Origin of the sequence: Arthrobacter sp. ok362 (assembly GCF_900102785.1) — a bacterium.
Lineage (GTDB): Bacteria > Actinomycetota > Actinomycetes > Actinomycetales > Micrococcaceae > Arthrobacter.
The window spans coordinates 19,985-133,505 of sequence record NZ_FNGC01000012.1 but is presented as its reverse complement, the minus strand read 5'-3'; the positions used below and the strand labels follow the sequence as shown (position 1 = coordinate 133,505).

The 113,521-nt window shown below is 66.0% G+C and carries 104 protein-coding genes, 3 pseudogenes and 1 riboswitch; of the genes and pseudogenes, 63 read left to right on the top strand and 44 right to left on the bottom strand.

Annotation, left to right across the window (positions count from 1 at the left end; all coding sequences use genetic code 11):
- Positions 1-122: 122 nt before the first annotated feature.
- Entirely contained in the window at positions 123-3,623 is a 3,501-nt protein-coding gene (locus tag BLQ10_RS16405; RefSeq protein WP_091563870.1) for a DNA polymerase III subunit alpha, read from the bottom strand.
- The gene (locus BLQ10_RS16400) at positions 3,620-3,955 is read right to left on the bottom strand and encodes a DUF6504 family protein (RefSeq protein ID WP_091563868.1); all 336 of its coding nucleotides are present in this window, start codon (positions 3,953-3,955) and stop codon (positions 3,620-3,622) included. The genes BLQ10_RS16405 and BLQ10_RS16400 overlap by 4 nt, the downstream gene beginning before the upstream one ends.
- Positions 3,956-4,158: 203 nt before the next feature.
- Between BLQ10_RS16400 and BLQ10_RS16395 the strand changes: the two genes are divergently transcribed.
- A complete protein-coding gene (locus BLQ10_RS16395; RefSeq protein WP_091563867.1) occupies positions 4,159-4,545 on the top strand; it encodes a hypothetical protein in 387 nt (128 codons plus the stop codon).
- 21 nt (positions 4,546-4,566) lie between these two features.
- On the opposite strand, the gene BLQ10_RS16390 is transcribed toward BLQ10_RS16395, so the two are convergent.
- Positions 4,567-4,893 (bottom strand): chorismate mutase, encoded by a 327-nt coding sequence (locus tag BLQ10_RS16390; protein WP_091563865.1) that lies wholly within the window; start codon positions 4,891-4,893, stop codon positions 4,567-4,569.
- Positions 4,894-4,907: 14 nt separating this feature from the next.
- Here BLQ10_RS16390 and BLQ10_RS16385 point away from each other — a divergent pair, with 14 nt between their 5' ends.
- Positions 4,908-5,330: a VOC family protein gene (locus tag BLQ10_RS16385; RefSeq protein ID WP_091563863.1), complete on the top strand. Its 423-nt coding sequence runs from the start codon at positions 4,908-4,910 to the stop codon at positions 5,328-5,330.
- A gap of 33 nt (positions 5,331-5,363) precedes the next feature.
- Here BLQ10_RS16385 and BLQ10_RS16380 read toward each other — a convergent pair whose 3' ends face one another.
- Positions 5,364-6,092 carry an SOS response-associated peptidase gene (locus BLQ10_RS16380; protein ID WP_254785621.1) on the bottom strand — a complete coding sequence of 243 codons (729 nt, stop codon included), beginning with the start codon at positions 6,090-6,092 and terminating at the stop codon, positions 5,364-5,366.
- Between the two features lie 184 nt (positions 6,093-6,276).
- Here BLQ10_RS16380 and BLQ10_RS16375 point away from each other — a divergent pair, with 184 nt between their 5' ends.
- The 4 genes from BLQ10_RS16375 to BLQ10_RS16360 all read left to right on the top strand — a co-directional run bounded on the left by BLQ10_RS16375 (position 6,277) and on the right by BLQ10_RS16360 (position 8,988).
- Complete coding sequence (locus tag BLQ10_RS16375; RefSeq protein WP_091563937.1) at positions 6,277-6,534, top strand: mycoredoxin; 258 nt, start codon at positions 6,277-6,279, stop codon at positions 6,532-6,534.
- 124 nt (positions 6,535-6,658) lie between these two features.
- Positions 6,659-7,744 (top strand): S-(hydroxymethyl)mycothiol dehydrogenase, encoded by a 1,086-nt coding sequence (locus BLQ10_RS16370; RefSeq protein ID WP_091563859.1) that lies wholly within the window; start codon positions 6,659-6,661, stop codon positions 7,742-7,744.
- The gene (locus BLQ10_RS16365; protein WP_091563857.1) at positions 7,741-8,385 is read left to right on the top strand and encodes an MBL fold metallo-hydrolase; all 645 of its coding nucleotides are present in this window, start codon (positions 7,741-7,743) and stop codon (positions 8,383-8,385) included. Before BLQ10_RS16370 ends, BLQ10_RS16365 begins: the two co-directional genes overlap by 4 nt.
- Positions 8,386-8,487: 102 nt before the next feature.
- The gene (locus tag BLQ10_RS16360; RefSeq protein ID WP_091563855.1) at positions 8,488-8,988 is read left to right on the top strand and encodes a DinB family protein; all 501 of its coding nucleotides are present in this window, start codon (positions 8,488-8,490) and stop codon (positions 8,986-8,988) included.
- Positions 8,989-9,012: 24 nt separating this feature from the next.
- Here BLQ10_RS16360 and BLQ10_RS16355 read toward each other — a convergent pair whose 3' ends face one another.
- Entirely contained in the window at positions 9,013-9,756 is a 744-nt protein-coding gene (locus BLQ10_RS16355; protein WP_091563853.1) for a GAF and ANTAR domain-containing protein, read from the bottom strand.
- A gap of 968 nt (positions 9,757-10,724) precedes the next feature.
- Between BLQ10_RS16355 and BLQ10_RS16345 the strand changes: the two genes are divergently transcribed.
- The 3 genes from BLQ10_RS16345 to BLQ10_RS16335 all read left to right on the top strand — a co-directional run bounded on the left by BLQ10_RS16345 (position 10,725) and on the right by BLQ10_RS16335 (position 13,983).
- Entirely contained in the window at positions 10,725-11,606 is an 882-nt protein-coding gene (locus BLQ10_RS16345; protein ID WP_091563850.1) for a hypothetical protein, read from the top strand.
- Positions 11,607-11,725: 119 nt separating this feature from the next.
- Entirely contained in the window at positions 11,726-12,484 is a 759-nt protein-coding gene (locus tag BLQ10_RS16340; protein ID WP_091563848.1) for a VOC family protein, read from the top strand.
- A 56-nt stretch (positions 12,485-12,540) separates the two neighbouring features.
- Entirely contained in the window at positions 12,541-13,983 is a 1,443-nt protein-coding gene (locus tag BLQ10_RS16335; RefSeq protein ID WP_091563847.1) for an AAA family ATPase, read from the top strand.
- A gap of 52 nt (positions 13,984-14,035) precedes the next feature.
- Here BLQ10_RS16335 and BLQ10_RS16330 read toward each other — a convergent pair whose 3' ends face one another.
- On the bottom strand, positions 14,036-14,398 hold the full coding sequence (locus BLQ10_RS16330) for a ClpX C4-type zinc finger protein (protein ID WP_091563845.1): 363 nt from the start codon (positions 14,396-14,398) through the stop codon (positions 14,036-14,038).
- A gap of 78 nt (positions 14,399-14,476) precedes the next feature.
- On the opposite strand from BLQ10_RS16330, the pseudogene BLQ10_RS23130 reads away from it, so the two are divergent.
- Together BLQ10_RS23130 and BLQ10_RS22810 are read left to right on the top strand one after the other, a co-directional pair.
- Positions 14,477-15,019 (top strand): annotated as a pseudogene (locus BLQ10_RS23130) (MFS transporter); the annotation flags it as partial.
- 193 nt (positions 15,020-15,212) lie between these two features.
- Positions 15,213-15,803, top strand: coding sequence for an MFS transporter (locus BLQ10_RS22810; protein ID WP_254785616.1), 591 nt, complete (start codon positions 15,213-15,215; stop codon positions 15,801-15,803).
- Here the strand turns inward: BLQ10_RS22810 and BLQ10_RS16320 are convergent.
- The gene (locus BLQ10_RS16320) at positions 15,771-16,559 is read right to left on the bottom strand and encodes a GNAT family N-acetyltransferase (RefSeq protein ID WP_091563841.1); all 789 of its coding nucleotides are present in this window, start codon (positions 16,557-16,559) and stop codon (positions 15,771-15,773) included. The two genes, BLQ10_RS22810 and BLQ10_RS16320, sit on opposite strands and share 33 nt — an antisense overlap.
- 100 nt (positions 16,560-16,659) lie before the next feature.
- Positions 16,660-19,269 carry a bifunctional lysylphosphatidylglycerol flippase/synthetase MprF gene (locus tag BLQ10_RS16315; protein WP_254785615.1) on the bottom strand — a complete coding sequence of 870 codons (2,610 nt, stop codon included), beginning with the start codon at positions 19,267-19,269 and terminating at the stop codon, positions 16,660-16,662.
- Positions 19,270-19,551: 282 nt separating this feature from the next.
- Here BLQ10_RS16315 and BLQ10_RS16310 point away from each other — a divergent pair, with 282 nt between their 5' ends.
- A complete protein-coding gene (locus tag BLQ10_RS16310) occupies positions 19,552-20,928 on the top strand; it encodes an alpha/beta hydrolase-fold protein (protein WP_091563839.1) in 1,377 nt (458 codons plus the stop codon).
- Positions 20,929-21,151: 223 nt separating this feature from the next.
- Here BLQ10_RS16310 and BLQ10_RS16305 read toward each other — a convergent pair whose 3' ends face one another.
- On the bottom strand, positions 21,152-21,640 hold the full coding sequence (locus tag BLQ10_RS16305) for a hypothetical protein (protein ID WP_254785614.1): 489 nt from the start codon (positions 21,638-21,640) through the stop codon (positions 21,152-21,154).
- Between the two features lie 148 nt (positions 21,641-21,788).
- On the opposite strand from BLQ10_RS16305, the gene BLQ10_RS16300 reads away from it, so the two are divergent.
- Positions 21,789-22,637 (top strand): alpha/beta hydrolase, encoded by an 849-nt coding sequence (locus BLQ10_RS16300; RefSeq protein WP_091563836.1) that lies wholly within the window; start codon positions 21,789-21,791, stop codon positions 22,635-22,637.
- Here the strand turns inward: BLQ10_RS16300 and BLQ10_RS16295 are convergent.
- A complete protein-coding gene (locus tag BLQ10_RS16295) occupies positions 22,580-25,156 on the bottom strand; it encodes an AMP-binding protein (protein WP_091563936.1) in 2,577 nt (858 codons plus the stop codon). The two genes, BLQ10_RS16300 and BLQ10_RS16295, sit on opposite strands and share 58 nt — an antisense overlap.
- 277 nt (positions 25,157-25,433) lie before the next feature.
- On the opposite strand from BLQ10_RS16295, the gene efeO reads away from it, so the two are divergent.
- Together efeO and efeB are read left to right on the top strand one after the other, a co-directional pair.
- Entirely contained in the window at positions 25,434-26,321 is an 888-nt protein-coding gene (gene efeO, locus BLQ10_RS16290) for an iron uptake system protein EfeO (protein WP_368086526.1), read from the top strand.
- Positions 26,318-27,709 (top strand): iron uptake transporter deferrochelatase/peroxidase subunit, encoded by a 1,392-nt coding sequence (gene efeB, locus BLQ10_RS16285; protein WP_091563832.1) that lies wholly within the window; start codon positions 26,318-26,320, stop codon positions 27,707-27,709. The genes efeO and efeB overlap by 4 nt, the downstream gene beginning before the upstream one ends.
- A gap of 71 nt (positions 27,710-27,780) precedes the next feature.
- Here efeB and BLQ10_RS16280 read toward each other — a convergent pair whose 3' ends face one another.
- The 4 genes from BLQ10_RS16280 to BLQ10_RS22450 form a co-directional block, all read right to left on the bottom strand.
- Positions 27,781-28,332, bottom strand: a complete 552-nt coding sequence (locus BLQ10_RS16280) for a GNAT family N-acetyltransferase (protein ID WP_091563831.1) — start codon at positions 28,330-28,332, stop codon at positions 27,781-27,783.
- A gap of 23 nt (positions 28,333-28,355) precedes the next feature.
- Positions 28,356-28,616 (bottom strand): hypothetical protein, encoded by a 261-nt coding sequence (locus BLQ10_RS16275; RefSeq protein ID WP_139164264.1) that lies wholly within the window; start codon positions 28,614-28,616, stop codon positions 28,356-28,358.
- Between the two features lie 130 nt (positions 28,617-28,746).
- Positions 28,747-29,655 (bottom strand): GNAT family N-acetyltransferase, encoded by a 909-nt coding sequence (locus tag BLQ10_RS16270; RefSeq protein WP_302847330.1) that lies wholly within the window; start codon positions 29,653-29,655, stop codon positions 28,747-28,749.
- A gap of 94 nt (positions 29,656-29,749) precedes the next feature.
- Complete coding sequence (locus BLQ10_RS22450; protein WP_175558660.1) at positions 29,750-30,310, bottom strand: hypothetical protein; 561 nt, start codon at positions 30,308-30,310, stop codon at positions 29,750-29,752.
- A gap of 15 nt (positions 30,311-30,325) precedes the next feature.
- Between BLQ10_RS22450 and BLQ10_RS16260 the strand changes: the two genes are divergently transcribed.
- Positions 30,326-30,817 carry a GNAT family N-acetyltransferase gene (locus BLQ10_RS16260; protein WP_175558659.1) on the top strand — a complete coding sequence of 164 codons (492 nt, stop codon included), beginning with the start codon at positions 30,326-30,328 and terminating at the stop codon, positions 30,815-30,817.
- Between the two features lie 152 nt (positions 30,818-30,969).
- The gene (locus BLQ10_RS16255; protein ID WP_091563823.1) at positions 30,970-31,518 is read left to right on the top strand and encodes a hypothetical protein; all 549 of its coding nucleotides are present in this window, start codon (positions 30,970-30,972) and stop codon (positions 31,516-31,518) included.
- Here the strand turns inward: BLQ10_RS16255 and BLQ10_RS16250 are convergent.
- A complete protein-coding gene (locus BLQ10_RS16250; RefSeq protein ID WP_091563822.1) occupies positions 31,515-32,840 on the bottom strand; it encodes a carboxylesterase family protein in 1,326 nt (441 codons plus the stop codon). The genes BLQ10_RS16255 and BLQ10_RS16250 overlap by 4 nt on opposite strands.
- A 6-nt stretch (positions 32,841-32,846) precedes the next feature.
- Positions 32,847-33,554: a FadR/GntR family transcriptional regulator gene (locus BLQ10_RS16245; protein ID WP_091563820.1), complete on the bottom strand. Its 708-nt coding sequence runs from the start codon at positions 33,552-33,554 to the stop codon at positions 32,847-32,849.
- 123 nt (positions 33,555-33,677) lie between these two features.
- Between BLQ10_RS16245 and BLQ10_RS16240 the strand changes: the two genes are divergently transcribed.
- From BLQ10_RS16240 to BLQ10_RS16230, 3 genes are all read left to right on the top strand, one after another.
- The gene (locus tag BLQ10_RS16240; RefSeq protein ID WP_091563818.1) at positions 33,678-35,090 is read left to right on the top strand and encodes an SLC13 family permease; all 1,413 of its coding nucleotides are present in this window, start codon (positions 33,678-33,680) and stop codon (positions 35,088-35,090) included.
- A gap of 84 nt (positions 35,091-35,174) precedes the next feature.
- Positions 35,175-36,428 carry a CaiB/BaiF CoA transferase family protein gene (locus BLQ10_RS16235; protein ID WP_091563816.1) on the top strand — a complete coding sequence of 418 codons (1,254 nt, stop codon included), beginning with the start codon at positions 35,175-35,177 and terminating at the stop codon, positions 36,426-36,428.
- Positions 36,422-37,963, top strand: a complete 1,542-nt coding sequence (locus tag BLQ10_RS16230) for a carboxyl transferase domain-containing protein (protein WP_091563814.1) — start codon at positions 36,422-36,424, stop codon at positions 37,961-37,963. The genes BLQ10_RS16235 and BLQ10_RS16230 overlap by 7 nt, the downstream gene beginning before the upstream one ends.
- Positions 37,964-37,983: 20 nt before the next feature.
- On the opposite strand, the gene BLQ10_RS16225 is transcribed toward BLQ10_RS16230, so the two are convergent.
- Positions 37,984-38,730, bottom strand: a complete 747-nt coding sequence (locus tag BLQ10_RS16225) for a lipoate--protein ligase family protein (protein ID WP_091563812.1) — start codon at positions 38,728-38,730, stop codon at positions 37,984-37,986.
- 16 nt (positions 38,731-38,746) lie between these two features.
- Between BLQ10_RS16225 and BLQ10_RS16220 the strand changes: the two genes are divergently transcribed.
- Positions 38,747-39,136: a DUF2177 family protein gene (locus BLQ10_RS16220; RefSeq protein ID WP_091563811.1), complete on the top strand. Its 390-nt coding sequence runs from the start codon at positions 38,747-38,749 to the stop codon at positions 39,134-39,136.
- Positions 39,137-39,149: 13 nt separating this feature from the next.
- On the opposite strand, the gene BLQ10_RS16215 is transcribed toward BLQ10_RS16220, so the two are convergent.
- On the bottom strand, positions 39,150-39,953 hold the full coding sequence (locus BLQ10_RS16215; RefSeq protein ID WP_091563809.1) for a thioesterase family protein: 804 nt from the start codon (positions 39,951-39,953) through the stop codon (positions 39,150-39,152).
- A gap of 137 nt (positions 39,954-40,090) precedes the next feature.
- On the opposite strand from BLQ10_RS16215, the gene BLQ10_RS16210 reads away from it, so the two are divergent.
- Positions 40,091-40,801, top strand: a complete 711-nt coding sequence (locus BLQ10_RS16210) for an endonuclease/exonuclease/phosphatase family protein (RefSeq protein WP_091563808.1) — start codon at positions 40,091-40,093, stop codon at positions 40,799-40,801.
- Positions 40,802-40,842: 41 nt separating this feature from the next.
- On the opposite strand, the gene BLQ10_RS16205 is transcribed toward BLQ10_RS16210, so the two are convergent.
- Positions 40,843-41,958 carry an alkaline phosphatase family protein gene (locus tag BLQ10_RS16205; RefSeq protein ID WP_254785613.1) on the bottom strand — a complete coding sequence of 372 codons (1,116 nt, stop codon included), beginning with the start codon at positions 41,956-41,958 and terminating at the stop codon, positions 40,843-40,845.
- 216 nt (positions 41,959-42,174) lie between these two features.
- Between BLQ10_RS16205 and BLQ10_RS16200 the strand changes: the two genes are divergently transcribed.
- Entirely contained in the window at positions 42,175-43,215 is a 1,041-nt protein-coding gene (locus BLQ10_RS16200) for an isopenicillin N synthase family dioxygenase (RefSeq protein WP_091563805.1), read from the top strand.
- Positions 43,216-43,280: 65 nt separating this feature from the next.
- Here the strand turns inward: BLQ10_RS16200 and BLQ10_RS16195 are convergent, their stop codons facing one another.
- The gene (locus tag BLQ10_RS16195) at positions 43,281-43,748 is read right to left on the bottom strand and encodes an SRPBCC family protein (RefSeq protein ID WP_091563803.1); all 468 of its coding nucleotides are present in this window, start codon (positions 43,746-43,748) and stop codon (positions 43,281-43,283) included.
- A 51-nt stretch (positions 43,749-43,799) separates the two neighbouring features.
- A complete protein-coding gene (locus BLQ10_RS22445; protein ID WP_175558658.1) occupies positions 43,800-43,946 on the bottom strand; it encodes a YegP family protein in 147 nt (48 codons plus the stop codon).
- Here BLQ10_RS22445 and BLQ10_RS16190 point away from each other — a divergent pair.
- Positions 43,936-45,390: a DUF5129 domain-containing protein gene (locus BLQ10_RS16190; protein WP_091563934.1), complete on the top strand. Its 1,455-nt coding sequence runs from the start codon at positions 43,936-43,938 to the stop codon at positions 45,388-45,390. The two genes, BLQ10_RS22445 and BLQ10_RS16190, sit on opposite strands and share 11 nt — an antisense overlap.
- Positions 45,391-45,413: 23 nt before the next feature.
- Here the strand turns inward: BLQ10_RS16190 and BLQ10_RS16185 are convergent, their stop codons facing one another.
- Positions 45,414-45,608 (bottom strand): DUF1918 domain-containing protein, encoded by a 195-nt coding sequence (locus tag BLQ10_RS16185; protein WP_091563932.1) that lies wholly within the window; start codon positions 45,606-45,608, stop codon positions 45,414-45,416.
- A 298-nt stretch (positions 45,609-45,906) separates the two neighbouring features.
- Here BLQ10_RS16185 and BLQ10_RS16180 point away from each other — a divergent pair, with 298 nt between their 5' ends.
- The 3 genes from BLQ10_RS16180 to BLQ10_RS16170 are packed head-to-tail and all read left to right on the top strand — an operon-like array spanning position 45,907 to position 52,704.
- Positions 45,907-49,101 (top strand): efflux RND transporter permease subunit, encoded by a 3,195-nt coding sequence (locus BLQ10_RS16180; protein WP_254785612.1) that lies wholly within the window; start codon positions 45,907-45,909, stop codon positions 49,099-49,101.
- Complete coding sequence (locus BLQ10_RS16175) at positions 49,098-49,565, top strand: efflux RND transporter periplasmic adaptor subunit (RefSeq protein ID WP_091563801.1); 468 nt, start codon at positions 49,098-49,100, stop codon at positions 49,563-49,565. The genes BLQ10_RS16180 and BLQ10_RS16175 overlap by 4 nt, the downstream gene beginning before the upstream one ends.
- 1 nt (position 49,566) lies before the next feature.
- Positions 49,567-52,704, top strand: a complete 3,138-nt coding sequence (locus BLQ10_RS16170) for an efflux RND transporter permease subunit (protein WP_091563800.1) — start codon at positions 49,567-49,569, stop codon at positions 52,702-52,704.
- Positions 52,705-52,725: 21 nt separating this feature from the next.
- On the opposite strand, the gene BLQ10_RS16165 is transcribed toward BLQ10_RS16170, so the two are convergent.
- The gene (locus tag BLQ10_RS16165; protein WP_254785611.1) at positions 52,726-53,436 is read right to left on the bottom strand and encodes a serine hydrolase; all 711 of its coding nucleotides are present in this window, start codon (positions 53,434-53,436) and stop codon (positions 52,726-52,728) included.
- A 523-nt stretch (positions 53,437-53,959) separates the two neighbouring features.
- Between BLQ10_RS16165 and BLQ10_RS16160 the strand changes: the two genes are divergently transcribed.
- From BLQ10_RS16160 to BLQ10_RS16140, 5 genes are all read left to right on the top strand, one after another.
- Complete coding sequence (locus tag BLQ10_RS16160; protein ID WP_091563796.1) at positions 53,960-54,517, top strand: dihydrofolate reductase family protein; 558 nt, start codon at positions 53,960-53,962, stop codon at positions 54,515-54,517.
- Positions 54,518-54,628: 111 nt separating this feature from the next.
- Entirely contained in the window at positions 54,629-55,420 is a 792-nt protein-coding gene (locus tag BLQ10_RS16155) for a phosphatase PAP2 family protein (RefSeq protein WP_254785610.1), read from the top strand.
- A gap of 2 nt (positions 55,421-55,422) precedes the next feature.
- Complete coding sequence (locus tag BLQ10_RS16150; protein ID WP_091563793.1) at positions 55,423-56,166, top strand: DedA family protein; 744 nt, start codon at positions 55,423-55,425, stop codon at positions 56,164-56,166.
- A 5-nt stretch (positions 56,167-56,171) separates the two neighbouring features.
- The gene (locus BLQ10_RS16145; protein ID WP_091563791.1) at positions 56,172-56,849 is read left to right on the top strand and encodes a response regulator transcription factor; all 678 of its coding nucleotides are present in this window, start codon (positions 56,172-56,174) and stop codon (positions 56,847-56,849) included.
- Entirely contained in the window at positions 56,842-57,846 is a 1,005-nt protein-coding gene (locus BLQ10_RS16140) for a sensor histidine kinase (RefSeq protein WP_091563790.1), read from the top strand. Before BLQ10_RS16145 ends, BLQ10_RS16140 begins: the two co-directional genes overlap by 8 nt.
- A 91-nt stretch (positions 57,847-57,937) precedes the next feature.
- Here the strand turns inward: BLQ10_RS16140 and BLQ10_RS16135 are convergent, their stop codons facing one another.
- The gene (locus BLQ10_RS16135) at positions 57,938-58,639 is read right to left on the bottom strand and encodes a hypothetical protein (RefSeq protein WP_091563788.1); all 702 of its coding nucleotides are present in this window, start codon (positions 58,637-58,639) and stop codon (positions 57,938-57,940) included.
- Positions 58,640-58,643: 4 nt separating this feature from the next.
- Positions 58,644-58,847: riboswitch (cyclic di-AMP (ydaO/yuaA leader) on the bottom strand.
- Positions 58,848-59,018: 171 nt separating this feature from the next.
- Between BLQ10_RS16135 and BLQ10_RS16130 the strand changes: the two genes are divergently transcribed.
- Both BLQ10_RS16130 and BLQ10_RS16125 read left to right on the top strand, forming a co-directional pair.
- Positions 59,019-59,297 carry a hypothetical protein gene (locus tag BLQ10_RS16130; protein ID WP_091563787.1) on the top strand — a complete coding sequence of 93 codons (279 nt, stop codon included), beginning with the start codon at positions 59,019-59,021 and terminating at the stop codon, positions 59,295-59,297.
- Positions 59,294-60,508 carry a cation:proton antiporter gene (locus BLQ10_RS16125; protein ID WP_091563785.1) on the top strand — a complete coding sequence of 405 codons (1,215 nt, stop codon included), beginning with the start codon at positions 59,294-59,296 and terminating at the stop codon, positions 60,506-60,508. The genes BLQ10_RS16130 and BLQ10_RS16125 overlap by 4 nt, the downstream gene beginning before the upstream one ends.
- Before the next feature lie 76 nt (positions 60,509-60,584).
- On the opposite strand, the gene BLQ10_RS16120 is transcribed toward BLQ10_RS16125, so the two are convergent.
- Positions 60,585-61,301, bottom strand: coding sequence for a DNA alkylation repair protein (locus BLQ10_RS16120; protein ID WP_091563783.1), 717 nt, complete (start codon positions 61,299-61,301; stop codon positions 60,585-60,587).
- A gap of 362 nt (positions 61,302-61,663) precedes the next feature.
- Between BLQ10_RS16120 and BLQ10_RS16115 the strand changes: the two genes are divergently transcribed.
- Positions 61,664-62,710 (top strand): glycoside hydrolase family 16 protein, encoded by a 1,047-nt coding sequence (locus BLQ10_RS16115; protein WP_175558657.1) that lies wholly within the window; start codon positions 61,664-61,666, stop codon positions 62,708-62,710.
- A gap of 90 nt (positions 62,711-62,800) precedes the next feature.
- Here BLQ10_RS16115 and BLQ10_RS16110 read toward each other — a convergent pair whose 3' ends face one another.
- The 4 genes from BLQ10_RS16110 to BLQ10_RS16095 form a co-directional block, all read right to left on the bottom strand.
- A complete protein-coding gene (locus BLQ10_RS16110; RefSeq protein ID WP_091563781.1) occupies positions 62,801-63,454 on the bottom strand; it encodes an aspartate/glutamate racemase family protein in 654 nt (217 codons plus the stop codon).
- A 347-nt stretch (positions 63,455-63,801) separates the two neighbouring features.
- Positions 63,802-64,131: a hypothetical protein gene (locus BLQ10_RS22115; RefSeq protein ID WP_139164263.1), complete on the bottom strand. Its 330-nt coding sequence runs from the start codon at positions 64,129-64,131 to the stop codon at positions 63,802-63,804.
- Positions 64,128-64,793 carry a glycoside hydrolase family 16 protein gene (locus BLQ10_RS16100; RefSeq protein ID WP_254785609.1) on the bottom strand — a complete coding sequence of 222 codons (666 nt, stop codon included), beginning with the start codon at positions 64,791-64,793 and terminating at the stop codon, positions 64,128-64,130. The genes BLQ10_RS22115 and BLQ10_RS16100 overlap by 4 nt, the downstream gene beginning before the upstream one ends.
- A gap of 197 nt (positions 64,794-64,990) precedes the next feature.
- A complete protein-coding gene (locus tag BLQ10_RS16095; RefSeq protein WP_091563775.1) occupies positions 64,991-65,962 on the bottom strand; it encodes a dienelactone hydrolase family protein in 972 nt (323 codons plus the stop codon).
- Positions 65,963-66,235: 273 nt separating this feature from the next.
- On the opposite strand from BLQ10_RS16095, the pseudogene BLQ10_RS16090 reads away from it, so the two are divergent.
- Positions 66,236-67,769, top strand: a pseudogene (locus tag BLQ10_RS16090) (DUF222 domain-containing protein).
- Between the two features lie 11 nt (positions 67,770-67,780).
- On the opposite strand, the gene BLQ10_RS16085 reads toward BLQ10_RS16090, so the two are convergent.
- The 4 genes from BLQ10_RS16085 to BLQ10_RS16070 all read right to left on the bottom strand — a co-directional run bounded on the left by BLQ10_RS16085 (position 67,781) and on the right by BLQ10_RS16070 (position 74,184).
- Positions 67,781-68,209, bottom strand: coding sequence for a nuclear transport factor 2 family protein (locus BLQ10_RS16085; RefSeq protein WP_175558656.1), 429 nt, complete (start codon positions 68,207-68,209; stop codon positions 67,781-67,783).
- Positions 68,210-68,392: 183 nt separating this feature from the next.
- Positions 68,393-72,025: an Ig-like domain-containing protein gene (locus tag BLQ10_RS16080; protein WP_175558655.1), complete on the bottom strand. Its 3,633-nt coding sequence runs from the start codon at positions 72,023-72,025 to the stop codon at positions 68,393-68,395.
- A 558-nt stretch (positions 72,026-72,583) separates the two neighbouring features.
- Complete coding sequence (locus tag BLQ10_RS16075) at positions 72,584-73,405, bottom strand: nuclease-related domain-containing protein (RefSeq protein WP_091563769.1); 822 nt, start codon at positions 73,403-73,405, stop codon at positions 72,584-72,586.
- Positions 73,406-73,512: 107 nt separating this feature from the next.
- Positions 73,513-74,184, bottom strand: a complete 672-nt coding sequence (locus BLQ10_RS16070; protein WP_091563767.1) for a DedA family protein — start codon at positions 74,182-74,184, stop codon at positions 73,513-73,515.
- Positions 74,185-74,400: 216 nt separating this feature from the next.
- Here BLQ10_RS16070 and BLQ10_RS16065 point away from each other — a divergent pair, with 216 nt between their 5' ends.
- Positions 74,401-75,096: a maleylpyruvate isomerase family mycothiol-dependent enzyme gene (locus BLQ10_RS16065; RefSeq protein ID WP_091563766.1), complete on the top strand. Its 696-nt coding sequence runs from the start codon at positions 74,401-74,403 to the stop codon at positions 75,094-75,096.
- Positions 75,097-75,202: 106 nt separating this feature from the next.
- Complete coding sequence (locus tag BLQ10_RS16060; protein WP_091563764.1) at positions 75,203-76,243, top strand: Gfo/Idh/MocA family protein; 1,041 nt, start codon at positions 75,203-75,205, stop codon at positions 76,241-76,243.
- A gap of 33 nt (positions 76,244-76,276) precedes the next feature.
- Here BLQ10_RS16060 and BLQ10_RS16055 read toward each other — a convergent pair whose 3' ends face one another.
- Together BLQ10_RS16055 and BLQ10_RS16050 are read right to left on the bottom strand one after the other, a co-directional pair.
- Positions 76,277-77,395 (bottom strand): aminotransferase class V-fold PLP-dependent enzyme, encoded by a 1,119-nt coding sequence (locus BLQ10_RS16055; RefSeq protein WP_091563762.1) that lies wholly within the window; start codon positions 77,393-77,395, stop codon positions 76,277-76,279.
- A 13-nt stretch (positions 77,396-77,408) separates the two neighbouring features.
- Positions 77,409-77,924: a mycothiol transferase gene (locus BLQ10_RS16050; protein ID WP_091563761.1), complete on the bottom strand. Its 516-nt coding sequence runs from the start codon at positions 77,922-77,924 to the stop codon at positions 77,409-77,411.
- 216 nt (positions 77,925-78,140) lie between these two features.
- Between BLQ10_RS16050 and BLQ10_RS16040 the strand changes: the two genes are divergently transcribed.
- From BLQ10_RS16040 to BLQ10_RS16005, 8 genes are all read left to right on the top strand, one after another.
- Entirely contained in the window at positions 78,141-79,250 is a 1,110-nt protein-coding gene (locus BLQ10_RS16040) for a Nickel transporter NicT (protein ID WP_091563757.1), read from the top strand.
- 296 nt (positions 79,251-79,546) lie between these two features.
- Positions 79,547-80,527: a methionine ABC transporter ATP-binding protein gene (locus BLQ10_RS16035; RefSeq protein WP_091563756.1), complete on the top strand. Its 981-nt coding sequence runs from the start codon at positions 79,547-79,549 to the stop codon at positions 80,525-80,527.
- Complete coding sequence (locus BLQ10_RS16030) at positions 80,524-81,225, top strand: methionine ABC transporter permease (RefSeq protein WP_091563754.1); 702 nt, start codon at positions 80,524-80,526, stop codon at positions 81,223-81,225. Before BLQ10_RS16035 ends, BLQ10_RS16030 begins: the two co-directional genes overlap by 4 nt.
- An 87-nt stretch (positions 81,226-81,312) precedes the next feature.
- Entirely contained in the window at positions 81,313-82,122 is an 810-nt protein-coding gene (locus BLQ10_RS16025; RefSeq protein WP_091563752.1) for a MetQ/NlpA family ABC transporter substrate-binding protein, read from the top strand.
- A gap of 89 nt (positions 82,123-82,211) precedes the next feature.
- Positions 82,212-82,718, top strand: a complete 507-nt coding sequence (locus BLQ10_RS16020) for an LURP-one-related/scramblase family protein (protein WP_091563751.1) — start codon at positions 82,212-82,214, stop codon at positions 82,716-82,718.
- Positions 82,719-82,732: 14 nt separating this feature from the next.
- The gene (locus tag BLQ10_RS16015; protein WP_091563749.1) at positions 82,733-84,934 is read left to right on the top strand and encodes a transglycosylase domain-containing protein; all 2,202 of its coding nucleotides are present in this window, start codon (positions 82,733-82,735) and stop codon (positions 84,932-84,934) included.
- Positions 84,935-85,064: 130 nt separating this feature from the next.
- Positions 85,065-85,622, top strand: coding sequence for a hypothetical protein (locus BLQ10_RS16010; RefSeq protein ID WP_091563748.1), 558 nt, complete (start codon positions 85,065-85,067; stop codon positions 85,620-85,622).
- Between the two features lie 173 nt (positions 85,623-85,795).
- On the top strand, positions 85,796-86,167 hold the full coding sequence (locus BLQ10_RS16005; protein ID WP_139164262.1) for a hypothetical protein: 372 nt from the start codon (positions 85,796-85,798) through the stop codon (positions 86,165-86,167).
- On the opposite strand, the gene BLQ10_RS16000 is transcribed toward BLQ10_RS16005, so the two are convergent.
- Entirely contained in the window at positions 86,164-87,045 is an 882-nt protein-coding gene (locus BLQ10_RS16000) for a LysR family transcriptional regulator (protein WP_091563745.1), read from the bottom strand. The two genes, BLQ10_RS16005 and BLQ10_RS16000, sit on opposite strands and share 4 nt — an antisense overlap.
- Positions 87,046-87,194: 149 nt before the next feature.
- On the opposite strand from BLQ10_RS16000, the gene BLQ10_RS15995 reads away from it, so the two are divergent.
- The 13 genes from BLQ10_RS15995 to BLQ10_RS15935 all read left to right on the top strand — a co-directional run bounded on the left by BLQ10_RS15995 (position 87,195) and on the right by BLQ10_RS15935 (position 101,703).
- Complete coding sequence (locus BLQ10_RS15995; RefSeq protein WP_091563927.1) at positions 87,195-88,208, top strand: tripartite tricarboxylate transporter substrate binding protein; 1,014 nt, start codon at positions 87,195-87,197, stop codon at positions 88,206-88,208.
- Positions 88,205-88,792, top strand: a complete 588-nt coding sequence (locus BLQ10_RS15990; RefSeq protein ID WP_254785608.1) for a tripartite tricarboxylate transporter TctB family protein — start codon at positions 88,205-88,207, stop codon at positions 88,790-88,792. Before BLQ10_RS15995 ends, BLQ10_RS15990 begins: the two co-directional genes overlap by 4 nt.
- Positions 88,793-88,800: 8 nt before the next feature.
- On the top strand, positions 88,801-90,339 hold the full coding sequence (locus BLQ10_RS15985; protein WP_091563743.1) for a tripartite tricarboxylate transporter permease: 1,539 nt from the start codon (positions 88,801-88,803) through the stop codon (positions 90,337-90,339).
- Positions 90,336-90,737 (top strand): universal stress protein, encoded by a 402-nt coding sequence (locus BLQ10_RS15980; protein ID WP_091563742.1) that lies wholly within the window; start codon positions 90,336-90,338, stop codon positions 90,735-90,737. Before BLQ10_RS15985 ends, BLQ10_RS15980 begins: the two co-directional genes overlap by 4 nt.
- Before the next feature lie 70 nt (positions 90,738-90,807).
- Positions 90,808-92,100, top strand: a complete 1,293-nt coding sequence (locus BLQ10_RS15975) for a glucarate dehydratase family protein (protein WP_091563740.1) — start codon at positions 90,808-90,810, stop codon at positions 92,098-92,100.
- Positions 92,094-93,251, top strand: a complete 1,158-nt coding sequence (locus BLQ10_RS15970; protein WP_091563739.1) for an L-talarate/galactarate dehydratase — start codon at positions 92,094-92,096, stop codon at positions 93,249-93,251. Before BLQ10_RS15975 ends, BLQ10_RS15970 begins: the two co-directional genes overlap by 7 nt.
- A gap of 111 nt (positions 93,252-93,362) precedes the next feature.
- A complete protein-coding gene (gene kdgD, locus BLQ10_RS15965; RefSeq protein ID WP_091563737.1) occupies positions 93,363-94,277 on the top strand; it encodes a 5-dehydro-4-deoxyglucarate dehydratase in 915 nt (304 codons plus the stop codon).
- An 11-nt stretch (positions 94,278-94,288) separates the two neighbouring features.
- Positions 94,289-95,920: an aldehyde dehydrogenase (NADP(+)) gene (locus BLQ10_RS15960; RefSeq protein WP_091563736.1), complete on the top strand. Its 1,632-nt coding sequence runs from the start codon at positions 94,289-94,291 to the stop codon at positions 95,918-95,920.
- Positions 95,917-97,245: an enolase C-terminal domain-like protein gene (locus tag BLQ10_RS15955; protein WP_091563733.1), complete on the top strand. Its 1,329-nt coding sequence runs from the start codon at positions 95,917-95,919 to the stop codon at positions 97,243-97,245. The genes BLQ10_RS15960 and BLQ10_RS15955 overlap by 4 nt, the downstream gene beginning before the upstream one ends.
- Before the next feature lie 67 nt (positions 97,246-97,312).
- The gene (locus BLQ10_RS15950) at positions 97,313-98,233 is read left to right on the top strand and encodes an AEC family transporter (RefSeq protein ID WP_091563731.1); all 921 of its coding nucleotides are present in this window, start codon (positions 97,313-97,315) and stop codon (positions 98,231-98,233) included.
- Between the two features lie 101 nt (positions 98,234-98,334).
- Complete coding sequence (locus BLQ10_RS15945; protein ID WP_091563729.1) at positions 98,335-99,462, top strand: L-talarate/galactarate dehydratase; 1,128 nt, start codon at positions 98,335-98,337, stop codon at positions 99,460-99,462.
- 10 nt (positions 99,463-99,472) lie between these two features.
- Positions 99,473-100,177 carry a FadR/GntR family transcriptional regulator gene (locus BLQ10_RS15940; protein ID WP_091563727.1) on the top strand — a complete coding sequence of 235 codons (705 nt, stop codon included), beginning with the start codon at positions 99,473-99,475 and terminating at the stop codon, positions 100,175-100,177.
- Between the two features lie 173 nt (positions 100,178-100,350).
- Positions 100,351-101,703, top strand: coding sequence for an MFS transporter (locus BLQ10_RS15935; RefSeq protein WP_254785607.1), 1,353 nt, complete (start codon positions 100,351-100,353; stop codon positions 101,701-101,703).
- 66 nt (positions 101,704-101,769) lie between these two features.
- On the opposite strand, the gene BLQ10_RS22805 is transcribed toward BLQ10_RS15935, so the two are convergent.
- Positions 101,770-102,081, bottom strand: a complete 312-nt coding sequence (locus tag BLQ10_RS22805; protein WP_254785606.1) for a hypothetical protein — start codon at positions 102,079-102,081, stop codon at positions 101,770-101,772.
- 290 nt (positions 102,082-102,371) lie between these two features.
- The gene (locus BLQ10_RS15925; RefSeq protein ID WP_091563725.1) at positions 102,372-102,842 is read right to left on the bottom strand and encodes a MarR family winged helix-turn-helix transcriptional regulator; all 471 of its coding nucleotides are present in this window, start codon (positions 102,840-102,842) and stop codon (positions 102,372-102,374) included.
- An 81-nt stretch (positions 102,843-102,923) separates the two neighbouring features.
- On the opposite strand from BLQ10_RS15925, the gene BLQ10_RS15920 reads away from it, so the two are divergent.
- Complete coding sequence (locus BLQ10_RS15920; protein ID WP_091563723.1) at positions 102,924-103,634, top strand: hypothetical protein; 711 nt, start codon at positions 102,924-102,926, stop codon at positions 103,632-103,634.
- A gap of 36 nt (positions 103,635-103,670) precedes the next feature.
- Here the strand turns inward: BLQ10_RS15920 and BLQ10_RS15915 are convergent, their stop codons facing one another.
- Entirely contained in the window at positions 103,671-104,438 is a 768-nt protein-coding gene (locus tag BLQ10_RS15915) for an SDR family NAD(P)-dependent oxidoreductase (protein WP_091563923.1), read from the bottom strand.
- Positions 104,439-105,285: 847 nt separating this feature from the next.
- Here BLQ10_RS15915 and BLQ10_RS15905 point away from each other — a divergent pair.
- A complete protein-coding gene (locus tag BLQ10_RS15905; protein ID WP_091563718.1) occupies positions 105,286-105,588 on the top strand; it encodes a DUF4193 domain-containing protein in 303 nt (100 codons plus the stop codon).
- Positions 105,589-105,619: 31 nt separating this feature from the next.
- Here the strand turns inward: BLQ10_RS15905 and BLQ10_RS15900 are convergent, their stop codons facing one another.
- Genes BLQ10_RS15900 through BLQ10_RS15890 form a run of 3 tightly spaced genes read right to left on the bottom strand, consistent with a single transcriptional unit; the run spans position 105,620 to position 109,079 of the window.
- A complete protein-coding gene (locus BLQ10_RS15900) occupies positions 105,620-107,845 on the bottom strand; it encodes an FtsX-like permease family protein (protein ID WP_091563716.1) in 2,226 nt (741 codons plus the stop codon).
- Positions 107,842-108,555 carry an ABC transporter ATP-binding protein gene (locus BLQ10_RS15895; protein WP_091563714.1) on the bottom strand — a complete coding sequence of 238 codons (714 nt, stop codon included), beginning with the start codon at positions 108,553-108,555 and terminating at the stop codon, positions 107,842-107,844. The genes BLQ10_RS15900 and BLQ10_RS15895 overlap by 4 nt, the downstream gene beginning before the upstream one ends.
- Positions 108,552-109,079, bottom strand: a complete 528-nt coding sequence (locus BLQ10_RS15890; protein WP_091563712.1) for a PadR family transcriptional regulator — start codon at positions 109,077-109,079, stop codon at positions 108,552-108,554. The genes BLQ10_RS15895 and BLQ10_RS15890 overlap by 4 nt, the downstream gene beginning before the upstream one ends.
- 597 nt (positions 109,080-109,676) lie before the next feature.
- Between BLQ10_RS15890 and BLQ10_RS15880 the strand changes: the two genes are divergently transcribed.
- Positions 109,677-111,200, top strand: a complete 1,524-nt coding sequence (locus BLQ10_RS15880; RefSeq protein WP_091563921.1) for a M1 family metallopeptidase — start codon at positions 109,677-109,679, stop codon at positions 111,198-111,200.
- Between the two features lie 130 nt (positions 111,201-111,330).
- On the opposite strand, the pseudogene BLQ10_RS15875 reads toward BLQ10_RS15880, so the two are convergent.
- A pseudogene (locus BLQ10_RS15875) lies at positions 111,331-111,810 on the bottom strand (LLM class flavin-dependent oxidoreductase); the annotation flags it as partial.
- Positions 111,811-111,977: 167 nt separating this feature from the next.
- Here BLQ10_RS15875 and BLQ10_RS15870 point away from each other — a divergent pair.
- A complete protein-coding gene (locus BLQ10_RS15870; RefSeq protein ID WP_175558654.1) occupies positions 111,978-112,640 on the top strand; it encodes a DUF3841 domain-containing protein in 663 nt (220 codons plus the stop codon).
- A gap of 146 nt (positions 112,641-112,786) precedes the next feature.
- Here BLQ10_RS15870 and BLQ10_RS15865 read toward each other — a convergent pair whose 3' ends face one another.
- Positions 112,787-113,458, bottom strand: a complete 672-nt coding sequence (locus tag BLQ10_RS15865) for a glycoside hydrolase family 16 protein (RefSeq protein WP_254785620.1) — start codon at positions 113,456-113,458, stop codon at positions 112,787-112,789.
- Positions 113,459-113,521: the final 63 nt, after the last annotated feature.

Sequence of the window (113,521 nt, the reverse complement as noted above, 5' to 3'; positions counted from 1 at the left end):
GGACCACAGCCAGCCTCGTCCATGCTATCGGTTTCTCCAGAGGCCAACCAACGCGCCACAAAGCAGCCCCAGCCCAGCCGCCGCCCAGCGGCGGCTCCCGCGGCGGCCGCTCCGACGGGAGCTCAGCCGCCCAGCCCGGTGATGGCGAGGTTTCTGCTGATCCCGTCTAGGGGGCCGGGCAGGTCCGGCTCGTGCTGGCCGGTGGCGCCGGCAACGGATTCCGGGAACGGCAGGGTCTCCGGGCGGCTGAGGTCCCAGGCCATGCTGGCGCTGATGCTGATCCCCCGCGGCCCGGTCCGGCGTGTGGTGCCGCGGATCAGCAGCAGGCGGGTCCCGAACAGCAAGGATCCGGACTGCTCCTGCGCTTCGTGGAAGAAGACCGAATCCACGCAACCTGTGCCGTCGTCGATGCTGATGAACACCACCCTCCGGCCCCCGCGCATGGGCGGTGTCTGGGTGGCCACCCGGACCCCGGCAACCAGCACCTCCGCGCCGTTGCGCAGTCCCAGCAGCTTGTCCGCGGTGGTGACGCCGAGCCGTTCCAGCAGCGGGCGGTGGCTGGTCATGAGGTGCTCGCTGACGTCCACGGCCATCAGGTCAAGTTCCGCCCGGACGTTGTCCACCATGCTGGGCGCGGGTAGCATCGCCTTCAGGTTCTTCAGTTCCACGTCCCCCAGCGGCAACGCCAGCTGGCCCTCAATGACCTCTGCGCCCTTCCGCAAGGGCCGGGCCTGCAGTTTCTGCAGGTGCTGGACCAGGTCCGCCCGGTTGGCGGCTCCCCCGGAGGCCCGGTGCAGCGAGTCGAAGGCGCCCAGCTGGGCCAGGCGCTGGATGCTGGGCCTGCTTAGCCGCGACCGGGCGCGCAGGTCCGCCAGGGAGTCGTAGGGCTGGCCAGCCACTATCCGTTTCAGCTCGGCGCCGGAGAGCCCGAAGATGCCGTTCAGGCTTAGCCGGATGCCCAGCCTGCCCCGGTCCGGCCCGGATTCCACCCACTCCACCCGGTACTCGGCCTGGCTTCGGTTGATGTCGAGGGGAAGGATGGGGATCCCCAGCCGGCGGGCCTCGGCCACGAGCAGGCGTTTGGGGTACATGCCGGGGTCGTGTTCCCAGAGTCCGGCGAGGAAGGCCTCCGGGTGGTGCGCCTTGAGCCAGGCCGACTGGTAGGTGGGCACGGCGAAGGCGGCTCCGTGGGCCTTGCAGAACCCGAAGCTGCCAAAGGCCTTCAGCGTGCCCCAAACCTTGTCCACCACCTCGGGACTGTAGTTCCGGGCCCGGGCCTCCTTCCGGAAGAACTCCTCCACCTTGGCTTCGAGCACCTCGTTGCCCAGCGCCCGGCGGAACTCGTCGGCGCGCGCCAGCCCGCACCCGGTCATGACATCGAAGGTCTTGAGGATTTGTTCGTGGAAAACCGTGACCCCGTGGGTTTCCTGGAGGACCGGTTTGAGGTCGGGATGTGGATAGACCTCGGGGGCGAACCCGTGCCGGTGCTCCAGGAAGGGCCGGACCATGTCGGATTTCATCGGGCCTGGCCGGAACAGCGAGATGTCAATGATGAGATCGTTGAACTCCCGGGGCGCCATCTTGCCGATCAGTTCGCGCTGGCCCGGGGATTCGATCTGGAAACAGCCCAGGGTGTGGGTGCTGCGGATCAGCTCAAAGGTTGGCTCATCATCAAGCGGGACCGCGTTGAGGTCGATGTGCCCGTCCTCGGCTATGTAATCCGGACCGGTCCCATCCGGGCCGGCCGGATGCGCGCCGGCGGCCACCACCTCGGCCTTGGAGGGGTGGAGCCGGATCACTTCCCGGACGGCGAACGCCATGGCGCTCTGCATCCGGACACCCAGGACATCGAGTTTGAGCATGCCCATGGGGTCCATGTCGTGCTTGTCGAACTGGCTCATGGGCAGGCCCAGGCCGCTGGGCTGCACGGGGGTGCGGTCCAGCAAGGTGGCATCGCCGAGGATGACCCCGCACGGATGCATGGAGATGTGCCGGGGCAGCCGGTCCAGCCGCTCCGTGAGGTCCACCAACAGGTCCAGCTGCTGGTTTTCGGTGAAGCCGCGTTGCTCCACCCGGTCCGCGAATTCCTTCAGCTCGGGTTTCTCCACGAGGGCTTCGCGGAAGTGCCGGGCCGAGAACCGCCACAGCTGCTTGGCGATCTCCCCGACCTCACCGTCGTCCATGCCCAGGGCCAGTCCGGCGTCGCGCACGGCACCGCGAGCGCGGTAGCCGTTCTGCATGCTCATCAGCGTGACGCGTTCGGCTCCGAAGCGCTCAAAGATCTTCCGGTAGACGTTGTGCCGTTCGGCGCTTTCAACGTCGATGTCGATGTCGGGCAGCGTGGCGCGGTCGCGGGAGAGGAAGCGTTCAAAAATGAGGTCATGCTGGAGCGGGTTCACCTGGCTGATGTCGATCAGGTAGTTGACCAGGCTGGAGGCGCCCGAACCGCGCGCGGCCGCCCGCACGCCCAGGGCCAGGATCATCCGGGAGACCTCCGCGACGGTCAGGAAGTAGGAGGCGAAGCCCAGCGAGTCGATGATCCGGAGCTCGTGCTGCAGCCGGTTTCGCATCTGCTGTTCTCGCTGACCGGAGATTCCCGGGAAGCGGCGGCCGATGCCGGCCTCGCAGCGCAGGGTCAGTTCGGCGAGCGCGTCGCCGTCGATCCCGATCACGGATGCTTCCGGAACCACTGGCTGTTTCCAGCCCATGTCGGCCACAGGATCCATCCGGCAGCGGTCCGCGAGCGCCTCGGTCTGGGCCAGGAGCCGTTTAAGGTCCGCCGTGCCGTAGCCGGCGGCGTGGATGATCTCCTTGCCCAGCTGCAGCATCTGGGCCGCGGATTTGAGCCAGCCCTGACCATTGGGCTGCAGCAGCGGGGCGGCGGAGAGCTCGGGGAGGGATTTAAGCGTCCGGGCCGAGTCCAGCACATCGGCGGTGGCCGCGCCGTCCTCGGCCACATACCGCACGGCGTTGCTCAGCACGGCGGGCACCCCGTGCTCTGCTGCGAGCTTGAGCATGCGCACCGCGTGGGCGGTGCTCAGCGGTTCCCCGGGCGGGCTGAGCTGGGACACCACCTCGGCCGCCAGGGTCCCGGGGGGCATGGCGTCCAGCCAGCGTTTGAACAGGGTGCGGGGGCGCAGGTAGCGCCGGCCGCCCATGGCCCGGCCGACGTCGGAGTCCGGGCCGATCAGCACTGTCAGGACCGGCTGCAGGGTTTCGGGGTGCAAGGTGCGGGAGGCCAGCTCCGCCCGGGTGACGGCCACTGGCACCGCTCCCCCGGCCTTGCCCGTGGTGCGGGCATGGGCGTCGGAAATCAGCCGGCACAACGCCCGGTAGCCGGCGCCGTTGTTGTGTCCGTGCGCCAGCACGACGACGCGTCCCCCTAGCTGGGTGCGGAGGTCGCCGTCGTCGTCAAAGACCGCAAGGTCCACCCCGACGATCGCATCCAGCCCGGCGGCCATGCACGCCTTCAGGTGCTTGACGGTGCCGTACAGCCCATCCCGGTCCGTGCAGGCCAGCGCAGTGGCGCCGTCTGCGGCGGCCGAGGCGGCCAGTTCATCCGGCCAGGAGACGCCATAGTGGGCGCTGAAGGCGGTGGAGACGTGCAGATGGGTGAAGTTCATGCTGTTTTGGGCTTCCGGAGGGGCTGCAGTGCGTCGTGGATCCTCAGGAGCCGCCACCGGCCGCTGCCGACATGCCGGGTCAGGTCAAGGGTGAGGGGGGAGTCCGCGGCGTTGTTCCCGGCGGCACGCACCTGGACCCGCCAGATCTCGTGATCCACCAGCCCCGGACCGCTCCCGAGCGGCGCCCGGCTTTCCTCCGCCCACCACTGCCGGCGCTCATACCAACGGACGGGTTCCGCGCAGACCGTGTAGCGCCGGCCGGCCCAGTCGAGGCGCAGGGGCTGGCCTGCGGGCGTGCAGACGACATCCACAGACTCGCTGAACATGCCCACGTTGCCTCCCGACCCAATCCGGGCTGGAGCCGGCCCAGTCCCCGCTTCTGCTAGCGCTTCTGCTCGCCGTACTTCTAGCCGTATTGCTAGCACTACGAATTCATACTCGAACATATCTTCGAATAAAACCAGTCTACGTCGGAGAGGCCACAAAACCCAGATCGGGGGTGGACGGACGCAGATGCAGGTAGCAGGATTGAGCCATGAGCTCCCATATCGCACTCCTGAAGCACGTAAAGATCGCCGCCAAGAATTCAACCTTGGTGGCGACCTTTGATATAGACGGAAATATCCCGGGGCAAGGCGCCTACGTGGTGGGTCTACTCGCAGCCGGGCCGGACTACTCCCATCAGCGGAGACTGGGCATTGAGTTCATGAACGGCGAGGCCGTTTCCTTCTACTACTTCAACCATGACGGCACGGAAGAGAACTTCGACCTCAAGGGCGTGGAACACTCAGGAAACACGATCACCGGAAACTTTCCCATCGCGACTGTGCTGGGCCTGCCCAAGGGCCACCTCATGACGGCGTTCAGCGATTGTGACGGCCGGGACTACCAGGCCAACGTGCCGGTCGAAGAGTCTCTCTAGGCACCTTCCGACAGGCCCCTGCTAGGAGGTGGACTTGTACACTTCCAGCTCGAGGGTGATGAAGGCGTCGATCATGGCCCGGTACGTCTTCTCGACGAGTTCGACGTCGATGTCCTTGTGTTCCGCCGTGGCGCGGACGTGTTCGATGACCCGCTCCACCCGCCCGGGCGCACGGACCTCGGCGCTGTCCGCCTTGAGGGTTCCGGCGATCCGGATCAGCCGTTCACGGCGCCCGATCAAGGACACGATCTGCTCGTCCACCTCGTCAACAGCCACCCGCACGGCGGCGAGCTGTTCCCGGTCGGCCTGGGCGGCCTTGTCGTCTGCGTGATTTGTGGGCATGTGCATGACAGTATCGAAAGATGCAGCCACGAGTCGACTTAATTTCGCTGGGTGTCCGCAGTGTTGACGCCTCACGCCGCTTTTACGTTGATGGCCTCGGATGGCCGGTCCACCGGGAAGTCCCCGGCGAGGTGCTCTTCATCCAGGCCAACTACGGCCTCATCCTCTCGCTCTGGGACGCGGGACAAATGCAGTCCGAAGCGGCCACCGATCCCCCTGCCGGCATTGCGTGCATCACGCTCAGCCACAACCTGGCCAGCACGGCGGAAGTCGACTGGGTGATGGCCGAAGCCGAGACCGCAGGAGCCCTCATCGTCGCGGCGCCGAAGACCCAGCCCTGGGGCGGCTACACCGGCTACTTTGCCGATCCCGACGGCTACCGCTGGGAGGTCGCCTTCAACCCCGGCTGGGCGGTCGACGGCGGCGGCAAAGTGACGCTCTGACCAGAGAGTTCAGGCGTCACGGGAAGCGACTCCCTAGAACAGGCTCCCTACCGGCTGGATGAGTTCCGGCGAGTCATTCTTGACGTTCCCGACGGCGGTGCCGACGGCGTCAATCTTCCAACCTTCCGCGACGTCGTGCGCCCCGGCCCGGACCAGGTCCACGAGTCCGGCCGCGTCATCGGCCTGCGGGTCCAGCCACGTCTGCATGGTCTCGCGGTTCATGGGCAGCGGAACCCTGTCATGCAGCGCGGTCAGCTCGGCCAGCATTCCCCCGGCGTAGCCCTCCGGCGGTGAGTCGGTGGTCATGATCGAGGTCGAGAGCATCCAGCGCTCCGGGTCGCCCTCCGCCTTGGACGGATCCCTCCACCATTCATAGAGTCCCGCGAAGACAATGGGGTGCCCGTCCGTGGGATGGACGTAGTAGGGCTGCTTGCTGCGGCCCTCGCCCTTCCACTCGTAGTAGCCGTCCGCCGGGACGGCACAGCGACGGGAGCGGGTGGCTTTCCGGAAGGCGGGCTTCTCCAGCACCGTCTCGCTGCGGGCATTGATCATCTTTGACCCTATTCCCGGGTCCTTGGCCCAGGAGGGCACCAGACCCCAGCGCGCAATGTGCAGTTGGCGCACCGGCTCTCCGTCCACCAGCCGTTCGAGCAGGATCGGCACATCCGCCGTCGGGGCCACGTTCCACGACGGCGGAATCGCGATCTCATCTTCCAGCCCGGCGTCGAATTCGGCCAGCAGGTCTCCGACGGCCCGGGCCATCACGTAGCGTCCACACATGGCACCAGCATGCCACCGCACCCATTCCATGTCATCCGCCCCCTGGCTCCGCCACGCGCCTGCGGGAATAGCAGGCTCCGGGGTACGGTTGTTTGCAGTGACGTACGACTTCAGTGGGCGCCCGGCCCTACACGCCGGCCCCAACCACAAGCTTGAGGAGAACTTCGTGGACTTCACCCCCGAATCCGGCACCATCACCATGTTTTCGACCACGTGGTGCGGCTACTGCAACCGGTTGAAGAAGCAGCTGGACGCGCAGGGCATCGGGTACACCGAGATCAACATCGAGGAAGTCGAAGGCACGACCGATCTCGTCGAGCAGCTCAACGGAGGCAACCGCACCGTCCCCACGGTGCTGTTCCCGGACGGCACCGCCGCCACCAATCCCTCCGCAGCAGAGGTCAAGAGCCGGCTCGCCGCCTAGTCCCTTCCGGTATCCAAGGACAACACCAAACCACGACGGCGCGGCCTCCCAAGGGCCGCGCCGCCGCCCGTTGTGCCAGTAAGTTGTGCGAGAAATCCGCGTTCAGAGCAGAGGAGCTTGTTTCATGGTCCATAAAGTCAAGGCCGCAGTAGTCCGTACCAAGAATGCCGACGTCACCCTGGAGACGATCCTGGTGCCGGACCCCGGCCCCGGCGAGGCCCTCGTGGACATCCTCACCTGCGGCGTCTGCCACACCGATCTGCACTACAAGCAGGGCGCCATCAACGACGACTTCCCCTTCCTGCTCGGCCACGAGGCCACCGGTGTTGTCAGCGCCGTGGGGCCGGACGTCACCGAGGTTGCCCCCGGTGACCGCGTGGTGCTGAACTGGCGGGCCGTCTGCGGCGAGTGCCGTGCCTGCCGCCGCGGCCAGCCGCAGTACTGCTTCAACACGCACAACGCCACCCAGAAGATGACCCTGGAGGACGGCACGGAGCTGACGGCCGCGTTGGGCATCGGAGCCTTCGCCGAAAAGACCCTCGTGGCCGCCGGCCAGTGCACCAAGGTGGACCCCGACGCCGATCCCGCCGCCGTCGGCCTGCTCGGCTGCGGCGTCATGGCAGGCATCGGCGCGGCGATCAACACCGGAAACGTCCAGCGCGGCGATTCGGTGGCAGTGATCGGCTGCGGCGGAGTGGGAGTGGCGGCCGTCGCCGGCGCGGCGCTCGCCGGCGCCACCACCGTGATCGCCGTCGACATCGACGCCAAGAAGCTCCAGCGCGCCAAGGAGCTCGGCGCCACCCACACGGTGGACTCCTCCGCCGTCGACCCCGTGGAGGCAATCCGCGAACTAACCGGCGGTTTCGGCGCCGATGTGGTGATCGACGCCGTCGGCCGCCCGGAAACGTACAAGCAGGCCTTCTACGCCCGGGACCTCGCCGGCACGGTGGTCCTGGTGGGCGTGCCGAGCCCCGAGATGACGCTGGAACTGCCGCTGCTGGACGTGTTCGGCCGCGGCGGGTCGCTGAAGTCCTCCTGGTACGGCGACTGCCTGCCCTCGCGCGACTTCCCCACACTCATCAGCCTCTACCGGCAGGGCAAGCTGGACCTGGACGCCTTCGTGACCGAGCGGATCACGATCGAGCAGATCGAGGAAGCCTTCTCGAAGATGCACGCGGGCGCGGTGCTGCGCTCGGTGGTGGAGCTGTGAGCGTCCGGATCGACCGGCTGGTCACCTCCGGGACGTTTTCGCTCGACGGCGGGACGTGGGACGTTGACAACAACGTCTGGATCCTCGGGGACGACGCCGAATGCGTCATCATCGACCCGGCCCACGATCCCGCTGCCGTCGCCGCCGCTGTCGCCGGCAGGAAGGTCACGGCGATCCTGCTCACGCACGGCCACGATGACCACATCCGCGCCGTGGGCCAGGTCCGCACGCTCGTGAACGCGCCCGTGTACCTGAACCGGGATGACTGGATGCTGTGGGAGCGGGTGTTCCCCGGCACCGAGCCGGACCACGCCATTGCCGACGGCGACACGTTCGACGTCGCAGGGGCGAGTCTGGTGGCACTGCACACCCCCGGGCACTCGCCGGGGTCCGTGTGCTTCCTTCTCGAGGGCGAAGGCACAGAATTGGAAAACACTGTGTTTAGCGGGGACACGCTGTTCAAGGGCGGCCCGGGAGCGACCGGACGTTCCTTCAGTGACTTCCCTACCATCATCGAGTCCATCCGGACCCGGCTCCTGCCACTCCCCGCGCACACGGCGGTCCGGACCGGGCACGGGGATCCGACGACGATCGGCGCCGAGGCCCCGCACCTTGAGGAATGGATCGCGCGGGGGCACTGACCGCGATCCCGTTCCGCCCAAGTCGGATTCGTGGGGACCTGGACCGCACGGGCGGGTCCGGGTCCCCCGAATCGCGGCCGCCGGGTACTAGGCTGTGAGGCCATGAGACCAAACCCCAGCATGGACCCGGACACCTTCACTGCGGACACGCGGACCCAGTTCGATGCCTTCCTCGATGAGCATCGTGCGGATCTGCGCGCCTGCCTCGACGGGCTGACCGAGCAGGAGGCCCGGGCATCCCTGGTCCCGTCAAGGACCACTCTCCTGGGGCTTCTCAAGCACGCCACCGTCGTGGAAAAGGTCTGGTTTGACGAGGCCATCACGTGCAGGACGCGGCAGGAAATCGGCATTCCGGCCACGCCCGATGAATCGTTCGTCCTCGAGGCGGACGACACCATCGCGGGCCTCCAGGCCGCCTACCTCCAGGCCTGCCAGGATTCACGCCGTCGGGCCGCTTCCCTCGATCTTGACGACCTTGTCAAGGGCAACCGGCGCGGTCCGCTGCCCCTGCGGTGGGTCTATCTGCACATGCTCAGGGAACTCGCCCAGCACTGCGGCCACGCGGACATTCTGCGTGAACAGATCCTCGCGGCGCGCTCCTGACGGCGCCGGCCGCTCGGGCGTCTCCTACAGGTCGAAGCGTGAGCGAACATCTGTTGTGCCGGCGATCGCAGCAACGATGGATGACGCGACCTCGCGCACCTTGGTGTTGCGGGCGTTGGAGGCTTTGCGGAGCAAAGTGAATGCCTCGTCCGGGCGGCACCTGTTCTGGGCCATGACCACGCCGATGGCCATGTCGATGACCGTACGTGATTTCATGGCCGACTCGAGGTCATCGCGGGCCTCTTGGAGCCGGCCGATCCGCAAGGCAAGACGTAAGGGCATTGAGACCTGCCGGGCGAAGTCTTCTGCGGTGAAGATTTCGCTCTCCGTAAATCCGGAACGGTGCGTGGCGTAGAAGCTCAGGGCGGCCCGGCATCCGTCGTCCAGACCGATGGGGACCGCCAGGACGGCAACGTATCCCCGTTCCGCTGCCGCTTGACCGAAGTCTGGCCACCGGCTCTCGCGCGCCACGTCCCTGACATATACGGTGCGTGCTCCGCTCATGGCGGTGATGCAGGGGCCCTCGCCGGCCTCGGCCTGGAGCTCTTCGAGTTCAAATGTCCTCTGGCTGCCGGCACCGGTCGCGGCGGGTCGCTTAGGCCTCGCGACAGTTACGGCGCAGATGACTGCCCGCTCCGCGTGGGATAGCCCAATGGCTGTGTGTTGGGCCAGTTCGCCCAGAAATTCGTCCAGGTCCTCGCTGGACAGCACGAGGTCCTGAAGCTCCTCCGCGGTCCTGCCAACAAAACGCTGCCCTGCAAGTTCCACTCATGCTCCTTCCGGCCGCATGCCCCCAAATAGTATTACATTGCGGGCAATAAGGCGGGACGGGACATAGTGCCCGGCATTGGCGGCAGGTCCAGATTGTCCCGCGGAGGCAGGGGTTTACGTCATCCGTGGTGGCCGGCCACGTGCCCGATGGGTCCGCGCCTCGCGATCAGCCTGACTGGTCCGCGCCCTCAGGCGCCAGCAGAATACCGGGCATGCTTTGCACTATGAGTGCGTGTCAGCGCGGATGCGGCCACCCCCGATTCGTTTCTCACGGGCCGCATCCGCGCTGGTCTCTGGGAAGCCTGGACCCGGCTTTTGGTCCTGCTTGCCTGGCCGCCCTCGCCGAAGTCGACGGCGTGATCGCGCCCCGACCACATTCAGGCGCCACTCGCGGCGCCGGCCGCGCCCCCGCAGTTCCGTGTTGATGATCCGCAGGAGCTCGGACGCTGCAACTTCATCTGCCGGTTCCTGGCTATGCGCCAGCTCCCGCCGAAGCTGCGGGAGGTCACCAGTAGGCACCTGCGGCCAGTGCCGGAACGTGTAAAAGATCCTGCTGCCCGGCCGCCGCGACCCAGTGCCGATCACGCGGCCCCACCCCAACCGGGCTCCCGCGGCGGGGCGCGAACGAAAGTCGGCCGGCCGGCTGCCGTGGGGGTTCTCAAGCCTGAAACCGCGAGCAGGGCGGCGACGCTGCGGGAGGCCATGTAGCCGAGAGGCTTCAGGGCGGCCGCCAGAGAGTCCGCATCGGCAGTGACGGTGACATCGACTCTGGTGGGCATGAGGCAGGAACTCCCGCAATGAGGTAGGCGGCCTCTTCCTGACCAAATTCAGAATAGCAATTGCATTAGCCGCACAAAAGGAAAAGAGAGTAACAAATCAGATGCGACTTTTCGTGACGCAGGCCTCTGGTTCCCCGTCTTGCGTAGCCCGAACCGTGTCGGGGTCCGAGACCCTAGGCTGGGCACATGGAACCCATCGGGGACGTTGAATGCGGCCACTGGCTGCCTCCACTTCTGGACCGTTCCGCGAGGGACATGCACTGCGTGGTGCCGCACGGATATGAGGCCTACGCCCGCGTGTTTCACCCCGCGACGCGGGACAGGCCAGCCGGCACCGGCACCTGGCACGGACACGACAGGCCAACTTCTTCGGCGATCGACGTCGAACATGTCTCCTGGTCCTGCGTTGCCAAAGCCTTCGGCACGTCCATGCATCCGCTGGCCCAGTTTCACCGCATAACCGGACCGCAGTCCGCGGAATACCGCGAAGTGATCGACGCCGCCGGGTGGCGATATGGCGAACCACGGCCAGGCAATCTGGATGTCCACGTCCTTGCCCGCGTCGCCACAATCCTGTGTCGGCACACGGCAAGCCCTGATTCTGGGGTCGCCGCCGTATGGGAGGGCTGGGGAGGACTCGCCAGCCCCGCCGGCTACAGCCGGCTGCCCCTCGTCGACGCCGACAGCGCCGCCCCTGCGCCCTCCTCCGGAGCCGACGGCGGGTCAGGGCTGCTGCCCGCCGCCGTAGCCAATGGACCCCGGCTCGAGCTTCCCGGGAGAGCCCATTTCCTGTTCTCCGAAGCTCCGATTAGGTTCGCCAGCCCCGGCTGGGCCCGCACCGCACCGTGGACACTTGATGCACACTGGCCACAGTCCCCCAGTCTCATTTGGCCCGCGGACCGCGCCTGGACCCTGGTCACGGAGATCGACTTTGACTCAACAATCATCGGGGGCAGCCAAAACCTCATCTCGGAAATCGTCGCCGATCCGGGAATCGAGGCCCTCCAGATACCCGAGGGCGCCGACCTGACGTGGGATGCAGATGAGCCTAATCGGCCCACGAGCTAACCGGCCGCCGGTGAAAACTTTCTGGAATTCTGCAGGGCCAGTACGGTTCTTGCTCTAGTGCGCGGACATGGGAAACAATGTTCCCGCCGAACCCGGCCCGGTCGAAAGGGATTTCTTCAATGACAGCGCGGGATACCTCCTCAGCCGGTGTGCCGTGCTGGGTCGACACTTTGCAGCCAGATCCCGGGGCGGCCCGAGACTTTTACGGTCCGCTCTTCGGCTGGAGTTTCGACGACCCCACGCCGATGCCGTCCGGTCTCGACGGCGACTATTACACCGCGCGTCTGGGCGGGCGGCTGGTGGCCGGCATCGGACAGGCGCCGCCGCAATCGCCTCCGGGGTGGATCACCCACGTGCGTGTCGACGACGTTGGGGAAGCCCTGGCGCGTGCCGAGAAGGCGGGAGGCAAGCCCCTGGGCCAGTTTGGCGCCGGCCGCGGTGACCGCATTGCTATGCTCGCCGACGCTACCGGCGTTCCGTTCTGCCTGCGGCAGGCCGGCGAGAACGACGGCGCCGAGCTTTCCAATGAGCCCAATTCCTGGGCCATGAGCTCGCTGCACACCACAGATGTCGGGCGGGCCCAAACGTTCTACGGCACATTGTTCGACTGGGAGCTCCAAACGGTGCCGGACGCCCCATTCTCGTTGTGGCTCCGCTCGGGCCAAGTCGTGGCGCTCGTAACGGCCACGGACGGCGCCGCGGTCCCGCCGCATTGGAGTGTGAATTTTGCTGTCCGCGACGCGGACGCCATCGCCCAGCACGCCGTAGCACTGGGTGGCGGCATTTTGATGGCGCCCATGGACACCCCGGGATTTCGCAGCGCCGTAATCAAGGATCCCCAAGGCGGCACCATCGCGGTCAGCGCAACCGCCGGCTGACACTTCCTGGAGCGAATAAGCGTCAACGCCAGTTTCGGCGCTGGTAGGGTCGGCCCATGGATGAAAATTTGGGGAAGTTCATCGACAATTTCGCGCGGCTGGTGGAGCTTGCACAGTCCGGGCAGCATCGGGTGCAACCAGGAACCCAGCTGCTGACCACCCTCACCGACCATTTGGCGGTCCAGGCAGAATCAGTGGCTGTGGTGGTTGAGGAGATTCCGCCGCATCGGTTCGTGGATGCAGACATTCTTATGGAAGAACTCGCCGCAGAGGACCCCGAGTTCCGGCTCGTGGGCATCGGCGGCGGAGACCAACGCCACCATCATTCGCTGAGCGACATGTTGCAGCAGTCCCAGCTATATCCCCAATACCCGCTGGCCCAGCCGGACTACACCAACCTCGCTGTCGGTCCGGACCAACAGCGGCAGGCCGTGGCGTTGGGACTGTGGCTTTTCAGCCACGGAGGCAGTCCAATTGCGGTGCTGCAGCGGGACGCCAACCCACGGTATGGCCGGCAGTCAGCGTCCCTTGAAGTTTTGGCCGGCGCTACCGATCAGGCCGCACGCTTCCTCGCGGAGTTCCGTCGGCGGATGCAGCACCGCAGCGTGCTCAAGGGGCAGGTCATTTCCTTGGTGATGGGCGAGTATGGTCCCAGCGCGGCCGGGGTGACCTTTCACGCCCGGCCGGCCCTTGCCGCGTCCGATGTCATCCTGCCGGATGGCCTGCTGGAGAAAGTGTCGGACCACGCCTTAGGCATCGCCGAGCACCGGGACTCTCTCAACAAGTACGGCCAGCACCTCAAACGCGGTGTCCTGCTCTATGGCAGGCCGGGGACCGGCAAGACCCACACGGTGCGGTATTTGTTGAGTCGGAGCGAAGGGGTCACAGCAATCCTTCTTTCGGGGGGATCACTCGCCAGGATCTCAGAGGCCGCCACCATGGCCAGGGCCCTGCAGCCCTCCATCGTGGTTCTTGAGGACTGCGATCTCATCGCCGAGGACCGCAGCTTCGGGCACGGACCTCAGCCGCTGCTATTCGAGGTGCTGGACGCAATGGACGGTTTGGCCAGCGACGCCGACGTGGCGTTCGTCCTCACCACCAACCGCGTGGACATGCTCGAACGCGCCCTGGCACAGCGTCCCGGACGTGTGGACCTGGCCGTGGATATTCCGCTGCCTGCTCAGGCGGAGCGGGTCTCGCTGATCAAGCTGTATGCCCGTGGAATTCCCTTCAGCCGGAACGCGGTTGACGATGCCGCAGCCCGCACCGAAGGCACCACAGCCTCGTTCGCACGCGAACTCGTCCGCCGGGCGGTCGTTGCCGGGGCATTGGAAGGCGTGCCGGTCGCGGACCATCATCTGGGGAAGGCTGTGGATGACCTGATGGCCGACAGCGCCGCCCTCACCCGAAGCCTCCTCGGCAGCGGCACCGGGAGCGACGCCGAGGGGATTGGCGGACCGTTCCCCGGCCCTCCGGCAACCTTTCATTCCGGGCGCTAGGAAAATGCCTGGCCGGAGACGAATCGTCAAGGTTGGCTAACGCTGTAGATCTTCAGTGCGGAGGCTGAAAGCGTTCCCACGCTGATTGCCGGGCCATACCCAGTGCCGCGCCAATGCGCGCCCAGCTGATTCGCCTCTGACGCGCGGTCCCCACCCAGGCACTCAACCGATCTTCGACTTGTGAGGCGACGGCGGCGATTTCAGGCAGGTGGGCCAGCAGTTCATCATCGGTCATTCTCGCCCAGGGGGCCGCCGCTGGTGAGCCCTCCGTGCTGCTGAACAGCGTCATGGACGCCTCGGCACAGTCCTTACAGATGGCGACGCCGGGACCTGCCACGAGGCGTCGGGAAGTGCTGGCCGGTCTCGCGCAGAAGCTGCACATCAGCGGACCGGCGAGCGGCGGTTCCAGTTCCACGGCATTCTCCTTAAGAGTGATTGCCTAATAGTGCCAGCATAATTGATTTGTCAGGCTGATCCTGACAAATTGTCAGGTATGACCTTAAAGCGAGTTGTCAGCACCGAACCCGGACCAACGGTCAATGCGGTCAAAACACCACTAATGCGGCTGGTTGCGTTCCGGAAGCTGTGGATTGCCGGCGCGTTCGAGGGCATCGGGGATGAAGCAAGCCGGGTGGTGATCCCGATCATTGCTGTCTCCATGCTTGGCGCGGGCGCTCTCGAGGTGGGAATCATTAACGCCCTGGGCATGAGTGCGTTCCTTGTCCTGGGCTTGCCGATCGGCGTCTGGGTGGACCGGCTCCGCCGGCGGCGGCTGATGATCACAGCGGACGTGGTCCGGGCATTGGTGGTCCTGAGCGTTCCGGCAGCCTTTATTGGCGGCGCCATGACGCTGGGGCATCTGCTGGCCTGCGTGGCGCTGATCAGCGTCTCCGATGTCGTGTTCACCACCGCCCATGGAGCTTTCGTCCCTTCCGTGGTGGGACGGGAACAGATCAGCGACGCGCATGCCCGGCTGCAAACGGCCGCCAGCGCGGTCGCCGTCGGCTCCCCGTCCCTGACGGGGGCGCTGCTCAGCGCCGTCGCCGCGCCGTTCGCGCTGGTGACGGCCGGGATCGCTTACGCCCTTTCCGCGGCTGCTCCTCACGAGCATTCAGGTCGAAGAAGACGTCAAGCCACTCCAGGAGCACGAGAAATTCTGGCCCGCGGCGCGGGCAGGCTTGTCGTTCACCATTCACCACCCGGTACTCCGGGGTCTTTTCCTGTCCGGGATGATCCTCAACTCAGCCACCATGTTCGGCAGCGCCGCCTCGGCGGTATACGCCCTCAACGTCCTGGGACTGAGCCCCGCCGTCTTCGCGCTGCTGAGCACCTTCGCCGCCCTGGGTGGCCTTGCCGCGTCCTTCGCCGCACCGGCCATCCGGAACCAACTCGGCATCGGGAAGACCAGAATCCTCGCCGGTATCGCCTGCGTCCCGGCCGTGGCGCTGACTCCCCTGTCCGCGGTCCTGCCGTGGTTCCCGGCTCTCTGGCTTGGAGTGTCCGCCTTCGGTTGGGCTTTTCTCGTCGTGGTCACCTCCGTAGCGGGCGCCGACATCATCCCGAGCATCGCTCCGCCCCACAGCCTCGGCACAATCCTGGCCAGCACCAGACTCTTTGTCCTCGGAGTCATGCCGGTTGCCAGCCTCGCCGGGGGCGCCCTTGCCGCATGGGCAGGCGTCGAGCCCGTGCTCTGGATCTGGGCACTGCTCGCCGGCGCCTCCGCAGTCCCGATCGCGTTCTCGCCGATGCGGACCTGGACAATAATCCCGACGGACGTGCTTGGGCCGTCAGCGCCGCCAGCGGTACGGCGTGGTTGTTGACACCCGGTGCAAGCCATAGCGTTCCAGAATCGGCCGCGAATATTCTGTTGAGTCGCTGTGGATGAGTTTCTTACCAAGCGTTAGCGCCGCTCGAGCCCGGGCCGCGGTGAGCGCCCGATAAATACCCAGGCCGCGCCATTCTGCACGCGTTGCCCCACCCCAGATGCCCGCGAATTCCGTGTCCGGTACCGGCTCGAGGCGGCCCGCACTCACGACCGCCCCAAGATGTTCGGCAACCCACAGTTCCATACCGTCGTCGAGAGCCGCGCGCCGAAGGACTGCGTCGGCATTGCCGTCAGAGATGTCGGTGCCGAAAACCTCGTCCTGCATTGCGCTCATGGCGCGGATGTCGCGTTCTTCGGTCACCCGCCGCAGGCTGACGCCGGGCGGGAGCTGCACATCCACATTCAGCGCGCTGGCCGGCCCGATCATGATCGACTCGGTCTCATCAGGCTCAAACCCGTTGTCGAGCAATGCGCCATGGAGCCCTGGCGCCTGATCGTGACCACGGGTTTTCCACTCGACCCGCACGATTGCCGGATCGCTGCGGTAATACGCGAGCGTTTCGACCACCCACTGCGCGATCGTCCGGGCGCTGGCCCCATTGAGGTCCTGATAGGTCACGAAGCCTCTGCCGCCTGCGAAGGTCACCAGACGCAGCGGTCCCAGCCGTTCAACTCCGATGGCACTGGGTGTCTCGGCATCCGTTCGGAGTTGCTGGTCGTACGCGATAAGAAGTTCTTCAGAAAGAGTCATCGGCCTCCACGGTACATTGTCCGGATTCGGTTTTGATGTGCGCCGCGGCCAGCTTTCTGTCGGCGCACTAGTTAGATCACGACAAGCGGGCCATACGTTCTCACTCCGCCTGGCGACCGGAGCGTCCAGCAGCCCCGACGTGTTCGCTCAGTATGTTTCGCACGAGCCTGAACCCCTCGCCGAGGGACAGATCGGGCAGGTAGGCGCGGGTGAGTGCGTTGCCGATTCCCGGCAGGGCCGCCGAGTCGGGATAGGCCATGAAAAGGGGGACATAGGAAGGGTGGAACTTGCCCTTGAAGGCCAAGAGAGACCGGAACCCGTAGACGGGTTCAAGCGCGGATCCGAGGCGATCCAGCAGTCGGTCCAGGCCAGCGGTTGCTGGCGGACCCGTCGGGGTCACGTCCAGGTGGAGGTCCGGAGAGGCCCTGGCCAGTGGCGCGCCGGAAAGACTGATGAAATCGCACCCCTCACTTTTGAGGCTCAAAGCTGCGGAAGCAATGAGGAACTCGACTGCCGGCCTGAAACCGGTGCGGCGCCTCCTCATGAAGTCCAGCGTCCAGCCCTCGATCCGTCCGTTGCGGTAGACCGGAAGCCACGAGGTGACTGCGTGCACTTGTTGGTGGGCGTCGATGGCGAGCAGGCAGCGGACTTCAGGGTCGTTCAGTTCGTCGAGCCCACCAAGGGTGAACCCCATTTCCGGCATCGTCCGGTCCGCGACCCATTCTTCGGAGATCGCCAGGATCTGGGTTTGGATGCTCAAGCCTGCCGTGGGATAGCGAACCCATTCTGCATGGATTCCGGCCTTGGCCGCGTTATTTAGGGCTGTACGTACATCTTGGAATATCTTCCCTTTGAAGGACAGGGAATCCAATGGCAGGACGGTTTCCTGGGCAACCTGGGCGGAATCCCAGCCAAGGCCGGATGCGACGTTCCGGACCTCCGCAGAAACCGAATAGAAGCAGGGCGTCCACCCACTGGATCTGCAGTACTCAAAGAATTCTTCGACGACGGTCGCGGTCTGATTCTTGGGTCCGACAGGCCCGCCCACAGTCAGAGCGATGCCGGCGATAACGCGGTACGAGATGAAACTCTGGCCGGTGGCGGAGAACCAGTAGGTGTTCCCTGCCCAGGTGGTCATCCAGGATATGGAACTGCCTTCCTCGGATTTGAGGATTGCCAAGGCTCGCTCTTTGTCGTCGCCGTGCTGGGGTTGGCTCGGTCGCACAAAGGATTTGAGCACCAGCACGCCCGTGACGGCCCAGAACACTATGCCGACCCCTTCGTAGAGCAGAACTGCAAGCGTGGTCTGGGGGAAGAAGGCCGGCGGAACGTCTGCGGTGAAGCCCAGCGGCAGGAACCTGTCGGGTGCATCCGCCAGGAGATCGGCGGCGGCGGGGATAGGGGTGAAGTCCGGCGCGAGGGCCAGCCCAGCCCCTATGTAGACCAGGCTGAGGACTCCGGCCATGCCCAGGACCTGAAGTGCGAGCCGAGTGTAGGTGCCGCGGGGTGCGGCGACAGGAAACAACCTGCGGCATGCCAAGAGCACACCGAATAGCATCACCGGGACGAGGAGCGGCACCACAAGTGCCAGCGGTTGGGTGCTGTGGCCCGGCTGGCTCGCGTCCACCAACTCCCCCGCGACCGTGTCGGGGCCGGCCGCCTGAAGAACGCCCACCAGGGTAGTGAGCGCCAGCAGTGACAGTCCGGTCTGGACCACCAGCACGCCGGCCCAGGCGAAGCGCCGTCCGCGTCGGAGACCCTCAGCGAGCAGTAGCAGCAGAAATGACGGAACAATCGCCATGAAAATCGCGCCGGCGCCCGCTCTCAGCTGCAGATGCGCGGCCTCACAGTCCCGATGTTGGGCCGGGACTGCGCAGATGCCCTTTAGTGTCTGGGGGTCCACGGGCCGGATGTCCGTGAACAGGAAGCGCAGGACGGAGAGCGGCCCCACAGCGTGCGGGACCAGACCGGCAACGACCGGTCCGACGGCCGAAACTGCCACGAGGAGGGCTACGAGCACCCTCCCCTCGTGCCTTGAACTGACAGGGCGCACCAGCCGGGGGCGACGGCCCAAAAGGATCGGGCCCAGAAGTGCGCCCGCGGCACCGGCTCCAAGTCGACCCAGATCGGCGAAACCCCCGCTGTAGAGGGCGAGAAGAATCAGCAGCCCGAAGACGCCCAGGCGGATCCGCCGCCTCCACAACGCCCCCATGGAAGCCGTGGCGGCCATCGCTGTCCCGCAGAGGAAAGCACTCGGGCCAAGAAAGAACAACCCACTCATCTCCCGGGCCCAGCTCCCCGTCAGTGCCCGGGTCGCTTCCCAAAATCCAGCGGCGGCCAGCATGCCCGCGATCTGCGTCAGAATGGCCGCGACAGAGAAATTCTTGCTCCCCACCTGCCGTTCCAGCGGTATGCCCGCAAGGAGCACTAGCGCCGTTCCCATCACATAGCCGAGCAGGTTCCTGGCCCAGAACGCGGCAGCCAGAACCGCCCACCAATGATTCGGCAGCGATTGCGCCGTCGCCGCGACGTCCGCTCTCCACTGCACTGCGGGGCCGGAGACGATAGTCGAGGACAAGAGGCCCAGGATCCAGAAGACAGCCACGAACGACACCGTGACGGGGGCGCCGCGCAACACCGACGGCAGCCAGCGCACTTGCCTGCGGCGACGGAACTGCCTGGGCTTGGCGACGGGCGGCGATTCTGGCACGGCGAATCCTTTCAGGATTTCGGGACAATCAGACAGGCCCATCCTGTAGCTTCCATTTGACCACTGACGCACGAGCCAGCATAGGACGGTTCCGCTGATGCATCGCAAGGCGCGGGACGCGCTCTGCGGCGGTGGCAAGGAGGCTTGAGTTCCCAGCGTCGCCCACCGCTAGCGTGCTATAAAAGCGTCATAAATAAGCTTGCAGTTCGCTCCGGGGCAGCATCCGCGGACCCGGCGACGGGGCGCCGGGTATGGATCAAATGGTGGACAGGAGGAGACGAGATGGAGCAACTCCTCGACCTCAGCGTCATCGCAAGCCCGTTGCTTTACTCTTTCTATGTCCTTTCCGTTTTGGCAGCCCTCTTTCTGGTTTTGCGCGCCGGGCTTCGGCCGCGGCCGGCAGGCCGCGTCGAGGCGTCAGCCTTGGAGGGCAGCGGCTCGCCGTCGCGGATATCACAGCTGCCCGGGTGGCGGATATGGCTCGCCACAGCCGCTGTGGCCACTGCCTGCGGCGCCCTGACCGGAGCCGTCGTCCTGTTCGTCTCCGAAGTCCTGCTGAACGTCTTCGGTCTGCCGCTGGACGCGGACACTCGCATCTGGGTGATCTGCGCGTTCGCGGGACTCGGCCTGGCTGCCGTGAACCTGTGGCGGTCCCGCTGGTGGCGGAAGGCGGTCGCCGTCCTCGCCTGCCTGTTGTTCATAGCGACGGCGGCACTCGGCATCAACGCCGGGTATGGGCTCAACCCGACGTTGGGAGCCATGTTGGGCCTGAGCCAGATAAAGCATCTGGCATTGCCCAAACTATTCCACCCGCACCAGCCAAAGACTGGGTCCGCATTATGGCGCGGCTGGAAGCCGCCGGCTGGAATGCCGTCCGCCGGGCGAAGCGGCGCAGTCACGATCCCGGCCGACGCCTCAGGATTCCATGCCCGCGACGCCTTCCTATACCTGCCGCCCGCTGCCCTGGTGGATCATCCGCCGGCCCTGCCGATCATCGTCATGATGATGGGGCAGCCGGGCGGCCCCGAACAGAGTAAGTCTGCGGTCCACGAGCTCGATGCTCTGGCGCGGCAAAACCACGGCCTGGCCCCGCTGCTCCTCACCGTAGATCAGCTCGGCAATCCCTATCGGAATCCTGTCTGCGTTGACTCCGTAAAGGGCAACGTTTACACGTATGTCACGACCGACGTCGTCAATTTCATCCGCAAAAACCTCAACGTGGCCCCCGATCGGAGCCAGTGGGCGGTGGCTGGCTATTCGAACGGCGGCGAATGCGCACTCTCGTTCGCGGCCAAGAGACCGGAGATTTTCGGCTCGCTGCTTGACATCTCTGGAGAGCTGGAACCTGTGAATGGTTCCGCCGAAAATACGGTGAAAACCATTTTCGGTGGAAATGAGTCCGCGTTTACTGCGGAGAAGCCCGCAACAATCCTCAAAGCCCACACATACTCCGATGAGCTCGCCATCTTCACCAGCGGCTCCCGCGACTCGAGGTACGGGCCCCAGAGCGCCGAGGCGGCGGCTGATGCAAAAGCTGCCGGGATGACAACGCACCGTTTCGTCGGGGCGGGGATCGGACATCGCGGAGACGCTCTGGGATATGGCCTCAAATCCGGCCTCCCGCTGCTATTCCAGAGATTCTTTCTCGCTCGTCCTTGACGGCTGCCAACGGCGCCGCCATGGAACGGGCCTACCCGCCATGTCCGCCGCGATTGACAACAAGATCGTCATCGACGCCACCAACAACACCGGGGGCACCACCATGAAAAGCTTCGCCTTGATCAACGAGCACGCACCGGCTGCCCGCGTCTTGGGATTCAAGATCCTCACCCGGGACATCAGGAAGTACGCCACTGTCACATCACCCGCCGAGGAAGGCGCTTCAGTGGGTGATGGCCAGAGGCTTCGCAGGCATCGCACACGACACCTGCACGAACGGGACGTCTCGCGCTCCCGCCACGCGGTTATTCCTGCCGGTGTCATCGCACCAGTCAATGTTGTAAGGCACGGCGGTTACGGCGGCATCCCCCACGGCTGTCCGGGCGGGTACGACAAACGTGTAGGTGAACCCACCGGCGTCGTTCATGGCGGAGGTGGTGGTGACGACTTCCGCACCTGTTGCATCGGTGACGCTCACCTGGATTCGGGCGTTCTTGCCGTAGCGGGGATTGCAGTCAGCATCCGGCGCCGCCACCGTCACGCTTTGCCCCGGTTTGGCTTCCGTCGGGGTCAGCGAATAGGCGGGCGGGAAACAAGGCGGCTCCCCGCCGGTGGTCGACGAGCACCCCGCCATCGAGGCAACCAGCACCAGTGCGCCAACCGTGGCACAGATCGCGCAGCGCCGATCACCGTCCTTCGGGTGGAAAGCCATGGCGTCAGTGTCGCAGGTACAGCGGTCCCCGCCCACTGTTGTCCCGAATTCGTACCCGAACTGTTGCCGGAGTGTGCCGAGGCCAAATTTGCCCCGTCGCCCGCAAGGCAATGACTCCCGCACCCCGCGTCGGGCCTATGATCGGGCCATGGAATCACCCGGATTTTCCCGACGCCGCCTGCTGGGGCTCGGAGCCGGCGCCGCGGCCGCGGCGTCGGTCGCGGGGTGCGCCGGCCGGGGCATGTCCAGCCAGGCGGCAGCACCAGTCCCACTGATCGGCGTGCGCAGCGGCAGCTTCACCTCGCGGTTCCGGCCCCAGGAACCCACGGGCTGGTCACTGGCCGTGCCCGGAACCACCGGGGACCGCCCTTCCGGTCCCTTGCCCCTTGCCCTGTTCCTGCATGGCACGGGCGCAGACCACCGCATGGTCTTCGACGAGCTGGACGCAGGCGGCGTCTTGGCAGAGCATGTGGCCCGCGGAGGGACTCCTTTCGCAATCGCGGCCATCGACGGCGGCGAAACGTGGTGGCATCGACGGGACTCCGGAACCGACACGCAGTCCATGCTGGTGGAGGAGTTCCTCCCCCTGCTGGCCGGCCAGGGAGTCGACACCGGCAGGCTCGCCGTGTTCGGCCTGTCGATGGGCGGGTTCGGCGCCCTGCTCCTGGCCTCCCAGCACCGCCTCCCCGGTCTTCGCGCCGTCGCCGCGATGAGCCCCGCAGTCTGGAGCCTGTACGACGCCGGCCGGTCCGACAACTTCGACAGCGCCGCGGACTTTGCGGCCAACGACGTCTTTGCCCTGCGCCCGGAGCTGGAGCCGCTGCCGAAGCGAATTGACTGCGGCACGGCGGACAACCTGCTCTTCAGTGTGAAGGACTATGTGAAGGACCTGCCAGGCGCACACGAGGGAGGCTTCCAGGCTGGCGGCCACGACAGCGGCTACTGGCGCTCCATCCTCCCGGAGGTCCTCGCGTTCCTGGGCAAGAACCTGGCTTGATGCTGGCTGCGAGCGCGCGAAGAGCGTCCGGCAGCGCGTGTCCGCCGTCGGCTGACTGCGCCCATCACCCGCATGCAGAGCGCCCAGTAGGCTACTCCCACCCCGAGCGAGACTGCTACGGCCAGCACAGGACTGATCCCGGCCAGCGGCGGGTAGACCAGCCAGTGGACCAGGTACGCGTAGAGGGACGCGCCGGCCAGCACCACCGTGAGGCGGCGGAGGCCCCTGGGCACCGGGATGCTGGGCAGCCAGATCAGCAGCAGAATTCCGGCGAGGAGCGTGCACTCCCGGCCCGGGTTCTCGAAGAATCCCGGAACGGTCAGTGCCGCAATGGCCGAGACAATGCAACGCTGGGCTACGGTCCGGGACCGCGCAATGGCCCAACCCAATGCGAAGAGCCACAGCGCAGGCGCGGTGTGCGGCACCCCGGGGTTTACCAGCTCATAGCGGGTCAGGAGCCCCGCGCCGGTCAGCGCCAGCGGAAAGAGCAAGGGGAAGCGCCGCTCCGCGCGGTCCGCCCATGGAATGGCGAGCAGCGCAGTGGCCCCCACAAGCAGGTAGACAAGAATCTCGATGAACCAGAAGTGCCACTGGGTGGTCACCGCATCCGGCCCGAGGATGGCGTTGAGCAGCAGGATATTGGCGGGCGCGTAGTTGTCGGTGATCAGGTAGGCCACCGCGATGAACGCCATGCTCGGCATCACGATTCGTGCCACGCTGGCCAGCTGCCGCCGCAGCCGCGGCACCCGTTTCCCGGAGAGCTGGAAGCGTGCGAAGTTGTAGCCGGCCACGGCCATGAGCACGTGGGCCGCACCCTGCCAACTGAACAGACCGACGTGCGTGCTCACGATCAGGACGATCCCCACAGCCCGCAGCACGATGCTCGTTTCGACCGGCGCAAAGAACCGTCGCCGCTTCCGGGCCGGCGCGGTGCGGGGCCGCGGCTCGAGGTCCCGGACCGGGGTCACGTGCCAGTCCGGCGGGAGATGGCCCAGGGCTTGTTCCAGCCGGACCGACGCGGCCACGTAGGACAGCGAGTCCCCGCCGAGGGAGACGAAGGTGTCGCCATCCCCGATCTCGGCGCACTCCAGGGCGTCCTTAAAGATCTTCCGGACGCTGTCCGGCGCGCCGCTTTCGGCCGCGGGCTCAGGTGCCGGCCCTGGTTTCGGCCCGGACAGCGCCAGGACCGCCCGGTAGTCCAGTTTGCCCGTGGCCAGGCGCGGGAGATGCTCGACGGCGTGTACCTGGAGGGCTGCGCGGGGCAGTCCCATGCCCTGGGCGAGCACCTTGGCGAGCAACTGCGGGTCGTGGTCGCCTTCAACGGCGACCACGACGCCGTCGTCCGTCCCCGCGCTGGCCGCCCGCACCCCGAGGTCCGCCAGGAGTCGCTCCACCTGTCCCAGGTCAACCCGCAGTCCCACGATCTTGACGAACCGGCTGCGCCGGCCCACCACCTCGTAGACGCCTGCCGGGTGTAGCCGGGCGAGGTCGCCGGTGCGGAGCTCGGTGCTGGTCCGGCCCGCGGCGAGGTCCGCCGGGCTCTCGGCATAGCCGAGCATGACGTTGGGGCCGGTGTAGACGAGTTCGCCGTGCTCCAGGCCGGGCACGGGGTCGATGCGGAACGAGCCGCCGGGCACCGGGATGCCCACCGCGCCCGGGACCTCGGCCGCCAGCTCCGGCGGGAGGTACGCCATCCGGGCCGTCGCCTCGGTCTGGCCGTACATTACGAAGAATTCCCAGCCGTTCCGGCGGCCCAGTTCAGCGTATTTCCTCACCGATTCCGGCACCAGCCGGCCCCCGGCCTGGGTGATGTAGCGCAGGCTGGGCAGGTCCATTTCCGCGAACCCGACCCGTTCCAGCAGTTCAAAGGTGTACGGCACGGCCGCCAGCGACGTGGCCGCACGGCGTCGGAAGAGATCCCAAAAGCATGGATCAACCACGGAAAGGTCGGTCAGGACCAGTCCGGCACCGCGGAGCAGGTAGCTGTTGATCACCGACAAGCCGTAGCAGTAGGACATGGGCAGCGTCGTCGCTGCGCGGTCATCCGGGCCGATCAACAGGAACTCGGAAATCGACTCGGCGTTGGACTGCAGGTTCGCGTGCGAAAGGCGAACGAGCTTGGGTGAACCCGTGGACCCGGACGTGCTGAGCAGGAGCGCCAGGTCCGGATGCAGCTCGTGCCGGGTGCCGGTCCGGCGTTCCTCCAGCACGGTCCGCCCATTCCCCGGCCGCATCACGACGTCGGGGTCGTAGGCCTTAACCAGGGATTCCAGGGCGGCCGGTTTGTCCTCGGGCAGGAGGATCAGTGGGTGTCCGCCCACCAGAGCCGCCAGGTAGGCGACTATCGAGTCGAGGTCGTTGGTGGCGGCCAATGCGACGAGGCGCCGCTCGGTGCCGAGCCGGACGGCCAGGTCATCGACGCGCCGTGCCAGTTCCCGGTAGGTCAGTGCGAAGGTATCGGTGAGGATGGCAGGTTTGTCCCCGTAGCTCGCAAGATCGGCGGCAAAGGGCACCCGCATGAAATCAAGCTGCGTGGTCACCCGGACGATGTTATTAGATTAGGCTTACCTAAACCAAATTAGGGCACGAAAGGTTTGCGTAATCGCCCGGAGTGGGTATCCTCCTTATTTAGGTGCACCTAAGTACGCGCTTCCTCGGCATCGTAGCTGGGGGGATCCATATGCCCAACGGCCCTGCACGCTTCCGAACCTCAACCGCCAGTCGTTCCCCCACCAACCAGAGGAAACACCCATGCCTTGTATCCCCATGCCCAAAACTGCTCCACGATTCCGGAAGATGCTTGCCTTGGTTGCGGCAGCAACCGCCGCTCCGCTGGCCCTGACCGGCTGCATGGTCAGCTCAAAAATCCCGGGCACGGCCGACGGATCGATCCAGGTCACGGACTCCGGCACGAACCCCGCCGTCGACGCCAATCTTCAGGAGCTGCTGGACACCGGCACCCGGCAGTATGCCGCATACGTGAAGGATCAGACCAACCAGCTCGTGGGCGGCACGAAGGCGTTCGCGGAGGCTTACGCCGCAGGAGACGCAACGAAGGCCCGCGGGCTTTATGCCGCCACCCGCATGCACTGGGAACGCATTGAACCGGTGGCCGAGTCGTTTGGGGACCTCGACCCCAAGCTTGATGCCCGTGAAGCCGACCTCGAACCCGGCCAGGAATGGACTGGCTGGCACCGGGCCGAGAAGGACCTGTTCCCGCCGGCCGACTACATCCCCCTGACAAAGGCGGAGCGCACAGCCATCGCCACGCAGCTCGTTGCCGACACCGAGGACCTGGCCCAGCGGACCCGCACCGTGGAACTCTCCGCGGACAAGATCGGCAACGGCGCCAAGGAACTCCTGGACGAAGTAGCCACCGGCAAAGTCACCGGAGAGGAAGAAATCTGGTCCCACACCGATCTCTGGGACTTCCAGGCCAACGTGGATGGGGCCCGGATCGCGTTCGAAAGCCTAAAGCCCGTGCTGCAGCGAAAGGACCCGGCCCTGGCCCAGGCACTCGAGGCAAAGTTCGCGGCCTTGCAGGCCGGGCTCAAGCAGCACTCCTCCGGCGAAGGCTTCGCCTACTACAACCAGCTCAGCCAGGCCCAGGTCCAGCAACTCGCTTCCCTGGTAGATGCCCTGGGCGAGCCGCTCGCCAAGCTCACGTCGGCAGTAGTGCTGTGAGCGGTTGCCCCTTCGACGGCAGCCCCGGCCAGACGCCCGACGCCGGCACTCCGGAGCCAGCTCCCGCTGCAGGACCGCCGTCAGCGGCCGCCTCCGGGAACAGTAGTCTGACCCGCCGCGGGATCTCCCGCCGCGGACTCTTGTCCCTCGCAGGCGCCGGCGGCGCGGGCGCCGTCGCCGGGCTGGCGGCGGGCTTCGTCAGCCACGACGCCGTCGAGGCAGCGGCCGCTCCGCTGGCGGCGCCCGGCCAGGTCATCCCCTTCCACGGTGACCGCCAGGCAGGCATCGCCACGCCCGCCCAGGACCGTCTTCACATTGCAGCGTTCGACGTCGTCGCTGAGGACCGCGCAGAGCTCATCCGGCTCCTGAAGGACTGGACCACCGCCGCCGCGGCGATGACCGCGGGGCGCAGCACGGGCAGCAGCGGGGCCGTCGACGGCCCCTATGACGCACCTCCGGAGGACACGGGCGAGACCCTGGACCTTGGGGCCGGAAAGCTCACCCTCACCTTCGGGTTCGGCGCAGGCCTGTTCGAGAAGGACGGCAAGGCCCGCTTCGGCCTGGACGGACGCCGCCCGGACGCCCTGATCGACCTGCCGCACTTCCCCGGCGATGATCTCCAGCCCGGACGCACCGGCGGCGACATCGTGGTGCAGGCCTGCGCCGACGACCCCCAGGTGGCCGTCCACGCGATCCGGAACCTCGCCCGTATCGGATTCGGCCAGACGCGCGTCCGCTGGTCACAGCTGGGGTTCGGCCGGACCTCCTCCACCTCACGGTCCCAAACCACCCCGCGGAACCTCTTCGGCTTCAAGGACGGCACCAGCAACCTCAAAGCCGAGGACACCGCCCTGCTGGACGAGCACGTGTGGTCCGGCCCGGGAACCCGCCCGGACGAAGCTTGGATGGCCGGCGGCACGTACCTCGTAGCGCGCCGGATCCGGATGCACATCGAAATCTGGGACCGCACCTCGCTGCGGGAACAGGAAGCCCTGATCGGCCGCACCAAGGGCACGGGATCCCCGCTTTCCGGCGGCGAGGAGTTCTCCGCCCCCGACTTCGAGATCACGGGGCACGGCGGCGAACCACTGATTCCGCTGGACGCCCACGTCCGGCTTGCGCACTCGAGCCGGAACAGCGGCGTCAAGATGCTCCGGCGCGGCTACAACTACACCGACGGATCGGACGGTCTGGGCCACCTAGACGCCGGACTGTTCTTCATCGCCTTCGTAACAGACCCCCGAACGCACTATGTGCCCATGCAGCTGGCCATGGCGAAGGAGGACACACTGGCCCTGGAATACCTAAAGCACACCGGCTCGGGCCTGTTCGCGGTTCCCCCGGGGACCAGGGCAGGGGGTTTCATCGGCGAAGGGCTGTTCGCATGACGGCGGCCGGCGGCGTGGCCGGCGTCCGTGCTGATCGGTACGCGGCGGATGCCGTTTTACGCACGTTGCGCTCACAGCGTGACGAACGGGACCGTTCCGGGCGGGAAGATCCGGCTGTGGCGTTTCTCAGCCACAGGCGGATTGAATCTGGTGTCTTCCAGGGTCGCTCCGTCGTCGAGCCAGCGGCGGTTGCTGTAAAAACTGATGGCCCGATTGTTGCTTTTCTCCACCCACAGAAATGCCCGACGGTAGCCGAGTTCGATGAACTTTTCTTCGGCGGCCGCGAACAGGATGGAGCCCGCGCCCTGCGCCCACCAGTCCGGATGCACATTAATCGCGTGGAGCTGACCGGTTTCCGGGTCCGAGTCGCCGGCAGCAGGGCCGAGGATGGCGAAACCCACAACCTCATTGCCGCTTTGGACGACGAGGTGAATAGTCCCTTCCCTGGGCCCCAGGATGTTGCGGCGCCACGCAGACGCTGCCCGCCCGACGTCGAGACCGTCAAGATACTCATCGGTCATGACTCCACGGTAAGTGGCTCGCCAGGCCGCAACATGGACCTCGGCCAGCCGTGCGGCGTCGTCTTCGATCGCGTCCCTGACGCGGATATCAGGAGTGGTCATGGCCCCGAATCTATCGACTGAGGTCATCGGTGCCGTGCGGCGCGCACTAGCCGGCGGACGAAAAAGCTGATGACGAGGACGCTGACTGCCGCAAGGAGCCACGTGCCTGCCGGCCCAAGAACCGGGGCGCTCGTGCACGTGCTGACGGCGCCCGACTCCGCGGTGTAGTCGACGCACTCGCCTGTCCGAAAGCCGATTAGGAAGGCGTCGACGGCGATCACCAGCAGAATGGCCAACGGCGAGGGCCATCTAGGACGCCGGCGCAGCTGAGGCGTTTCCTCCACGGCACCCCCTCCGCAGCTCCACAATGAGCTAGCCCATCGAACACTTGGCAGACATCTCAGCACGAATCGGTGCCTGTGGCGAGCCCCAATTCATAGCTCGCTGAATCTGGAATCACCACTCGGGGAAGGTTTAGGTCCGCGCGATGATGTGGGCAATTTCGTTTCTGCCCATGGTGAGAAGGCGTGGCGCTGCGGGGATTTCGAGGAGCTCCAGCGTCCTGCCTGTAACAGCCGGAATGCGTTGGAGAGTCGGAAAGAAGTGTGGGTCGGTAATGTGTCCGTCAAACAAGACCGGAGTGCCGCCGGCGTTCACCAGCACTTCTGCCATGCAGGCGGCGACGTCAGTGCGCGCCAAGCGGTTGGCTGGATGCAGGGATTCGCATATCGCCTCGGCTTCCAGATCCCGGCCTGTACCGAAGACAAAGCATGCAGCAGCAATTCGGTCGTTCCTGATGACGAACATGCTTCGGGACGGATCCAGTTCTTCCTGGATCATGGGTCCAAATTCGGCGAGGAGACGACTCCGCATCCCAGTTGGCGACCATGATGCGTGAACGACTTCATACATTTTCGTCCAGGCTTCAGTCAGTTGTTCCAGCGTTAGCCGGTCGCCGGTGCGGATGTCGTCGCGACGGTTTCCGAGTGCCCATCGGCGCACCTCAATGCTTGAGGTGTCGACCCGCTCAGGCGGGCAGACTTGGTAGCGCACGGCGCCAAGTGATTTGTAGAACTCGTGGGCAACCGCCCCTGGGTGGGCTTTGACCGACAGCGGCGTCCGACGACGGGTTTGGATGGATTTCACCAGCGCCGAACCGATGCCTTGTCGCCTGAATTGCTCGGCGACGAACACGAACACCGGGTCCCGGGTCGGGTGGACGCTGTTGGTGGCCGAGACGGCGATGCCCGCTGGCTCCCCCTTGATCTTTGCCACGAGCGATGATCCCCCGACACGCCATTCGTCGGCCCGGGCCCATGGCGAGTCGGCTGCGAAGCGATCCGCATCAGCGGCCGTCGCTGGTTCGATCACCGGTTTCCGCATACCGCTGACCATAGCGGATCACTCAGCCGCCGCAGCCGGGAAGTGTCCAGCAGAATTCTTTCTTAAGGTCCTCCCGATGTCAGATTCTGATCTTTCAGCTCTCCGGGATCGGGCTGCCCATGGTGACAACGACGCCATAGGAGAAGTCATCGAGCTTGCCGCGGAGCGGGGAGACTTCGACGAGCTGCGGCATTTTGCCGACGGCGGCAGCAAAGACGCTGAGGATCAGCTGGTTGAACTCGCAGCTGAGAACGAAGATTTCGCAGAGCTGCGGCGCCTGGCATCCGCCGGAAATACAGACGCAGCCGAAGTGCTGGCCGAACTCACTGAGTGACCTTTCCCGCGCAACGACAGGATCTCCGCAGCCGAAATTGACTACGTCAATACCCGCTGGAGCATCTATGCTGCGCTGAGTCGTAAACGCAGTATCAACACTGGGGGTTAGAAATTGGATCTTGGCTTGCTCGTTGCGGCCCTCTACTGGGCTTTTCCCGTGGCAGCGTTTTTCGTTCTGGCGCGAACCGTGTTCCGGCTGAACACTTTTCTGAAGTTGCGGATCGCGCAGCTTCGCGCAGAGGCAGTAGCCGCTGAGGCAGCAGAGCTTCCGCACTAATTCCAGTTCGCCGGATTGATCGCAGAACGGTGAATGGCTCAAGGGAAGGAGCGGCCCGTGACGCTCGAAGGGCTAGTGGTGCGCGCAGCGAGGCCGGAGGATGCGGCCGAGGTGCGTCGGTTGTCCATTTCGTTCACCCCATCCGCGCAGGAGGTTCCGCCGGAGGCATTCCAGAGCCGGTTCACTGCGTTCCTGGCAGACACCTCATGGTGCCTCCCCGTGGCACAACCGCAGGGGCGCGGCAGGCTGATCGGCTATGGCCTGGCCCAGGACTTTGGGGCCGGCCTGCGGGCTACGTTCACCACAGGTCGCGTTCATGACCTCTTTGTCGATCCTGACACACGCCTGGGCGGCACCGGCAGGGCCCTCATGAACTTCATCTTCGACTGGTCGCGGGCCCGGCCACAACCAATGATCCTGGACTGGCAGGCAAGTCCGTCAGCCATCGGCTTCTACGAGGCTCTTGGGTTCGAGGCCGATCGTGTTGGCGACTTTCCCGAGTATCCGGGTTTCACCCTTGACCACCGAGTCGGACAGCGCATGCGATAGATTACACTCATCCCGACGACGACTCGGGCAATGGAGGGGGACCGTTGAAAGCTTCAAAAGAGAAGCAGTACCCGGCGCAGGCGGACTGCTCAGCGTCCACTCAGCGGTCCGCCCGTCGAGCCAGAACGCACCGCTCGGCGTCGGGCCGCCCTGTGGCCGCAGCCGCATGGGCCGCTGCTGCGGGCACCCTGTGCTGGCTGGTGGCCAGCGGAGAAACCCGGGCCGCGATGGACGCCGCACCCTGGCTGGTGCTGGCCTCCTGGGTCGTCTACGTAGCCCAGTGGCTGCCATGCCTGCGCGTTGATGGCGACGGCTTTACGCTGATCAATGGCCTCCGCGACCACCGGATACCCTTCGATACGGTGCAGGACGTCGAGGTCCGCTTTGCCGTAGCTGTCAGGGCCGCGGGCAAGAAGTATGTGAGCTGGGGCGCTCCTACCCCGCCGGGCTCGTTCGAATCCGGTTTTGCGCACGTCAGCGATCTGAAAAGCCGGCCATACAGCATGCTCCCAAGCAATGAACGGTTCAACCACCAGCCCACTGTGTCCACCGGCCGTGACGAGATCGCCAAGGCATGGCAGGAAGCCCGCACCGCCGGGCTCCGCTCCTCCGACGGCACAGTAACCTCGACATGGAACCGCCCGATGATCGCCCTCGGCGTCGTCGTGCTCCTCTGGGTGACCGCTGCCCAGCTGTTCTAGACCGATCGGTACCGGAGTGAGCCGGGGATCTCGCCCCGGGCCCCCAGGCCTTCCCCGTAGGCGAACCGGGCCCACAGCGCCCGCATCGCCCGGCCCTGCGCATTGATGTCCTCCCAGGTGGCGCCCGCAAGCAGTCCGGCACCCTCCCACGTCCGTTGGTGGCCAAACAGCAGCGGCAGGTCAACTGTGTGCGCGGCGCCGTAGAGATTTCCCGGTGCGCGCCAGGACAGCACGTAGGTGTGGGCCCGCCCGCCCGCCCGCACATGCCGCCTGGCAAACTGCCTGGCCGCTTTGCCGTACACCATTTCCGTGACCACCCACGTGACTGCCTTGAGTATGGCGCTGCCGACCACGGGAATCCTCGCCACGTGGCTCAGGTGCGGGCTTCGCGGCAGAAACAGCCTGACCTCCTCCGCTGTGTGCCCGATCAGGATGTCGATCCCTGGCGCAGCCGCATTCCAGGCCCCGTCAAGCTCGGATTCCTCGGGCAGGGGTGAATGCCCGTACTGGATACCGAACGGCATGGCAGCCATCAGCCCGAACCTTCTCGCCGCCCGCGCCACATCGTCTTCGAGGGCGACGACGTCCATCGCCGGAGTGCCGGCGGTAACCGCTTCCGCGGCGATACCCATGGCGGCGTTCATCTTCTCCCGCCCCCGGGTAATACCCAGCGGGGCACTTTGAATGATGGCCCGCTGGAAGAGGGACGCCGCGCCCGGCGTCGCCATGAGGTGCGCGACGGCGTCGCCCCCTGCGGATTGCCCGAAGGCGGTGACCCTGCCCGGATCGCCACCGAACGATGCGATGTTGCGCTGCACCCACCGGAACGACTCGATCTGGTCCAGCAGGCCCAAATTGGCGGGCCGGCCGGTGCTGGTGGACAAATATCCGAAGAGGCCCAGCCGGTAGGTCACCGAAACGACGATCACCCGGGTTTCGGCAACCAGCGCCGCCGGGTCGAATATCGCCAGGTCCCCCGATCCGGACGTGTAGGACCCGCCGTGCAGCCACACCATCACCGGCAGCCGCTCACCGTCGTCGAGATCGGCAGGCAGGGTGATGGACAGCCGCTGGCAATCCTCGCTGCCTGGCAGTTCGCCGTAGCGGGTGCCGAGCACGTCGTCCAGGAAGGGCACCGGGGCCTGCGGGCACGCCGGAGACAGGGATGTCGCCTCGAGCACCTCGGACCAGTCGGTTGCCGGCGCCGGCGGCTGAAACCGCTCCGCGGTGGCGTAGGGAATGCCGGTGGCACGCACGACGGCGCCGTCGCGCCATCCGGTGATCGGGCCACACGGCGGATCGAAGGAAAGGTTCACATTCATACAGGCTTAGCTGTTCTTCAGCAGGGCAACATCGGAGACAAGTTCAATGTGCTCGAGCATCGCCGCCGCGGCGGCCGCCGAATCCCGGGACCTGATCGCGTCGGCGATTTTGCGGTGGGAGGCGAGCGACTGCTCCGGCCGGCCGGGCTGTCCGAGGGATTCGAGGCGCGTTTCCAGGACCATTCCGGCAATGAAGGTCATCAACTGGGCCAAGACTGCCGAATGGGCCGCGGCGGTTACTGCCTGGTGGAACAGCTCGTCGCCCCGCGCACCCCGGTCGCCCGAGGCGACCTCCTCGGCCATGGCCTCGAGGGCGCGATCGATGGCGTTCATGTCCTGCTCGGTGCGGCGGGCCGCGGCCAGCTCGGCCAGCTTGACCTCCAGCGTGCTGCGCGCTTCAACGATCTCGGGCAGCCGGCTGCGGTGCTCTCGGAGGCCCTTGATCACGGACGGAACGTTGGGCCGGTAGACCAGCACCGCACCGGTGCCGTGCTGGACGTCAATCACGCCGAGCACTTCGAGGGCCACCAAGGCCTGCGCCAGGGTTGCCCGCGAAACCCCCAGCCGCTCGGCAAGCTCCCGTTCAGCCGGCAGCGTGTCGCCGGGACCCAGCTCGGCGGACTCGATGAAGTCCATGATCTGTTCCACCAGCTGCTCGTAGAGCCGGGGCCGCGAAACGCGGGAAATCTGATGCGTTGCCGCCTGCTTTGCCATGCGCGTCCTTCCAGCCTGTCTTGGCCCTAAGACTACCGGAGAACTATTGACAAGGACACCTAGTGTCTAGGAGGCTAGGCCACTAAGCCAATAAATGAACCACTTTGATCCGGAGGAACAACGATGTCCGCTCCCGTCCTGTCCATCATCATCCTGGCGGTGATGTTCCTACTGGCCACGGTGCTGCCGCTCAACATGGGTGCCTTGGCCTTTGTAGGTGCCTTCCTGCTGGGCTCCGTGGTGTTGGGGATGTCCACCAACGACATCCTTGCCAACTTCCCCGGCGGCCTGTTCCTGACCATCGTCGGGGTTACCTACCTGTTCGCCATCGCGCAGAATAACGGCACCATCGACCTGTTGGTGCGGGGCGCTGTTCGGTTGGTCGGCAGCAAGGTTGCGCTGATCCCGTGGGTCATGTTCGCCATCACCGCGGTGATTACCGCCGTCGGCGCCCTCTCCCCGGCCGCCGTGGCCATCATCGCGCCGATCGCCCTGAGCTTCGCCGCCAAGCACAAAATCAATCCGCTCATGATGGGCATGATGGTGGTCCACGGCGCCCAGGCCGGCGGCTTCTCCCCCATCGCCGTCTATGGCGTCACCGTCAACAGCATCATTGCCAAGACGGAGCTGGATGCCAACCCCATGGCAATCTTCCTGGCGAGTTTCCTCTTCAACCTGGCTATCGCGCTGGTGCTTTTTATCGTCCTCGGCGGCGGCAAACTGCTGTCCACCCCGGCCGGGCGATTGGTGGAACAGGCCGCAGAAAAGCGCATGTCCCTCAGCGTGGGTGCCCGCGCCGCCGGCGTCACACTGCAGGGCTCAGGCTCCGACATCTCCGCCGCCGGCGTCTCGGCCAGGGGCACCTCGGGCGGCCCCGGCACATCCTCGGCAGCCGGTCCCGCCGCGGTGGGCGCACTTCCGGCCAGCGGCGCCCGTGCTTCCATGCCCCAGCTCATCACCATCCTTGGCCTGATCGCCTTGGCTGTCATCTCGCTCGGGTTCAAGGTGGATGTCGGCTTCGTTTCGATCACCATCGCAATCGTCCTCGCCCTCGTGTCCCCCGCAGCACAGAAGGGCGCCGTCAACAAGATCAGCTGGTCCACCGTCCTGCTCATCTGCGGCATGCTCACCTTCGTGGGCGTCCTCGAAGAAGCCGGCACCATCGCATTCGTGTCCGGCGGGGTGGCCGATCTTGGCATGCCACTGCTCGCCGCCCTGCTGATCTGCTACATCGGCGCCATCGTCTCGGCCTTCGCCTCCTCCACCGCCATCCTCGCGGCCCTCATTCCACTGGCGGTGCCGTTCCTGGCCACCGGCGAGGTCGGCGCCGTCGGCGTGATCGCCGCCCTGGCCGTGGCCTCCACGATCGTGGATGTGTCCCCGTTCTCCACCAACGGCGCCCTGGTCCTGGCCAACGCGCCAGAGGATGTGGACAAGGACAGGTTCTACAAGCAGATCCTGGCGTACAGCGGCATCGTCGTCGCCGTCGGGCCGGCCATCGCCTGGCTGGCCATGGTGGTCCCCGGCTGGATGTGACCGCTGGATGTAGCCGGCAAATCAACCAACCGCGCAAGCACACCGCGCGCACCCGCAAAGACCGACCAGAGAAGGAACGCGCCCATGAACACCCAACCCACGCCCAACGCCGAAGGCCCACTCACCGGTTATCTCGTGGTGGACCTGAGCCGTGCCCTCGCCGGCCCGCATGCCGGGATGATGCTGGCTGACCTCGGCGCGCGGGTGATCAAGGTGGAGAACCCCGGCACCGGAGACGACACCCGCGGCTGGGGCCCGCCGTTCGTGGGCCCGGAGGATGATCCGCAGGCCACGTACTTTCTGTCCTGTAACCGCAACAAGGAATCCATTGCCTTGGACTTGAAGAGCGATGACGGGCGGGCAGTGCTGCGTGAACTGCTGGAGCGCGCCGATGTGGTCATCGAGAACTTCCGCCCCGGCGTCCTGGACCGGCTCGGGTTCTCGGCTGCGGAAATGCATGCCCTGAATCCGGCCCTGGTGGTCCTCTCCATCACGGGGTTCGGGCACGACGGGCCCGAATCCCGGCGCAGCGGGTACGACCAGATCCTCCAGGGTGAGGCCGGGCTGATGTCCCTGACCGGGTCCGGCCCGGACGATCCGCAGCGGGTCGGGGTCCCCATCGCCGACCTCCTCGCCGGCATGTACGGGGCGTTCGGCACACTCGGGGCCCTGCTGCAGCGTGAGCGGACAGGCCAGGGCCAGATCGTGCGTACGTCCCTGCTCGCGGCGCTGATCGGGGTCCACGCCTTCCAAGGCACCAGGGCCACTGTTGCAGGGGAAGTCCCGAAGGCCCAGGGCAACCACCATCCCTCGATTGCCCCCTACGGCCTGTTCCACTGCCGGCAGGGCAGGGTGCAGATCAGCGTGGGAAGCGAAAAGCTCTGGACCACGTTCGCTTCGACATTCGGAATCGACGCCGCGCGGCCGGAGTTCGCCACCAACGCGGACCGCGTGCGCAACCGCGAGAAGGTCATCGAAGAAGTGGAGCGGGTGTTCTCCGATTTCGAGGCCGGGCCGCTGCTCACCAAACTCAACGACGCCGGCATCCCGGCCGGCAAGGTCAGAACCCTGGAAGAAGTCTACGAATGGGACCAGGTGCACTCGCAGGGTCTCGTGATCGATGTCGACCACAAAATCCTCGGTACTGTGAGCCTGCCGGGCCCGCCGCTGCGGTTCTTCGGCGCCGCCGGCACCACGGAAACCACGCTGAAGGCCCACACCGCGCCGCCGCTGCTGGACCAGGACGGGGACCAGATCCGCCGGTGGCTCGGGCTGACAGCCGCCACCGGCATGGTCACAGAAGCCGGCACGGCACAGGACGGTCGGCCGGCATGCTGACCCAGCAGAAGGTCCGGCACCTGGACGCTACCGAACTCATCGCCGCGGTGCTCGATCCCGGGTCCTACCGGAGCTGGGACGCGCCTGTGCTGGACCCTGATCCCGGCCCCGAGTACCGGCAGGAACTGGCCGCCGCCCGGGCCAAGACCGGCATGGACGAATCCGTCCTCACCGGCGAAGGCCTCATCCGCGGCCGCCGGGTCGCCGTCATCATCAGCGAGTTCCGGTTCCTTGCCGGCTCCATCGGCCAGGCCGCGGCGGAACGGATCGTCAACGCCGTCGAACGCGCCACGCGCGAAGGCCTGCCCCTCCTGGCCGGACCTGCCTCGGGCGGCACCCGCATGCAGGAAGGAACCATCGCGTTCCTCTCCATGGTCAAGATCAGCGCAGCCGTCCGCACCCACCGGAAGGCCGGTCTGCCCTACCTGGTCTACCTGCGGCATCCCACCACGGGAGGGGTTATGGCCTCATGGGGATCCCTCGGCCACATCACCGCCGCCGAGCCCGGAGCCCTGCTCGGCTTCCTCGGACCCCGGGTCTACGAGGCCCTCCACGGCACCCCGTTCCCGGAGAACGTCCAGACCGCCGAGAACCTCTTCGACAAAGGGCTGATCGACGCGGTGGTGCCGCCCTGGCATCTGTCCGACGTCGTCGACCGTGCCTTGAGCATCCTGGTCACCTGTCCCCACGCACCGCTCGCCGCGCCCGCGACGCTGTCCGTGAAGCCGTCAGGCGCCGGCGCCTGGGAATCGATCGGCATCTCCCGCGATCCCCGCCGGCCGGATGTGCGGCAGTTGCTGGCGCACGGCGCCCGGGACGTGCTCCCGCTCAACGGCACCGGACAGGGTGAAAAGGACCCCGGTCTTCAACTGGCCCTGGCCCGTTTCGGCCAGCAATCCTGCGTAGTCATCGGCCACACCCGGCCCAGGCCCTCCCGGCCGACGGCGATGGGGCCCGCGTCCCTCCGGGAGGCCCGGCGCGGCATGCGCCTCGCCGAAGAACTCAGGCTCCCGCTGCTCACCGTCATCGACACCGCCGGCGCTGCCCTGTCCCAAGAGGCCGAGGAAGGCGGCCTGGCCGGCGAGATTGCCCGCTCTTTACACGACCTCATCGGACTCAACGCGCCCACGGTGTCCGTGCTGCTCGGACAGGGAGCCGGCGGCGGGGCACTGGCCCTCCTGCCCGCGGACCGCACCATCGCGGCCCAGCACGCCTGGCTGTCGCCGCTCCCGCCCGAAGGCGCCAGCGCCATCGTCCACCGGAACACTGATTTCGCCCCGGCCATGTCCGAGGCCCAAGGCGTCAACGTCGCATTCCTGCACGCCAGCGGGCTCGTGGAGCACATCGTGGACGAACGCTCCGATGCGGCCGACGAGGCGCAGGCCTTCTGCCGGCGCCTTGGCCGGGCCATCGAATACGAACTCGCCACGCTCGCCAGCGCCGGGGTCACCGAACTGCTCCCCCGGCGCTTGGCGAAGTACCGCAACCTGGGCAGCGTCCTGTGCGCCACTGGCGGCACGCCGTCGTCCGGTTGAGGGCCGTCCCTAGAGCCGGCTCAGAGCAGGCTCGGGAACTCCGCATAGCTGAGCGGGGCGTAGCGCCCGTAGGCGGCGATCACCGCAGCCTCAACAGCGTCGACGTCGAGGCCCGGCACGAGGTCATCCGCCGCGCCCGCCGTCGCCGGGTCCCACTCGAGGCCGAGGGCGGCGTAACTGGCCTCCAGGACCGCGCGGATCGGGGCGGAGTCCGCCACCACAATCACGGAGCTAAAGAGCCAGCCGCCGGCGACCACCCGCTGGGCGGTGCCGACCAGTTTGATCCGGCGCTCCGGGAATCCCGGGTCGCTGCCGTGCACGCTGAACTCGCCGGGACAATATTCCCCCGGGATCTCACCGACGCCGGCATCCACGCCGGCGTCGCGCAGCGCCCGGGCGAGCAGTTCGCCAAAGCGCGAAAACCGCCCCTTGGCCCCGGCAATCGCGTCCGCATCGGGCTCCAGGTGATCAATGACGAGCGTCCGCTCGTGATACGCCGCCGCGCGGCCCCCGGCCTTGCGGACCAGCGGCTCGAAGCCGAGCTGCCTGCAGGCTGCCGCGGCGGCTTCGAAACCGGGCAGGTGCGTGTCGCGCTGCCCGAAAGCGACTGTGGGAACCGGCCGGTAAAGCCGCAGGGTGGGGCCCAATGAACCGGATTTGACCTTCTGCAGGAGCCCGAGCGCGAAGTCGAGGTCGGCGGCGGCACCGAGTGATTCCTGCTGCCGCACCACCGTCAGTGTCCGGGGCCCGGCTGGCGCCTGCGGCATGTTGTTATGCTCCCTTATGGTCATTCTGCAATTCCTCGTCGTAGCCGCCGCGTTCGCCATCATCGACGCCATCTGGCTCAAGACGATGAACCCGTTCTACCGCCGCCAGATTGGTGAGCTGATGGCCGACAGGCCCAATCTAGGGTACGCGGTGGTGTTCTACGTGATCTACATTGCCGGGATCGTGTTCTTCGCCCTGCGGCCAGCGCTCGACGGCGGCAGCTGGCTCAGTGCCGCCGGCTATGGTGCCGCCCTGGGCGCGTTTGCCTACGCCACGTACGACCTCACCAATGCCGCCACCCTCAAGACCTGGCCGTTGCAGCTGGTTGTTGTCGACATCCTCTGGGGCGCCGCCCTGACGGCACTGGCCACGCTGGCCGGCTGGCTCGTCTTCCACACGAACTAGAACTTGCGCAGCGTCAGGATCTGCGCAGTGTCAGGATTTGTTCCGCGCGGCCGAACGGGCCCGTGAGGTCATGCAGCACTGTGGAGGTCAGCCCGATCCCGTCCGTGCCGAACGAGACCTCGTTGTCCAGCCCCAGCCACTCCCCCTCCGGCTGCCGGTACATGTGGATCTGCAGGTCCAGGTTGGGGAAGGCATAGCTGCCCTTGCCCGGCGGGACCCGGGCGGCGATTCCGTTGGCCGTGTCCACCAGGCCGATCAGCCGGGCGACGTCGCCGCTGTCTGCCTGGCTGGTCAACGGATAGTCGGTGCGGAGCCAGACCGTTCCCGAGCCCGCCCGGTGGCCCTCGGCGATCCGCATGTGCAGTGAGGCGATGTAGCCGCCGGGCCAGATACGCGCGGCGTCGTACGGTTCGCAGTCCTCCGGCGCGGGGATCCCGGGATCCTCAAAAGCCGCGATGGCGGACGTGTCCGAGGTGATCATCCGCCAGGCCGTGGCGCGGATGGCCGTGCGGCCACCGGCTACGAGCTCGGCCTGCACCAGCTCGATGGTCCGGCCGGGGCGGAGGGTGGAGGTCACGACCTCGAACTCGCCGCCGGGGATCAGCCCGAGGATTTCATAGCTGAGCCGCGCCATGCGCATATCGTCGCGGGGCTCGTGCCTGGCCAGGGCGTCGGCCATGATGCCGGACGCGGGGGCCATGTGCTGCTCGTGTTCATTCCAGGCGCCCTGGGCGTGGATCGTGGAGCGGAACCGCCCGCCGCCCAGCGCCTCATAGTAGAAATCGCCCTCGGCAAGTTCCGGTAGTGCAGCAGTCAACGTGCGCCCTTTCGCGTGGCTGGTGATTCCAGAACACACTATCCCTTCGGGCCAGCGGCGGTTATCCCCACTCGATCCGCTCTGACTGGGTAGACTCGGGTGAGGTTTCAACCACTATCCAGCGAAGAGGTGCTCCCCTGCTTAGAGTCATCAGCTACAACCTCCGCAAGCACAAGGCCAGCGGCGAGCTGGTCGATCTGGCCCGCGATTTCGAGATTGATGCTTTGTGCCTCCAGGAGTGCGATACGGAGGATCTGCCGGAGTCCATCGGGGACTTGCACCTTGCCGACTCCACCCGGGGAAACCGGCTGGGCTTGGCGATCTACTACCGCAAGGACCGCTTCACCGCTTACGACACCCAGACGTTTGCCTTGAAGAAGTCCCTTCACGACCGGGTTTTGGCCCCCGCGCACGAGCGGCTCATCGGCACCCGTGTGACGGACAACGAGACCGACCACGAGCTCGTTATCGCCTCCTTTCACGCGGCACCGCTGACGGCGTCCAACTCACTGCGGCGGAACCAGATTCATGCCGCCCACGCCGAGTTGCTCAGCATGGGCGGCGGCCTGATGTCGCTGATGGTGGGTGACTTCAACTATCCGTTCTTCACCAAGTCCCTGACAGCGAAGATGAAAGACGCCGGCTACGACCTGACGATGAGTGACCGCCGGACCTACACCCGCTACAAGGTCTTCAAGGGCCATTTCGACTTTGCCACGTCCCAGGGGCTGGAGATCGAAAGCGTGGAAACGCTGGCCCGAGGCGCCTCGGACCACCTTCCCATCCTGATCTCGGCCGAATACGGCCAGGAGTTCAACGGCAACGGTGCGGCGCCCGCGTCCAGCTAACGGCTTGGCCTCCCGGGCGGTCCTGCCCGCCGGCGCTGCCGCTAGGAGCCCGCGTTGAAGACGTCGGTGCCGAAGCTGTTCAGGCCCGGTGCGCCGGCATACCCGAGGCGCGGCAAGGAGAACGCGTCTTCGATGCTGGCCAGGAGACTGAAGTGGTTATAGGGCTGGTTCGACGTCGTCCCGCCCTTGGTGAACGGCGAGAGCACCAGCGCACCAATCCTGCCTCCGGCCGTTCCTCCGGGCAGCAGTCCTGACGGTCCCTCAGTCTTGCCCTCGGATTCATCGAAGGTGATGACCAGCATCCCGTCCTGCTTGAAGGCCGGCGAAGCCAGGATCGCCGGGACCTGCTGGCTCAACCAGCTGTCCGCGGCGGCCAGGCCCCCGGTGCTGCCATCGACGCAGGGGTCATCGTGCCCGTCGTTGCAGAGATTGGGCGAGATGTAGGACAAGTTGGGGGTGGTGTCCACGGACTGGAGGTCGCCGGCGAGTTCACCATAGTCCACCACGTTGGCCTGGCAGTCCGGTGAGGAGGTGATGGCCTGGAAGTACACGAACGGGTTGTGCCGCGTTGCGTACTGGTCGCCCACCTTGGCGCCCTGGCTGCTGTCCTTCCCATCAAGTTCGGGGTGACGGCACGGCGTGCCCATGTCTTCCATGTAGCCCTTCCAGGTCTTGCCGGCGGTGCTGAGCTGCCCGGCGACCGTAGGGACCGAGGCCGGATAGACGCAGCCGGTGCCCTCCGCCTGGCCCAGCGAGTCTGTCCCCGTCAGCCGGAACGCTGCGTAGGTGGGACAGTCGTCGCGGGTCATGGCGTTGGACGCCTGACCGGAGATCTGGGCCAAGTAGTTCGGGTTCGAATTGTGGGCGATCCCGTAGTACTCGGAAAGCAGGACGCCCTGGCTGCGCAGCGTCTGCGACAAATAGGGCGCTTCAGAGCCTGCGCCCCACACCTTCTCGTAGCCCTTGTTCTCGAGATTGATCACGAACACGTGCCCGGGCTTCGACCCCGCCCGTGCGGTGGCCGTGCCCCCGGCAGTGGGACTCGCGCTGCCGCCCGGCGGCGGCGGCTCGCACGCCGCAGCGGACACCACGAGGACTGCTGCAACAAGCAGCCGAACGGCGGTCCGTCGATGAGATTTCGTGGCATTCCGGCTCATGGATTCCGGCTTTCTGATTGAACGATCAGCGTGGCATTGGCGGCTCCAGTGGTTGCACTCTTTCACACCGCAGTCAAGAAAGCCCGCGAGAACCCTGAATTGTGGCTGGGAGACAGCGTTCTGGAACGCGTGGCCGGGAAGGCGCGACGCCGGCGCTTCCGGACCGGGGGCTGGCCTACCGTTCAGTAGTGAATGCTGCGGTGGTAGTTTGCACTCATGAGCGCACCATCGGATTCAATTCCGCTCCTGGACCTGAGTGCCGCCAGGGGGCAGGACGGCACGTTTGACCCGGCGTTTATTGATGCCCTGCGCGACGCCACGCATCGGGTGGGCTTCTTCCAGTTGACGGGTTACGGAGCCTCTGCCGCCGAGGTGGACGAACTCTTCGAGGTCACCCGGCGGTTCTTCGAGCTCCCGCTTGAGGCACGACTCGAACTGGACAACCGGCTCTCGCCCCACTTCCGCGGCTACACGCGGCTGGGTCACGAAATCACCCAGGGACGGCCCGACGCCCGCGAGCAGCTTGACTTCGGACCCGAGCGTCCCGCCGTCGAGGACTACCCGCCGGATCGGCCGTACTGGCTGGTCCAGGGACCGAACCTGATGCCGGACCGGGCGCTGCCCGAGCTGCGCACCGTGTGCATGGCGTGGGCGGACCGTATGTCCGGCGTTGGCGCAGAATTACTGAGTGCCATTGCCGTGTCCCTGGAACTGCCGGAAGGCTACTTCGACGAACCGTTCCGGGACTCACCGGCCTGGATGGCCAAGCTCGTCCACTACGTCGGCGGCGTCGTCGCGGACGCCGGTCCCCAGGGAGTGGGCGCCCATGCGGACTACGGCTTCGTCACCTTGCTGCTCCAGGATCAGGTCGGCGGCCTGCAGGTGCTTCCGCCGGGCAGCGACAGCTGGATTCCGGTGCAGCCGACTCCGGGGGCTTTGGTGGTCAACCTCGGGGAAATGCTGGAAGTGGCCACCCAGGGCTACCTGGCGGCCACCATCCACCGCGTCGAGGCGCCTCCGCCCGGAGTCGACCGTTACACGGTCCCCTTCTTCTTCTCGCCCCGGCTCGACGCCGTCATTGAGCCGGTGCCGCTTCCGCCCGCGCTGGCGGCCCGGTCCCGGGGAGTCACGGATGATCCGGACAATCCGATGCTCGCGTCTTACGGCGCCAACGTGCTCAAAGGCTGGCTGCGGGCCCACCCGGAGGTCGCCCGGATTCATCACCCCGAACTCGGCCGGACCGCCGGGCAGTCCTGACGGCCCAATCACAAGTGTCATCCGGCCCTGCGGGCCGTCACCGGGCGGTCCGGCGGAGTCCCGGCTCAGGCTTGTCGCTGTGCGACGGCGCCGGCGAGCGACGCCAGGCCCTTTTCGAAGTCCGCGCCGACCATCTTGTCCATATTCATGAACAGCGCGAAGACCTTGCCGATGCCTTTGTTCTCCCCGGTCATGGTCCAGGTGACCTGGGTGCCGTTGCCTGAGGGCGTGAACGTGAACGAGGTGGGGTTGACCGCTTTGAAGGGCTTGGTGAACTCCAGACGGATCTTGATGTTTCGCGGCTCGGCGGTATCGACAATTTCCATGGTGCCGGAGCCGGCCTTGCGGTTCCCGCTCCAGGCATACTTGGCGCCGACGCCGGATTCGCTGCCGGAGTAGCTCCGTTCCATGGCGGGATCTACGGCCTCCCAGGGGGACCACTTGGTCCATTCGTGGAAGCTGTTGACCAACGGAAAGATGTCCTGGGCCGGTGCGGGAATGACTGCGCTGCGCGTAACTTCATAGGTAGACATGCCGTAATCCTAGGCGGTGGCCAGCCCGGATTGGACACCTGACCTGCGGTTTCATCCCTTCTCGGCGGCAGCTTCCGTCAGATCGACCACCGGCGAGGCCGCGTTCTTCTTAACGGACTCGACGCCGCCCATGGCGCTCGCCGGCGTCTGCGTCGACGCCGCTGGAGCCAGCCAGTACGCTCGGAAAATGGGAATCACGCGCAAAGCCCTCGCCGCTCTGGTTGTGCTGATCGCCGGCCTTCTCGCCGGAGCCCCCTTGGCGCTCGCCGTGACGCCGACCGCCGTCGTCGTTGAAGACCGCGCCGGGGTTTTGGACCAAAGGACGCTGCTGCCGGCAGTGCGGTCCACCGACTTTTACGAGCCCACCAAAGTTGCGATCTACACGTACAACGGCACGGCCGCGGACAACCTGAACGCGGAAGTCCTGCGGTTCGCCCGCACCGAACACCCCGAGTGGATCAGCGCCGACGGGCAGAAGTGGGCGGACGGGCTGTTTATCTTCGCCCTCGATCCGGTGGGCCGGCATGTGGGGACGTACATGGGTGAGGACCGGAAGGTCTCGCCCGAACAGCGTGAGGACATCCAGAACGCCTCGAAGGCGCTGCTCCGCGATGCGCAGTGGACCGACGGCACCCTTGCCGGGATCCGCCGCGGCGCCGAACTTATCAATCAGCCGTGGTACCGTTCCACAGCCTTCCTGGTCACGGCATGGACGGCGGTGGCCGCCGCAGTCTGCGCAGCTGCCGCGTGGCTGATCGTGCGGTGGCGGACCCGGGTGTCCAGCCGGAAGGAACTGGCCCGGGGCGACGCCAGCTACGCCAATGTCAGCATGGACCTGCAGGTCACCGAGCTCAACGCCAGCACCATTCCCGAATCGTCCCGGTACGGAAGCACGGTCCTGGAGAAACACCGCACGTTCGTGAACCGCTACAACACAGCCACCGAACTTTCCAACCAGGTACATGCCCTCAGCAGCCGGGACCTGGGCCGCCGGCCCAACCTCAACCTGGTCCGGAGCTACGCCGACGCCGCGGCCGAACTCGACGTGCTGGACGACGTGATCGCCGATACCAACGCCTTGCTTAACCGAGGCTCATCGTGGCCCGCCGCCTGGGACCGCCAGCTCGCGCCGTTCCGCAGTGACCTGGACGACTTGGAAAACCTGCTCAGCCAGCGCCGCGCCGAGGGAACCTCGGCGACGGCGGCGGCACTGCGGTCCTTCCGCGATGAAAGCCGGCGTGATGTGGAGCGCTGGTCGGCGGAACTGGCGGACGGCTCAATCACCCCCGAGACGGCGCTGGACCGGCTGCGTGATGCCCGGACCCAGCTTTCGGAGCTCTTAGGGAACCACGCTGACACCTTGATCGACGCGTTTGCCCGCAATGACAAGGAAGCCGGTCTCATGCGCCAGGAAATGGACAGTGCACAGTCGGGGACCAAGGCCAGATCCGGGCGCACGTACGAGCCGAGCATCCTCGGAACGGTGTACCCGTCCTACTACTTCTTCTCGGTCCCGAGCTTCAACTCCGGTTTCAACACCGGCGTCAGCAGCGTCAGCAGCGCGCGCGGCGGTGGCACCACCACCGGGTACGGGTCCAGCGGCGGCAGCTTTTCCGGGTCCGGGAGCTCGTCGGGTTTCTAGGGCCGAGTCGCAGTGCGGAGTTTCTAGGGTCCGCTCCCGGGCCGTTCGACGACGAAATCACCGCCGGGAAACATGATGGTCTCGTGCCCGTCATCGAACCTGACGAGGTAGGGCGGCGCACCATCGACCCCTCTCACCTCAAGGATCAGGCCGTGCCGGTCCGTGGACTCGACCGTGTGCCCCCGGATGATGATGCGGTCCCCTGCGACTGCTTTCATGGCGATCACCTGTATCTCTATTGACGCCTGTGTGCCCGAAGATCATTATTGCTCTTGACGGCTGGGGGGCGCTATGGCTTAGGTTGAGGAGCCGCGCCGTGAATAGAATATGTGCAGTTGGCCAAACAGGAATAGCAGTCAACACCCTTTTCCCAGAAACCGCTTTCGCGGCAGGGCGGCTGCACGGCCCGCCCACTCCCCGGGCCCACCCCGGCAGCCCAGGCTACCGACGACGCCGAAGCATCGACTGTAATTTCCCTGGTCCGGGCGACACTGCGGGGCATGCGGGGTACCGGCCATGATGAGTGCAATTGCGCGCTGGACTCTGCAGTTCAGGCTCTTGGTCCTGGCCGCCGCGGCAGGAATCCTTGCCCTCGGGCTCACCAACCTGCCGAGCATGTCCGTGGACGCCTTCCCGGAATTCGCCCCGCCGCAGGTAGAGATCCAGACTGAAGCCCTGGGACTCTCGGCCGCCGAGGTGGAGCAACTCATCACCTCCCCCATGGAGGCCGACCTGCTGAACGGGGTGGCCTGGGTTGAGGCAATCCGGTCCAAATCCGTGCCCGGCCTTTCGTCGATCCAGATGGTCTTCAAGCCGGGGACAGACCTCTTGCGAGCACGCCAACTCGTCTCGGAACGGCTGACCCAGGCGCGCGCACTGCCCAATGTTTCGGCGGCTCCGGTACTCATGCAGCCGCTGTCCTCGACGAGCCGGGTCATGATGGTCCGGCTGACCTCCAAAGACATGTCAGCCATCGACATGTCCGTCCTGGCCCGCTGGACCATGAAGCCCGGGCTCTTGGCCGTGCCCGGGGTCGCGAACGTGGCCATCTGGGGCCAGCGCGACCAGCAACTTCAAGTCCTTGTGGACCCGGCGCGGCTCCAGGCCAAGGGAGTCACCCTCGACGAAGTCATCAAGACGACCGGCAACTCCGTGTGGGTTTCGCCGCTGAGCTACTTGGAAGCATCCACTCCGGGCACCGGCGGTTTCTTCGAGACGGGCCATCAGCGGATCGGCGTCCAGCATGTCCTGCCGATCACCACGCCGGAGGACCTGGGCCAGGTTCCCATCCAGGGTCCGGCCGGCAATCTCCTGCTCAAGGACGTGGCCACGGTGTCAACCGACCACCAGCCCCTGATCGGCGACGCCCTGCTCAGCAACGAAGCCGAGTTGTTGCTGGTCATCGAGAAGTTCCCGGAGACCAACACGATGGACGTGACCCGGGGGGTTGACGAGGTCCTCCGCGAGCTCCAGCCCGGCCTGCCCGGAGTCACGATCGATACCAGCGTCTACCGGCAGGCTTCCTTTATCGAGGAGGAAGTCGGGACGCTCGGCGTCGCTGCGCTGATCGCGCTGCTGCTGATCGTGGCCCTGTTTGGCGCTTTCTTCCGTTCCTGGCGCACGGCCCTGATCAGCCTGATCACGATTCCCGTGTCGCTGACCGCGGCAGCGTTGGTGCTCGATCTGCGCGGCACCGGAATGAACACCATGGTCCTGGCCGGCATGGCGCTTGCCCTGGCCGTCATCGTAGGTGACGTTGCGGAAGACCTGAACGGCATCGCGCGGGCACGCAGCGCGGACGCCAGGGCAGAATCAGTATCCGGCGACGGCGGGCCTGACACCGGCCAGGGCCAGGCACCGGACCGACGCGATTCAGTGATCCCGGGCGCCCTGCGGGCAGCCCGCACGCCAATCCTCTACGCATTGCTGATCATGGCGCTGGCCCTCATGCCTGCGCTCTTTATCCCGGGTGAGAACGGTGCCCTGTTCGGGCCCCTGGTGCAGAGCTATCTGCTTGCGCTGGTTGTCTCGATGATTGTCGCACTCACCGTCACGGCGGCACTGGCGTTCGTCCTTCCTGTCCGTTCCAAGGCGCCGCAACGCCGTTCCCTGGCGCGGCTGCAAGGCGCGTACGGCCGGACCGTGACGCGCTTGACGCGAAAGACGCGGTGGGTATTCGCCGCTGCGGCGGTGGTCGCGGTGGCCGGACTGGCGCTCGCACCCCAGTTGGCCGGGACCCGTCCCGTGGTGCCGGTGCTGGCGGACAAGACCCTGGTGGTGCACTGGAGCGCGATAGCCGGCACCTCGGACCAGGAAATGAGCCGGATCACCGAGGCGGCCGCAGGAGAACTGCGCACCGTGCCGGGCGTGGCCAACGTCGGAGGACACGTCGGGCGGGCGATCACCTCGGATCAGGTCGGCGACGTCAGCTCCGGCGAGCTGTGGGTGACCGTGGCCCCCGACGCGTCCTACGCCGACACGGCCGCCGCTGTGGACCGGGTGATCGCCGGCTATGCGGGCCTGACCAGCAAGATCTCCACCTACCCGCAGGAACGCATCGACCAGATCCGGGAAGAAGCGGACAGCGGCTTTGCCGTCCGGGTCTTTGGACTGGACCCGACGATTCTGCGGCAGAAGGCCGCGGAGGTGCAACAGATTCTTGAGCACACGGCCGGTGTGGTCAATCCCCACGTCGATCTGCCCGCCGAACAGCCGATCGCCGAGGTCAAAGTGAACCTGGCCGCGGCCCAAAAGGCCGGCGTCGTCCCCGGTGATGTACGGCGGGCAGCTGCCGCCCTGCTGCAGGGCATAGAAGTCGGCAACCTCTACGAACAGCAGAAGGTCTTCTCGGTCATCGTGAAGGGGAATGCTGCCACCCGCAGCAGCCTTGACAGCGTCCGCAACCTGATCATTGACACCCCCAACGGCGGCCACGCCCGCCTCGGCGACGTCGCGCAGGTGACCATGGTCGGGAACGAGTCCGTGATCCTGCACGATGACACCTCGCGGCGCATTGATGTCAAGGCTGAGATCCAAGGCCGGCCGCTGGGCGACATCCAGCGTGACATCGACACGGCGCTGCAGCAGATGCAGTTCCCGATTTCCTACCATGCCGAGATCCTCGCCCAATACGCCCAGCAGCAAAACAATTACCAGTGGCTTTGGCTGCTCGCGGCCGTGGCCGCCGCCGGCATCCTGGTGCTGCTGCAGACGGCGACGGGGAGCTGGCGGCTCGCGGCCCCGCTCTTCCTGGGCCTGATCCTGGCACTGTCCGGCGGGGTGCTGGCCGCCCAGGCCACGGGCGGCGTCAACTCGCTGGTGGCCCTGGTCGCATTCGCCGCAGTGCTGGGAATAGCCGTCCGCGGCGCTCTCCTGCTGACAGGCCAGGTCCGGAGCCTGCGGGCAACAGATGCTTCGGCGCCCTGGCCTGCGCTGGTGGTCCGCGGAACCAAGGACAGGCTCGGGCCCGTCCTGATGTCGACCGTGATAACGGCCCTGGCGCTGTTGCCCCTGGCCCTCCTGGGCGGCGTCGTCGGAACGGAAATTATCCTGCCGCTTGCCGTGATCATCTGGGGCGGTCTGCTGACAACAGCCTTCTTCACCCTGTTTGTTGTGCCCGCTATGCTGCTCCGGTTCGAGCCGAAGCCAGCACCCAGCACCCGGACCGGCCAGGGCACCTCTGCACCAACTGAGAGCCAGGATGCGTCATGAACTCCCCACTTTCGCCGCGGGGCAACAAGGTCGCCACTTTCATCGTTGCGGTGTTCGTGGCGGTCTTCACGGCGCTCTCCGCCACAGGTTGCGCCCAGGCACCGGAGGCCGAACCGTCCGAAGGTGAACCGGCGGAGATCGCTGTAGTCCCCGGCACGGACCTTCACCGGCTCACCCTCACCGAGCACGCCGTCGAACGGGTCGGGATCGCGACAGCCGTGATTGCCGTGGATCCCCAGACCAGGAAGCTCACCGTCCCCTATGGGGCCATACTGTACGACAGCTCGGGCAAGGCGTGGGTCTACACCAACCCTGAGCCTCGGGTCTACGTCCGCCAATCCATCACGGTCCAGCGCATCAACGGCGACGTCGCCGTCCTGACGGACGGGCCGCCGGCAGGGACCGTGGTGGTCACGACAGGCGCGGAGGAACTTCTCGGCACCGAATTCGATACGGCCGAGTGACATGCGCTGGCTCATCGGGATAAGCCTCCGTTTCAAGACGGTTGTTGTCGCCCTCGCATGCGCCGTGATGCTGCTCGGCTCCCTGCAGTTGAGTTCCGCGTCGGTGGACGTCTTCCCGGAATTCGCCCCGCCACGCGTGGAAATCCAGACCGCGTGCCTCGGGTTGACCGCCCAGGAAGTCGAAGAGCTGGTCAGTGTGCCGATCGAGGCCGCCGTGAGCGGCATGCCGGGCCTGGACGAGATACGGTCCAAGTCCGTACCCCAGCTCTCGTCGATCGTGCTGCTATTCCATCAGGGCACTGATCTGCTCAACGCCCGTCAGCTCGTATCGGAACGGATGGCTGCGGTGACCGCGGCGCTGCCCACCTGGGCGGCCCCGCCGGTGATGCTCCAGCCGCTGTCTGCGACCAGCCGCGTGATGAAGATCGGCATGACGTCCTCGGAACATTCGCTCATCGAAATGTCCATGCTGTCCTACTGGACCATCCGGGCCCGGCTGCTGCGGGTCCCCGGGGTGGCAAATGTGGCCATCTGGGGCGAGCGGCTGCAGATGCTCCAGGTCCAGGTGGAACCTGACAAGCTCAAGGCCCAGAACGTCTCCCTCAACCAGGTCATGGAAGTCACCGCCGGCGCCCTCGACGCCGGTCTGCTGAAATACTCGCCCGGACGGTTCATCGGAACGGGTGGATTCATTGACAGCCCGACCCAGAGAATGGGGATCCGCCACGTCCAGCCTATCCAGACTCCCGCTGATCTGGCCAAGGTGACCATTCGGGAAAAGGACGGGGTGGCGCTGCATCTGGGCGATGTGGCCCAGGTTGTGGAGGACCATCAGCCGCTGATTGGTGATGCCGTGATCAACAACGGGCACGGGCTCATGCTGATCGTCGAGAAGCTGCCGTGGGGCAACACACTTGAGGTGACCAAGGGGGTAGAGGAGGCCCTCCACGAGATGCAGCCGGGCCTGAGCGGCATCAACTTCGACACCACGATCTTCCGGCCCGCCAGCTTCGTTGAGGAGGCGATCTCCAACCTCAGTATTGCGCTGCTGCTCGGCTGCCTGCTCGTCGTCATGATCCTCGTCGCGTTCCTCTTCCAGTGGCGCACGGCCCTGATCAGCATCGTCGCCATTCCTTTGTCCCTGCTCACAGCCGCGCTGGTGCTCTATTTCACCTCCAGTGCAATCAACACGATGGTGCTCGCGGGTCTGGTCATCGCCGTGGGAGTCGTGGTGGATGACGCGATCATCGACGTCGAAAACATCATGCGCCGGCTCAGGCAGCGACGCGCCGGGCACAGTGACGAACCTGCGGCATCGGTGGTTTTGAAAGCCTCTCTGGAGATGCGGAGCCCGATCGTCTACGCGACCCTGATCATTGTGGTCGCCGCCGTACCGATCTTCTTCCTGGACGGGCTGACCGGGGTATTCTTCCGGCCGCTGGCCGTCTCCTACACCCTGGCTGTCCTTGCCTCCATGCTGGTGGCGCTGACAGTGACGCCGGCCCTTGCCCTGATTTTGCTGGGCAACGCCAAACTGGAAGAACACGACGCACCGCTGGTCCGTGTGCTCAAACGCGGCTACCACGCTGCCCTCTCCAAGACCATGAACCGGCCCCGGTTCGGCTATGCAGGCTTTGGCGTGCTGGCGGTAGTGGGCCTGGTCCTCGCTCCCCTGATGGGCTCGTCCCTGTTCCCCACGTTCAAGGAAAGGGATTTCCTGATGCACTGGATCTCGGAACCGGGAACCTCTGCCGCGGAAGAGTTCAGGATCTCCCAGCGCGGCTGTGAGGAATTTCTCAAGGTCCCCGGCGTCCTGAACTGTGGCACGCACATCGGGCAGGCATTCGCCGCGGACGAGATCGTCGGTGTAAACGCCGGCGAACACTGGATCAGCATCGACCGCCACGCCGACTACGACAAGACGGTGGCCGCTGTGGAGGAAGTGGTCAACGGCTACCCGGGGCTGCACCGTGACGTCCAGACCTATCTGAAGGAACGGATTGAAGAGGTCATCACCGGTGCCAGCGAACCCATACTGGTCCGGGTCTACGGAGACGATCTCAAGGTGCTCCGGGAACAGGCGAAACGGGTCAAGGCAATCATGGACTCGATCGAGGGCACCGAGGACCCGCATGTCTCCCTGGAGGTGGAAGTCCCCCAGATCGCCGTCACGGTTAACCTGGCCGCGGCGCAGAAGTACGGCCTCAAACCGGGCGACATCCGGCGCGCAGCAGCGACACTCGTGGCAGGCGAGGAAGTCGGCGACGTCTTCCGGGACGGCCGGGCTTACGACGTCCAGGTATGGAGCACTCCGGCCACCCGCTCGTCCGTCACCAGCATCGAGGATCTGCCCATCGATACCCCCAGTGGAACGCGGGTTCGCCTTGCCGACGTCGCCGACGTGAGCCTGCAGGCGACACCGAACCAGATCGACCGCACTAACGGATCCCGCCGCGTGGAGGTGGGATCGTTCCTGGCCCAGGGAGCGGACTTGGGAAAGGTGGCCAGCGAACTGAAGTCGCGCCTGGCCAGCCTGGATCTCCCTACCGGCTACAGCGTGCAGCTGCTCGGCGAATACACCGAACGCGAGGCGGCAACGAACCGCCTGATGATCTACTCCGCGGCGGCACTTGTCCTGATCCTTCTGCTGCTTCAGGCGTCCTTCCGGAGCTGGCGGCTGGCATTCTTGTCTCTGCTCACCCTGCCGGTGGCCCTGGTGGGCGGGGTCATTGCCGCCTTCATGACCGGCGGAGTCCTGTCCCTCGGGTCCCTCGTTGGCTTCCTCACGGTGATGGGGATCGCTGCGCGCAACGGCATCCTGCTGATCAACCACTGCCAGCATCTGGAAACCTATGAAGGCCAAACCTTCGGCCGCGCCCTGGTGCTGCGCGGGGCGGCCGAGCGGCTTTCGCCGATTCTCATGACCACTCTGGCCACCGGGCTGGCCCTGGTGCCTCTGGTTGTCATGGGCAACATCCCCGGCCATGAAATCGAACACCCCATGGCCGTCGTGATTCTGGGCGGCCTGGTCACCTCCACCCTGCTCAATTTGTTCATCGTGCCCTCGCTCTACCTCCGGTTCGCCAAATCCAGGAAGACACGCGATCGGGAACGGGTTGCCGGGCCGGCCACAGTCTGACCACCGTCAGAACCCCACCCATTAGAACAGGGCGGCGGTCACGGTCCGGGTGAGCTGCTGAATGATACGGGTCCGGGGACCCATGTCCGAGTAGTTCAGGCCGCGGGTGTACACGACGAACACGAAGGCCCGGCCGTCCTGAACCAGGACACTGGCATCATGCAGGTTGCCAAACAGCAGCCCGTACTTGTGAAAAACCCGGACACCCGGCGGGACCGCGGGAGGGATCAGCGTCTCGAAGTTGGTGTTCTGCATGTAGGACAAGAGCTGGGCGGTGTTGCGCGCATTGAGCAGCTTTCCCGTGTAGAGCAGCTGGAGGGTCCGGGCCATTTCTGCGGTAGTCAGCAGGTTCACCGTTCGGTCGTACGTGATCCCGATCGAGGCGGCGTAGTCCGTTATGCCCCACTGACCCACCGCCCGCAGGATCAGCGCCCATGAATCGTTGTTGCTTTGCTGGACCATCTGGCGGATCTGGGCCTCGGCCGTCGAGGCGCCCAGCGGGGCAGTCAGCGAGGCGCGCCCGGTCTCCACCAGGTGGTAATACGCGGACGCGGCGAGGATCTTGGCCGTACTGGCGGCGACAAACTTGTCCCGGGCTCCGTAGCTGTGGACCACGCCGTCGGAAAGATCGATCAGCGACACCCCCACCGCGTAAGCGCTGTTGGCCTGGATGATCGCGCTGATCTGGCCGTCCAGTTTGGGGCCGATGGCCGGGACCGCGACAGCAGGCACGGCAAGGGCTTTTGTTGGCACTTCAGCTGGCGGGTCAGATGCCGGAGCTGTCCGGCTGGCGTGGGCGGCCGGCGCGTGCGCGACGGCGGTCCCTGTCGAGGGTGCCACAGCGGTCGCCGCAGCGGCAGGCGGGTCAGCCGGTACCCCTGCCTGGACGCCTGCGTAGACGCCACCGGCAGTTACAAGGGCAAGTGCGACCGCTGCCGCAGTCAGATGCTGCGGCCGGATCCATTCGACTCGCCTGGCGATGGGCCGCGAGCCGGGCTTGGATCCGTCGCCAGCTCTGTGCGCGCCGGATCGGTAGTGGCGCGGCGTCGGCTCAGTCATCCGGACCGGCCCCAGGCTTTAGTGCGAAATGGTTCGCAGGCATAGTTCCTCCCCCAAAGGTAACTGACCGCGGTGGGGCCATAGACTCCCAGCATTCTTACCGCTCGCGGCTCCCCACGCAAGGGCGCGCCTCGGGAACAACTGCCTCAGACACGCGAAGTGGCGGCGTACTCTGGACGAAACGTAAGGAGCGGCGATGCGAAAAATCATCCTGGCCATGCAGGTGTCCCTCGACGGGTTCTTCGAGGGACCGGACCGTGACATCAGCTGGCACATGGTCGACGACGAACTGCACCGCCACTTCAACGGCCAGTTCGCCACCATGGGCGCCTTCCTGGACGGCAGGGTCACGTATGAGCTGATGGAGGGGTTTTGGCCGACGGCGGACCAGGACCCCGCGAGCAGCGCCACGATGGCCGAGTTCGCCCGGATTTGGCGGGACATGCCCAAGTACGTCTACTCCCGGACGCTGACGACGGCCGGCTGGAACACAACAGTCGTCCGGGATGTGGTGGCGGAAGAAGTTCTGGCCCTGAAATCCCAGCCGGGCGGGGACTTGGCCCTTGGCGGGGCGGATCTCGCCGACACTTTCCGGCGGCTCGGGCTGATCGACGAATACTGGCTGTACGTCCATCCTGTACTGATTGGCCGGGGCAGATCGCTGTTCAAGGCTGCGGACAGCAGAGCCCAGCTCCGGCTGCTGGAGACGCACGCCTTTGGCAACGGGGTGGCGCTGCTGCGCTACGCCGCGTAGCCGGCGCAGCGGCACTCCCCTTCGGCACTTCTTAAGCGTTTCTTAAACGCCTGGCGGGAGAGTGGGGGGTGGCGCCTCTCCGGGCGCCCTTGTCCCGAGCCGGAGGATCCCATGACTGGACCTGCCCCTGTTAGACGCGATGCGGCACCAAGCCGCGATGGAGCCCTGCGCCGGCCCGAAGCCGGCCGCCCTTCCGCGGGGCCGCGACTGTGGGCCTTTCCCCACGTCCGCCAATGGTTGTTGCTGGGCATTGTGCTGTCCGCTGCCGTCGTGGCACTGGGCCTGGCGGCGCAGCTGACGCCGGGATTTAGCGCCGCCGAGCTCGGTGTCGATCAGGACCTCAGCCAGCATCACGCCGCTGCCTTGACCGCCGTCGCGATGGCGCTCAATGTCGTGTTTGGACCGGTGGCGGGTCTCGCTCTGATCGGCGCCGCGGCGCTTTACATTTGGCTGTTCCGGGGCGGAGTTGTCAAAGCCCTGGCCTTCGGCCTCGTCGCATCGTCCGGCTGGGTGGCGAGTGAATTCTTCAAGATCATCGTGGCCCGTCAGCGGCCCAACCCCGCCCTGCTGTTCGATCCCCTGGCTCCGGAAACCGGCTCCAACAGCTTCCCCTCCGGCCACGTGTCCTTTGCGGTGGCACTCGGATTCGCAGTGTACTTCCTGGCCCGCGGCACCCGCTGGGCCAAGGTCACCGCCGTCGGCGCGGCGGCGATGGCGCTCGTCGTAGCCTGGTCGCGGCTGTATATCGGTGTCCACTACCCCACGGATGTCGCGGCTTCGTTCCTGGCCGCGAGCGCAGCGGTGGTCATGCTTGCAGGGTTGTGGAACGTGATCGCGCCCCGGATCGCCGACCGGCTTCGTGCCCCGTCCGCCATCCGGTCGCCGGGCCCTGAGAGGAAATGAGAATGCACGCCTTGGAAGTCTTCTCCTTACTTCCGGCCGCTGACGCCGCCGGTACACCTTCACTGCTGGACCCGGCAAGCCTGCTCGCCGGGCTGGGTCCAGCCGCTTTGGGCGTCATCGCGGTCATGGTCTTCATCGAATCGGGCGTGCTTTTTCCCTTCCTGCCCGGGGACTCGCTGCTGTTCACGGCAGGCCTTCTGCACCAACAGCTGCAACTGACGCTGCCGGTGCTGATCGGCGTCGTCACCGCGGCTGCCGTCGCCGGGGATCAGGTCGGCTACATGCTGGGACGGAAATTTGGCCGTCGATGGTTCAAGGACGACGCCCGGATCCTGAAGACAGCGCGCTTGACCACCACAGAGGACTTCTTCCGCCGCCACGGCGGGGCCGCCGTCGTGCTGGCCCGCTTCGTCCCCATGGTCAGGACGTTTGCTCCCCTTACAGCCGGGATCGCGCGCTATGAGTACAAGTACTTCACCCTCTGGAATATCGCCGGCGCGGCCGCATGGGCCGTGTCCGTGACGATGCTTGGCACCTGGTTGGGACACTTTGACATCGTCGCCAAGAATATTGACGTCATTGCCGTGGCCATGGTCCTCATTTCCGTCGTGCCGTGGGTGGTGCAGCTCCTCAAGCGCCGCCGCAACAGCCAGCGCCCCGACGCCACCGCAGCCCCAGCGGCCGGCGACACGGCCACGGGATCCGAGGACGGATTGCGGACTAAGGAAATGGCCGCGGAAGAATAGCTGACATGACTACCGCTGACCGCCCGTCCCTGCTGCTCGTCGAGGACGACGCCGTCCTGGGACCGCTCATCGCCGAGCTCCTGGACCCGGATTACCGGGTCCAGTTGGTCACCAACGGCCGTGATGGCCTTCACCACGGGCTCACCGGGGCCTGGGATGTCATGGTGATCGACCGCGGGCTGCCTGTGATGGACGGCATCGCCCTCATCGCGGCTTTGCGGTCGAAAGGCATTGCCACGCCCATCCTGATCCTGACCGCGCTGGGCGATGCCGACCAAAAGGTCAGGGGCCTGGATGCCGGTTCCAACGATTACATGACCAAGCCGTTCGACGCCGGCGAACTGGCAGCACGCCTGCGCGCACTGACGCGCACCTTCCCTTCTCCGGCCCCGGCACGGGTGATGATCGGGGACTGGGAACTGGATCCGACGCGGCGCTCCGTCCGGTCCGTCTACGGGCTCACGGTGTCGCTGACCGCAAAAGAAGGCCAACTGCTCGCAGCCCTGGCCGCGGAACCCGACCGCGTCTTCACCCGGGACGAGCTCCTCACGGCGTACTTCCACGCCTCGGATCAGCCCGGCGTGATCGATACCTATGTTCATCACCTGCGCCGGAAAATCTCCAAGGCCGTCATCCGCACGGTGCACGGCGTCGGTTACCAGATCGGCGATGCTCATGAGTAGCGGCGGGACCGCCGGAAACCCGGACCACTCCATCCTGCGCAAGGCCTCGCTCAAGGTCGCGTTGCGGATCAGCGCCGCGTGCGCGGTCATGGTTCTCGGGCTGCTCGCCGCCACGGCGCTTTTCCTCATGAATCAACTGGCCCATCCCGAAGTGCCGGGCTCGGCGGCGGCCGGGACTGCCTACGCGTACTTGGATTCCAAAGATGTCCTCGAAGCCATGGTCATCGCCGGGGTGGCGGGAATCTTGCTGGCCGGCATCGTCGGGTGGCTCAGCGCGCGCAGCGCCATCCGTCCCCTCGGAGATGCCTTGGCCAGGCAACGGCGCTTTGTCCAGGACGCGAGCCACGAATTGCGCACGCCCTTGACCATCCTGGACACCAGGATCCAGCTTGCCCAGCGCAACACCGTGCCCGGCTCCAGGCAAGGCCAAGACCTTGCCCGGATCCGGGAGGACGCAGCGACGCTGACCGGGATTGTCAACGAACTGCTCCTCGCGGCAACCGCGCAAGCCCCGGACAGTTCAGCACCGCCGGCCGACCTTGCCGACGCCGCCGCCAGCGTCGCCGGGAGCCTCCAACTGGTCGCGGACCAGCGTGAGGTGCGCCTGGATTTCGTGGCCGATGCCCGGCCGCTGGCCCGGATCGAGAAGAATGCGCTGCGCCGTGCCGTGCTGGCCCTGGCGGACAACGCCCTTGCCCACACGCCTACGGGCGGCCATGTGTCCATTACGACTTCGATCGAGCACAGCCGCGCCGTCATCTCGGTGTCGGACACGGGGACCGGAATCACCGGCGTCGATCAGGCCCGGATCTTTGACCGCTTCGTGCGGACCGCCAGCGCTGACGGTTCACAGGGACAGCGGAGCTTTGGCATCGGCCTGGCTTTAGTTCGGGAGATCGCCGTCGCTGCCGGCGGCACTGTCGCGGTGGCCGCGACGGGTGCCGAGGGAACGGTCATGAAATTGACGCTTCCGCTGGCCCGGAGCGGAAATCCCTGAGAACAGGAAAAGACCGGCGATCGATTGCCCCCAAGGGAAATCGATCGCCGGTCTTTTCCGGACTGTGTAGCCCTGGAAGGGGCCGTGTGGCTTAGGCGCGGACGAAGGTCACGCCGCCGGTCGCGGTCAGCCAGGACAGCGGGTGGACGATCGTCTGGTTGGTGCCGTTCATCCCGCCACTGACCACCTGGCCGTTGCCGGCGTAGATGCCAACGTGACCGGACTGGACCACCATGTCGCCGGGCTTCGGGGTCGCCACGACGGTTCCCAGGCCAAGGAATGCCCGGGGACCGATGTCACCGACGGGCTTACCCGCGGCGCCAAGGGCCTTTTCCACCATCGCGGTGCAGTCCTGGGTGATGCCCAGCTGGCTGTAAGCGGCCGAGAGCATGATGGCGTTGCGTCCGCCGGCGGCGGGCACCGCGGCAGGCGCTGCTGCCGGAGCGGCCTGCACCTTCACGGTTGCCTTGGGTGCTGCGGCCGGAGCGGCCTGCACCTTCACGGTTGCCTTGGGTGCTGCGGCAGGCGCCGCGGCGGGCGCCGCGGCCGGCGCTGCGGCGGGAGCCGGCGCCGCGACGGTAGCTACCGCGGGGCGGGCAAAGCTGATCTTGACACTTGAATCGGCCCTGACGGGAGCGCTGACCAGTCCCTTGACGTCCACTTTGGACGCCGGAGCGGAGTCGCGCTGTGCCGGTGCTGCGGCTGCGTTGGCTGCCATTCCGCTGGTGAGGACCAGGCCGGATGCGGCGGCGAGGACGGCGGCATGGCGCGCAAAAGTATTGATTGAAGACATGGATGTAGCCTCTCCCAATGCCTGCGAGGTGAGCTGTCGGATTCGGATGGGAGTCACCCGGCCACACTCCCGGGCCCGTCGTTGCGGGCACCGTGCGGCTTCACCCCAAGACCTGCGTAAGCAGCAGGCCAAAAGTGGTTTCCCCGTCTCTGCCGGTCGTTGATGCGAGTTACCCCCGGGCCGCGGCAGAGTTAGGCAATCGGCTGGGGAGCGCCCGTATCGGAGACAACAGGCACTTATCCACCGTAACGCGAACCGCATGCAAAAGTCACATTCAGGTAACGGCGGCCACATTGCGGTCCGGGAATTGCCCATGGGGCGGCGCCGCATCCGAACGTAGGATGATGCCATCAGCACCACGCAGAAGCGGAGGCCCGAAATGAACAGCCACTGTGTCGCCATCTGCCAGTTGAGCAATCAGCCCCAGGAGGATTTCGACGTCAACACCGAGCTGCTGATCCTGGACGGCCAGGACGTCCACATCACCACGTGGGACGCGGAACCGCGCGACGGCGGCTTCGACGAGCACGTCCTCAATGATCGGGTGGACGCCCTCGGGTACATGGTGGTCAATGACTGGGCCTTCCTGGACGGGAAGGCCTACGCGGTGGTGGAGCGGCGGTCAGGCCCGATACCGGCCCGCAGCGCCGAGTCGTGACATTCCTCTCCCTGGCGCTCATCGCCGTCGTCTCTTTGGCCGGCCCGCTGCTGGCACTGTCGGCGCGCTGGCGTCTGCCGGTAATGATGGGCGAACTGCTGGCCGGCATCGTGATCGGGCGGTCGGGCCTGGGCTTAGTGGACCCGTCCGATCCGACGTTTACCCTGCTGGCCAACGTCGGGTTTGCACTGATGATGTTTGTGGCCGGGACCCATGTTCCCGTGCGGGATCCGCAGATCCGCTCCGCCCTTGGCAAAGGCGCCAGCCGGGCCACGGCGGCCGCGGCGGCTGCGGTGGCAGTCGGAACAGGCATCGGCCTGCTCTTCGGCACTGGACATGCTCCGCTCTACGTCGTGCTGCTGGCATCATCCTCGGCCGCCTTGGTCCTTCCGATCATCGATTCCCTGCGCTTGGGCGGACCCGACGTCGTCGCCATGACCGCGCAGGTGGCAATCGCCGACACAGCCTGCATTGTGGCGCTGCCGATCCTCGTGGATCCGCCGCACGCGGGCCGCGCGGCGCTTGGTGTACTCACGGTGACCGGCTGCGCGGTGGTGCTCTACGTCGGCTTGCGCTGGCTGGAGGACAGAGGCATCCGCGGGCGCGTGCACCGGCTCTCGGAAGAGCGCAAGTTCGCCCTGGAGTTGAGGATCCAGCTGGCCGTACTTTTCGCCCTGGCCGCCGTGGCGACGTTCAGCAATGTGTCGGTGATGCTGGCGGGCTTTTCCTTCGGCCTTGTGATGGCTGCGGTCGGCGAACCCAGGCGCCTGGCCCGGCAACTGTTCGCCCTCAGCGACGGCTTCCTGGCGCCGCTGTTCTTCGTCTGGCTGGGCGCCTCACTGACGCTCAAGGACTTGGCCGGGCATCCGGACATGATTGCCCTCGGTGTGGCCCTGGGAGTAGGGACTCTGCTGACGCACGCCGGCCTGGTGTTCCTGGGTCTTCCGCTGCCCCTCGGAGTGTTGTCTGCGGCCCAGCTCGGTGTGCCGGTGGCGGCCGCGAGCATCGGCACGCAGCTTCAGGTTCTGCTTCCTGGCGAGGCCGCGGCCCTCCTGGTGGGCGCACTGGTCACCATAGCCGCGAGCGCCGTCGCCGGGTCACGGGCGGCGAGGACTTTCGCGCTGCCCGCAAAGGCCGGCGGCAGGTCCGGCGATGCCGGCAGCGCCGTCGGACAGGGCGATCCGGGAGATCCGGGAGATCCAAAAGTCTAAACGGGCGGAACGGCCGAACGTCCGGAAGCCCGAACGAGGGCCGGGCCGGCGGGGCCTGTTCGGATCGGTCGGTTCGTCACTCTCCAACGGAAGTGAATTGCAGCTCCGGCCTCCTCTTTGCCATCTCGGCCACGACCCGGGAAACCGCGTCCCGGACCGCAGCGCCGTCAGCGTCGGCGTCGTCGTCGAGCGGCCCTCGAGGCTCGCCGAGCACGGCAGTGGCGTGCCGGACAAATCTGTCCCAGTCCCCCGCGCCCGCGCGCAGCGCCAGCAGTGGCGAGAGCAGCGCAGCCCGGCGCAACCAGGCATCGGGCTCGCGCATCCACCGATCCAGCACGCTGTCAGCCCGCACCCTGGCCAGAATGTCGAGCCCGCCCACCAACGGGCCGACGACGTCGACGGCGAGCGGATCCACGAGGTCCCGCACCTTCGCGTCCCGGATGAAGCCCTCCAGCCGGGTGAGGTCGGAGTTAGTCAGCAGATGCACATTGGCCTGCAGCAGGACCACCGCGGCCAGCCGGCGCTCGAAAACCGGCGCCGTCCGCAGTTCGGAGTCCCGCAGTTCGGAACCCCACAGTTCGGAACTCAGCGCGGTGACCTCATCGTGGGACAGCCCGGGATAGCGGCGGCCGGCGTCCCGGACGGTCCCGCGCACGGCACCCACGGAGGTGCCGTAGAACCGGAAGCCCCTGCCTCCCGGTTCCACTTCCAGCCGCGCGTGCAGCTCGTCCGCACGGCGCCAGGAACCTTCCCGCTGCAGCGAGAGGTCGATGAATTCGCCAGCATCACTCACCCGTCCATTCTTTCGCGTGGGCACCGGGAAATGCCGTGAACCCGTCCTGAGAGGTTTGCGGGTCAAGGTAACGTTCAGGTAACGTAGGCCGCTGGCCGCGAAGGCCTGGCCCTAATGCAGGGCCCCGGACCGCCCTTTCTCAGGGCCCGGTTGCGCCGTTCGGCGTCTGCTCGCCCATGTTCCTGCGGCAGGGGCCGGATGAAGCTTCCCGCACTCGCCGCCGCCCTGGCAGCGCTGGCAGCGCTGGCAGCGACGGTTGTGTGCGCCCGTCACAAGCCCGGAGGGGTCCGTTGTTCCTGAAAACACCGTTCAAACACGCACAGCCGAAGACACCACGCCCCAAGACAGCACAGCTCCACAAAATGGCGATTGCGCTGAGCTTGGGTGCACTGTCCCTGACCGCGTGCAGCGTCGCTCCCACGACCGGCGCCACTGCCCCCTCCCCGGCCACCCAGGCCTCGCATCCTGCCGCGGCTTCCACGTCCTCGGCGGCCACCAAGGCCTCGCGTCCTGCCGCGGCTTCCACGTCCCCGGCGGCCACAGCGCCTAAGTCGGCGGTGCCGTCTGCGCCCAAACCCGTCGGCGGCACCGCCGCTGCAACGGCGGATCCGGGAGTCGAGGCGGCACCGGCAGCCGCCGTCGCGCCGGCCGTCGCGGGCGCAGCGGGCGCCGCACAAGTGGCGGCCACTACGGTCTCGACGCCGGCCGCGCCGGCCGCCGCGCCCGTTGCGGCCCAGGCCGCCGTCGCCGCGACCGGCGACGGTTCGCAAGCCGCCACCGCCCGGGGCTGGGGTGCGGTTGTTGCAGGCGACGAATTCTCCAAGGCCGGCGCCCCCGATTCCACCAAGTGGAGCGTCTTCAAGGGAACCGGACATGCCGGCAAGGGCGTGCGGAGCCCGCAGGCGTGGGCGGTTGCCAATGGCGTGGCCACGGTCAGCGGGAACTCGGCCGGCACCACGGGCGGCATGTCGGCCAAATTTGCGCAGCAGAAATACGGCAAATGGGAGACGCGCATGCGGACCAGCGCCCGGGACCCGAAGTACCACCCCGTGCTGCTCCTGTGGCCCAACAACAACACTTCCCCCAACTGCGCCGAGATCGACTACGCCGAGGGCAGCACCAACACCACCCAGATCAAGTTCTTCCTGCACTACGCCTGCGGCGGCTCGAACTTCCAGACCACGGCGGCCAAGACGATCGACACCACCCAGTGGCACAACTACGCCGTGGAATGGACTCCGACAGGCATCACCGGATACATCGACGGCGTGAAGACCTTCTCCGACACGAATCCCGCGCACCGGCCCTCCGTGGGCATGCATCAGACGTTGCAGCTGGATTGGTTCCCTGACGGATCGGCCACCAAGCCTTCACAGATGCAGATCGGCTGGGTTCGCGTCTATAGGTAGGACCGGCGCAGCACCCCACGCCCCGCGCCTCATCCGGGTGCGGGGCTGGGTTGTCATTGACCGATGGCGCGCCGGCACCGGCGGCGGGACTCAAACCTTCTGAAGGTCCGGGGCGACCACAGCTGAGACGAGCATGGAGCCGGCTGCCGTCACGGCGTCGATGACCGGAACCCCGAGCCGGCGGCGGAGCACGTCCGCCATGCCGATGCTGCTCAGGCCGGTGCTGGCCTGGACGATCACGTCGGCACCGGCGTCAACCAGCATGTGGGCCGCGGCGAGGGCGTCGAAGATGCCGGCAGGCATGAGGAACGCGTCGGGCGTTTCGACGCGCCCCTCCCCGTCAATGAGCAGCATGCGTTCCCCCAGTGCTTCCGAGATCGGGCCCGGCACGTGGGCGCCGAGTCCCAGGACTCCAATCGTTCCGCCAAAGGTCAGTGCGGCGGCAGCGGCTGCGGAGCCCGCCCCGATGACCGGGATGTCCACGGCTGCCCGGGTGGCGGCCAGCCCGGGGTCGGCCGCGCAGCTGATAATCAGGGCGTCGGCGTCCGCTGCCATTTCCCGGGCCAGCTGGACTACCTTGGGTGCCGCAGAATCGAGCGACGCTTGGTTGTAGACGCCGGACGGCTGGTCCGGAATACAGCGGGAGGTGACGCTAAATCCGAATGCTTCCTGCAGGAGTTTCCCGTGGGCGTGGAGCAGGCGTCGGTCCGACGTCGTCATCACCCGGATCAATCCAACACGCATGGCGTACTACCTTTCGAATGGATTCCTTGGTGCGAGGCTACCCGGCGAGTATTTCCATGTCTTTTCGGGCAGATGACCAACACAAGCGCTGCCGCGGGCTTATGCCGTGGCGCCGGCGGCCGTACGCATTCTCAGGGCCGCCGGCGCCGTAACCTGTGCATGACCTTGGCGAAAACTTCGCTCCCGTTAAGGTTGGCGGCCCGGCTCCGTTGTATGGTTTTGTCACGGTGGGGCGTCTTCGGATCCGGGTACCGTACCTGGGATGGGGGGAAGGCGGCAGGCCGGTTCCGGACTCAGCCGGAACGATGATCAAAGGAATAGCCATGTCGGTGGAGCCCTCGTCCACTCTAGGACGCCCCGAAGAACAGGTTCCCTATGACCTGGTGTCCGGTGCGGAACATGCCGCATCTGCCGATGGAGTCCGACATCAGGCCGCCAGAATCGTTGACGCGGTCCTCGCCGACACTGCTCCGGAACACGACCGCGCCCGGGAGTTGCTTCGCCAGCAGCTTGCTGCGCATCCCGGACAGCCGGAACGTGCCCTGATGGAACACCTCGTGGCGTTGCAAGCGTTGAGCGGGCCCTATGAAGAGACGTTCGACGCTGCGGGCCGGCTCTTGCGGGACGTTGACTCCGGAGAGTAACGCGGCTTCAGAGCTCACTTCCCGGGCGCTCACTTATAGACGCGGATCCAGTCGATCTGTATCTGGCTCGGTTTGGTGGGGGTCCCGTTGGGGAACCAGTCAAGCTGCACCGTTTGGTGCATCCCCACCCTGGGCTGATGCGTGGGGTTCGTGTCGGTAAACCACACCAACCCATCGAGGTAACCGGTGATCCCGGCGGGGGTCCACTCGACGGCGTAGTTGTGCCATTGCGTCGTGTCGATCCGGCGTGCGGCCCGGGCCTGGAAGTTCGGGCCGCTGCAGGCGTGGTGCAGGTTGAACTTGATCTGGGTGGTGTCCGCGGTGCCTTCCGCGTAGTCGATTTCGGCGCAGGTGGGCGATTTGTTGTTGTTCGGCCACAGGAGCAGCACGGGGTGGTACTTCGGGTCCCGGGCGCTGGTTTTCATCCGGGCCTCCCAGCGGCCGTACTGCCGATGGGCAAACCTGGCGGACATGCCGCCCGTGGTGCCCGCCGCGTTGCCGCGGACCGTCACGACGCCGCCGCCTACTGCCAGGGCCATCGGGCTCCGGATCCCCTTGCCCGCGTGCCCCGGTCCTTTGTAGACCTTCCATTTCGCGGGGTCAGGCGCCCCGGCGTAGCTGAACTCATCCCCTGCCACCGCCGGCCCCCATCCGCGGGCGACGGCGGTTTGGGTCCCGTCGGATATTGCGGTCACGGCCGCCCGACGGTCGAGGGCGGGTGCAGCCCCACCCCCAGTCAGGGCCAACGCGCCTGCCGCGGCCAAGACTGCAGCGGTCCGCTTTGCGAACATCGCGCCTCCTGGTTTCCGTAATACGTAGAGCCTGGAAAGCGGAATTGCCGGTGCGGGCTTAAGGCCGCACGGAAGGAGGACTGGATGCGGCGGCCGTGCGCTCAGACATACTTGCCGAACCAGGCCAAGGTGTCGTTCCACGCGGCGGTGGCTTGCTCCTGGTTGTACCGCGGCCCCGTGTCATTGTGGAAGGCGTGGTCCACGCCGGGATAGATCTTGAGCTCGTGCCGGACGTCAGTCTTGTCCAAGGCATCCCGGAGGGCCGGCATGGCGCCGGTGATCCGCTGGTCGAGTTCGGCGTAGACGCCAAAGACGGCGGCCTTGATGGTCGCGACCTTGTCCAGGTCAGGTGCGGGTCCATAAAACGCTGAGGTCGCCAACAGGTCCGGGATCGCCGTCGCCGCCTGCCAGGTGATGCCGCCGCCGAAACAAAAGCCGTTCATGGCGATCCGCCCCTGGTCAACGAAGTCCTGGGCATTCAGGTAGTTGAAGCCAGCGGCGAAGTCGGAGACGTGACGCTGGGCCCCGGCCTGGGTCAGTGCTCCCGGCACGGCGTCGGGGTCCATCCCCGCAGTACCGCCTTCCCGGCTCAGCAGGTCCAGTGCCAGTGCCGCGTAGCCGGCTTTGGCGAAGCGGCGTGCCACATCCTGGATATGGGGTGTCAGCCCGCGGTTCTCGTGGCAGATCAGCACGGCCGGCCCGGCGGTCCCATTTTCGGGCCGGGCGAGATAGCCGCTGATGTCGGTGCCGCCCGCAGCGAATTGCACGGTCGCCGTCGTGAGTCCGGCCGCCCCCTCTGGGACGGACAGCGGGCTCTTGGCCCCTGGTACGGCGCCCGCGGACGCGGTACCGGTCCCCGGCGAGGACGGTGCAGGCGTCGGCATGGCGTCCGTGCTGCGGGGAACCTCGTCGGGCGTGCAGCCAACGAGGAGCATCGCTCCCGAGGTCGCAACCATGCTGCCCATGATGAACGCAACCCGGCGCGTGAAGGTGCGCTGACTCATGGCGCCGGCGCGGTAATCGTCGAAGAATTCCTCAATCAGGTACTTCTCAAACTTGCCAAGCTGCGTCATGACGGCTCCTCCAGTGTGCCGATCATCCTCCTCCGAAGTCAGATCTCAGGCAAGGGTCCTGCAAGGAGGCCCCGGCGGTGCCGCGGCCACTTCCCAACGACGACGTCCTGACGCTTTGCCGCCTCGCTAGCCGCAGCGGCAGCTCACCTTGCCTCACTAGACCTTGTTTCTTTCTGGAGGCGGCGAAGGACTTCGATCAGCAATCTCTGCCTTTGTGTTCCAACCAGGTGTGCTTAAATCTAAATTGTCATAGGTCGCGGGGAGACTTGATTTATGGACGGCAATCAGGGGCCCGAGTTGGTTCCGGCAGGACCCGGCGACGCTGGCCTCAGTCGCGCCGGAGGCGGCGCGCCTCCCGGACCGGCCGCCGACCACCCGCCGCGGGTCCTTCACCGCCGTCGGCCAGGAGGCCGCCCTCCCGCCGGCCACGGACAGTGCCGCCGCACTCATCGATGAGATCAGGGACCTCGAGGACCGAAAGTCCGCCATGGCCGCCCGCCAGGCCCGCCTGGCTGTCGCCTTCGAACTTCAGCAGCGCCGGGAACAGGCCGACGCCGGCGTGCCCACGGACCAGCTCGGCGCCGGTGTCGCAGCGCAGATCGCCCTCGCCCGGCTCGAATCCCCGGCCAAGGGCGGCCGGCTCCTCGGCCTCGCCAGGGCCCTCGTGACCGAGATGCCGCACACCCTCGCCGCCCTGGAAACCGGGCAGCTCAACGAATGGCGCGCCACCCTGCTCGTGCGCGAAACCGCCTGCCTGAGCGCCGCCGACCGGGCCACCGTCGACGACGAACTCGCCCCCGACACCGGGACCCTATCCGGGGTGGGTGACCGGGCCCTGGTCGCGGCTGCCCAGGCCGCCGCGTACCGGCGCGACCCCCGCTCCGTCACCGAGCGCGCCGCGCACGCCGCCACCGCCCGGCACGTCAGCTTCCGCCCGGCCCCGGACACCATGTGCTACCTCACCGCACTGCTCCCGGTCGCCCAAGGGGTCGCCGTCCAGGCCGCCCTGGCCCGGTCCGCGGACACGCTCCGTGCCGCCGGGGACCCCCGGTCCCGGGGCCAGCTCATGGCCGACCCGCTTGTCGAACGCACCACCGGCGCCCCGGGCGGCATCACCGGCATCGAGCTCCAGGTCATCATGACCGACCGCACCCTGTTCCAGGGCGACAGCGAACCCGCCCGGATCCCCGGCTACGGCATCGTCCCCGCCGCCTGGGCCCGCGCCCTCATCGGCGGCACGGCGCCGGCCCCACCCGGAGACGGCGGCTCGCCGGAACCCGGCAGTCCCCCGAACCCGGGAGACGAGCCCGGCGGGGCGGCCCGGACCCCCGGCCACCCCGCGTTCGGCGTCTGGCTCCGCCGGCTCTACACCCACCCCGGCACCGGCGACCTCGTCGCAATGGACTCCCGCGCCCGGATCTTCCCCGCCGGCCTGCGCCGTTTCATCCAGGCCCGCGACGACACCTGCCGCACCCCCTACTGCGACGCCCCCATCCGCCACCTGGACCACATCGTGCCGCGGCACGGCGGCGGGAGCACCAGCCAGAGCAACGGCGCAGGACTCTGCGAAGCCTGCAACTACACCAAGGAAGCCCCCGGCTGGACCGCCATCCCACGCCCAGGGCCACGGCACACCATCGAACTCACCACCCCCACCGGCCACACCTACCACTCCACCGCACCACCTCTGCCGGGAGCACCGCTTCGCCCATCAGCCGCAGACCAGCCGGGATCCCGTCGCCGGCGCCAGATCCGGCATCAGGCCAAAACGCGTCGACGCGCGCGTAGTCTTCCTCCAGCCGCTTGAGGCCAGCCACTTTAGTCCATGGGGCCCGTGGGCTGGTCCGGCAGGCGGCCCGTCAGCGTCTGAACTGCCTGTGCGATGCCCACGTCCTCTCGTTCAAGCTCTTCCATGTAGAGCCTTCCGCCAGTTATGAAGCCGTCCTCGATCTCGAAGATTGTTACACCGCGCATGTCGAAGGGCTGCCCGTCGGTGCGGGTTCCGACCCAGGTCCATTCGCTCCACGTGGTGTTACCGTCATCCACGGACCGGAGTACTTCTGCGTGAAAATCGGGAATGCCAGCGAAGATAGCCGCCCAGTTCGTGTGCATCTGGGCCCGTCCCACAAATGCCCTGGCCGGGTGGGCCGGTTGCACGCTGTTGTACCACTCATGGAACAACGCGGCTGCCGCCTCGAGGTCGTGGTCATTGAACGCAACAAGCAGGCGTTGGATAACTTGGTTCATCTGGTCACTCCTCGGCGCGGCGGGGCTCGTGCGCGGTTTCATACACCGGCTCGTTGGCGGACCGCACCACGGCCGAAAATCAGCCCGCCCCCGTCATTAATCTACGCCGCCGCCCTCGCCCGCTACCAGACCGATCAGGCCCAGGCGTTGATCGGCGCCTGGGCCCGAACCGACGCGCCACCGCTATCCAGTAACCTGCCTGGTCGTCGAGTTCCAGGTCAGCCGACCGCGTTGAAAATCCGATGCCCGGCCGCCGGAGACCGAGTGTTCGTCGCTAGTCGGATAGCCCAGTCTGCTTCTCTCCCAGCCCAGGGACGCCCACTTGGTCCGGATGGCGCCCTGGACGGAGTGCGCTCCGGTCTTCGACGACCAGTAGATCGAGGACCCACCCGCACCTGTAAAGTGGTTGTACCGTCCCACCCCGTCCGGCGAGGCCGTCTCGTCGGTGGTCGGATAGCCCAGGCCTCTCTCCCAGCCCAGGGACGCCCACTTGGTCCGGATGGCACCCTCAACGGAGTGCGCCCCGGCCGTCGGCGACCAGTAGATCGAGGACCCACCCGCACCCGAAAAATGGTTGTACCGCCCCACGCCGTCCGGCGCGGCCATCTCATCCGTGGTCGGATAGCCCAAGCCTTTCTCCCCGCCCAGGGACGCCCACTTGGTCCGGATGGCGCCCTGGACGGAGTGCGCCCCGGTCTTCAGCGACCAGTAGATCGACTTCCCGCCCGAGCCGGAGAAGTGGTTGTACCGCCCCATCCCGTCCGGCGAGGCCGCCTCGTCGGTGGTCGGATAGCCCAAGCCTCTCTCCCAGCCCAGGGAAGCCCACTTGGTCCGGATGGCCCCCTGGACGGAGTGCGCCCCGGTCTTCGGCGACCAGTAGATCGAGGACCCACCCGCACCTGAAAAATGGTTGTACCGCCCCACGCCGTCCGGCGCGGCATTCTCATCCGTGGTCGGATAGCCCAAGCCTCTCTCCCAGCCCAGGGACGCCCACTTGGTCCGGATGGCGCCCTGGACGGAGTGCGCCCCGGTGATCGGCGTCCAGTAGATCGAGGACCCCTTCGAGCCGGAGAAATGGTTGTACCTTCCCACCCCGTCAGGCGCGGCCTTCTCGTCGGTAGTCGGGAAGCCGAGGGCACCGGCGGCACCGCCCGCCGCCTTGTAGCGCTTGTAGACGTCGCCGATGACGGCATGCGCCCCGGTCGCCGGTGACCAGCAGATCACCCCTCTCACATAGTCCTGGCACTTCCCTCCCGCCACGTCATACTCCAAGGCCAGCGACCGGCCGAGTTTCGACCTCGGGTCGCCGGCGCCGACTTTCCAGGCGTAGGCAGCTATCGGGTCGTCCGTGCCCTTCCCTGTAAGCATTACCTTGAGCGCGCCTTGGCCGTCGTCCGCAGTGATCAGATAAAAAGTGTCCTGTGTTCCGGCCTGGCCCACTTTCGCCGGAGTAAACGTCACAGACTGATAAGCAGACTCACCTGCGGGAATCTTCAACCCCTCGGCGATGGGTGTGGTGGTTGAGAAGACTCCTTGCGGCGCTTTCGCCTTGGTGATGGTCATCGGGACGTTGCCGGTGTTCGTGATCTGGAAAGCCCGGGTGGCCGAGGCTCCGACGGGGACATCACCAAAGTCCAGCGAGCTCGGCATTTGCAGGTGCGCCGCGCCGGAGACGGCGGTCGCGGCCACCTTTACGGTCACGTTCCCGCGGTCACTGGCGACGACGAGGGAATCGGTCACCGGACTCGCCGACGTTGGACTGAACATCATGGACACTGCAAGCGACGCGAGTGGCTGGATCGTCTGCCCCACGACAGGCACCGTGGCCGGGTCGACGCTCAGCTGTGCGTTGGCCGGCAATGTGACTCCGGTGATCTTGGCGACGGTGGTGCCGGTGTTGACGATATTAACCGTCCCCCGGCTGACCGTTTTTGTTGGGACGTCAGTGAACTGCACCACGGCCGGGGTTGCGCCCAGGCCGTCCTTCGTGCCGACACCGTGGACGCCGAGAAGGTCGGTCTCGCCGTCGGCCGTTTTGACCGTGAGCGTGCCGTCTGCCTGGCCCGGAACCGTCGGCGAGAACGTCACGGGGACCGTCATGCTTGCGCCTTTCGCCAGCGTCCGGGGCAACGTGAGCGTCGCTCCAAGCTTGAACGGCGCACCGGCCGTGATGGAGCTGATCGTCACCGCCCGCGATGCCGTGAACGTGACACTTGCGGTTACCGTGGAACCCACGCTTGCTTTGCCGAGGTCAGTGTTCGTTGCCCCTACCGCTGACGTTGTCGGGGCGCCGAAGCCTAGGACATGCCCGTCCCGGGTGCCGACGTACACACGGCCCCGGTCGGTGGCCACCGAGGAGAACTTGGCCCCGGTACCCAACGGGGCGCTAAACACCTCCTTGAGGTTCCCGGTGTTGTCCGGGAGTGCACGATAGGCGCGCAGTTCCGCACCGGCCCCCGTACCTCCGCTGACGTAGACCACCCAAACCAAGGCCGAGGACGCGTCCGTACCGGAGGACGTCACCACCGGCGAACCGGAACTGAACCCGAACGTGCCGGTGGACGTCCCGACGGCGGCGAGGCTGACCCCGCCCGCAGCGCTCGTCACGAGCTTGAACGCGCGAAGGTACCCGTTGCTCTCGATGACGTAGAGGTATCCACCGCTGCTGGTCCCGAGAAACGCGGGCTTTCCCCACACTCCGCTGTACGGACCGGCCATGTCCAGGACGGCGTCGGTGCCGCCCGGCCCCTGCGCCATGCCGCCCAGGTTGTCCCGGTCCAGCAGGTACATGTGGCCGTCTTTACCGATTTGGGCCAGCAGGTGCGGGTGTGCAGCGGTGCCATAGCCGTCCGGGATCGCGACGGGCGCGCCGGAGCCCAGATCGGCGTCGTTTAGGTTCAGCTTCGCGTTGTCGGCCGGACTGAAGAAGTCGGTGGCTTTCAGGTTGCCGTCACTGCCGACCCGGAGCCGGACCACTGCCTCCGCCAGGGTGGTGGGGGGCTTCGTTCCCGGACCCGGTTTGGGGGAAATGCCGTTCCCCGTGGTGAGCAGGATTTGACCGGAACCGTCGGACACCAGTCCCCCGCCTGATTGCCAGATCCCGCCCTCCGCGTTGGCGTTGCCTGATTCGGTCGCCCACATCGTCGTCTGCCGGCCGGCGGTCGATACGCCGACGACATAGCCGACGAACGGCGCGTAGTCGCAGTGGCTGGCAAATCCCGCATACACGACCCCGTTCATGAGCAGTAGCCCTGGGCGCTGCATCGCGGTCATGGCATTGAACGGGCGGGTGGGGTCATTTGTCGGTGCGCCATCGATCACGACGGGGAACCCTGGTTTCTCCGCACCTGTCACCACATCCAGGGCGTGCATGTACCAGTGCGGGAGCTTGGCACTGGCACCGTCATTCGTCTTCGCAAGCAGGTAGACGCTCTTCGTCACCGGGTCGTAGACGGGAGTGGACGTAATTCCGATGTTGGGCGTGAGGTCGCCGCAGCCAACCGTCGACGCCGGCCACGCCGGCCCGAGTTTACGCGTCCACTTTGCCGCACCCGTGGCGCTGTCCAGCCCATAGACCGCATTGTTTTCCGTGGCGGCAATCACGGTACCGCCTACTACGAGCGGCTGGGCGTAGACCTGCCCGTCCACGGTTGCAGAGAACAGTTTGCCGAAGTTCGAGGAGGCGACCGACGACGGCGAGAGCCCGGGCTCGTCCTTGTCCCAGCCCGACCGCAGTGAATCTTGGGCGATGGTCCCCACGTCCGCGACGGCGGGCCCGCTCAGTGACAGCCCGGCAAGTGCGAGCGATGCTGCCACCAGAGACGCCCAGACGCCTCGGGACCACAGGTGTTGCCGGGGCCAAGCCGCGCTGATCGTTGCCACCCGGTGCTTCCGGCGATGCGGCGACCCACCCATTCCTCCACCGCGAAAACGGCCATTAAAATGGCCGGACGACACCCAAGTTTTTGTTTGATCACGCATGGCTGAGACCCGATTCTGATCACTACATTAACTTTATTAACCCCGTAGTTTGGAGCCTAGAAGCGGGACTTCAGGAGCGCGCGAGTGGATGCTACTCGACTTCTCGGGGGCCATTCCCGTTTTCTTCAGGTCGCTACTTGCCCGCTGCTTGGGCGAACGCCATTGCCTACTTGATTCGCCGGAAACGCCACGCGGAGGCACACCTCGTTCTGGCGCCGCACCGCATCATTTTTAGGCGACGAGTCAGAGGCAGCACGTGGCGCGGGCATGCGGGACGGCGGGGGCGATCGGGATGTTCCCTAACGGGATCAGCGGCCGGGCGGGGACGTCTCAGCGTCCCGGGTCCGAGCTATTGCGCGACGGCGGCGTGCGCCTTTCGCTGGAGGGTCTCCCCTACCGGTTAATCAATGCATGCAGGATAGCCGCACCCAGCGGACCTGCCGTGGCCAACACCAAAAAGCCGACGGCGGGAACACCAAGCACCCACGCAACCCTGCGCCGTCGTGCCTGATCAACCAACCGCCGGAGGGCGGCGAAGTTCGTATTGAGCTCATCCGGGTTGCCGGGCAACGCTGGCTTCGTGTGCCAGGTCCGGGCATTCACGGCAGCGGCAGCGACGCGTTGGACCTGTTCCGCGTCCAGTGCAGCTTCGCGCCGGTGCAGAAAGCCCAGGAGCTGCCGATCGCTGAGCACAATTACCTGGCGCGGCTTCTCCTTGATCGTCAACCGCGCCGGTTCCACGATCACCACGACCGCCGTGACGTCGACGGCGGCACCCACTGCCGTGCTGAGCAATTTCGAGGCCCGGGCGGCCTCGTGCGCGGAGTTGTAGAGATGGCGGAGTTTCTTACCTGACACCATCAGGGTTTGCCCTGCCACCCAGATTGATTGACCCGCATGGTTCTTCGTGTTGAGAGTAAAGACGCCGGCGGGACCGACCAGCACATGGTCGATATCCGCCCAGCCCGAGCCCACCGGGACGGCATGCAGCACCAGCCATTCGGGCCCGAGCCCTGCCAGAATCCGGCCCACGGCGATCTCGCCCAGCGCACCCCGGTACCAGGGCCAGCTGGCGTCGCTCAACGGACTGGCACCGAACATCCGTCTCAGCAGCGAACGCGGCGGAACGAGCGCCTGGACTGCCAACAGCTCCTCGATCACGGATTGGGCCGCAAACCGTTCGGTCAGCGGCGCCGGCGCCGGGTATCCGCTCATTGCCGCGACTGTCGTGTGGGACGCATGCGAGGCAGTTTAGGCGCACAAGCCCGGCCCCGCGAGGAGGCGGTGCCGGCGAGCCGGAATTCTTGCCCTCGATCCCGGCTTTATTCGGCGTCGGACGTGCCTGTCCCCGAACCGAGCTTCCGACGTCTGCGCCGGCGCCAGACCATCAACAGGCCCAGCACGACGACGGGGACCAGCACCCAGCCGCCTATGTCGAGAGCGTCGCCGATGGCTTGTGCCAGTGCCCCGGCCACGTAGGCGAGAATGCTGAGGCTCGCGACCCAGGCGATGCACCCCGGGATGGTCCACAGCAAAAACCTTGGCCAGGGCATCCGGGCTGCCCCCGCGGCAATGGCGCCCCAGAGCCGGACGACAATGACCCAGCGGCCGAAGAACAAGGCTTTGCCGCCGTGCCGTTCAAAAAATGATTCCAGCTGTTCTATGCGGTGTTCGTCAGCATGGAAGCGTTTGGCGAGCTTGAGCATCAGCGGACGTCCTCCTACCCGCCCGAGGATGTAGCCGATGGTGCTGCCGAGCATTGCGCCCAGGCTGCCGAAGGCGATCACGGCAGCAAGGTTAAGATCTCCGTGGCGCGCCGAGGTGTATGCCCCGAGCAGTACGGCTACGGCAGGAAGCGGTACACCGGCGCACTGGGCGAGCACGATCACGAGCACGCCGAAGTAGTACGCCCATTGGTCCCCTATCCCTGCTTCCGCGGCGACGAAGCCGGCCCAGCTGAACGCCACGACGCGGAAGGCAGCTAGTCCGGTCATGGCTCACACCTCACTCCGCTACTCCGCCATAGTTCATAGTGACGGTCCCCGCGCTGCCGGCGTTTGTTCTGCGGTGGTGACCCCGCGACGACACCGGGATGGCCCTTGTATACCCTTGTGGCCCGGCCGCGTCAAGAGCACGCTGCGGTCAGAGCCCGGCCCGGCGGCGGCACGCGCTTCAGGTCTGCGGCCTCGGCGTCGCGTTAGGCTCAACTCATGTTGCCCGATCGATACCTGGCCGAGCTGGCCGGCTCCGTGGACCATCTCGGCACGCTCGCCCGGCAGCCGGAGGACGGACTTGCCTGTGCCGTTCCGGCATGCCCGGGCTGGGCGCTTGAGCAACTATTCGGGCATCTCGGTTCAATCGAACGGTGGGCCGCCGCCGTGGTTCGTGAGGGCACCTTCGTCAAGGAACCGGCACCGCCGGCCGAGGGCGCCGCGGTCTGGTTCCTCGAGGGCACGGCACCCTTCCTCGAGACGATGACGGCACTTGACCCCGAGAAACCGTGTTGGGACTTCGGCCCGCCGCCGCACACCGCCCGGTTCTGGCTTCGGCGCCAGGCCCACGAACACTCCATCCACCTCATCGACGCCTGCCAGGCGCTTGGCCTGGAGATCCCCGCCATGGGGGACGACTTCATGCTCGACGGTGTAGACGAGGTCCTGGCGATGTTCGCGCCGCGCCAGCTGCGGCTGGGCCGGATGCCAGGCCCGGACAAGGCCGTGACTTTCCAGGTGCCCGGGGCTGCCAGCTGGACACTGGGCCCAGGTTCGGCCGTGGCATCGATTTCCGCCCCATTGCCAGTCATGTACCTGGGCCTATGGGGCCGATCCAGCCTGGAAGATGCCGCCCTCATTGACGGTGATGCCACCGCTGCCCTGCGCGTGCTTCGGGGCCCGCTCACCCCGTGAGTCCCGGATTTCGGGTTTAGGATACGAACACGTCCTGGGAAGCTGCCGACGCAACAAGACTCGACCGATGCTTTTCGTGACCACCTGCCCGAAAGGAACCCAACGCATGTCAGAGCACGCCACAACCGGTACCGCAGATCTCGCCACGCCCGTTGCGAGGTGGGGCATTCTCGGCACAGGGTTCATCGCCGGGCTGCAAACGCCGGACCTGATCGAGAACGGCTCCTCGGTCCAGGCTGTGGGATCCCGGAACGTGGCATCGGCGAGGGAGTTCGCGGCCCGGTTTCAGATCCCCTCGTCCCATGGAAGCTACGAGGACCTCGTGGCCGACCCGGACGTGGATATTGTCTACATTTCGACGCCGCACCCGTTCCATCACGAAAATGCGCTGTTGGCCCTGGACGCCGGCAAACACGTGTTGATTGAAAAGCCCTTCGCCATGAACGCCTGGCAGGCCCGGGAGATTGTGGAGCTCGCCGAGTCGAAGGGACTGATCGCACTTGAGGCCATGTGGACCCGATATCTTCCGCACATGGTCCGTATCCGTGAACTGATTCGATCCGGCGCGCTGGGCGAGGTCCGGACGGTAATCGCGGACCACAACCAGAATCTGCCCAAGGATCCGCTGCACCGCCTCAACGACCCGGCGCTGGGCGGCGGAGCGCTCCTGGACCTGGGCATCTACCCCGTGTCCTTCGCCTTCGACGTCTTCGGAGCGCCGGTCAGCATCCGGGCAGCGGCCAGCATGACTGAAACCGGTGTTGACCGGCAGACCGCCATGATTTTCGAGTACGGGGACGGGCAGCAGGCCGTCCTGCACTGCGCGCTGGACACCGCAGGGCCAAACCAGGCCTCGATCATCGGAACCGCCGGCCGAATCGAGATCCCGTCAGTCTGGTATATGCCGTCAGCCTTCACCAGGTACGACGCCGACGGTAACGTCGTCGAACGCTTCGATGAGTCCGTCACCGGCCGCGGAATGCAATACCAGGCACGGGAAATGGAGCGGCTCATTGCGGCGCACGCCACTGCCAACGACATCCTGCCGCCCCGGCAGAGCGTTCAGGTCATGGAGGCCCTGGACGAAGTCAGGCGTCAGATCGGCCTCACCTACAGCAGCGACGAGAAGGCAGACAGGCGCGCCTAAGCGACCCAGTGCCTTAAGAGGCATCGTCGTCGCTCATCCGCGTCCGATCAACTCGGCCACGCGATCGAGCTCTTCTTCCACATTGTAGAAATGTACGGCGAGCCGGATCCTGCCCTCGCGGACCGACGCCACCACGTTGGCCTGGCGGAACCGTGCCAAGACCGCCTCGGCATCTCTCACCGGCACGGAGACGATGGTCGAGCGGTGCTGCTCGGTGAAGGGCCGGAAGGCGGAGCCCTCCGCCGCCAGGGCATCCTGCAGGCGAAGGGCGAGCCGGGCGTTGCGATCGAGCAAGGCTGCGATGCCGAACCGGCGGAAGATGCCGAGCGCCGCCTGCTCGGCCAGGGCGGGAAACCACGCCAATGAGGCATCGAGCTTCGAGGCCGTGGGTGAGAGGTCCATTGCCGGTCCGTAAAAGCTCTCGGCCGGGTTGCGGGCGGCCTTCCAGCCCGGGCCGATGGGCTGGAGGCGGTCCAGCAGCCCGCTGCGGACATAGAGGTAGCCCATGCCCCTGGAGCCGAGCAGGAACTTGTGGCTTGCGGCGGCAAGGAAATCCACGCCGTCGCGCACCACGTCCAGCGGCACCGCGCCCGCCGCCTGGCAGGCATCGACGAAGAACCAGGCGCCGGAGCGGGCAGCGACCCGGCTGAGCGCGGCCAAGTCGGCCCGGTAACCGCTGGCCGAATGAACGGCGCTTACGGCGATCAGGCGCGTGCCGCCGTCGGCCGCCTGCCCAAACGCCTCGGCCGTCACGCCGTCACGGCCCGGTGCCACGGCGCGGACCTCGTAGCCGCGCTCCCGGAGCAAGAGCCAGGGAAAGTAGTTCGAGGCGAATTCGTTCTCGGCGACCACGACGTTCTCGCCGTGCTTCGCAGGAGGCAGGTTAGCGGCCACTGTCCCGGCGGCTGTGCTCACGGCCGGAACGATTGCGATCTCCCCGGCCGTGGCGCCGATGATCTCGGCGAACATGGCGCGGGCGACCTCCCCTGCCCGCTCGGCTTCCATCCAGTCGAACCGGCCGGCAGACCAGCTTGCGACCGCCAGGTCGTAGGCTTCCCGGGCGGGAGCGGAGCCGACGTTCATGGTAGCGGTGTTGAGATAGATGGTGTCCTTGAGCCCGGGGAAGAGCTGGCGGATGTCGGCGTCGTGCATGGCTGGAACCGCCCTAACCGTCCCCGTGCGCGCGGTTCAGGCCCTTCGCGTAGGCCGCCTGCCCCACGTGCTGGAGGCAATCGGCAATCGTGCTGACCAGCCGTACACCGAGCGTGACGGGCGGGTCCCAGCGGGTATCGACGATTCGGTCGAAGTCGTCGTCGCCGAGAGTCTTCAAAAACTCCACGGTCTGCCGGTGGACAGCGTCGTAGTATTCGAGCAACAGCTCCGGGGGTGCCTGCACCGCGTCGACCTGGCCGCTCGTATGGCCGTAGCCGGTGTCCCGCTTCGAAAGGGGCAGGCCGAAGCGGGCGGCAAACCCCTGCGAGGTCCAGACCTGGTCCAGGCCTGCGGCGGAAGCCAGCTGCGCGTCCTCGACCCGGCCGAGATGCCAGATGAGCCAGGCCATCGAGTTCCCGTTGCCTTCGGGCCGTCGGCGCGCAGTGGCATCGTCGACCCCTGCCAGGGCGGCGGCCACCGTCTCACGGATCCGGCCGAAGGCGTCCAGCAGCAGTTCATTAGATTTCATCGAGTCCCCTCGCTGTTCATGATCGAAAGTGCTGTTCATGATCGAAGTGCTGTGCATGATCGGTGAGCCCATGCTTGCACGGAGGCCGCACCGGCGGATAGGGCAGAGCGTCTCGGTCTCCACCGCGCCCGCGAAGGCAAAGCCTGCGGCAATCCGGCCGGGCACAGTCCGCGAGGTCTTGGCAGCGGCGACCCCCCGCGCCTACCCTTACGAACTATGAGCAACTTGTTGCCTGTAGCGGAGCCGGGGCGCCCAACAAGCAGCCGCTGGGAACGCCGGGACAAGTTCCATCTCGCGGGCATCACCGGCTTCGTCATCCTGCTCAATGTGGTCGGCTGGAGTGTGCTGACGCTGGCCGTGGCTCCGCAGAACTTCGCCCTGGGCCGCTCCGGCGTGTACGGGGTCGGGCTGGGCGTGACCGCCTTTTTGCTGGGAGTACGGCATGCGTTCGACGCCGACCACATCGCCGTAATCGACAACACCACCCGCAAGCTGGTCGGCGAGGGAAAGACCGCGCTGGGGGTGGGCTTCTGGTTCTCGCTGGGCCACTCGAGCGTCGTCTTCGGCGCGGCGCTGCTCCTGGCCCTCGGCGTGAGTGCGATGGCCGGCAGCGTGCAGAACGAGGACTCGGCCCTTATTCAGACACTGGGGCTGGTGGGAAGCGCCGTCGCTGGAACGTTCCTTATCCTGATCGGGCTGATGAACCTCGTCTCGGTGATTGGCATCGTCCGGGTCTTCCGCGGGATGCGGACCGGCGAATTGAACGAGGCCGAGCTTGAATATCAGCTCAACAACCGGGGCTTCGTGGCTCGACTGCTCGGCGGAACAATCCGGCGGATCGCCAAGCCATGGCACGTCTATCCGGTAGGCCTGCTGATGGGCCTGGGATTCGACACCGCGTCCCAGATAGCCCTGCTCGTACTCGCAGCTGGTTCCGCGGCCTTCTCGTTGCCCTGGTACGCCATCCTGGTCCTACCCGTGCTGTTCGCCGCCGGAATGAGCATTTTCGACACCGCAGACGGCGTGTTCATGTCCAGGGCCTACGGGTGGGCATTCATTAATCCGGTCCGCAAGGTGTTCTACAACCTCACAGTCACGGTGCTCTCGGTGGTGGTGGCACTGGTCGTCGGTGTCATCGTGTTGCTCGGGCTTGTGGCAGACAAACTGGGAATCGAATCAGGGCCGGCAGCCACAATCGGCTCGCTGGAGCTGGAAAACGTCGGGTACATCATTGTCGGACTCTTCGTGGTCATCTGGCTGATCGCGCTCGCCGTCTGGAAATTTGGCCGGATCGAGCAGCGCTGGAGCCAATCCGGCACCAGCTGAGGGCCCTACCGGCGCAGAGCGGATCGGCGATGTGATGAATCTCTCCCTGCGCGATGGCTGCCGGTGGAGTTCCCGATTCTCCGGGCACTTCCGGACGCCGCGGCCGCTTCCGAGCCGATCTCCGCTGATTGGATGAATTATCTTGGCGCAGAAGCGTGTTTCTAGGGCAGAAATTCGGATTATGTGCCGCCTGGGCCTTCTTGGCAGAATTTAAGGCTTGGGTGCGGACGTCGTCCGCACCCAGTTTTGCGGACGCGCTTCCGTGACGATTCCAGCCACCACAGGGAGCACCATCCATGATTTCCGTCAGCCAGGTCTCGAAGAGCTACGGCTCCGGGCCGACGGCGGTCCAGGCCCTCGACGGCGTCACGCTGTCCGTTGGCCGCGGCGAGATCTTCGGCGTCGTTGGCCAGAGCGGCGCCGGTAAGAGCACGCTGATCCGCACCATCAATTCCCTGGAGCTTCCGGATTCCGGGAGCGTCAACGTCGATGGCCGCGAGATGACCACGCTGTCCGGCGCAGAACTGCGCGAGGCACGTCACAACATCGGCATGATCTTCCAGCACTTCAACCTGCTCAGCAGCAGGACGGTGCAGGCGAATGTGGAACTGTCCTTGGAGATCACCGGCGCCGGGCGCGCAGCGAGGCGCACCCGGGCCCTGGAGATCCTGGAACTCGTGGGCCTTCACGGCAAGGCGTCCGCTTACCCCGCACAGTTGTCCGGCGGACAGAAACAGCGCGTCGGCATTGCCCGTGCGCTGGCCTCCAACCCCTCGGTACTGCTCAGCGACGAGGCGACCTCAGCGCTGGATCCGGAGACGACCCGGCAGATTCTTGATCTCATTCGGAAACTGAGCAAGGATCTTGGGCTGACCGTGCTGCTCATCACGCACGAGATGGATGTCGTGAAGCGGATTTGCGACTCCGCCGCCGTCATGAGCGGCGGGCGGATCCTTGAACAGGGGCCGGTGGAACAGCTGCTGGCCACGGAGAAATCCCTGTTGGGCCAGGCGCTGTTCCCCATGGGAGAGATCCCGGAGACGCCCAGCGCAATCGTTGACATCACGTTTAGCGGAGTCAAAACCGACCGGCCCGTGATCGCCCAACTGGCGCGCAAGCATGGCATCGACGTCGGAATCCTGGGTGCCGCAGTTGAAACCATCCGCGGACTGCAGACAGGACGCACCCGGCTGGAGCTGCCCGGTGATGAGCGGACCGTGGCCGCCGCCGTGGCCGATCTCCGTTCCCAGGGACTCTTCGTGGAGGTAGTCAAGTGATCGACCGTAATGACCCGTACTTCTGGTCGGACCTGCTGGACACGATCCTCAAGGGCGCGGGTGAGACGTCTTACACCGTTGGGCTGAGCCTGCTGTTCACGGTTCTTTTCGGCCTGGCCGCCGGTGTCCTGCTCGTGACCACCGAATCCGGCGGCCTGCTGGCGAAGCTCTTTGGCAGCCGGGCGCTCGGGTTCGCAGTCAACCGCGTGCTGGACGTCGTGGTGAACATTGGCAGGTCCGTCCCGTTCATCATCCTCATGATCCTGCTCATTCCGTTCACCCGCCTGTTGGTCGGATCCTTTATCGGACCGACCGCCGCCATTGTCCCTTTGACCATCGCCGGCATTCCGTTCTTCGCCCGGCTGGTGGAGATAGGCATCCGCGAAGTGCCTGTGGGACTCGTCGAAGCCGCCCAGTCGCTGGGCGCCAGCCGGTGGACCATCCTGACTAAGGTCATGGTTGCCGAGGCAGTCCCGGCCCTGGCCCTCGGGCTGTCCACTACCGTGGTCGGGCTCATCGGCTACTCGGCCATGGTGGGCGCAGTGGGCGGCGGCGGCCTCGGGGATGTCGCATTCCGCTACGGATACCAGCGGTACAGCCCGGAGTACATGTTCGGCGTTGTCATCCTTCTGGTCCTGCTGGTGCAGGTCTTCCAGTCCCTGGGCAACTTCGCGGCGCGGCGCCTGTCCCACCGGTAGCCGCCGCACGCACCGCAAACCCCCCGCCCCAAACGCCCCACCCCAAAACCCCCACCCAAACCCGTCCCATTCTGCGAAAGAGTTCCAATGTTCCGTGCACCAATCCTGAAGGCCGCCGCAACCGGCGCGGCCGCCATCCTCGTCCTGTCCGCCTGCGGCGCGAGCACCGCCAGCCCAGGCGGGGCAGCCGAGACCATCAAGGTCGGTGCCCTTGCGGTGCCCGCCGGGGACATGCTGAAGCAAGTCCAGCGGGAGCTCGCCCCCAAGCAGGGCCTCACCGTGGAGTACAAGGAGTTCAGCGACTACAACACGCCCAACGCGGCCGTGAGTGACGGCGACATCGACGCCAACCTGTTCCAGAACACCACCTTCATGGAGACCTACAACAAGGCTTCCGGCAAGAACCTCGTCAGCGTGGGCAAGGTGTATCTGCCGCCTATGGCCCTGTACTCCAATGACGTGGCCAACCTTGCGGCCCTTCCCGACGGCGCCTCGGTCGCCATCCCGAACGACCCCACCAATGAGGCCCGGGCCTTGAAGCTGCTGGCATCCAAGGGACTGATCGAAGTCAGTGAAAACCCGATCACGCTCAAGGACGTCAAAGCCAACCCGAAGAATATCCAGTTCACGGAGATCGAAAACGCCAGCCTGCCGCAGGCCCTCAATGACAAGGACGCGGCAATCGTGACTTTGGCATTTGCCCTTCCCGCCGGCCTGAGCGCCGACAAACAGTTGCTGGTCGAGGGCAAGGACAGCGCCTACTACAACGTCCTGGCCGTGAAGGCCGAGATGAAGAATGACCCGCGTGTGCAGAAGCTGTACAAGATCCTGACATCGCAGGACATGAAGGATTTCATTCAAACCAAGTTCAAGGGCCTGGTGATCCCGGCGAGCTGACCGGCATCTGACGGCGCTTGCCTGGCTCCTCCCCGGACCATCCGGTTCGGGTGAGGTGTCAGGCGGCGAAGCGGCCCTATTGTCAGGGCATGGGACTATTACGGCACCGGCATGACGAACCCACCGGCCAGCGGTTTCAGATGCGCGAGAAACTGCTGTCGATTGGGGATGACTTCTGGATCGAAGACGACCAGGGCAGACGCGCCTACAAGGTCAACGGCAAGGCGGTCCGTATCCGGGACACTTTCGTCCTGGAGGACGCCTCGGGAAACGAGGTGGCGCGCATCCAGGAGCGCAAGCTCTCGATCCGGGACAAGGTCTCTATCGAGCGCGGCGACGACACCGCCGCGACGGTCCACAAGGCGTTGATTGGGCTCCGGGACCGCTTTGACATCGACGTGAAGGACGGCGCCGACATGAAGGCGCACGGCAACATAGTCGACCACGAGTACGAGATAGAGCGCGACGGCCGCAGGGTCGCCACGATCTCCAAGAAATGGTTCCGCGTGCGTGAGTCCTACGGCGTCGAATCCGCGGAAGGCGAGGACGTCCCGCTCATCCTTGCGATCACCGTCGCCATCGATTCGTTGACCTAGCCTGTTCCGGCACCATGGCGCGCAGGAAACGCACCGGATCCCGACTAGCCCCGACCCTTTGGAGGCTCTTCGGGTTCTTTACCGCGAGCGCGGTCTGCGGCGTCCTGGCCGCGAGCCTCCTGGTCCCCACCGTTGCCGCGACCGGCGTCGCCGTCAGCGATTCGATCAAATTCTTCAACAACCTCCCGTCGGAACTGACCGTTGATCCGCCGTCGGAGTCGACCAGGGTGCTCAGCGCCGACGGGAAAACGATCGCCACCTTCTTCGCGGAAAACCGCGTGAAGGTCAGGCTCGAGCAGATGTCCCCGTACATCAAGGACGCGATCGTCGCGATCGAGGACCGCCGCTTCTACGAACACGCTGGCATCGACCCCCAGGGGATTCTCCGGGCGCTGGTGTCCAACCTGGCCAGCGGCGGCAGGCAGGGCGCCTCCACACTGACCCAGCAGTACGTCACCAACGTGCTCAATGAATCCCTCGTCTCTGCGGACAGGGGCGATCAAATTGTCCTCAACGGGCAGAAGAACATGGCCGACAAGATTCGCGAGATGAAGCTGGCCGTCGAATTGGAGAAGAGATTCACCAAAGACCAGATCCTTGAGGGGTACCTGAACATCGTGTTCTTCGCCCGGGATGCCTACGGCATTGAAGCCGCGTCCCGCTACTTCTTCAACACCACGGCCAAGGCCCTCACGCTGCCGCAAGCCGCCCTGCTGGCCGGCCTCGTGAACAGCCCCAGCTTCTACAATCCCGCCGTCCATCCGGACAACGCCATCCAGCGACGCAACCAGGTGCTCGGCAGTATGCTCAGCTCCGGGACTATCACGCAAGCGGAGCATGACGCCGCCGTCGCCGCCCCGGTGCATCTTAAGATCACCCCCGGGATGCAGGGATGCGCCGGCGCCGAAATGGCACCCTACTTCTGCGACTACGTTTCCCACCTCATCCTCAACAACCCGGCTTACGGGAAGGTCGCTGCCGAGCGTGAGAGGAAGCTGTTCCGCGGTGGCCTGACCATCAGAACCACCCTGGACAGCCGGCTCCAATTGGCCGCGCAGGCGCAGGTCGACGCCACGGCCGGTGCCAACCCGGACAAATGGGGGGCCGCAATGGTCTCGATCGCACCCGGAACGGGCAAAATCCTGGCGATGGCGCAAAACACCGTCTTTCTCCCAACGCCCGGAAAATTCGATACCCAGCTGAACTTCAACGTCGATTCCAAGGATGCCAACGGCAACGATCTCAACGGCGCCGGCGGGTTCCAGCCGGGGTCCACCATGAAACCGTTCACGTTCGCCGAATGGCTCAACGAGGGCAAATCCATGGCCACCATGGTGGACGCCTCCCGGCGGTCCTATCCCCTCGGATTTCCGTGGAGGTCAAGCTGCGGCAGGGTGCTCGGCGCCTACAGCACGAGCCAGAAGGGCCTCGGCGCGGCAGACGATCTCCAGAACAACGACGCGGGATACTACCGCCGCATGCGCGTGGACTACGGGCTGTACAACTCCATCAACACCGCCACCTTCGCCGAGGCCGCCCAACTCGACTTCTGCGGCATCCAGAAAATGGTGGACGCCGCGGGGATCCACAGCGGCGTGGACAACGCCCGGGTGAACATGCACCAGCTGGGCAATCTGCTCGGTGCCATCGGCGTGGCCCCGCTCCATCTGGCCAATGCTTTTGCCACTTTCGCCAACGACGGCAAATACTGCACACCCATTGCCATTACGGCAGTAACCGACGCGGCGGGACACAAGCTGCCGGCCGAGACCGGCGCCTGCCATGATGCGATCAAGCCCGAGGTCGCCCGCGGTGTGAACGCCGTGCTGCAGGACGTGCTGAAGCGCGGATCCGGCGTTTACATCAAGCCCAAGGTCCAAGAGCGGTTTCCGACCGCGGCCAAGACGGGCACCTCCAATACCAACGGCTCCACCTGGGTAGTGGGCTACACCTCCGGCCTCGCCACGGCTTCCTTCTTTGGCGATACCCTACAAGGCCAGAAGCGGCCCGGCCAGAACATCACCGTCAACGGCAAGTTCTACAAGGCCATTGACGGGTACATGCTCGCCGGCCCGCAGTGGGCGAACTACATGCTGAAGGTCGCTGGATACTACCCCGCCGTCGCCTTCCCGAAGCCGCCGGAGTCCATGACCGGGAAGAAGTCCACGAACCGGACCCCGTGCTCCCCCCGGTTTCATCGTGGGCGGTGCCGTTAGCCTTGGCCCGAGATGCCCGGGATCTGAATCCGCACCCTATGCCAGCGGGCCCGGAGCCTCTATCCTCTTGCCATGAGAGACGCGGGCAAATTCCGGCAAGGGGAATCGCGACACCGCACGCGAGTGGCTCGTGAATACCGATAGCGTCCAGCCGCATGACAACTACGACGCTTTCCTGTCGAGGCTGGACGCCGCCACAACCAGCCTGAGCACGCGGGCCGGCTCGTTGGACAAGGCCTTGGCAGCGGTCTCGTTGCTGTTGGGACCATATGAATCAGCCGTCCGGAAATGGGAACGACGGCGCCATTACGTCAGTGAGCAGCTCGCCGCGCACTCCGGGTCCCCGCAGTCCTACACCGCGCTGTGCGAGCTCCACATTGTGGCAGGAAAGATGGAATCGATGCTGCGCGGCCGCGTCGAGCGCGTCACCGAAAAGCTGGCGGTCATGCAAGGCCGGCGCGAGGCCATCGACAAGTCACTGCTGGAGCTTGAGCTGAGCAGAATCAAACTGACTTCTTCCCGGATGCTGTCACAAGACCGTGAAGAGTTGAGCAGCATCTTTACTGAACTCGCCGGCTCCCCCGTTGCCACCGGAGCCATTCCCGACATGGGGCTGCTCAGCGATCTCAAGGAGGCACGCGAGGCAATCATCCTGGCGGAAGCGCTCATGGAAGTGAAGGGGTACTAATCATGGAAATTTCACGGCGCGATCAGCCCCGTAAGGACACCGTCGCTCTTGTCCGTTGGTCAAAGAAACCAGGCGAACACCCCGTCATGAAGTTCATCTTGTCCAGTATTTTCGGATTGATCCTGTGCCTGTTCCTGATGATTTTCCTGCCGTTTCTCAGGAGTTTCGGTGCCATGGTTTTGTTTACTTTCTTCTTCGCCGCGCTCCTCACAGTGCGCACGGTCCCGGCCCAGAGACGCTTCATGCGCGGGCTGACCAAGAGGGTCAATGACACCCTCGCCGAGGTCACGAGTAGCCCTGGCGACCAATTGTCGGTCAAGCAATTCCGGCACTTGACCAAGAGCGGCGAGCAACTTCCGCTCCTTGTCAGCGGCGTGCCCGGATTGAACCTGCATGTTGCCCGGGCCTCAACGCTGGAGAGAAATGCCCCCGAGAAATGGGTTGCGGTCTTCACGGTGGCCGCCCCGGAGAACGGGACCGCGAGTTTCGACCGCTTGGTGGCAGCGGCCGTCGGCGCCGGCCCCCGGTACCACCAGCCTGGTTAGTCGGCCGCCCCGCTGATCAGATCCAGCACGCGGTGCAGCGCCGGATTACGTGCTTCCCGCCTCCAGATGGCATGCAGTTCGACCGGATCAGTCTCGAATCCACCCAGTTCAATGTATTCCACACCCTCGATGCCAAGGGCCGTTGAGGATTGTGGCACCAGGGCGATTCCACGCCCGGCCGCAACCAGGAAAATCATGGTCAAAATTTGGCTGACCGTGTGGACAAAGGTGGGGTGGGACGAAACCAGGCTGATGACCAGGTCATAGAAGTAGCGCGCCTGGGTCGGCGAGTGCATGATGAGGTCTTCGCCGTGCAGGTCCTCGACGGTCACGAGCCGGTCCAGCCGCGTGAAACGGTGCCCCACAGGGACCGCCACCATCATCGGTTCCCGATAGAGCAGACGCGAATCGAAAAGGTCCTCATCAAAAGGCGGGCGGGCAAGTCCGAGGTCGATTTCGCCGTTGATCAGGGCGGCGGTCTGATCCTTGGTCACCATCTCCCGCAAGTCGATATCGACATCCGGAAGGGCGCTCGAGATTTCATTGAGAAGGGCACCGAGCAGTCCGAACGTCGATGCCGCCGTAAAGCCGATGCGGACGAAGCCGGCCGAGCCCTGAGATATCCTCCGGGCCAGGCTTGGTGCGGCTTCGGCGAGTTCGAGCAGCTTGACCGCATCCGTGAGGAAAGCCGAACCGGCGGCTGTCAGCGCAACGCCCCGGTTGTCACGCTCAAAAAGTTGCACGCCGATTGACTTTTCGAGCTTTTGAATCTGCCGGCTCAGGGGTGGCTGGGTCATGTTGAGTCGCGCGGCAGCGCGGCCAAAATGGAGTTCCTCAGCGACGGCGACGAAGCCACGTAGTTGGTCCAGGGAATACATAATGCCGAAACAGTATCACGCCATGCCTAAATCGTCTTGGACACGCATCATCGACCACCTCTAGGGTTCAGTGGTAGCCGCCGACGTGACGGAACTCACTGAGAACGGCTTCCGTCATCACAGCGAACATTCAAGGGAGAATTTTCATGATCAAGTCCACCTTCAGCCGACGGTCTGTACTCGGCGCGGGAACCGGCCTCGCACTCGCCCTGGCCCTGACTGCCTGCGGCGGCAACGTAGCGGGCAACAGCGCCCCGTCAGATGGCAGCAAGTTCCCGTCGGGTCCCGTCACACTGACCATCGGGGCCGCTCCCGGTGGAAGCACGGACCTGATCGGACGTGCCCTGGCCGAAAACGCCAGCGCGGGCCTGGGCGCACCGATCCCGGTCGTCAACAAACCGGGCGCCAACGGCGCGCTCGCCACCAAGGAAGTGGGCGGCGCCAAGGCCGATGGCCAGACGCTCGTCATCCTGAATGCTTCTCTCTTCGCCATCACTCCGCTGGCCGTGTCGGCCGACGAAGCAGTCAAGATCGAAGACTACGAGGTCATCACCGGGATTTCTCAGGACGACTACGTTCTGGTCACAAATGCCGGCTCCGGCCTGAAGACGATGGAGCAGCTCACCAAGGCGGGCAAGAAGTTCAACTTTGCCACCACCGGCGTCGGTACGGGCAGCCAGCTCGCCCAGGCCCTGCTGTTCAAACAGGCCGGAATCGACGGCACCGACGTGCCGTTCGACGGCGGCGCTCCCGCCATGACTGCCCTCTTGGGCAACCAGGTCGATGTGGCGACCATCCAGCTGGCCGAAGCGATGCCGCAGATCAAGGCGGGCAAGCTCAACCCGGTGGTTGTCTTCTCGAAGGAACGGAACCAGTACCTGGCCGACACTCCGACGGCCATCGAGGCGGGCTACGACGTTCCGGTTTCGCAGTTCAGGGCCGTCGCGGCGCCGAAGGGCACCCCGGAGCCGGTGCTCGAGAAACTGCGGGCAGCCTTCAAGACCGCCTTTGCCTCCGAAGCATACAAGGCGTTCAACAAGCAGAACCTGTTTACTGCAGCGGAAAACGATGGAGCGCAGGTCGCCAAGGACTGGGCAGCGGATGCGGCGAAGTTCAAGGAACTTGCACAGAAGTACGACGTTGACCTGGGCGGCGGGAAGTGACGTCAAGCTCCCGGCAGGAGGCCCCCCTGGGCACCTCCACCCCGCACGCAGCATCCGGCACCGGCTCCTCTGCAATCGAAGCCGATCCTGTCGAGCCGCTGACGGCCGAGCAACTGGCCGCTGAATGGGACGAGGAACGACCCCCGCATGCCGGGCCCCTCGCCAATGTGGCGGCCGGTGTCGTGACGGCTTTGCTCGGTGTTGCCGGCGTTGCGATGTCGCTGTCCATGGGCATCGGCACCCCGGAACGGCCGGAAGCCGGCATGTGGCCCCTCATCATCAGTCTGGTGATGGCGGTTCTGTCCGTGGCACTGCTGCTGTTCGGGCGCAAGACCCTGGATGCCGAGGCATTTTCTTCCTCCAGCTTGCAGGTCGCTGCCGGTGTGGGGACCCTGATCGGATTCGTTCTCGTCATCGGCCTGACCGGTTTTGAGATCCCGACGTTGCTCCTCACGTTCTTCTGGCTCAGGTTCCTTGGCAAGGAGACGTGGCGGATGTCGATCCTCCTCAGCGCCATCGTCACCGCCGCCTTCTACCTGACCTTCGTCGTGGCACTCAGCGTGCCCATCCCCCACCTTTTCTAGGGAAAATCATGGACATTTTCGGACCAGTCCTCAACGGATTCGGCGTCGTGCTGGAACCCACGAATCTGCTGTATTGCCTCATCGGCGTCGTCATCGGGATGCTCATCGGCGTTCTCCCCGGCCTCGGCCCCGCGGCGACCATCGCCATCCTCCTGCCGTTGACCTACGGCGTCGAACCGGTGACTGCCATCATCATGCTGTCCGGTATCTTTTACGGCGCCCAGTACGGCGGCACCATCACCTCGGTCCTGCTCAGGCTGCCAGGGGAGGCGTCCTCTGTCGTTACCGTCTTTGACGGCTATGCTCTGGCCCGGCAGGGCCGGGCGGGTACGGCGCTCGGGATAGCGGCCATCGGCTCCTTCTTCGGCGGAACCGTATCCATCATCGGATTGACGCTCCTGGCGCCGATCGTCGCCGGCTTCGCCCTCAGTTTCGGGCCGCCGGAGTACACCGCCCTTGCCATGCTGGGCATCCTGCTGGTCGCCACCGTGAGCAACGGCAGCAAAATCAAATCGATCATCGCCGCTTCCGTCGGGCTGCTGCTGGCCACCGTGGGCCGGGATGGCTTCACCGGGGAGTCTCGGTTCACCTTCGGCAGCCTCTCCCTCTCGGACGGTCTGGACTTCGTTCCAATCGCCATGGGCATCTTTGGGCTCGGCGAAATCCTGTACAACCTGGAGGAACGCCACAACAAGGTGCAGGCGCCCGCAAAGGTGGCCAACGTCTGGCCCTCGCGAAAGGACCTCAAGGAATCGTCCGGAGCCATCGGCCGGGGCTCGGTTCTGGGATTCTTCCTGGGAATCCTGCCCGGCGGCGGTGCCACCATCGCCTCCCTGGCGGCCTACGCCATGGAGAAGAAGCGCGCCAAAAACCCCGAGCGGTTCGGACGCGGGGCAGTGGAGGGTGTCGCAGCACCGGAAACTGCGAACAACGCCGCGGCTACGTCGTCCTTCATCCCGCTCCTGACCCTGGGCATTCCCGCAAATGCCACCATGGCGATCATCTTCGGTGCGCTGCTGATCCAGGGGGTCACCCCCGGACCGCAGCTCGTGCAGGACAACCCGGAGCTCTTCTGGGGCGTCGTCAACTCGATGTACATCGGCAACATCCTGCTACTGATCATGAGCATTCCGCTGGTCGGCGTCTTCGTGAAAATCCTCCGGATCCGCGCCGCAATCCTGGCACCTATCACGGTCCTCATCACCTTGATCGGTGTGTACACCATCAACAACAGCATTTTCGATATCTGGCTGGTCATCGCCTTCGGCGTCCTCGGGTACCTCATGAAGAAGTTCGGCTTTGAGCCGGGCCCGCTGGTGCTGGCCTTCGTTCTCGGATCGCTGCTCGAAGAGAACCTGCGGCGCTCCCTGCTCCTGTTCGGCGGCGACCCGGCAGGCTTCGTCACCCGTCCCATCTCGGGTGTTCTCCTGCTCCTGTTCCTGCTGGTGGTACTTCTGCCCCTGCTGCAGAAAGCAGTCAAGAAGTCACGGGCCAACCGGTCACTGAACACGGCACCGCACAAGGAAAAGGAAAAGGAAACGGTATGACTATTTTGATCGGCTATGTACCCACCCCGGAAGGCGAGGCAGCCCTCGATACGGGAATCGCCGAAGGCAAGCTGCGGAGCGAAAACATCGTCATTCTCAATTCGCCGCGGAAGGGTGCGGCGGTAGACGCCACCCTCGCCTCCGCCGACCAGGTTGCGGCACTGCTGAAGCGGGCCCACGATGCCGGGGTCCCGGCGTCGATCCGCCAGCCGGGCCACACAGACGACCTGACCGACGAGTTTATCGACATCGCCGATGAGATCGATGCTTCCCTGATCGTCATCGGACTCCGCCGGAGGTCGCAGGTGGGGAAGTTCATCCTCGGGAGCCACTCCCAGCGGATCCTCCTGCAGGCCGACCGGCCGGTGCTGGCCGTCAAAGCCGGCGAAAAGTCCTGAAGCCCACCTCAGTCCCCCGTCCAGCAGCCCACGCCGGGCCCCGGACCACTAAGCCAGGAGTATCAGAGCCGTGAACCACCCAGCCAGCCCCGCCGGACCCCACCGGATCAAGGAGATCACCATCACTCCGGTGGCATTCAAGGATCCTCCCCTCCTTAATGCAGTCGGCGTGCACGAGCCGTTTGCGCTGAGGGCCATCGTGGAAGTCACCACCGACACCGGAATCTCGGGCCTCGGCGAATCCTACGGGGATGCCCCGCACCTGGAGCGCCTACGGCTGGCCGCGGGGGCCTTGACCGGGGCGGATGTCTTCAACATCAACGACATGCGGCGCCGGGTCATCACGGCCTTGAGCGCCGATACCACGGTGGGCGGGCACGGGATGTCCGGCATGGTCACCGGCTCCAGCACACCGGACCGGGTGCTTTCACCGTTCGATGTGGCATCCCTGGACATCCAGGGAAAAATCCTCGGGCGTCCCGTGAGCGACCTGCTGGGCGGCGCTGTGCGGGACGAAATCCCCTTCAGCGGCTACCTTTTCTACAAATGGGCCGGGCACCCCGGCCACGAGGCAGACTCCTGGGGAGCGGCGCTGGATCCGGAAGGCATCGTCCGGCAGGCCCGCCGGATGGTGGACGACTACGGCTTCACAGCCCTCAAGCTCAAGGCGGGCGTATTTCCGCCAGAGGAAGAAGTGGCCGCCATCAAGGCACTCCGGGACGAGTTCCCGGACCTCCCGCTGCGGATCGACCCCAATGCCGCCTGGACCGTGGAGACCTCCATCCGTGTGGGCAAGGACCTCGACGGGGTGCTCGAGTATCTCGAAGACCCCACACCGGGTCTCGCCGGCATGGCGGAAGTGCGCCGCAACGTGTCCATGCCGCTCGCGACCAACATGTGTGTGGTCAGCTTTGGCGACGTGCCTGGGTCCGTCGAAGCCGGGGCCGTGGACGTGATCCTCTCGGACCACCACTTCTGGGGCGGCCTCCGGCGGTCCCAGGCCCTGGCGGGCATCTCAGAGACATTCGGTTTGGGGCTGTCGATGCACTCCAACTCGCACCTGGGCATCAGCCTGGCCGCCATGGTCCACCTCGCGGCGGCCACCCCCAACCTTGACTATGCGTGCGACACGCACTGGCCGTGGAAGGAACCCGACGAGGATGTCATCGTGCCGGGACCCCTGGTGTTCCGCAACGGAGCTGTCGGTGTTCCCACCGCGCCGGGGCTCGGCGTCGAGCTGGACCGCGAAGCCCTGGCGCGGCTCCATGAGCAGTACCTGCGCTCCGGCGTGCTCAACCGTGACGACACCGGCTACATGCAAAGCCTCCACCCCGACTATGCACTGGAATCCCCACGATGGTGAATGACCGCATTACTTCCGTCAAGGTTTCCCTGGTGATCCTGCCCCTGCTAAAGCCGGCCAGTGACGCCAAGGTGCTGACCGGGAAGCAGAAGCCGCTCTCCGAAGTGGCGTTCCTGTTCGCGGAGATCACGTCCGAGGAGGGCCACGAAGGCGTCGGCTACAGCTACGCCCTGCGGGCGGGTGCGCCGGCGCTGTACGCCCACGCCCGGGAACTCGCTCCTGAACTGATCGGCGAGAACCCCAACGACGTCCAGCGGATCTGGAGCAAACTGGCTTGGCTGGGCCAGTCCGTGGGCCGCAGCGGGGTCACCGCGCAGGCGGTCGCCGCCTTCGATGTGGCCCTGTGGGATCTGAAGGCCAAGCGCGCCCGGCTGCCCTTGGCGCAACTCCTCGGCGCGCACCGGGACTCCGTTCCCTGTTACAACACCTCGGGCGGCTACCTTTCGACGCCCATCGATGAGTTGATCACCAACGCCCAGGCGTCCCTTGCCGCCGGGATCGGCGGGATCAAGATCAAGGTCGGCCAGCCTGACCGGCGGCTGGACCTCAGCCGCGTTGCTGCCGTCCGGTCGGCGCTGGGAGACAACGTCCCGCTGATGGTCGATGCCAACCAGCAGTGGAACCGCACCACGGCAATCCGAATGGGGCTCGCCCTTGAGGAACATGGACTGACTTGGATCGAGGAGCCCCTGGATGCCTACGATGCCGCCGGCCACGCCGAACTCGCCCGCCAGCTCGCGACGCCCATAGCTACCGGCGAGATGCTCACGGGTACCTCCGACCATTACGAGCTCATCCGGCGTGCCGCCGTGGACTTTATCCAGCCCGACGCCCCACGGGTCGGAGGCATCACGCCGTTCCTGAGGATCATGGCGCTGGGAGAACAGGCAAAAATGGCCATGGCGCCGCACTTTGCGATGGAAATCCATATCCACCTGTCGGCCGCCTACGAACTGGACGCATGGGTGGAGCACTTCGACTGGCTGGAACCGCTCTTCGACGAGCGCCTGGAGATCCGCGGCGGACACATGTATGTGCCTTCGCGCCCTGGCCTGGGATTCAGCATCAGCGAACAGGCCCGGTCCTGGACGGTCACGACGGACAGGTTCACGGAGACCCGCCAGCTGGCCCCGCATCGCAGCAATGCATAAAGGGTATCAGCCCATACATAAATAGGCTTAGACAGACATAGAACCACTGCCTAGGCTGAAAAGGAACCAACACCACGCGCCCATCACGGCGCTCACCCGGAGGACCATACCGTGGCAAAATACACACCCCAGGAACTGGCGAACGTCCTCAAGGACGGCCTGCTCTCCTTCCCCGTCACCTCGTTCGATGCACAGCTGCAGTTCGATGAGGAAAACTACCGCAAGCACCTCGCCTGGCAGGCCAGCTTTCCCGTAGCCGGACTCTTCGCGGCAGGCGGAACCGGAGAAGGCTTTTCGCTGACCCCGGTCGAATCCGAGCGCGTGGTCCGCGCCGCCGTCGAGGAAGTCGGCAGCATCGTCCCGGTTCTCGCGTCCGCGGGCGGCTCCACCGCCCAGGCCATCGAAAATGCCCAGGCCGCGGAAGCCGCCGGCGCCGAAGGCATTCTGCTGCTCCCGCCCTACCTCACCGAAGCGGACCAGGGCGGCCTGATCGAACACGTCAGCGCCATCTGCCGGTCCACCTCCCTCGGCGTCATCATCTACAACCGTGCAAACGCGATCTACAAGGACACCACGGTCGCCACGCTGGCCGACCGTCACGAGAACCTGATCGGCTTCAAGGACGGCGTCGGCGACCTCGAGCACGACGCCCGCGTTTACGCCAAGCTCGGCGACCGCCTGTTCTACCTCGGCGGCCTCCCGACGGCGGAGACCTTCGCCCTCCCGCTGCTGCAGCTGGGCATGAGCACCTACTCCAGCGCCATGTACAACTTCGTGCCCCAGTTTGCCCTGGACTTCTACCAGGACGTCCGCAATCAAGACCGGGTCGCCGTCAACAAGAAGCTCAATGAGTTCGTGATCCCGTACCTCGACATCCGCGACCGGGTAAAGGGCTACTCCGTCTCGATCGTCAAGGGCGGCCTCGACGCGATCGGCCGTTCCGCCGGCGGAGTCCGTCCGCCGCTGCAGAACCTGGCACCCCAGGACCTCGCAGACCTCAAGTCCCTCATCGCCACCGTTTCCTAGGAGGACGCACCGTGACACTCACCGGACGCTCACTCATTGCCGGCCAGGCCGTCGCCGGGGACGGCAAGACGGCATATGCCTTCAATCCCGTCACCAACCTCCAGCTCGAACCCGGCTACACGCTGCTCACCGAAGAACAGCTGAACGACGCCACCGTAGCGGCCGCCGCGGCCTACCCCTCCTTCAGCACGCTCGACCCGGAAACCCACGCCCGGTTCCTCGAGGCCATCGCCGAAAACATCGAGGCGATCGGCGAGGAGCTCGTCACCCGCGCTGGCCTCGAGACCGGGCTGCCGGCCGCAAGGCTCCAGGGCGAGCGCGCGCGCACCACCGGCCAGCTCCGGCTCTTCGCCGGCGTCGTCCGCCAGGGTGACTTCCGCGGCGTCCGGATCGACCCGGCGTTGCCGGACCGCGCTCCCCTGCCGCGCGCCGACATCCGCCAGCGGCAGATCCCGCTGGGTCCCGTCGCCGTTTTTGGTGCCAGCAACTTCCCGCTCGCCTTCTCGACGGCGGGCGGCGACACGGCCTCGGCTCTCGCCGCCGGGTGCCCGGTGGTCTTCAAGGCCCACAATGCGCACCCGGGCACCGGCGAACTCGTCGGCCAGGCCATCGCCAAGGCCGTCCGCGACACCGGGCTGCACCCCGGCGTGTTCTCGCTGATCTACGGGCCGGGCAGCAGCATCGGCCAGGCCCTCGTCGCCGATCCCGCCATCAAGGCCGTCGGATTCACGGGCTCGCAGTCCGCCGGCATCGCCCTGATGCGCACCGCCGCCGCCCGGCCGGAGCCCATTCCGGTCTATGCGGAAATGTCCTCGCTCAACCCGGTCTTCGTCTTCCCCGGCGCCATCGCCGGCAACGCCGGAGAAATCGACGCGCTCGCCCGGCAGTACGTTGCGGCCGTCACGGGCAGCTCCGGTCAGCTGTGCACCTCCCCCGGCCTCTTGTTCGCCCCTGCCGGTGCGGCCGGCGACGAATTTGCCGCCGCCGTCGGCCGGGCCGTGTCCTCCTGCGCCGGGCAGACCATGCTGACCGAAGGCATCGCCGGGTCCTGGAACGCCGGCGCCGAAGCCCTGGGCTCCGCCGAGAACGTCAGCGTCGTCGGGCAGGGCGCCGAAGGGGCGACGAAGAACTCCCCGGCCCCCGCCATCTTCGGCACCGGCGTCGCCGACTTCGTGTCCAACCCCGTGCTGCACCAGGAAATCTTCGGCGCCGCCAGCCTGGTGATCCGTTACTCAACCACCGAGGAACTCGTTCACGCCGTCAACCGGATCGAAGGCCAGCTCACGGCCTCCCTGCAGCTGACCGAGTCGGACTACCGGGCGGCGGCACCGCTCATCCCGGTACTGGAGCAGAAGGTCGGCCGGATTATTGTCAACGGCTGGCCGACCGGCGTCGAAGTAGGCCACGCCATGGTGCACGGCGGCCCGTTCCCCGCCACATCGGACACCCGGACCACCTCCGTGGGCACGTTGGCGATCAACCGGTTCCTGCGGCCCGTCGCCTACCAGAACCTGCCGCAGGAACTGCTCCCGGCGCCGCTGCAGGACCCAAACCCCTGGCGGCTGAACCGCCGGATCGACGGCGTCGTTCAAGCCGCTGCGGCAAAAGAGGCAGCACCAGAGAAAGCAGAGGTCAACGCGTGAGCACGCAGCCCACCATTGCGCACGTTGAAGTGGTCCCGGTCGCCGGGCACGACAGCATGCTGATGAACCTCAGCGGCGCGCACGGCCCGTTCTTCACCCGCAACATCGTTCTCATCACCGATTCGGACGGCCGCACCGGCCTCGGCGAAGTGCCGGGCGGGGAGAAGATCCGCGCCACCATCGAGGAGGCCGGCGCCTTCCTGGCCGGCCAGCCTGTGGCCCGCTACCGCTCCCTGCTGCGGGACGTCGCGGCGAAGTTCGCCGACCGCGACGCCGGTGGCCGCGGTCTGCAGACCTTTGACCTGCGCACCACCGTCCATGCCGTCACCGCGGTCGAATCCGCCCTCCTTGACCTGCACGGACAGTTCCTCGGAGTTCCGGTCGCCGAATTGCTCGGCGACGGCCAGCAGCGCAGCTCGGTGCCGATGCTCGGCTATCTGTTCTTCATCGGCGACCCCGGCCGGACGGATTTGCCGTACCTGGTGGAGGACGCGCCGGCGGACCGGTGGGAAAAGCTCCGCCGGCAGGAAGCCATGACGCCCGAAGCCGTGGTGGCCCTGGCCGAGGCAGCCCAGGAACGGTACGGGTTCAGCGACTTCAAACTCAAGGGCGGCGTGCTCTCCGGCGACGCCGAGGTGGACGTGGTGACCGCCCTGGCCAAGCGTTTCCCGGAGGCCCGGATCACCCTTGATCCCAACGGCGCCTGGCTCCTGGACGAAGCCATCCGCCTGGGCAAACGCATGCAGGGCGTTGTGGCCTACGCCGAAGACCCCTGCGGCGGGGAAGGCCGCTTCTCCGGACGCGAGGTCATGGCCGAATTCCGCCGTGCCACCGGGCTGAAGACCGCCACGAACATGATCGCCACCGACTGGCGCGAAATGTCCCACGCCATCCGCAGCAACGCCGTCGACATTCCCTTGGCGGACCCGCATTTCTGGACCATGCACGGCTCAGTCCGGGTGGCGCAGATGTGCGCCGAGTTCGGGCTGACCTGGGGATCGCACTCGAACAACCACTTCGACATCTCGCTCGCCATGTTCACCCACACCGGGGCGGCCGCCCCTGGCGAGATCACGGCGCTGGACACGCACTGGATCTGGCAGGACGGCCAGGGGCTCACCAAGGACCCGCTGCAGATCAAGGACGGTGCGATCAAGGTTCCGGATGCTCCCGGCCTCGGCATCGAGCTGGACCGCGACGCCCTGGACAAGGCCCACCAGCTGTATCTGGAACACGGCCTGGATGCCCGCGACGACAGCATCGGCATGCAGTACTACGTTGACGGCTGGTCCTTCGACCCCAAGCGGCCCTGCCTCGTTCGATAGGGATTGTTCGATAGGAATCCCACCTCCGGCTCCCCTGGCGGCAGGCACCTGACACGAAGGACCAAACTTGGGCGGCGTTCTCACCGGCATACTAATTGTCGCCTCCGTCATCGCCGTCGGATATCTCACGGCCCGACTGCGGATCCTCGGACCGGAAGTCCAGGGCGCCCTGACCCGCACCGCCTTTTACGTCACCAACCCGGCACTGCTGTTCACAGTGGTGGCCGGAAGCGATATCCGGGCTGCGCTCGGAACGGATGCCCCGCTGGCGCTGCTCTCCGCGGCGGCAGTGGGGCTCCTCTATTCCCTGCTGAGTTTTCTGTTCTTCCGCCGGCCGGTGGCGGAGACAGCCGTCGGTGCGATGGCCAGCAGCTACGCGAACGCCAACAACATCGGGATCCCCGTCTCCCTCTACGCCGTGGGAACAGCCCAGCACGTGGCGCCCGTCCTGTTGGCGCAGATCCTGGTCCTGGCGCCGGTTTATCTGACCGTGCTGGGCCTCGCCTCGGGGTCGAAGATCTCCTGGCAGAAACTGCTGCTCCAGCCGTTCGCCAACCCCATGATCATCGCCTCCGGCCTGGGCGCAGCGGTCGCACTGACCGGCTGGACTGTTCCAGAACTGCTGCTGAAACCGATCGACATGCTCGCCGGCGGCGCCGTCCCCATGGTGCTGCTGGCTTTCGGACTGTCCCTTGCAGGCAAAGCCCCGCTGCAAAAGGGGGACGGGCGCACTGAATCGCTCGTCGCCACCTTCCTGAAGATCGCCGGCATGCCGGTGATCGTCTGGGCCCTGGGCCGCTTCGTCTTCGGCCTCGAGGGGCAGCATCTGCTGGCCATCGTGATCATGGGGGCGCTGCCCACGGCCCAGAACGTCTTCCTCTTCGCATCCCCTTACCGCTGCGGCGTGATCGTGGCCCGGGACGTCATCCTGTGCACCACCCTGCTCTGCTCCGGCTCCTTGCTGGTCATCGCCTGGCTGCTTGGCTGATTGTGGCAAACCACGGAAATCAACACTTGTTATACAAGTAGCTTGCTTGTAGCCTAAGTTGAGCGGGGCGGAGTTGCCTCGCAGGAACTTCAGGGAGAACCATGACCAGCGTTGATCTCATCCGCCACGTAAAGCTGTCTACGGCCAGGCTTCCGCTCGCCGTCCCGATCAGCGACGCGAAAGTGTTCACCGGACGCCAGAAGCCGATGACCGAGGTCGTGTTCCTTTTCGCCGAAATCACCACCGAACAGGGACACAGCGGAATCGGCTTCAGCTACTCCAAGCGTGCCGGCGGGCCGGCCCAGTACGCGCACGCCAAGGAAGTTGCCGAGGGCATCATCGGCGAAGACCCCAACGACATCGGCAAGCTCTACACCAAGCTGCTGTGGGCCGGGGCTTCCGTCGGCCGCTCCGGCGTGGCCACCCAGGCGTTGGCCGCAATCGACATCGCGCTCTACGACCTCAAGGCCAAGCGCGCCGGCCTGCCGCTGGCCAAGTTCCTGGGCTCCTACCGGGACTCCGTCCAGACCTACAACACCTCGGGCGGCTTCCTGAACGCCTCCCTGGACGAGGTCAAGACCCGCGCCACCGTTCTCCTGGACGAAGGCATCGGCGGCATCAAGATCAAGGTCGGCCTGCCGGACACCGCCGAGGACCTGCGCCGCGTCGCCGGCATCCGCGAGCACATCGGCTGGGACGTTCCCCTCATGGTCGACGCCAACCAACAGTGGGACCGCGCCACCGCCCTGCGGATGGGCCGCCGGCTGGAGGAATTCAACCTCGTCTGGATCGAGGAACCGCTCGACGCCTACGACTTCGAAGGCCACGCGGACCTCGCCCGCGCCCTGGACACCCCCATCGCCACGGGCGAAATGCTGGCCTCGGTCGCGGAGCACAAGGGACTGATCAACGCCAACGGCTGTGACATCATCCAGCCCGATGCGCCGCGCGTCGGGGGCATCACCCAGTTCCTGCGCCTCGCCGCCCTGGCCGACGAGCGCGGACTCGGCCTTGCCCCGCACTTCGCCATGGAAATCCACCTCCACCTCGCCGCCGCCTACCCGCGCGAACCGTGGGTAGAGCACTTCGACTGGCTCGATCCGCTCTTCAACGAGCGTCTCGAAACCAAGAACGGCCGGATGCTGGTCCCGGACCGCCCCGGGCTCGGCATTTCCCTCAGCGAGCAGGCACGCGCCTGGACCGCAGAGTCAGTGGAATTCGGCAAGTAACCTTGAAGCCATGAGCCGGAACCTGACCGCGGACCTCGCAAGCGATCTTCGCCGCCGCATCGTCGACGGCGTCATTGCGCCGGGTGCGAAGCTGCCAAGCGAAAACACCCTGATCAGCGAATTCGGCGTCAGCCGCACCGTGGTCCGCTCGGCCCTGACCCGGCTGCAGGTGGAGGGACTGGTGGAAACCGAACGTGGGCGGGGCAGCTTTGCGCTGACCCCGCCACCGGACGGACCGCAGCAGTCCGCCGGGAGCCGCCCGGTGGCCAGCCTGGAAGACCGCCTGTGGCAGCTGGAGTTCCGCATCGCGGTGGAGTCCGAGGCCGCCTCCCTCGCCGCCCGCAACCATACAGACCGGCAGCTGAAGGCTGTGCAGAAGGCATTTGAAGACTTCATGGAGAGCGCAGCGCACCCGGCACACGCCATGAAAGCTGACTACGAGTTCCACCGGGCCATTGCCGCAGCCTCCGGAAACCCCTTCTACTCCGACTGCCTCGCGTCCCTGGGGCAGACCATGATCGCGATGCCCCGCGCCCGGCTGGTGGGCGGCGGCGAGCACTATGCGCGCGAGCACTTTGATCAGGTGGTGCAGGAGCACCAATCAATCGTCGCCGCCATCGCGGAGGGCGACGGACCGTCGTCGTCGGCTGCAATGCGGAGCCATTTGGCAAACTCCCGACGCCGGCTGCGCGCCGCCGCTCCCGGCAACGGCTGACCCTGGTTTCTGGCCTCCGGCGGGGACCTCAAGTCCCTCAAGGTATCCAGCGATGCAAATTATGTGTTGGACGGGCATTACCGGCGCCGAATAAAGTGGAGAATCGCTGTGGCGAGGGCCACAATCACCGCCCGCCCGGCCGACCAGCTTCGCCAATTCAAAGGAAATTCTCCATGCAGTCTGTAGACAACGCTGTCACGGACGTGGCTTTTGCCACGAAAAAGTTCTTCAAGCGGGTGCTGCCTATCATGCTCGTCATGTTGGTCTGCAACCAGCTCAACCGGTCCAATATCGGCTACGCCCAGGAGCATCTGCAGGCGGACGTCGGCATCGGCGCTGCCGCCTACGGGTTCGGGGCCGGGCTGTTCTTCATCGCGTACGCAATCTTCGAACTTCCCAGCAACGTGATGATGGAGAGGTACGGCGCCAAGGTCTGGCTGGCCCGGATCATGGTCAGCTGGGGCATCGTCTCCTTTCTGATGGTGTTCGTGCAGAACGAGACCATGTTCTATGCCCTGCGGTTCCTGCTGGGCGCCGCGGAAGCCGGGTTCTTCCCCGCCGTCATCTTCTACTTCGCCCGCTGGGTGCCTGCCGGGCAGCGGGGCAAGGCAACGGCGATCTTCATCGCGGGTTCCTCGGTCGCCGCCGCGCTCTCCGGCCCGATCGCCGGAATGCTGCTCAGCCTCCACGACGTCCTGGGGCTCCGCGGCTGGCAGTGGCTCTTCGGTTTCGAAGGATTGCTCTCCGTCGTGGTCGGCATCGCCGTGTTCTTCATCCTTGACGCCAAGATCAAGGACGCCAAATGGCTGACAGCGGGCGAAAAGTTGGCTCTCACCGCGGCGATTGCGGACGAGGACGCCCAGCACGCCACCGCCGCGAGCGGGAAGATCAACCGCTGGAAGATGCTCCTGAACCCCCAGATTCTCCTGCTCTGCGGCATCTACTTCTCCGTGCAGCTCTCCATCTACGCCAACACCTTCTGGCTGCCCAGCATCGTCAAGCAGATCCCCGGGACCACGGACCTGAGCGTCGGGTTCCTCTCCGCCATCCCCTGGGTCTGCGCCGTGATCGCCATGTACTTCGCCGCCAAGTGGCAGGACAAAGCCAAATCCAAGCGGCCCCTGCTCGTGGCTGCGCTCCTGGTCGCCGCGGTCGGCACCCTCGCAGCCGCCGTCGCCACCCCGGTACTGGCCCTCGTGTTCCTGGCCATCGCCGCCATGGGATTCAAGAGCGCGTCACCGTTGTTCTGGACCATCCCCCAGTCAGGCCTGCACCCCATCATCCTGGCGCCGGCCATCGCCATCATCAATTCCCTGGGCAACCTCGGTGGCTTCGTGGCCCCGTTTGGATTCGGCATCATCAAGGAGCAGACCGGCAGCGTCATACCGGGGCTCTTCGCCCTCGCCGCTGCATCCACAATCGCCGCCGCGCTCGTCTACTTCCTCAAGGAGCGCAAGACCGAAACCGCGGCGGAGCCCGTGGCTACGCCTGAGGACGCTTCGCCGTACGTCGTAGCCGTCAAGTAGTCCGGACGCGGAAAAGGAAGGCAGGCACCCTAGGGGCGCCTGCCTTTCCGTCGCCCCATGCCGCCCTCAGTGACTCTTGCGTGCTTCCTGCAAGTGCCGGTCGAGCTTTTCTTCGGCTTCGCGGCGTCGCTGACCGACAATGCGAAGCTGTTGAGTGATCGGATTTCCGTAGCCATCAACGTCGCGGTGATGCGTGCCCTTCATACGCTCGGCGCCGGAGGGCAAGGTCGCCCGCGGTTCAGTATTTTCGCCCATATCGAGATGATCCCACAGTGCCCGCCGGCTGAAAAGAACTGCGGTTTCTACGAAGAATTGATAATCACCGTCGGGTGCGCCGGGAACGTATTTCTGCTGGTGTGCTTCGCGGTCCGGGACCATGTCCGGCCGTGAGCAGGGCGTGTCTCATGTCCGCGGATGGGCTCAGTCGAGGGGGCTGACCACGGCCGCCGCCGCGTCGGCCGTTCGCCCGGTGCTGCAGTACCGACGAAGCGCTCCGGCTCCTCGCCTCCTGGGCCGCGACCGAGAACGTCTCCGAATCCGCTCGAGCCACCGCCCGCGGCGTGTAGAACAGTGCAAGCCGTCGAGCCCAGCAGCGACAGCTTGCCGGAAGCAACGTCCCCCTGAAAGATGGCGCTCAACTCGCAGCCCGGGTCAGTCCGCGGGTGGCTTCACTGCACAGTCGTGTCCCGATGAAGGTCCGTGTCGAGGGCGTGGGCGCTGGCCAACCTGGCGAGCAGGCTCCCCAGCTGCGCCGACTGTTCGCTGGTGAGCGGGGCCAGGAGCTCGGCTTCATGCCGTTCGGCGATCCCGCGCAGCTTTCCCAGCGCCTTCATGCCCTCGTCCGTCAGCCGAAGCTCGTAGTTCCGCCGGTCGGTGCTGCTGCGTTCGCGAGTGACCAGGCCTCGCGTTTCCAGCGAGTCGATGAGTGGGACGACCCGGCTCGGCACCGCCCCCAGGCGGTCGGCCAGGGACCGCTGGCTCAGCCCGGGGGTGCGGCCCAGCAGGCGGAGGACGCCCGCGTCGCTCGGGGTCAGCCCGAGCTCGCGTGTGCGCTCTGCGAAGCGTGCCGATGCCAGCGCGCCGAGCTGGGACAGCAGGAAAGCTGTTCGCTTCGACCGCGACGGATCCGGTGAGTCCATGCCCCAATATTACGCTATTGACAGAATCATTCAACAGGTGAATCATTTTTGTTGTGACGTAATTATCGGAAAGAAGCGATCATGACTGACCTATCCCCCCACCACACCTTTCCAAGGACACGTTCCGGCGGTCCCAACCCTGGCATTCTGGCGGCAGTGAGTCTGGGACTCACGGTCGGCGGCCTGCTCAGCAGCGCGATCCTCACTGGCGGCCAGGCGTTCGTCTCACCGTTCGCTCCTGCCGGCCAGGTCGCGGCATATTTCCACGGGAACCCCGATGCCGTGCGGTTCGCCAGCTTGTTCCAGTTCGGTTCAGCGGTACCGCTGGGTATCTTCTCGGCCACAGTCTACGCCCGGCAGCTCCGGCTCGGCGTGCGCGTCCCCGGGCCCGCGATCGGTTTCTTTGGCGGGGTCACCGCTTCGGTTTTCCTCATGCTCTCGGCCGCCGTCGGGTGGGTCCTGAGCCGCCCGGAAATCACCACCGACGTGACGCTGACACAGGCGCTGTCGTTTCTCGCGTTCATCACCGGTGGCGTCGCCTTCGTCGTCGGACTGGGGCTCCTCGTCGCCGGAATCGCCGTTCCCGCCCTAATCCTGCGCTTCGTGCCGCGCTGGCTGGCCGGGGCAGGCCTCGTCATCGCAGCCTTGTCCGAGCTGAGCTTCCTCTCCATGGTGATCGAACCGCTCCAGTTCCTGCTGCCCATCGGGCGGTTCGGCGGACTCCTCTGGCTTGTCGCGGTCGGATTCCTGTTGCCACGGAGCCGGGCTGCAGCCAATCGACAGGAACCCTGAGGGCCCGCTTGATCCATGGCTTGTTCGTTCCGTACTTCAGAAAAGCGTTACGCCGGTGAGTTCGGCGAGTTTGTCCGTGAGCCTGTCCTGGAAGTCCGTGTCGGTGACCTCCGGTGCAGGTTTCCGCATCCTTCGGTGGTGCCAGTAGTTGCCGGAGACCAGGGCGGCCGGGTCATCGCTGACGGCGAGCCAGCTCTGAGTGTCATGGCCCATGGCGAGGTCGTCAGGGGCCCCGGCGCCGCCCATCTTGGTGGGGACCCAACCGGGATCAACGCAGTTGCTGAGCACGTGGGGCCAGTGACGGGCAATGGAGGCGGAGAGCGCGGTCACGTGGAGCTTGCTCTCGGCGTAGGCCACGCTGGCGTTCCAGCGCCGTTCAGTCCAATCGATGTCCTGGAGGTTGCCGCTGGCACCGTGGTGCATGCCGCTGCTGACGTAGATCAGGCGGTGGGGCCGTTCGATGAGTGCGGTGAGCAGGTAGGGGGCGAGAACATTGACGGCCAGGGTGCGGGAGTGTCCCTCCGGGGTCGCGACGCGCCCCGACGCGAGGTAAACGCCGGCGTTATGGATGATGGCGTCCATCGGTCCGTGCGCATTGACCTGTTCGGCGAGGTCCCGGGTTTCGGCGGCACTGCTGAGGTCACCAACGACGACGCCGGCCGCTTGCGGAGCGAGGTCATCGAGAGCGGCCGCTCGTGCCCTGGTGCGGGCGTGCAGCAGGACCTCGTGGCCTTCGTTCAACAGCGTCCGGGCGGTGGCCAGGCCCAGTCCGTCGGTCGACCCAGTGATGAAAATGCGAGCCATGGGGATGGTCACCTTCGTGGTTCTGTGTGCGTCCCGGCCACCTCAAGCGCCTGACCCCGGCAACGGCACGCCGCGTGCCCAAATCGACACGCGGTCGCCTGCTCCGTTTCGCCTAAGTTGCATCCCCGGACAAGCGGACGAGCCCGGCCCGATCCGCGCGGCCATAGTGCACTCGTTCAGTGGGACGATGATGCAGGAGGGTTTGGCGGGCGCCTGGGCGGAGCGCGGGCGCCCGCCCAGCGCCTGGCCTTGAGGGCTGCGTGGGCGTTTCGACACCCGCGGCTTCCGCCCGGACGAGTGTCAGATCGGGTCGGCGGCTCCGGGCAGCCTCCTCCCGGAGAGCGATCAGGTGTGCGGCCAGTGCAACTTCCGGTCGGCCCGGGTTGGCCTGCAGCAAACGACACAGCTGATCCCGTGCACGGGCCTGTCCCGGCGCGGAATCGGACAGCACGGCGGCGATGATCTCGGCGGCCTGCAGGCGTATCCCCCGTACCCTGCTGCCCTCCGGCTCGCTTTCCCACGCGTCCGCGGGCGGATCCTCCTGTGAGTGTTCCGCACGGGACGACAACTTGATGGACATTTGCCTAATCCTTTGTTCCCGTTCCGGCAGAGCCCGGAACCGGCCACGATCCCTGAAGCCATACAAACTTGGAGCAAATGGGGCGGAAGACCGTGAAGCCACTCTACAACGGGAAAGACCGGTCGGTCTTGGATCGTGCGCGAATCCTGCCCAAACCTTGCCGCTGACGCCGCGCGGAATTGATTCTGCCCACGGCTGCGGAACCACCGCGGGATGCTGTACGTTGCACTGAGCCTAGTCAACACTCGAGAAATGAGAACAAGCCACGTGGCAACCGACTACGACGAAGTCCGCTCGGACGTCAAGGAATCCCAGGAGAACTCCCTGGAAGCACTGCAGTCCGCTAACGCACCGGACGCCCGCAGCGTCGTCCAGGAACTCGACGAGGCCGACGGGCTGGACGGGGCCGGAGTCCCGGGCGGCGAGTTCATCGCCGAAGAGCTGATCGTTCAGGTCATCCCGCAGGCCGACGACGAGTTCACCTGCTACTCCTGCTTCCTGGTCCGGCACCGCTCCCAGGTCGCCCGGCAGACGGGCGCCCAGGTCTACTGCACGGACTGCGAAGGATAAGCCTGGGAGGTCTCCTAAGCAGGTTGTGATCTCACTCGGATCGGGTGGCCGTGATGGCGGTGTTGGAGCGGACAAGTCCGAAGGTAGCTGCCACTGCGGCCAGTGCGAGCAGGAGACTGAGGGACAGGGCGGCATAGTATTCGGGGCCGGGCCACGTGATGGTCCGCCCCCGGCCGAATGAAATGATCATCAGCCATGCCACGAGGAATCCGAGCCCGACGGACAGCAGAAGCACGGCCAAAAGGGGAACAGCGGCCTCCCGGACGATGACCCTGCGAAGAACCGCCACGGGCATGCCCATCAGCCGCATCAGGCCCAGCACGCGTTTTCGGTCCAGGATCGCGGCCGCGGTGGACGCAGCCAGCGAAATTCCGGCAATGACGACGGCGACGAAGACACCGAGATAGGCAAGGGCCGACAGGCCCTGGATGAGCCGGGTGCTGCCCATCGTCGCGAGGTCCGCACGGGAGGTGGCAGGCGTGGCAGTGACTCCGGATGTGTTCAATGCGGTGCGCGCCCGGTCAAGCGCCTCAGCCGTCCCGTCGGTACCGACCACCAACACAACCGGAGCCAGGCCGGCCAAGCTATGGACGGGCGCGGCCGTGAGAGCGACCGGCGTGGTGGTCCAGGAGTTCAAGAACGACGTATCGAAGGCCGCGACTTGCTCCGCGAGGGTCTCCCGGAACCCGAGCGATGGGGCATCCTCGGCCGGAATGTAGATGTCCATGTCCTCCCCCCGCCCGAGGGCGGCCCGGGCATAGCCGACGGTGACGTCGCGGATGCCCGCAACTTCCTGGATGTTCTGAGCGACGGACGACACGTGGCCAGGCGTGAAACCGGGCGCCACCAACGCGTAGACGCTCGTGGGCAGGAGCAGCCCGGGACGGGCCTCGGGCGCATCTATGGTTTCAATAGCGCTGACTCCCCCGGCGAAGACAGAGACCATGAAGGCGGCAATGACCAGCCCGGACACCGACCGGAAGGTGGCAACGGGGGTTTGGCGGATTCGGCTGGCGGCGATGACTGCGGCGGCGCTGCGCGCCCGGTGCAGGCCGATGGTGCTGACCATCCGGGTCAGCCATGGGCCAACGGTGACGACGCCGACGGCGGTCAGCGCGAACCCGCCGATCAGCAGCGGAGATGTCCACGGATTGCCGTCCGTGTCGACCTTGGCCAACACGGCCCCGAAGGCCATGCCCGCCAGTCCGGCCAGCAACGGTCCGGCCCGCCACAGTGTGGGGGTTTTCTCGTGCATGGCCCGCGTGACTCCGAGCGGGCCAATTCCGGTCCTGGCATTACGCCTGGCGGCGACCAGCGCGCAGGCCGCCACCACGAGCACGACTGCGGTCCCCGCGAATCCCGCGCCAAAGGTGAAATCGGCCAGGAACACTCTGGTGCCGTCGACGGGGACCTGGGCTGCGGCCGGCCTGAATACGACCGCCAGGACGACGCCGAGCAGGGCACCGGCCAGGCTCGGGATGGCCGTCTCCACGGCTGCCATGCCGGAGATGAGCCGAGGCGACGCACCGATGAGGCGAAGGGTGGCAAAGCGTTCCCGGCGCTGGGCAGCGCCCAGACCGGTCGCAATGCTGACCAGCAGCAGCACCGGGAAGAGCACCGCGATTCCGCCAACCATCAGCGCCGTGCGGTACAAGCTTGCGCTCTCACCGTAGGGATTGGGGGTGAAGTCCGTTACGAGCATTGCCGCCGGGCCTTGGCGGAGCTGGGCCTCCGAGACGCCGGTGATGACCACCAACGCGTCCGGCCCCGGCAGGGCGGAGTCGTCGATGACGCCTGCGAACTGACCGTACCGGTCCCCCAGCTCCTCAGCCGGAGTCGATTCGATCAGTCGCTGCAGGGCGGGCGAGGCGTAGTACTGTCCCGGAGCCGGCGGGGCGCCGATGCCTGGAATCTTCACGGTGGTTGTGGGGAGGGCCGCGATGTCGCGGTGATTGATGAGCTGGTCGCGGAAGATGTCCCCCGGGAATCCCAGCAGAATCTTGTCCGGTGCCAGGGGTATCGGCTCCGGACGTCCGTTGGCGGTGAGTCCGTCGGCTGCCAGCGGAACGGTGACCGGGGTTTGGCCCATTTCGCGCAGCCAGGCACCCCGCGCGTCCCGCTGGGCCAGCCCGTTCGCTGCACTCCACAGCAAAAGCACCAGGCAAACGCCGATTGCCACGCCGCCACCGATGCCGGCCATTCGACCCCACGAGGACCGGCTGCCAAGCAGCGCCATTTTCAGGACAGCCGGATTCATGCCGCGACCCGGTGGCCAGCGGAGATGCTTCCATCAAGCACGATTATTTCCCGGTCGGCATATGCGGCGGTCCGCGCGTCATGGGTGATAAGCACCACGGTCGTACCCGCTTCCCGGACAAGGTCCAGCATCAGCGTCAGGACGTTCTCGGCCGCCAGGGAATCCAGGGACCCCGTGGGTTCATCGGCGAACAACACCGCAGGAGCGGTCACCAGGGCACGGGCGATGGCCACACGCTGGGCCTGTCCTCCAGAGAGCTCTCCGGGGAGTTTGGCGGTGAATCCGTCCAGCCCGAGTCGTTCGAGCAATTCCTTGGAGCGCTGGCGGGCTTCAGCCCGTTTGGTGCCGCCCAGAAGCAAGGGAAGGCTCACGTTGTCCAGCGCCGTGAGCTCGGGCAACAACTGGCCGAACTGGAAAACGAAGCCGAAGTCGGTCAGCCGCAGCCGGGACCGTTCGGCCTCACCCAATCCGCTGATATTGACGGGAGCCTGCCCGCGGGGCGCATAGGCCACGGTGCCGCGGATCGGGGCAAGGATTCCGGCCAGGCAGTGCAGCAGGGTGGACTTGCCCGATCCCGACGGCCCCATGACGGCGAGCACTTCGCCGGCGTGGACGTCGACGTCGATACCGCGCAGCGCCTCGGTCTGCCCGAACCCGTGGTGGACGCCGCGGGCACTGAGGATGGGTGAAGTGGTGTCGATGGTGCTCATGCGCTCTGGAGTTCCTTTTTGAGTTGGGTCAGCCGGGCGCTGGTCAGCTCGATCCAGCGCAGGTCGGCCTCGATGTGGAAGAGGCCGTGGTCGCACAGCAGCACCTGCAGCAGATCGCCGTCGCGCTTGAGACGGGTCAGTTCGCGCATCCGGGCCATGTGCTCCGCGCGCTGCACATCCAACAACCGGTCGGCGTCGTCGTCGAGCAGCAACGCGATCACGGTCTTGGCGAACAGCTCGCTCTGCATGGTCTCGGAGGGCACGTCGGCGGTGAAGAGCCACTGCCGCACCTTGTCCCTGCCGGCAAGGGTGATCTCATACTTCTTGCGGTCCGGACCACCGCCGCTCTCCTCCCCCAAAGCCATGATCAGTTCGTCCCGGAACATTCGGGCCAGCGTGGAATACACCTGCCCGAATGCCAAGGGTTTCTGAACGCCGAAATAGCGGTCATAGGAATGCTTCAGGTCATAGCCATAACTGGGCTCCCGGCCCAGCAGCCCCAGAAGGGCAAGCGTGTTGTTCACCCCCCCATCTATACACTCAGTACATAGTTGCGTCCAGTTCCTGCACCGAAGCTGCCGGCCGTGTCGCGACGGGCAGCCAGCGAGGCATACCGCAGCGATGAGGACTTGTACACCTTCCTCGCGCTGTGCGGGGGCCTGCTGATCTTGGGGGGCATCTTCCTGGTTCTCGCCAGTATCTTCCGCGCCCTTCGCACGATCGACAACCTGAATTCATCAGCGGTCGGGTCATCGCGGGGCGGCGGCCAGCCAATCCTCCGAAGGGGTCACGGATTGATTCCACCCGGCGAGGGCTGCGATGCGCGGCGTGGGCCGTGACACGTCGCCGGAGATGGGTGCCAAGGTTTTCCAAAGTTGCTGTGGGGATTATGGGCGACATTCCACAACTGTGTTGGGGGCGTGGTCGTTACTTCCCAGGCCGAGGTCGTTATTCTTCGGGCGTCGAGTCGAAGCCATTTCAGGCGGGCGAGACGCTCACCCCCCGGGGCCCCGAGAAAGGCCCATGATGATCGGATACCAAATCTTGGTCGACGGAACGAAGGTCGGCTTCGAGCGGACGGCGGGAGGAAGCCAATGATTGGGCAGCAGTTTAACTGGGCAATGCGGCGTACAACGATCGCCGTCGTGCTGGTGGTGGTCGCCAGTGTCGGCGCAATCAGCGGGACGGCGCAGGCCGCCCCCGCCCACGACGGGTCCCGCTACTCAGCGGGCGCTCCCGGCAGCGGCGACGAGTACTTCCCGTTCGCCGGCAACGGCGGGTACGACGTACTGCACTACGACCTCGCCCTCCGCTACACGCCGCCGACCAATCCCGCGGTGCTCACGGGCCGCCTCAGCGGCGTAGCGACAATCACCCTCCGCGCGAAGCAGAACCTGCGGTCGCTCAACTTCGACCTGCGCGGCCTCGGCGTCACGTCGGTCCAGGTCGACGGCAAACCCGCCAAGTGGTCCCAACTGCAAGACGACGCGAACCGCATCTGGGAACTCACCATCGGCCTGCGGCCAAAGCTCAAGGCGGGACAGACGACGACGATCGTCGTCGAGTACGGCGGGATCACCGGCCAGCCGCTCGACACCACCGGGGCCCTCTATGGCTGGGTCACCACCGCAGACGGCGCGATGGTGGTCAACGAGCCCGAAGGCGCCGCGACCTGGTACCCCGTGAACGACGATCCCGAAGATAAGGCAACCTACACGTTCCGCATCACTGTGCCGGCCGGGAAAACGGCGGTGGCGAACGGGCTGCCCGTCGGCCGCCCGGCGACCAAGGCCGGGTGGACGACATGGAAGTGGAAGGCCTCGGACCCGATGGCCAGCTACCTGTCGACGGCGACCGTCGGTGACTTTGCCTTGTCCCACGAGGTAGGTCCGCACGGGCTGCCAATCATCAACGCGATCGATTCGGGCGTGACGGGCGCGGCCCTGGCGCAGACGAAAGCGTCTCTCGCGCTGCAGCCGAAGATGATCGGGTTCCTGGAGGGCCTGTTCCGGCGGTACCCCTTCGAGGCGTTCGGCGCGATTGTCGACGACGATTCGGTCGACTACGCGTTGGAGACGCAGACGCGGCCGGTCTACTCGCAGGCCGCGGACGAATACACGGTGGTGCACGAACTCGGGCATCAGTGGTTCGGCGACGCGGTGAGCCCGTCTGACTGGAAGGACATCTGGCTGAACGAGGGCTGGGCGACGTACATCGAGTGGCTGTGGGCTGAGCACCAAGGCGCGGCGACGATGCCGGAGCAGTTTGCGGACGCCGTGGCGTACCTCGATGCGAACAACCGCTGGGCGCTCAACATCGCTGACCCGGGCCGCGACAACCTGTTCGTGGGCCAGGTCTATGTCCGGGGTGCGGCGGCCCTCCACGCGCTGCGCGCGAAGATCGGCGACGCGGCGTTCTTTGCGGGCGCCCGGTTGTGGCTCAGCCGATACAACGACTCGACGGCGACGACGGAAGACTTCGAGGCCGTCATGGAAAGAGCTTCGGGTCAGCAACTCGACGCATTCTTCGACGACTGGCTGCGCGAGGGCGACCGCCCCGCGATGCCGCAGCTCTCAGTGGCGAAAGATTCCGTGACTCAGGGAACGGCTCGGCACTCGGTTTCCCAGGACGCGGCGAGGAAATAGCTCTCGCTTCTGGCCGAAATGTTGGGGGCCAGCGCCCGCGTCACTGCCCCAACGAGGGGCGGACCTCGCGGGAAATCGACTCGAGCAGCCGGACGTTGAAGTCCACGCCAAGCTGGTTGGGGACGGTGACCTGCGGATTGCCCCTGGCCATGCCCGCGCCGGAGATGGCGGCCCGGAAGCGCTCGGCGTGCCGGCGGGCCATGTCGGCGCCGGACTCGCCCTCCGCCGGGCGGTGCCCGAAGGCTTCGTAGCCGGCGAGCACCGATTCGGGCGAACCCCGACTGACCCCCAGCTGCAGGCGGCTGCCGCTGATGAGGTCGACGGCGGCGGCCTCCTCGGCCATATAAAGCGGGTTCTCGTACCGCATGTCGATGACTCCGGTGCCCATCTCGATCCGAGAGGTGCGGGCAGCAATCGCAGCGAGGAGCGGGAACGGCGAGGCCTGCTGCTCGGCAAAGTGATGGACCCGGAAGAACGCTCCGTCGACGCCGGCTTCCTCCGCGGCCACGGCCAGCTCAATCGCCTGCAGGAGCGCGTCCCGGGCGGAACGCACGCGCGAACCCGGGACGTCGCCCCAGTGGCCGAAGGACAGAAAACCGATCCGTTTCATAAGAGTTCACACTCTCTCATGAGAACTCAGACTTTCGGAAGTGAGACCGGGCCAAGGAGCGCTTCGGCTCACGACGGGCTCGACCGGCGGTCGCTTCCTTTGCATGTAGGCGCCGGCTGTAGATCCACTTGCCTTCGAGTGTCGGTGCCCTCAGCGATGATGGTCCTGTGCCGACCTTTCCAATCACAAAAGCCCGTGCAGCCGACGCCGTTCCCAAGGGCAGAATCGGCTACGACGCCTCCGCAGACCGGCTCTTGCTTCATACGATTCAGACCGAGGAGGCGGTGGACGCCCTGCTGACGACCGGCGTACTGGTGCCAGACAACTCCCTCGCCGAGCCCTTGTACGTCGACGCCTACGCCTGGATGCTCCAACAGATGGCTAGGAAGCTCTCCACCGTGGGTGACGGAGCGCTCTGGTTCTGGGCCAAGATCAGGCGTCAGGACCTGGTGGACTGCTGCAGGCGTTCTGAGGGAGGCGTTCTTTTAACGTGCAAGGTGGCTCGGGCACGGGCGCTGCTCTCGCACTTTAGCGACTGGCATCAGGTTCTGAACGAGAGTCCGCTTGCCCCGGATATTCCAGGCGAAAGCGATGAAGAATTGGACGCCCGCCTCAATCGTGTGTTCGACGATTTCGAGGTCCGGATCCGGACGGCAGGATCATGGGGGTTGGGCCGCTCGCACTGGCCGGAGGACCTGAAGGCCGAAGTCGAGCAGGGCTGGGAGACCATCCTGGAACCGGGCAACTACGGCCGTTTCGGGGCCTGGCAGGCCACCATGCACGAGCTGCGCGCCGACGATGTCGTGGAGGCGGTGAGGCTCGAACGCTGATGAGTCGCTTAGGACCAAAGCGCCGACAACCAAGGAAGTGTCTAACTCTTATGGTGTGACTGTCAGCGTGTCGAAGGTGGCCGTCAGGCGCAAGCGCCCTGCCCGACGTGCAGCCCAACATGGCAATTGGCCTGGTGAGCCGGGGGCTAGCGGTAGACGCGGATCCAGTCGACCTGCATCTGGCTGGGTAGCGTGGCGGTCCCGTCCGGGAACCAGTCCAGCTGGATTGTTTGGTGCATCCCGACGGTGGGCTGGTGTGCCGGGTCCGTGTCGGTAAACCATTGCACGCCGTCGATGTAGCCGGTGATCCCGGACGGGGTCCACTGGACCGCGTAATTGTGCCACTGCGTGGTATCGATCGGCTGCGCTGTCTGAGTCTGGAAGTTCGAGCCGCTGCACGCGTAGTGCAGGAAGAACTTGATCCTGGACGTGTCGGAAGTTCCTTCGGCGTAATCAACCTCCGCACAGTTGGGGGACGTGTTGTTGTTCGGCCAGAGGATCAGGACTGGGTGGTATTTCGGATCCCGGGCGCTGGTCTTCATCCGGACTTCCCAGCGTCCGTATTGCTGCTGGGCAAACTTGGCTGACATGCCGCCGGTAGTGCCCGCCGAGTCGCCGCTTACGGTAACAACGCTGCCGTCCACGGACCAGGCGTTCGGACTCCGGATCCCGTTGCCCGCATGTCCCGGACTGTTGTAGACGCCCCACTTCAACGGATTCGGCGCGCCCGTGTAGGAAAACTCGTCCCCGGCAACTACCGGTCCCCAGCCGAAGACGACGGCGGCCTGGGTACCGTCGGGCGCCTGGGCCGGGTCCACCGTGATCGTGCGGGAGGGCGTGACCGCGTCGGGGCTGACCCCGTTGGTCGCGGCAACCGTGAA

Bases quoted from the DNA above. Each gene is read 5' to 3' on its own strand.
- BLQ10_RS16405 (WP_091563870.1), bottom strand. From the start codon at position 3,623: ATGAACTTCACCCATCTGCACGTCTCCACCGCCTTCAGCGCCCACTAT.
- BLQ10_RS16395 (WP_091563867.1), top strand. From the start codon at position 4,159: ATGAGCTCCCATATCGCACTCCTGAAGCACGTAAAGATCGCCGCCAAG.
- BLQ10_RS16390 (WP_091563865.1), bottom strand. From the start codon at position 4,893: ATGCACATGCCCACAAATCACGCAGACGACAAGGCCGCCCAGGCCGAC.
- BLQ10_RS16385 (WP_091563863.1), top strand. From the start codon at position 4,908: ATGCAGCCACGAGTCGACTTAATTTCGCTGGGTGTCCGCAGTGTTGAC.
- BLQ10_RS16380 (WP_254785621.1), bottom strand. From the start codon at position 6,092: ATGGCCCGGGCCGTCGGAGACCTGCTGGCCGAATTCGACGCCGGGCTG.
- BLQ10_RS16370 (WP_091563859.1), top strand. From the start codon at position 6,659: ATGGTCCATAAAGTCAAGGCCGCAGTAGTCCGTACCAAGAATGCCGAC.
- BLQ10_RS16360 (WP_091563855.1), top strand. From the start codon at position 8,488: ATGAGACCAAACCCCAGCATGGACCCGGACACCTTCACTGCGGACACG.
- BLQ10_RS16345 (WP_091563850.1), top strand. From the start codon at position 10,725: ATGGAACCCATCGGGGACGTTGAATGCGGCCACTGGCTGCCTCCACTT.
- BLQ10_RS16340 (WP_091563848.1), top strand. From the start codon at position 11,726: ATGACAGCGCGGGATACCTCCTCAGCCGGTGTGCCGTGCTGGGTCGAC.
- BLQ10_RS16335 (WP_091563847.1), top strand. From the start codon at position 12,541: ATGGATGAAAATTTGGGGAAGTTCATCGACAATTTCGCGCGGCTGGTG.
- BLQ10_RS22810 (WP_254785616.1), top strand. From the start codon at position 15,213: ATGATCCTCAACTCAGCCACCATGTTCGGCAGCGCCGCCTCGGCGGTA.
- BLQ10_RS16320 (WP_091563841.1), bottom strand. From the start codon at position 16,559: ATGACTCTTTCTGAAGAACTTCTTATCGCGTACGACCAGCAACTCCGA.
- BLQ10_RS16310 (WP_091563839.1), top strand. From the start codon at position 19,552: ATGGAGCAACTCCTCGACCTCAGCGTCATCGCAAGCCCGTTGCTTTAC.
- BLQ10_RS16305 (WP_254785614.1), bottom strand. From the start codon at position 21,640: ATGGCTTTCCACCCGAAGGACGGTGATCGGCGCTGCGCGATCTGTGCC.
- BLQ10_RS16300 (WP_091563836.1), top strand. From the start codon at position 21,789: ATGGAATCACCCGGATTTTCCCGACGCCGCCTGCTGGGGCTCGGAGCC.
- BLQ10_RS16295 (WP_091563936.1), bottom strand. From the start codon at position 25,156: ATGCGGGTGCCCTTTGCCGCCGATCTTGCGAGCTACGGGGACAAACCT.
- efeO (WP_368086526.1), top strand. From the start codon at position 25,434: ATGCTTGCCTTGGTTGCGGCAGCAACCGCCGCTCCGCTGGCCCTGACC.
- BLQ10_RS16280 (WP_091563831.1), bottom strand. From the start codon at position 28,332: ATGACCACTCCTGATATCCGCGTCAGGGACGCGATCGAAGACGACGCC.
- BLQ10_RS16270 (WP_302847330.1), bottom strand. From the start codon at position 29,655: ATGCGGAAACCGGTGATCGAACCAGCGACGGCCGCTGATGCGGATCGC.
- BLQ10_RS16250 (WP_091563822.1), bottom strand. From the start codon at position 32,840: ATGAATGTGAACCTTTCCTTCGATCCGCCGTGTGGCCCGATCACCGGA.
- BLQ10_RS16245 (WP_091563820.1), bottom strand. From the start codon at position 33,554: ATGGCAAAGCAGGCGGCAACGCATCAGATTTCCCGCGTTTCGCGGCCC.
- BLQ10_RS16240 (WP_091563818.1), top strand. From the start codon at position 33,678: ATGTCCGCTCCCGTCCTGTCCATCATCATCCTGGCGGTGATGTTCCTA.
- BLQ10_RS16235 (WP_091563816.1), top strand. From the start codon at position 35,175: ATGAACACCCAACCCACGCCCAACGCCGAAGGCCCACTCACCGGTTAT.
- BLQ10_RS16230 (WP_091563814.1), top strand. From the start codon at position 36,422: ATGCTGACCCAGCAGAAGGTCCGGCACCTGGACGCTACCGAACTCATC.
- BLQ10_RS16225 (WP_091563812.1), bottom strand. From the start codon at position 38,730: ATGCCGCAGGCGCCAGCCGGGCCCCGGACACTGACGGTGGTGCGGCAG.
- BLQ10_RS16220 (WP_091563811.1), top strand. From the start codon at position 38,747: ATGGTCATTCTGCAATTCCTCGTCGTAGCCGCCGCGTTCGCCATCATC.
- BLQ10_RS16205 (WP_254785613.1), bottom strand. From the start codon at position 41,958: ATGAGCCGGAATGCCACGAAATCTCATCGACGGACCGCCGTTCGGCTG.
- BLQ10_RS16200 (WP_091563805.1), top strand. From the start codon at position 42,175: ATGAGCGCACCATCGGATTCAATTCCGCTCCTGGACCTGAGTGCCGCC.
- BLQ10_RS16195 (WP_091563803.1), bottom strand. From the start codon at position 43,748: ATGTCTACCTATGAAGTTACGCGCAGCGCAGTCATTCCCGCACCGGCC.
- BLQ10_RS16190 (WP_091563934.1), top strand. From the start codon at position 43,936: ATGGGAATCACGCGCAAAGCCCTCGCCGCTCTGGTTGTGCTGATCGCC.
- BLQ10_RS16185 (WP_091563932.1), bottom strand. From the start codon at position 45,608: ATGAAAGCAGTCGCAGGGGACCGCATCATCATCCGGGGGCACACGGTC.
- BLQ10_RS16180 (WP_254785612.1), top strand. From the start codon at position 45,907: ATGATGAGTGCAATTGCGCGCTGGACTCTGCAGTTCAGGCTCTTGGTC.
- BLQ10_RS16175 (WP_091563801.1), top strand. From the start codon at position 49,098: ATGAACTCCCCACTTTCGCCGCGGGGCAACAAGGTCGCCACTTTCATC.
- BLQ10_RS16170 (WP_091563800.1), top strand. From the start codon at position 49,567: ATGCGCTGGCTCATCGGGATAAGCCTCCGTTTCAAGACGGTTGTTGTC.
- BLQ10_RS16160 (WP_091563796.1), top strand. From the start codon at position 53,960: ATGCGAAAAATCATCCTGGCCATGCAGGTGTCCCTCGACGGGTTCTTC.
- BLQ10_RS16155 (WP_254785610.1), top strand. From the start codon at position 54,629: ATGACTGGACCTGCCCCTGTTAGACGCGATGCGGCACCAAGCCGCGAT.
- BLQ10_RS16150 (WP_091563793.1), top strand. From the start codon at position 55,423: ATGCACGCCTTGGAAGTCTTCTCCTTACTTCCGGCCGCTGACGCCGCC.
- BLQ10_RS16145 (WP_091563791.1), top strand. From the start codon at position 56,172: ATGACTACCGCTGACCGCCCGTCCCTGCTGCTCGTCGAGGACGACGCC.
- BLQ10_RS16140 (WP_091563790.1), top strand. From the start codon at position 56,842: ATGAGTAGCGGCGGGACCGCCGGAAACCCGGACCACTCCATCCTGCGC.
- BLQ10_RS16135 (WP_091563788.1), bottom strand. From the start codon at position 58,639: ATGTCTTCAATCAATACTTTTGCGCGCCATGCCGCCGTCCTCGCCGCC.
- BLQ10_RS16130 (WP_091563787.1), top strand. From the start codon at position 59,019: ATGAACAGCCACTGTGTCGCCATCTGCCAGTTGAGCAATCAGCCCCAG.
- BLQ10_RS16115 (WP_175558657.1), top strand. From the start codon at position 61,664: ATGGCGATTGCGCTGAGCTTGGGTGCACTGTCCCTGACCGCGTGCAGC.
- BLQ10_RS16110 (WP_091563781.1), bottom strand. From the start codon at position 63,454: ATGCGTGTTGGATTGATCCGGGTGATGACGACGTCGGACCGACGCCTG.
- BLQ10_RS16095 (WP_091563775.1), bottom strand. From the start codon at position 65,962: ATGACGCAGCTTGGCAAGTTTGAGAAGTACCTGATTGAGGAATTCTTC.
- BLQ10_RS16085 (WP_175558656.1), bottom strand. From the start codon at position 68,209: ATGAACCAAGTTATCCAACGCCTGCTTGTTGCGTTCAATGACCACGAC.
- BLQ10_RS16075 (WP_091563769.1), bottom strand. From the start codon at position 73,405: ATGAGCGGATACCCGGCGCCGGCGCCGCTGACCGAACGGTTTGCGGCC.
- BLQ10_RS16070 (WP_091563767.1), bottom strand. From the start codon at position 74,184: ATGACCGGACTAGCTGCCTTCCGCGTCGTGGCGTTCAGCTGGGCCGGC.
- BLQ10_RS16065 (WP_091563766.1), top strand. From the start codon at position 74,401: ATGTTGCCCGATCGATACCTGGCCGAGCTGGCCGGCTCCGTGGACCAT.
- BLQ10_RS16060 (WP_091563764.1), top strand. From the start codon at position 75,203: ATGTCAGAGCACGCCACAACCGGTACCGCAGATCTCGCCACGCCCGTT.
- BLQ10_RS16055 (WP_091563762.1), bottom strand. From the start codon at position 77,395: ATGCACGACGCCGACATCCGCCAGCTCTTCCCCGGGCTCAAGGACACC.
- BLQ10_RS16050 (WP_091563761.1), bottom strand. From the start codon at position 77,924: ATGAAATCTAATGAACTGCTGCTGGACGCCTTCGGCCGGATCCGTGAG.
- BLQ10_RS16040 (WP_091563757.1), top strand. From the start codon at position 78,141: ATGAGCAACTTGTTGCCTGTAGCGGAGCCGGGGCGCCCAACAAGCAGC.
- BLQ10_RS16035 (WP_091563756.1), top strand. From the start codon at position 79,547: ATGATTTCCGTCAGCCAGGTCTCGAAGAGCTACGGCTCCGGGCCGACG.
- BLQ10_RS16025 (WP_091563752.1), top strand. From the start codon at position 81,313: ATGTTCCGTGCACCAATCCTGAAGGCCGCCGCAACCGGCGCGGCCGCC.
- BLQ10_RS16020 (WP_091563751.1), top strand. From the start codon at position 82,212: ATGGGACTATTACGGCACCGGCATGACGAACCCACCGGCCAGCGGTTT.
- BLQ10_RS16015 (WP_091563749.1), top strand. From the start codon at position 82,733: ATGGCGCGCAGGAAACGCACCGGATCCCGACTAGCCCCGACCCTTTGG.
- BLQ10_RS16005 (WP_139164262.1), top strand. From the start codon at position 85,796: ATGGTTTTGTTTACTTTCTTCTTCGCCGCGCTCCTCACAGTGCGCACG.
- BLQ10_RS16000 (WP_091563745.1), bottom strand. From the start codon at position 87,045: ATGTATTCCCTGGACCAACTACGTGGCTTCGTCGCCGTCGCTGAGGAA.
- BLQ10_RS15985 (WP_091563743.1), top strand. From the start codon at position 88,801: ATGGACATTTTCGGACCAGTCCTCAACGGATTCGGCGTCGTGCTGGAA.
- BLQ10_RS15980 (WP_091563742.1), top strand. From the start codon at position 90,336: ATGACTATTTTGATCGGCTATGTACCCACCCCGGAAGGCGAGGCAGCC.
- BLQ10_RS15970 (WP_091563739.1), top strand. From the start codon at position 92,094: ATGGTGAATGACCGCATTACTTCCGTCAAGGTTTCCCTGGTGATCCTG.
- BLQ10_RS15945 (WP_091563729.1), top strand. From the start codon at position 98,335: ATGACCAGCGTTGATCTCATCCGCCACGTAAAGCTGTCTACGGCCAGG.
- BLQ10_RS15940 (WP_091563727.1), top strand. From the start codon at position 99,473: ATGAGCCGGAACCTGACCGCGGACCTCGCAAGCGATCTTCGCCGCCGC.
- BLQ10_RS15935 (WP_254785607.1), top strand. From the start codon at position 100,351: ATGCAGTCTGTAGACAACGCTGTCACGGACGTGGCTTTTGCCACGAAA.
- BLQ10_RS22805 (WP_254785606.1), bottom strand. From the start codon at position 102,081: ATGGTCCCGGACCGCGAAGCACACCAGCAGAAATACGTTCCCGGCGCA.
- BLQ10_RS15925 (WP_091563725.1), bottom strand. From the start codon at position 102,842: ATGGACTCACCGGATCCGTCGCGGTCGAAGCGAACAGCTTTCCTGCTG.
- BLQ10_RS15920 (WP_091563723.1), top strand. From the start codon at position 102,924: ATGACTGACCTATCCCCCCACCACACCTTTCCAAGGACACGTTCCGGC.
- BLQ10_RS15915 (WP_091563923.1), bottom strand. From the start codon at position 104,438: ATGGCTCGCATTTTCATCACTGGGTCGACCGACGGACTGGGCCTGGCC.
- BLQ10_RS15900 (WP_091563716.1), bottom strand. From the start codon at position 107,845: ATGAATCCGGCTGTCCTGAAAATGGCGCTGCTTGGCAGCCGGTCCTCG.
- BLQ10_RS15895 (WP_091563714.1), bottom strand. From the start codon at position 108,555: ATGAGCACCATCGACACCACTTCACCCATCCTCAGTGCCCGCGGCGTC.
- BLQ10_RS15880 (WP_091563921.1), top strand. From the start codon at position 109,677: ATGCGGCGTACAACGATCGCCGTCGTGCTGGTGGTGGTCGCCAGTGTC.